The organism is Marinobacter persicus (assembly GCF_900114155.1).
Lineage (GTDB): Bacteria > Pseudomonadota > Gammaproteobacteria > Pseudomonadales > Oleiphilaceae > Marinobacter > Marinobacter persicus.
Window position 1 is genome coordinate 55,897 of sequence record NZ_FOSC01000003.1, and the last position, 115,343, is coordinate 171,239.

The 115,343-nt window shown below is 57.9% G+C and carries 90 protein-coding genes and 5 tRNA genes (2 of these 95 only partly in view); 66 read left to right on the plus strand and 29 right to left on the minus strand.

Annotated features, from left to right (window positions below; translation table 11 throughout):
• The 27 genes from BMZ63_RS03975 to BMZ63_RS04105 form a co-directional block, all read left to right on the plus strand.
• A protein-coding gene (locus BMZ63_RS03975; protein ID WP_177187025.1) for a VCBS domain-containing protein crosses the window boundary here: on the plus strand, nucleotides 1-11,196 show its 3' portion. 402 nt of this gene lie to the left of the window's left edge; only the last 11,196 of its 11,598 coding nucleotides appear in the window; its start codon lies beyond the left edge, outside the window; the stop codon is at nucleotides 11,194-11,196.
• A gap of 9 nt (nucleotides 11,197-11,205) precedes the next feature.
• Nucleotides 11,206-12,576 carry an HlyD family type I secretion periplasmic adaptor subunit gene (locus tag BMZ63_RS03980; RefSeq protein WP_091701990.1) on the plus strand — a complete coding sequence of 457 codons (1,371 nt, stop codon included), beginning with the start codon at nucleotides 11,206-11,208 and terminating at the stop codon, nucleotides 12,574-12,576.
• A gap of 88 nt (nucleotides 12,577-12,664) precedes the next feature.
• Complete coding sequence (gene pncC, locus BMZ63_RS03985) at nucleotides 12,665-13,165, plus strand: nicotinamide-nucleotide amidase (RefSeq protein ID WP_091701993.1); 501 nt, start codon at nucleotides 12,665-12,667, stop codon at nucleotides 13,163-13,165.
• Between the two features lie 153 nt (nucleotides 13,166-13,318).
• Complete coding sequence (gene recA, locus BMZ63_RS03990; RefSeq protein ID WP_091701996.1) at nucleotides 13,319-14,365, plus strand: recombinase RecA; 1,047 nt, start codon at nucleotides 13,319-13,321, stop codon at nucleotides 14,363-14,365.
• A gap of 200 nt (nucleotides 14,366-14,565) precedes the next feature.
• The gene (locus tag BMZ63_RS03995) at nucleotides 14,566-15,036 is read left to right on the plus strand and encodes a flavodoxin family protein (protein ID WP_091701999.1); all 471 of its coding nucleotides are present in this window, start codon (nucleotides 14,566-14,568) and stop codon (nucleotides 15,034-15,036) included.
• Between the two features lie 82 nt (nucleotides 15,037-15,118).
• Nucleotides 15,119-17,527 carry a Lon protease family protein gene (locus BMZ63_RS04000; protein ID WP_091702000.1) on the plus strand — a complete coding sequence of 803 codons (2,409 nt, stop codon included), beginning with the start codon at nucleotides 15,119-15,121 and terminating at the stop codon, nucleotides 17,525-17,527.
• Between the two features lie 37 nt (nucleotides 17,528-17,564).
• Nucleotides 17,565-18,185: a response regulator FixJ gene (gene fixJ / locus BMZ63_RS04005; RefSeq protein ID WP_091702003.1), complete on the plus strand. Its 621-nt coding sequence runs from the start codon at nucleotides 17,565-17,567 to the stop codon at nucleotides 18,183-18,185.
• Between the two features lie 51 nt (nucleotides 18,186-18,236).
• A complete protein-coding gene (locus tag BMZ63_RS04010) occupies nucleotides 18,237-19,808 on the plus strand; it encodes an ATP-binding response regulator (RefSeq protein WP_091702006.1) in 1,572 nt (523 codons plus the stop codon).
• A 127-nt stretch (nucleotides 19,809-19,935) separates the two neighbouring features.
• Nucleotides 19,936-20,012 (plus strand) — tRNA-Asp (locus tag BMZ63_RS04015).
• A gap of 207 nt (nucleotides 20,013-20,219) precedes the next feature.
• Nucleotides 20,220-22,280: an NADPH-dependent 2,4-dienoyl-CoA reductase gene (locus tag BMZ63_RS04020; RefSeq protein ID WP_091702008.1), complete on the plus strand. Its 2,061-nt coding sequence runs from the start codon at nucleotides 20,220-20,222 to the stop codon at nucleotides 22,278-22,280.
• A gap of 87 nt (nucleotides 22,281-22,367) precedes the next feature.
• A complete protein-coding gene (locus BMZ63_RS04025; protein WP_091702011.1) occupies nucleotides 22,368-23,636 on the plus strand; it encodes a DNA repair protein in 1,269 nt (422 codons plus the stop codon).
• Between the two features lie 102 nt (nucleotides 23,637-23,738).
• Nucleotides 23,739-24,623 carry an NAD(+) kinase gene (locus tag BMZ63_RS04030; RefSeq protein WP_091702012.1) on the plus strand — a complete coding sequence of 295 codons (885 nt, stop codon included), beginning with the start codon at nucleotides 23,739-23,741 and terminating at the stop codon, nucleotides 24,621-24,623.
• A gap of 2 nt (nucleotides 24,624-24,625) precedes the next feature.
• On the plus strand, nucleotides 24,626-25,639 hold the full coding sequence (locus BMZ63_RS04035; RefSeq protein ID WP_091702015.1) for a metallophosphoesterase: 1,014 nt from the start codon (nucleotides 24,626-24,628) through the stop codon (nucleotides 25,637-25,639).
• Between the two features lie 136 nt (nucleotides 25,640-25,775).
• Complete coding sequence (locus BMZ63_RS04040) at nucleotides 25,776-26,330, plus strand: rhomboid family intramembrane serine protease (RefSeq protein WP_227663506.1); 555 nt, start codon at nucleotides 25,776-25,778, stop codon at nucleotides 26,328-26,330.
• 170 nt (nucleotides 26,331-26,500) lie between these two features.
• A complete protein-coding gene (locus BMZ63_RS04045; protein ID WP_091702018.1) occupies nucleotides 26,501-26,791 on the plus strand; it encodes a YeaC family protein in 291 nt (96 codons plus the stop codon).
• Nucleotides 26,788-27,624, plus strand: coding sequence for a DUF2797 domain-containing protein (locus BMZ63_RS04050; RefSeq protein WP_091702021.1), 837 nt, complete (start codon nucleotides 26,788-26,790; stop codon nucleotides 27,622-27,624). Before BMZ63_RS04045 ends, BMZ63_RS04050 begins: the two co-directional genes overlap by 4 nt.
• A 44-nt stretch (nucleotides 27,625-27,668) precedes the next feature.
• Nucleotides 27,669-30,311: an aminopeptidase N gene (gene pepN, locus BMZ63_RS04055; protein WP_091702023.1), complete on the plus strand. Its 2,643-nt coding sequence runs from the start codon at nucleotides 27,669-27,671 to the stop codon at nucleotides 30,309-30,311.
• 192 nt (nucleotides 30,312-30,503) lie between these two features.
• Entirely contained in the window at nucleotides 30,504-31,487 is a 984-nt protein-coding gene (locus tag BMZ63_RS04060; RefSeq protein ID WP_091702025.1) for a TAXI family TRAP transporter solute-binding subunit, read from the plus strand.
• 79 nt (nucleotides 31,488-31,566) lie between these two features.
• The gene (locus tag BMZ63_RS04065) at nucleotides 31,567-34,167 is read left to right on the plus strand and encodes a TRAP transporter permease (protein WP_091702028.1); all 2,601 of its coding nucleotides are present in this window, start codon (nucleotides 31,567-31,569) and stop codon (nucleotides 34,165-34,167) included.
• A gap of 160 nt (nucleotides 34,168-34,327) precedes the next feature.
• Nucleotides 34,328-36,253, plus strand: a complete 1,926-nt coding sequence (gene thrS, locus BMZ63_RS04070) for a threonine--tRNA ligase (RefSeq protein ID WP_091702030.1) — start codon at nucleotides 34,328-34,330, stop codon at nucleotides 36,251-36,253.
• Nucleotides 36,250-36,795, plus strand: coding sequence for a translation initiation factor IF-3 (gene infC / locus BMZ63_RS04075; protein WP_091702033.1), 546 nt, complete (start codon nucleotides 36,250-36,252; stop codon nucleotides 36,793-36,795). The genes thrS and infC overlap by 4 nt, the downstream gene beginning before the upstream one ends.
• Before the next feature lie 94 nt (nucleotides 36,796-36,889).
• Complete coding sequence (gene rpmI, locus BMZ63_RS04080) at nucleotides 36,890-37,081, plus strand: 50S ribosomal protein L35 (protein WP_091702036.1); 192 nt, start codon at nucleotides 36,890-36,892, stop codon at nucleotides 37,079-37,081.
• Between the two features lie 28 nt (nucleotides 37,082-37,109).
• Entirely contained in the window at nucleotides 37,110-37,463 is a 354-nt protein-coding gene (gene rplT, locus BMZ63_RS04085; protein WP_091702039.1) for a 50S ribosomal protein L20, read from the plus strand.
• 134 nt (nucleotides 37,464-37,597) lie between these two features.
• Entirely contained in the window at nucleotides 37,598-38,596 is a 999-nt protein-coding gene (gene pheS, locus BMZ63_RS04090) for a phenylalanine--tRNA ligase subunit alpha (protein WP_091702042.1), read from the plus strand.
• A 66-nt stretch (nucleotides 38,597-38,662) separates the two neighbouring features.
• Nucleotides 38,663-41,035 carry a phenylalanine--tRNA ligase subunit beta gene (gene pheT / locus BMZ63_RS04095; protein WP_091702045.1) on the plus strand — a complete coding sequence of 791 codons (2,373 nt, stop codon included), beginning with the start codon at nucleotides 38,663-38,665 and terminating at the stop codon, nucleotides 41,033-41,035.
• 3 nt (nucleotides 41,036-41,038) lie between these two features.
• Nucleotides 41,039-41,341, plus strand: coding sequence for an integration host factor subunit alpha (gene ihfA / locus BMZ63_RS04100; RefSeq protein ID WP_091702048.1), 303 nt, complete (start codon nucleotides 41,039-41,041; stop codon nucleotides 41,339-41,341).
• Complete coding sequence (locus BMZ63_RS04105; RefSeq protein WP_091702050.1) at nucleotides 41,322-41,687, plus strand: MerR family transcriptional regulator; 366 nt, start codon at nucleotides 41,322-41,324, stop codon at nucleotides 41,685-41,687. Before ihfA ends, BMZ63_RS04105 begins: the two co-directional genes overlap by 20 nt.
• 90 nt (nucleotides 41,688-41,777) lie before the next feature.
• Here BMZ63_RS04105 and BMZ63_RS04110 read toward each other — a convergent pair whose 3' ends face one another.
• On the minus strand, nucleotides 41,778-41,966 hold the full coding sequence (locus BMZ63_RS04110; RefSeq protein ID WP_091702053.1) for a YgaP family membrane protein: 189 nt from the start codon (nucleotides 41,964-41,966) through the stop codon (nucleotides 41,778-41,780).
• Nucleotides 41,967-42,073: 107 nt separating this feature from the next.
• On the opposite strand from BMZ63_RS04110, the gene BMZ63_RS04115 reads away from it, so the two are divergent.
• On the plus strand, nucleotides 42,074-42,715 hold the full coding sequence (locus BMZ63_RS04115; RefSeq protein ID WP_091702055.1) for a Crp/Fnr family transcriptional regulator: 642 nt from the start codon (nucleotides 42,074-42,076) through the stop codon (nucleotides 42,713-42,715).
• A gap of 13 nt (nucleotides 42,716-42,728) precedes the next feature.
• Here the strand turns inward: BMZ63_RS04115 and BMZ63_RS04120 are convergent, their stop codons facing one another.
• Nucleotides 42,729-43,181 carry an Lrp/AsnC family transcriptional regulator gene (locus tag BMZ63_RS04120; RefSeq protein WP_091702058.1) on the minus strand — a complete coding sequence of 151 codons (453 nt, stop codon included), beginning with the start codon at nucleotides 43,179-43,181 and terminating at the stop codon, nucleotides 42,729-42,731.
• Between the two features lie 197 nt (nucleotides 43,182-43,378).
• Here BMZ63_RS04120 and putA point away from each other — a divergent pair, with 197 nt between their 5' ends.
• Complete coding sequence (putA, locus tag BMZ63_RS04125; RefSeq protein ID WP_091702061.1) at nucleotides 43,379-47,008, plus strand: bifunctional proline dehydrogenase/L-glutamate gamma-semialdehyde dehydrogenase PutA; 3,630 nt, start codon at nucleotides 43,379-43,381, stop codon at nucleotides 47,006-47,008.
• Between the two features lie 141 nt (nucleotides 47,009-47,149).
• Nucleotides 47,150-48,355 carry an MFS transporter gene (locus BMZ63_RS04130; RefSeq protein ID WP_227663507.1) on the plus strand — a complete coding sequence of 402 codons (1,206 nt, stop codon included), beginning with the start codon at nucleotides 47,150-47,152 and terminating at the stop codon, nucleotides 48,353-48,355.
• Between the two features lie 17 nt (nucleotides 48,356-48,372).
• Here BMZ63_RS04130 and BMZ63_RS04135 read toward each other — a convergent pair whose 3' ends face one another.
• Nucleotides 48,373-49,701 (minus strand): ATP-binding protein, encoded by a 1,329-nt coding sequence (locus BMZ63_RS04135; RefSeq protein ID WP_091702063.1) that lies wholly within the window; start codon nucleotides 49,699-49,701, stop codon nucleotides 48,373-48,375.
• Nucleotides 49,688-50,353 (minus strand): response regulator transcription factor, encoded by a 666-nt coding sequence (locus BMZ63_RS04140; protein ID WP_091702066.1) that lies wholly within the window; start codon nucleotides 50,351-50,353, stop codon nucleotides 49,688-49,690. The genes BMZ63_RS04135 and BMZ63_RS04140 overlap by 14 nt, the downstream gene beginning before the upstream one ends.
• 194 nt (nucleotides 50,354-50,547) lie before the next feature.
• Between BMZ63_RS04140 and BMZ63_RS04145 the strand changes: the two genes are divergently transcribed.
• The 8 genes from BMZ63_RS04145 (at nucleotide 50,548) to BMZ63_RS04180 (ending at nucleotide 58,471) form a co-directional block, all read left to right on the plus strand.
• Entirely contained in the window at nucleotides 50,548-51,075 is a 528-nt protein-coding gene (locus BMZ63_RS04145; RefSeq protein WP_091702068.1) for a cupredoxin domain-containing protein, read from the plus strand.
• An 89-nt stretch (nucleotides 51,076-51,164) separates the two neighbouring features.
• Nucleotides 51,165-52,865 carry a copper resistance system multicopper oxidase gene (locus BMZ63_RS04150; protein ID WP_091702071.1) on the plus strand — a complete coding sequence of 567 codons (1,701 nt, stop codon included), beginning with the start codon at nucleotides 51,165-51,167 and terminating at the stop codon, nucleotides 52,863-52,865.
• Nucleotides 52,862-53,611 carry a copper resistance protein B gene (locus BMZ63_RS04155; RefSeq protein WP_091702074.1) on the plus strand — a complete coding sequence of 250 codons (750 nt, stop codon included), beginning with the start codon at nucleotides 52,862-52,864 and terminating at the stop codon, nucleotides 53,609-53,611. The genes BMZ63_RS04150 and BMZ63_RS04155 overlap by 4 nt, the downstream gene beginning before the upstream one ends.
• 108 nt (nucleotides 53,612-53,719) lie before the next feature.
• Nucleotides 53,720-54,076, plus strand: coding sequence for a hypothetical protein (locus BMZ63_RS04160; protein WP_091702076.1), 357 nt, complete (start codon nucleotides 53,720-53,722; stop codon nucleotides 54,074-54,076).
• A gap of 23 nt (nucleotides 54,077-54,099) precedes the next feature.
• The gene (locus BMZ63_RS04165) at nucleotides 54,100-55,452 is read left to right on the plus strand and encodes an APC family permease (protein WP_091702079.1); all 1,353 of its coding nucleotides are present in this window, start codon (nucleotides 54,100-54,102) and stop codon (nucleotides 55,450-55,452) included.
• 29 nt (nucleotides 55,453-55,481) lie between these two features.
• Nucleotides 55,482-55,709 carry a DUF805 domain-containing protein gene (locus BMZ63_RS04170; protein WP_091702081.1) on the plus strand — a complete coding sequence of 76 codons (228 nt, stop codon included), beginning with the start codon at nucleotides 55,482-55,484 and terminating at the stop codon, nucleotides 55,707-55,709.
• Entirely contained in the window at nucleotides 55,702-58,068 is a 2,367-nt protein-coding gene (locus BMZ63_RS04175; RefSeq protein ID WP_091702083.1) for a heavy metal translocating P-type ATPase, read from the plus strand. Before BMZ63_RS04170 ends, BMZ63_RS04175 begins: the two co-directional genes overlap by 8 nt.
• 16 nt (nucleotides 58,069-58,084) lie before the next feature.
• Nucleotides 58,085-58,471, plus strand: a complete 387-nt coding sequence (locus BMZ63_RS04180) for a DUF302 domain-containing protein (RefSeq protein ID WP_091702086.1) — start codon at nucleotides 58,085-58,087, stop codon at nucleotides 58,469-58,471.
• 249 nt (nucleotides 58,472-58,720) lie between these two features.
• Here BMZ63_RS04180 and BMZ63_RS04185 read toward each other — a convergent pair whose 3' ends face one another.
• The 5 genes from BMZ63_RS04185 to BMZ63_RS04210 form a co-directional block, all read right to left on the minus strand.
• The gene (locus BMZ63_RS04185) at nucleotides 58,721-59,443 is read right to left on the minus strand and encodes a cytochrome c biogenesis CcdA family protein (protein ID WP_091702088.1); all 723 of its coding nucleotides are present in this window, start codon (nucleotides 59,441-59,443) and stop codon (nucleotides 58,721-58,723) included.
• A gap of 46 nt (nucleotides 59,444-59,489) precedes the next feature.
• Nucleotides 59,490-59,993, minus strand: a complete 504-nt coding sequence (locus tag BMZ63_RS04190; RefSeq protein WP_091702091.1) for a DUF411 domain-containing protein — start codon at nucleotides 59,991-59,993, stop codon at nucleotides 59,490-59,492.
• A gap of 119 nt (nucleotides 59,994-60,112) precedes the next feature.
• Nucleotides 60,113-61,402 (minus strand): ISL3-like element ISPpu12 family transposase, encoded by a 1,290-nt coding sequence (locus tag BMZ63_RS04200; RefSeq protein WP_091702093.1) that lies wholly within the window; start codon nucleotides 61,400-61,402, stop codon nucleotides 60,113-60,115.
• Nucleotides 61,403-61,423: 21 nt separating this feature from the next.
• A complete protein-coding gene (gene lspA / locus BMZ63_RS04205) occupies nucleotides 61,424-61,936 on the minus strand; it encodes a signal peptidase II (protein ID WP_003821921.1) in 513 nt (170 codons plus the stop codon).
• A 3-nt stretch (nucleotides 61,937-61,939) separates the two neighbouring features.
• Entirely contained in the window at nucleotides 61,940-62,836 is an 897-nt protein-coding gene (locus BMZ63_RS04210) for a cation efflux transmembrane domain-containing protein (RefSeq protein ID WP_004364974.1), read from the minus strand.
• Nucleotides 62,837-62,931: 95 nt separating this feature from the next.
• On the opposite strand from BMZ63_RS04210, the gene cadR reads away from it, so the two are divergent.
• From cadR to lgt, 3 genes are all read left to right on the plus strand, one after another.
• The gene (gene cadR / locus BMZ63_RS04215) at nucleotides 62,932-63,339 is read left to right on the plus strand and encodes a Cd(II)/Pb(II)-responsive transcriptional regulator (RefSeq protein WP_091702096.1); all 408 of its coding nucleotides are present in this window, start codon (nucleotides 62,932-62,934) and stop codon (nucleotides 63,337-63,339) included.
• 757 nt (nucleotides 63,340-64,096) lie between these two features.
• Nucleotides 64,097-64,555 (plus strand): ATPase, encoded by a 459-nt coding sequence (locus BMZ63_RS04220; protein ID WP_091702099.1) that lies wholly within the window; start codon nucleotides 64,097-64,099, stop codon nucleotides 64,553-64,555.
• Nucleotides 64,556-64,613: 58 nt separating this feature from the next.
• The gene (lgt, locus tag BMZ63_RS04225) at nucleotides 64,614-65,414 is read left to right on the plus strand and encodes a prolipoprotein diacylglyceryl transferase (protein ID WP_091702102.1); all 801 of its coding nucleotides are present in this window, start codon (nucleotides 64,614-64,616) and stop codon (nucleotides 65,412-65,414) included.
• Between the two features lie 6 nt (nucleotides 65,415-65,420).
• Here lgt and BMZ63_RS04230 read toward each other — a convergent pair whose 3' ends face one another.
• Nucleotides 65,421-66,716, minus strand: a complete 1,296-nt coding sequence (locus BMZ63_RS04230; RefSeq protein ID WP_091702104.1) for an ATP-grasp domain-containing protein — start codon at nucleotides 66,714-66,716, stop codon at nucleotides 65,421-65,423.
• A gap of 157 nt (nucleotides 66,717-66,873) precedes the next feature.
• Here BMZ63_RS04230 and BMZ63_RS04235 point away from each other — a divergent pair, with 157 nt between their 5' ends.
• The 3 genes from BMZ63_RS04235 to BMZ63_RS04245 are packed head-to-tail and all read left to right on the plus strand — an operon-like array spanning nucleotide 66,874 to nucleotide 68,825.
• Nucleotides 66,874-67,944, plus strand: coding sequence for a YncE family protein (locus BMZ63_RS04235; RefSeq protein ID WP_091702107.1), 1,071 nt, complete (start codon nucleotides 66,874-66,876; stop codon nucleotides 67,942-67,944).
• 37 nt (nucleotides 67,945-67,981) lie between these two features.
• Entirely contained in the window at nucleotides 67,982-68,185 is a 204-nt protein-coding gene (locus BMZ63_RS04240) for a DUF2933 domain-containing protein (protein ID WP_227663510.1), read from the plus strand.
• Nucleotides 68,175-68,825 (plus strand): isoprenylcysteine carboxylmethyltransferase family protein, encoded by a 651-nt coding sequence (locus BMZ63_RS04245; RefSeq protein WP_091702109.1) that lies wholly within the window; start codon nucleotides 68,175-68,177, stop codon nucleotides 68,823-68,825. The genes BMZ63_RS04240 and BMZ63_RS04245 overlap by 11 nt, the downstream gene beginning before the upstream one ends.
• Nucleotides 68,826-69,156: 331 nt before the next feature.
• Here BMZ63_RS04245 and BMZ63_RS04250 read toward each other — a convergent pair whose 3' ends face one another.
• Both BMZ63_RS04250 and BMZ63_RS04255 read right to left on the minus strand, forming a co-directional pair.
• Nucleotides 69,157-69,390: a hypothetical protein gene (locus BMZ63_RS04250; RefSeq protein WP_143072195.1), complete on the minus strand. Its 234-nt coding sequence runs from the start codon at nucleotides 69,388-69,390 to the stop codon at nucleotides 69,157-69,159.
• A 54-nt stretch (nucleotides 69,391-69,444) separates the two neighbouring features.
• Nucleotides 69,445-69,738, minus strand: coding sequence for a hypothetical protein (locus tag BMZ63_RS04255; RefSeq protein WP_091702115.1), 294 nt, complete (start codon nucleotides 69,736-69,738; stop codon nucleotides 69,445-69,447).
• 220 nt (nucleotides 69,739-69,958) lie between these two features.
• On the opposite strand from BMZ63_RS04255, the gene BMZ63_RS04260 reads away from it, so the two are divergent.
• The 3 genes from BMZ63_RS04260 to BMZ63_RS04270 are packed head-to-tail and all read left to right on the plus strand — an operon-like array spanning nucleotide 69,959 to nucleotide 75,701.
• On the plus strand, nucleotides 69,959-71,278 hold the full coding sequence (locus BMZ63_RS04260; RefSeq protein WP_091702117.1) for a TolC family protein: 1,320 nt from the start codon (nucleotides 69,959-69,961) through the stop codon (nucleotides 71,276-71,278).
• A gap of 5 nt (nucleotides 71,279-71,283) precedes the next feature.
• Nucleotides 71,284-72,582: an efflux RND transporter periplasmic adaptor subunit gene (locus BMZ63_RS04265; RefSeq protein WP_091702120.1), complete on the plus strand. Its 1,299-nt coding sequence runs from the start codon at nucleotides 71,284-71,286 to the stop codon at nucleotides 72,580-72,582.
• On the plus strand, nucleotides 72,579-75,701 hold the full coding sequence (locus tag BMZ63_RS04270; protein WP_091702123.1) for an efflux RND transporter permease subunit: 3,123 nt from the start codon (nucleotides 72,579-72,581) through the stop codon (nucleotides 75,699-75,701). The genes BMZ63_RS04265 and BMZ63_RS04270 overlap by 4 nt, the downstream gene beginning before the upstream one ends.
• Before the next feature lie 287 nt (nucleotides 75,702-75,988).
• Here BMZ63_RS04270 and BMZ63_RS04275 read toward each other — a convergent pair.
• Both BMZ63_RS04275 and BMZ63_RS04280 read right to left on the minus strand, forming a co-directional pair.
• Nucleotides 75,989-76,065, minus strand: a tRNA-Pro gene (locus BMZ63_RS04275).
• 108 nt (nucleotides 76,066-76,173) lie between these two features.
• Entirely contained in the window at nucleotides 76,174-77,817 is a 1,644-nt protein-coding gene (locus BMZ63_RS04280; RefSeq protein WP_091702126.1) for an FMN-binding glutamate synthase family protein, read from the minus strand.
• 183 nt (nucleotides 77,818-78,000) lie between these two features.
• On the opposite strand from BMZ63_RS04280, the gene BMZ63_RS04285 reads away from it, so the two are divergent.
• Nucleotides 78,001-79,593 carry a BCCT family transporter gene (locus tag BMZ63_RS04285; RefSeq protein WP_091702129.1) on the plus strand — a complete coding sequence of 531 codons (1,593 nt, stop codon included), beginning with the start codon at nucleotides 78,001-78,003 and terminating at the stop codon, nucleotides 79,591-79,593.
• 105 nt (nucleotides 79,594-79,698) lie between these two features.
• Here BMZ63_RS04285 and BMZ63_RS04290 read toward each other — a convergent pair whose 3' ends face one another.
• The 3 genes from BMZ63_RS04290 to BMZ63_RS04300 are packed head-to-tail and all read right to left on the minus strand — an operon-like array spanning nucleotide 79,699 to nucleotide 82,896.
• Nucleotides 79,699-80,646, minus strand: coding sequence for an alpha-L-glutamate ligase-like protein (locus BMZ63_RS04290; protein ID WP_091702132.1), 948 nt, complete (start codon nucleotides 80,644-80,646; stop codon nucleotides 79,699-79,701).
• 1 nt (nucleotide 80,647) lies between these two features.
• Nucleotides 80,648-82,165 (minus strand): inactive transglutaminase family protein, encoded by a 1,518-nt coding sequence (locus BMZ63_RS04295; RefSeq protein WP_091702134.1) that lies wholly within the window; start codon nucleotides 82,163-82,165, stop codon nucleotides 80,648-80,650.
• On the minus strand, nucleotides 82,162-82,896 hold the full coding sequence (locus BMZ63_RS04300) for an ATP-dependent zinc protease family protein (RefSeq protein WP_342351333.1): 735 nt from the start codon (nucleotides 82,894-82,896) through the stop codon (nucleotides 82,162-82,164). The genes BMZ63_RS04295 and BMZ63_RS04300 overlap by 4 nt, the downstream gene beginning before the upstream one ends.
• A 218-nt stretch (nucleotides 82,897-83,114) precedes the next feature.
• Here BMZ63_RS04300 and BMZ63_RS04305 point away from each other — a divergent pair, with 218 nt between their 5' ends.
• Nucleotides 83,115-84,779, plus strand: coding sequence for a DNA recombination protein RmuC (locus BMZ63_RS04305; protein ID WP_227663512.1), 1,665 nt, complete (start codon nucleotides 83,115-83,117; stop codon nucleotides 84,777-84,779).
• A 141-nt stretch (nucleotides 84,780-84,920) separates the two neighbouring features.
• The gene (locus tag BMZ63_RS04310) at nucleotides 84,921-86,435 is read left to right on the plus strand and encodes a fumarate hydratase (RefSeq protein WP_091702137.1); all 1,515 of its coding nucleotides are present in this window, start codon (nucleotides 84,921-84,923) and stop codon (nucleotides 86,433-86,435) included.
• A gap of 37 nt (nucleotides 86,436-86,472) precedes the next feature.
• Here BMZ63_RS04310 and BMZ63_RS04315 read toward each other — a convergent pair whose 3' ends face one another.
• Entirely contained in the window at nucleotides 86,473-86,796 is a 324-nt protein-coding gene (locus BMZ63_RS04315; protein ID WP_091702140.1) for an MGMT family protein, read from the minus strand.
• Between the two features lie 112 nt (nucleotides 86,797-86,908).
• On the opposite strand from BMZ63_RS04315, the gene BMZ63_RS04320 reads away from it, so the two are divergent.
• From BMZ63_RS04320 to gspD, 4 genes are all read left to right on the plus strand, one after another.
• Nucleotides 86,909-87,436 carry an FxsA family protein gene (locus BMZ63_RS04320; RefSeq protein WP_091702142.1) on the plus strand — a complete coding sequence of 176 codons (528 nt, stop codon included), beginning with the start codon at nucleotides 86,909-86,911 and terminating at the stop codon, nucleotides 87,434-87,436.
• A 191-nt stretch (nucleotides 87,437-87,627) separates the two neighbouring features.
• Nucleotides 87,628-87,915 carry a co-chaperone GroES gene (gene groES, locus BMZ63_RS04325; RefSeq protein ID WP_091702145.1) on the plus strand — a complete coding sequence of 96 codons (288 nt, stop codon included), beginning with the start codon at nucleotides 87,628-87,630 and terminating at the stop codon, nucleotides 87,913-87,915.
• 76 nt (nucleotides 87,916-87,991) lie between these two features.
• Nucleotides 87,992-89,644, plus strand: a complete 1,653-nt coding sequence (groL, locus tag BMZ63_RS04330) for a chaperonin GroEL (protein WP_091702148.1) — start codon at nucleotides 87,992-87,994, stop codon at nucleotides 89,642-89,644.
• Nucleotides 89,645-89,868: 224 nt separating this feature from the next.
• A complete protein-coding gene (gspD, locus tag BMZ63_RS04335) occupies nucleotides 89,869-91,809 on the plus strand; it encodes a type II secretion system secretin GspD (RefSeq protein ID WP_091702151.1) in 1,941 nt (646 codons plus the stop codon).
• 13 nt (nucleotides 91,810-91,822) lie between these two features.
• Here the strand turns inward: gspD and BMZ63_RS04340 are convergent, their stop codons facing one another.
• From BMZ63_RS04340 to purE, 6 genes are all read right to left on the minus strand, one after another.
• Complete coding sequence (locus tag BMZ63_RS04340) at nucleotides 91,823-93,802, minus strand: M48 family metallopeptidase (protein WP_091702153.1); 1,980 nt, start codon at nucleotides 93,800-93,802, stop codon at nucleotides 91,823-91,825.
• An 11-nt stretch (nucleotides 93,803-93,813) separates the two neighbouring features.
• Nucleotides 93,814-94,401 (minus strand): LemA family protein, encoded by a 588-nt coding sequence (locus BMZ63_RS04345; RefSeq protein ID WP_091702156.1) that lies wholly within the window; start codon nucleotides 94,399-94,401, stop codon nucleotides 93,814-93,816.
• Between the two features lie 24 nt (nucleotides 94,402-94,425).
• The gene (locus tag BMZ63_RS04350) at nucleotides 94,426-96,486 is read right to left on the minus strand and encodes a putative bifunctional diguanylate cyclase/phosphodiesterase (protein ID WP_091702157.1); all 2,061 of its coding nucleotides are present in this window, start codon (nucleotides 96,484-96,486) and stop codon (nucleotides 94,426-94,428) included.
• A gap of 255 nt (nucleotides 96,487-96,741) precedes the next feature.
• Nucleotides 96,742-97,320: a superoxide dismutase [Fe] gene (gene sodB / locus BMZ63_RS04355; RefSeq protein WP_091702160.1), complete on the minus strand. Its 579-nt coding sequence runs from the start codon at nucleotides 97,318-97,320 to the stop codon at nucleotides 96,742-96,744.
• A gap of 85 nt (nucleotides 97,321-97,405) precedes the next feature.
• The gene (locus BMZ63_RS04360) at nucleotides 97,406-98,521 is read right to left on the minus strand and encodes a 5-(carboxyamino)imidazole ribonucleotide synthase (RefSeq protein WP_091702163.1); all 1,116 of its coding nucleotides are present in this window, start codon (nucleotides 98,519-98,521) and stop codon (nucleotides 97,406-97,408) included.
• Nucleotides 98,522-98,684: 163 nt separating this feature from the next.
• Nucleotides 98,685-99,179, minus strand: a complete 495-nt coding sequence (gene purE, locus BMZ63_RS04365) for a 5-(carboxyamino)imidazole ribonucleotide mutase (protein ID WP_091702166.1) — start codon at nucleotides 99,177-99,179, stop codon at nucleotides 98,685-98,687.
• Nucleotides 99,180-99,332: 153 nt separating this feature from the next.
• Here purE and BMZ63_RS04370 point away from each other — a divergent pair, with 153 nt between their 5' ends.
• From BMZ63_RS04370 to BMZ63_RS04395, 6 genes are all read left to right on the plus strand, one after another.
• Nucleotides 99,333-100,286 (plus strand): hypothetical protein, encoded by a 954-nt coding sequence (locus BMZ63_RS04370; RefSeq protein ID WP_091702521.1) that lies wholly within the window; start codon nucleotides 99,333-99,335, stop codon nucleotides 100,284-100,286.
• 163 nt (nucleotides 100,287-100,449) lie between these two features.
• Nucleotides 100,450-100,525: transfer RNA gene (locus BMZ63_RS04375), tRNA-Val, on the plus strand.
• A gap of 13 nt (nucleotides 100,526-100,538) precedes the next feature.
• A tRNA-Asp gene (locus tag BMZ63_RS04380) sits at nucleotides 100,539-100,615 on the plus strand.
• Nucleotides 100,616-100,623: 8 nt separating this feature from the next.
• Nucleotides 100,624-100,699 (plus strand) — tRNA-Val (locus BMZ63_RS04385).
• A 116-nt stretch (nucleotides 100,700-100,815) separates the two neighbouring features.
• Nucleotides 100,816-102,564, plus strand: a complete 1,749-nt coding sequence (locus BMZ63_RS04390) for an autotransporter assembly complex protein TamA (protein WP_177187026.1) — start codon at nucleotides 100,816-100,818, stop codon at nucleotides 102,562-102,564.
• Nucleotides 102,561-106,055 carry a translocation/assembly module TamB domain-containing protein gene (locus tag BMZ63_RS04395; protein ID WP_227663514.1) on the plus strand — a complete coding sequence of 1,165 codons (3,495 nt, stop codon included), beginning with the start codon at nucleotides 102,561-102,563 and terminating at the stop codon, nucleotides 106,053-106,055. Before BMZ63_RS04390 ends, BMZ63_RS04395 begins: the two co-directional genes overlap by 4 nt.
• Before the next feature lies 1 nt (nucleotide 106,056).
• Here BMZ63_RS04395 and BMZ63_RS04400 read toward each other — a convergent pair whose 3' ends face one another.
• From BMZ63_RS04400 to BMZ63_RS04410, 3 genes are read right to left on the minus strand one after another with little or no spacing between them, the layout of a single operon-like run.
• Entirely contained in the window at nucleotides 106,057-106,749 is a 693-nt protein-coding gene (locus BMZ63_RS04400; RefSeq protein WP_091702171.1) for an SIMPL domain-containing protein, read from the minus strand.
• A 2-nt stretch (nucleotides 106,750-106,751) separates the two neighbouring features.
• Nucleotides 106,752-107,495: a gamma-glutamyl-gamma-aminobutyrate hydrolase family protein gene (locus tag BMZ63_RS04405; RefSeq protein WP_091702173.1), complete on the minus strand. Its 744-nt coding sequence runs from the start codon at nucleotides 107,493-107,495 to the stop codon at nucleotides 106,752-106,754.
• Nucleotides 107,488-108,489 carry an amidoligase family protein gene (locus BMZ63_RS04410; protein WP_091702176.1) on the minus strand — a complete coding sequence of 334 codons (1,002 nt, stop codon included), beginning with the start codon at nucleotides 108,487-108,489 and terminating at the stop codon, nucleotides 107,488-107,490. Before BMZ63_RS04410 ends, BMZ63_RS04405 begins: the two co-directional genes overlap by 8 nt.
• 180 nt (nucleotides 108,490-108,669) lie before the next feature.
• Here BMZ63_RS04410 and lexA point away from each other — a divergent pair, with 180 nt between their 5' ends.
• Complete coding sequence (lexA, locus tag BMZ63_RS04415; protein ID WP_091702179.1) at nucleotides 108,670-109,278, plus strand: transcriptional repressor LexA; 609 nt, start codon at nucleotides 108,670-108,672, stop codon at nucleotides 109,276-109,278.
• A gap of 38 nt (nucleotides 109,279-109,316) precedes the next feature.
• Complete coding sequence (locus BMZ63_RS04420) at nucleotides 109,317-109,766, plus strand: cell division inhibitor SulA (protein WP_091702182.1); 450 nt, start codon at nucleotides 109,317-109,319, stop codon at nucleotides 109,764-109,766.
• A gap of 8 nt (nucleotides 109,767-109,774) precedes the next feature.
• On the opposite strand, the gene BMZ63_RS04425 is transcribed toward BMZ63_RS04420, so the two are convergent.
• Both BMZ63_RS04425 and BMZ63_RS04430 read right to left on the minus strand, forming a co-directional pair.
• The gene (locus BMZ63_RS04425) at nucleotides 109,775-110,038 is read right to left on the minus strand and encodes a hypothetical protein (protein WP_091702184.1); all 264 of its coding nucleotides are present in this window, start codon (nucleotides 110,036-110,038) and stop codon (nucleotides 109,775-109,777) included.
• Nucleotides 110,039-110,100: 62 nt separating this feature from the next.
• Nucleotides 110,101-110,595 (minus strand): DUF6586 family protein, encoded by a 495-nt coding sequence (locus BMZ63_RS04430; RefSeq protein ID WP_091702187.1) that lies wholly within the window; start codon nucleotides 110,593-110,595, stop codon nucleotides 110,101-110,103.
• 194 nt (nucleotides 110,596-110,789) lie between these two features.
• Between BMZ63_RS04430 and BMZ63_RS04435 the strand changes: the two genes are divergently transcribed.
• The 4 genes from BMZ63_RS04435 to BMZ63_RS04450 form a co-directional block, all read left to right on the plus strand.
• Nucleotides 110,790-111,119: an SOS cell division inhibitor gene (locus tag BMZ63_RS04435; RefSeq protein ID WP_091702190.1), complete on the plus strand. Its 330-nt coding sequence runs from the start codon at nucleotides 110,790-110,792 to the stop codon at nucleotides 111,117-111,119.
• A gap of 89 nt (nucleotides 111,120-111,208) precedes the next feature.
• On the plus strand, nucleotides 111,209-112,648 hold the full coding sequence (locus BMZ63_RS04440) for a sigma-54 dependent transcriptional regulator (protein ID WP_091702193.1): 1,440 nt from the start codon (nucleotides 111,209-111,211) through the stop codon (nucleotides 112,646-112,648).
• Between the two features lie 208 nt (nucleotides 112,649-112,856).
• Nucleotides 112,857-114,092, plus strand: a complete 1,236-nt coding sequence (locus BMZ63_RS04445) for a sensor histidine kinase (RefSeq protein WP_091702195.1) — start codon at nucleotides 112,857-112,859, stop codon at nucleotides 114,090-114,092.
• A gap of 25 nt (nucleotides 114,093-114,117) precedes the next feature.
• Nucleotides 114,118-115,343 carry the 5' portion of a sigma-54-dependent transcriptional regulator gene (locus tag BMZ63_RS04450; protein WP_091702198.1) on the plus strand. It continues 268 nt past the right edge of the window, so 1,226 of the gene's 1,494 nt are visible here — the first part of the coding sequence; the start codon lies at nucleotides 114,118-114,120; its stop codon lies off the right edge, out of view.

A 115,343-nucleotide genomic window follows, 5' to 3' on the forward strand; every position in this document is an offset into this window, starting at 1 on the left:
GGCATCGTCGACGCCAATGACGCCAACTGGGACAAGCTGCGTGTCTGGCAGGATTTGAACTCGGATGGTAAGACCGACGAAGGTGAACTCAAAACATTGGAAGAGCTGGGCATCGCCGGTTTCCATGTGGCAAAGGAGGAGAATAACCAGGTTCTTGCCAACGGCAACGCCATTGCCGACCTCGGATCCTATATCAAGACGGATGGTTCCGAGGGGGCTCTGGGTGAAGTTACCGGCAACATGGCGGACATCGACCTGGCCGACAATCCCTTCTATCGCGAATTTGACGATTCCATCCCCTTGACGGAGCAAGCCGAAACGCTTCCGAATATGCAGGGTTCCGGTCACCTGCGGGACCTCCAGGAGGCCTCAAGTCTTTCTCCCGCACTGGCCGCCGCAGTCGAAAGGTATGCGCAAGGTGCGACCAAGAGTCAGCAATTGGCTCAACTGGATAGCCTGATCGAACAGTGGGCGGCTACCTCCTCTGGTGCAACCAGCATCGAGAAGGCGGATGACCAGGGGTACGACCTTAACTACTTGGTTCCCGGGTTGAGCCGTTCCATGCTCAAAAACCAGGTAAGTAGCCGCTGGTCTTCGCAAGATGATGGCGGTGGCAGCTCGCTTGAATCCTCGCGCTTTAGTGAAGAATACCAGGAACGCCTTGATGCATTGCTTGCAGAACAGGCGCGTGTAACGAAACTGGTCGGACTGCTTGAGCAGTTCAATGGGATGACCTTTGTGGACATCGAGCCGGACGGTGTTCGGACGGGGGCGGATCAGTTTATTGCCAGGTCAAGCAATTCGTCTGGACCTGATGGTGTGTCGGTGCGCCGGGTTTATGGTGCAACCCAGGCTGTGTATGTACCGTTATCCAGTGCCCAGATCGCCTTTCTCGAGCAGGCATACGAGAGCTTGCGCTCATCGGTTTATGACGGCCTGCTGCTGCAGACCCGCCTCAAACCCTACATGGATGCCATTAATCTTGGCATGAACGATGCCGGGCTGGCCTTCGATTTCAGTAACGTCACGGCCGCTCTGGAGTCGCGTTTTGAGGAAACGCCGAGTGAAGCAGTACGCGACCTGCTTGATTTGCAGCGCATGGCCGGCAGTAACCTTACCGGCATGGGCTGGGACGGCCTGGATACGCTCTACCGTTGGCTCGAGACTGATGGCGACAACCCCAGCATACAGACAGCACTGGCCGAGTTTGGTTACGGCAATATAGAGACCGATGGTACGGGTAGCCATGCCTCCGAAATCGTAACCGGCGATGTGGCCGGAGATACTCTTTCCGGTGGTAAGGGCAACGACCTGGTGTTGGGCAGCGAGGGGGATGACAGCCTGAATGGCGGCAGCGGCAACGACACCCTCTATGGCGGTGCCGGTAACGACACCTACCGCTTCAACCCGGGCGACGGCGCCGACACTATCATCGAAACCCACGGCGACACCGGCGAGGACGCGCTCGAATTTGGCGCCGGCATCCGCGCCGGGGACCTGGACATCTCGGCCGAAGACGACGCCCTGGTCTTTTCCCGCTACGGCAGCGGCGACCGCGTTGCCATCGCCAACTGGTTCGGCAGCCTGGCTGACGAGAAGCACCGACTGGATGCCGTTCGTTTTGCCGATGGGCGTGAACTCGACCTCGATACCTTGCAGGTGGGCTCCTCGGGCGACGACACCCTGGAGGGCACGGAGACCAACGACATCCTCGCCGGCGGCGCGGGCAACGACACCCTTTACGGCCACGACGGCAACGACTGGCTGGACGGCGGCAGCGGCGCCGACACGCTGGTGGGCGGCGCGGGCGACGACACCTATGTGGTCGATGATGCCGGCGATACCGTGGTCGAGGAGGCGGATGGCGGTATCGACACCGTCGAGGCGCGGGTCTCTGCCACGCTGACCGACAATGTCGAGAACCTCACCCTACTGGGCGATGCGAACACCAGCGGCACCGGCAACGAACTGGACAACGTCATCACCGGCAATAGCGGTGACAACGCCCTGGATGGCGCCGACGGCGCCGACACCCTTTTCGGATACGGCGACGACGACACGCTCCTCGGCGGCGAAGGGGCCGATACTCTGGATGGCGGCAGCGGGAACGACCTGCTCGACGGCGGCGCAGGGGCTGATCTAATGGCCGGTGGCCAAGGCGATGACACGTATGTGGTCGACAGCCTAGACGATGTGGTGACGGAAGCGGCCGGCGAAGGCCGCGACACCGTGCAGACCCACCTCGACTACACCCTCGGCGACAACCTGGAAGACCTCACCCTGACCGGCGAGGAGGGCGTGAGCGGAACGGGCAATGCCCGCGACAATACCCTGACCGGCAACAGTGCCGATAACACCCTGCAAGGGCTCGCCGGCTACGACCGCCTGGACGGCGGTGCTGGGGCCGATACGATGCTTGGCGGCAGCGGCAACGACACCTACGTGGTGGAAAGCGAGGGGGATGTGGTGCAGGAGAATGCTAGCGAGGGGACCGACACGGTCGAGTCGGCCATCGCCTACACCCTGACCGACCATGTCGAAAACCTCACGCTTACCGGTGAGGCCGACATCGACGGCACCGGTAATGAACTCGACAACTCGCTCATCGGCAACACCGGCGCCAACACCCTGTACGGCCTGGAGGGCGACGATTGGCTCGACGGCGGCACGGGCGCCGACACCCTCATCGGCGGCACCGGCAATGATACTTATGTGGTGGACGATGCCGGGGACCGCGTGGTGGAGCATGACGGCGAAGGCACTGACACGGTGCGCTCCAGCCGGACCTACACGCTGGGCGAAAACCTGGAAAACCTGACGCTCACCGGGCACGGCGCTATCGACGGCACCGGCAACGAACTGGACAACGTCATCACCGGCAACAGCGGCAGCAACACGCTCGATGGTGGCGCCGGTGCCGACGTCATGTCGGGCGGCGGCGGCAATGATACCTACATCCTGGATGACGCCGCCGACAGCGTGGTCGAGGCTGCGGGCCAGGGCATCGATACCGTGGTCAGCCCGTTTGACTATACGTTGGGCGATAACGTCGAGAACCTAACTCTCACCGGCAAGTCGATCACCGGCACAGGCAACACCCTGGACAATACTCTCACCGGTACCGATGCCGACAACACCCTGCACGGCCTGGAAGGCGATGACACCCTTGATGGCGGAGCCGGCGCCGACACACTGGTGGGTGGCCGCGGCAATGACAAGTATGTGGTGGACCTGGCGGAGGACACGGTTATCGAGGCCGCTGGCGAGGGTACCGATACCGTGCGGAGCAGCGTCACCTGGGCATTGGGCGAGAACCTGGAGAACCTCACACTCACCGGCGGCGATGCGATTGACGGGACCGGCAACGAACTCGACAACACCATCAAGGGCAACAGCGCGGATAACACCCTGCATGGCCTGGAGGGAGACGATACCCTCGACGGCGGGACAGGCGCTGACACGATGGTTGGCGGCAGCGGCAATGATACCTATGTGGTCGATGACAGCGGCGATACGGTGGTCGAGGCCGAGGGGGAAGGTGTCGATACAGTGAAGTCCAGCGTCGGTTACACCCTGACCGACAACGTGGAGAACCTGACCTTGACCGGGTCCGCGGCGATCGAGGGCGCGGGTAACGATCTGGATAACGTGATCAAGGGTAACAGCGGGGCCAATGTGCTCGAAGGTTTCGCCGGCGACGACGTGCTCGATGGTGGTGCAGGCGCCGATACCCTGGCTGGTGGCGAGGGCGACGACACCTATTTCGTGGACAGCACCGGTGACACGGTCGTCGAGAATACCGACGAGGGCTACGATCGGGTGTTCGCCAGCGCCAGCCACACCATGGGCGCGAACGTCGAGGAGCTGACCCTGACCGGTTCGGGGAACATCGACGGCAGTGGCAACGCCCTGGACAACACCATCACCGGTAATGCCGGTGACAATCGTTTGGACGGCGGCGCGGGTGCCGACACCATGACTGGCGGTGCTGGTAACGACACCTATGTGGTCGATGATGCCGGGGATGTGGTGACCGAGGCGGCCTATGAAGGGTTCGACACGGTCGAGGCTTCCATCGACTACACCCTCGGCGACTACGTGGAGAACCTGAGGCTGACGGGGGAGGTGGGACTCACCGGCAATGGCAACAGCCTGAACAACGTGCTGCGCGCCAACAACGGCGATAGCACCCTGCACGGCATGGCCGGCAATGACACTCTGCTCGGCAATGGCGGTGCTGACTATTTGGATGGTGGCGGTGGTGCCGACGGCATGGCTGGTGGTGCCGGTGATGATCGTTACCTGGTCGATGATGCCAACGATCAGGTGGTGGAAGTGGCGGGCGAGGGCCATGATACGGTTGCGGCTTCTCTCAGCTACTCGCTGGCTGATCATGTGGAAGATCTTGAGCTTTTGGGCAGCGAGGCGATCGACGGAACCGGCAATTCCCTCGACAACACCATAACCGGCAACAGCGCCGCAAACCGCATCGCCGGCGGCGCCGGGGCTGACACGATGAGCGGTGGTGCGGGGGATGATACCTACGTAGTGGACGATGCCGGCGACACGGTTGTCGAGGCTGCGGGCGAGGGCGTCGATACCGTAGAAGCAGGGATCAGCCACACCCTGGCGGACAATGTCGAGAATTTGGTGCTGACCGGTTCGGCCGATCTGGACGGAACCGGGAACACCTTGAATAATACCCTCACCGGTAATGCCGGCAACAACACGCTCGACGGCGACGCCGGGGTCGACACGCTGACTGGTGGGGCAGGCGACGATACCTACGTAGTGGACAACAGCGCCGATGCCATTGTCGAGAATGCCGAGGAAGGGGTCGATACGGTCATGGCCTCGGCAGACTACGCCCTCTCCGACAACATCGAAAACCTAGCCCTGACCGGTGATGCCGATCTTAGCGGTACCGGTAATGCGCTGGACAACGTCATCACCTCGAACGACGGGATCAACGTGCTGGCGGGTGGTGCCGGGAACGACACCTACATCGTCAACCACACCGAGGACAGCGTGGTGGAGCAGGCGGGGGAAGGCACAGACACGGTGCTCTCCTCGGCCACCTACACCCTCTCCGATAACGTCGAGAATCTCACCCTGACCGGTGAGGCCGATATCGACGGCACCGGTAACGGGCTCGATAATACAATCCTCGGCAATAGCGGCGCCAACACTATCGATGGCGGGGGCGGCGCCGACAGCATGGCCGGTGGTGCGGGCGACGACACCTATATCGTCGATCATGCCGGCGACGAGGTGAGCGAGGCCGCGGGCGAAGGAACCGATATCGTCTATGCCTCGGTCAGCCATACCCTTTCCGGCAACGTGGAGAACCTGACCCTGACCGGCGAGGCCGATATCAACGGCACCGGTAACAATCTCGACAACATCATCCTGGGTAATACCGGTAATAATCTGCTCAACGGTGGTTCCGGCAATGACCGGATCGAGGGCGGTGCGGGGAATGACACCCTCAATGGCGGTACCGGCACCGATGCGATGGCAGGCGGCACCGGCGATGATACCTACATCGTCGACAACGCCGGCGATCAGGTGAGTGAAATGGCCGGCGAAGGCGTTGACACTGTCAAGGCGAGTATCAGCTATACGCTGGGTGACAGTGTCGAGAATCTCACACTCACCGGCTACAACAGCATCAGTGGCACCGGTAACAGTCTCGACAACCTCATCATCGGCAACAACGGCAGTAATACCCTGCGGGGCATGGCTGGGGACGATACGCTCATCGGCAATAACGGCAACGATACGCTTGATGGTGGAAACGGCGCCGATGCCATGAGCGGCGGCTACGGCAACGACACCTACATCGTTGACGATATCGGCGATGTGGTAACCGAAAGCGCCGGTCGGGGTACTGACACCGTAAAAGCCAGTATCGACTACACGCTTACGGATAACGTTGAAAGGTTGACGCTCACCGGCACCGAGAACCTCGATGGTACCGGCAACAGCCTGGGCAACATCATCACCGGCAATACCGGTGACAACGTGCTCGATGGCAAAAGCGGCAACGACACCATCAATGCCGGCGACGGCAATGACATTCTGATCGGCGGTGACGGTAATGACAGCCTGAATGGCCAGGCCGGCGATGACCAACTTTCCGGGGATGCCGGTAACGATACCCTGAACGGCGGCATCGGTGCCGATACGATGGCCGGCGGCACGGGCAACGACACCTATGTGGTGGATAACGACGGTGATGTCGTGACCGAGCAGGCAGGCGAAGGCACCGACCATGTGCGGTCGAGCATCACCTATACCCTGACCGACAATGTCGAGAACCTGACGTTGGCCGGTAGTGCCAGCATCAACGGTACCGGGAATGAGCTTAACAACGTCATCAGGGGGAACAATGCCGACAACATCCTCGATGGCCTCGATGGCAATGACACCCTCTACGGAAACAACGGGAACGACACGCTGCTCGGCGGCGACGACGACGACAAACTCTACGGCGGTAGCGGCAACGACGTGCTCGATGGCGGTGCCGGCAACGACGTCCTGAACGGCGGTACCGGCGCCGATGCGATGGCAGGCGGCAGCGGCGATGATACCTACATCGTCGACAACGCCGGCGATCAGGTAACCGAGCTGGCCGGAGAGGGGGTTGACCTAGTCCAATCCAGCGTCAGCTACACCCTGAGCGACAACGTGGAGAACCTCACCCTCACCGGCTACAGCAGCATCAGCGGCACCGGCAACGACCTCGACAACGTCATTACCGGCAACAGAGGCAGCAACACCCTGCGTGGCCTGGCCGGCGGCGATACCCTGGTCGGGAACAACGGCAACGACACCCTGGACGGCGGCACCGGTGCCGATGTCATGAGCGGCGGTTACGGTAACGACACTTATGTCGTGGACGATGCCGGAGACGTGGTGACCGAAGGCGTCAATCGCGGGACGGATACGGTGCAGTCGAGTATCGACTACACCCTGACCGACAATGTCGAGAACCTGACCCTCACGGGCACTGAGGGCCTTCACGGCACCGGTAACACACTCAATAACGTGATCACCGGCAACAGCGGTGACAACGTACTGGATGGCAAGGCGGGCAACGACACCATTAACGCCGGTGACGGCAATGACACACTCATCGGTGGCGACGGCAGCGACAGCCTGACTGGCGGCGCGGGCAGCGATCAGCTCTTTGGCGGTGCCGGCAATGATACGCTCAATGGCGGTTCCGGGGCTGACGTCATGAGTGGTGGTACGGGGAATGATACCTATGTGGTGGATGATGCCGGGGACCTCGTGACCGAGCAGGCCGGCGAAGGTACCGATTATGTGCAGTCCAGCATCACCTACACCCTGACCGACAATGTCGAGAACTTGACCTTGACCGGCCTGGCCGATATCGACGGCACCGGTAACGAGTTGGACAACGTCATCAACGGCAACAGCGGTGCCAACATCCTCAACGGGCAGGCCGGTGACGATGCCTTGAACGGCAATGCCGGCAACGATGTACTGCTCTCCGGTGAGGGCAATGATACCCTCAATGGTGGCACTGGGGCTGACATCATGGTTGGTGGCAGCGGCGACGACACCTACATCGTCGACAACGCCGGTGATCAGGTGAACGAGCTGGCTGGCGAAGGGGTCGATACGGTCCAGGCCGGTGTCAGTCATACCCTGAGCGGCAACGTCGAGAACCTCACCCTCACCGGGTCCAGCAGCATCAACGGCACCGGTAACGAGCTCGACAACATAATCACCGGCAACAGCGGCAGCAACACCCTACGTGGTTTGGGCGGTGACGATACGCTTATCGGCAATAACGGTAACGACACCCTTGATGGTGGCAGCGGTGCCGACACCATGAGCGGGGGCTACGGCAACGACACCTATATCGTTGACGATGCCGGCGATTTCGTTTCGGAAGGTGGCGGGGCTGGTACCGACACGGTGCAGGCCAGCATCGACTATGCGCTCACCGACAATGTCGAAAACCTGACCCTGACGGGCACCAGGGATCTAAACGGCACCGGCAATGCGCTCAACAATGTCATCACCGGTAACAGCGGTAACAACGTGCTGGATGGCGCCGGTGGCGCCGATACCCTGATCGGCGGCCTGGGCGACGATACCTACACCGTCAACCACTCGTCGGATGTCATTGTGGAGCATGCCGGCGAGGGTTCTGACACAGTGGTCACCACCGCCAGCTATGTCCTGAGCGGTAATATCGAGAACCTCGCCCTGGCGGGTATCGCCAATCTTAACGGAACCGGTAACGATATCGACAACCGCATCACCGGCAATGTCGGCGACAATCGTCTCTCTGGTGCCGGCGGTGACGACATCCTGCATGGCGGCGAAGGGAATGACTCACTCTACGGTGGGTCCGGTGCTGACCAGCTACTCGGCGAGGCGGGCAACGATCTGCTGGACGGCGGCAGCGGTGCCGATCGGATGCAGGGCGGTGCCGGCGACGACACCTACGTTGTGGATGATGCCTCGGATGTCGTCGTGGAACTCGAGGGGGAAGGCTACGATACGGTTCGCGCCAGTATCGATTACACCCTCGGGGACAACCTCGAGAATCTCGAACTGATCGGTACGGCGGCTATCGACAGCGATGGCAATGCCGCCGATAACACCCTGACCGGTAACGACGGTGACAATGTCCTGCGCGGACTCAATGGCGACGACACGCTCATCGGCAACGGCGGCAACGACACCCTCGATGGCGGCAGCGGTGCCGATACCATGAGCGGCGGTACCGGCAACGATACCTACATCGTTGGCGATGCCGGTGATGTGGTCTTGGAGAGTGCCGGCGCCGGAACCGATACGGTGGAGGCGGGCCTCGACTACACCTTGACCGACAACGTCGAGAACCTGACCCTCACGGGCACCGAAAACCTCAGCGGGACCGGCAATACTCTCAACAATGCCATTAATGGCAATGGCGGCAACAATGTGCTGGATGGCGGTGCCGGGGCCGATACGTTGGCGGGTGGTACCGGCGATGACACTTATATCGTCGACAATGCCGGAGACTCGGTTGTCGAACAGGCCGGTGAGGATACCGATACTGTCTATGCCAGTGTCAGTCATATCCTGGATGCCAATGTCGAGAATCTGAACCTGACCGGCTCGGGTGCGATCAATGGTGCGGGTAACGCGCTTGACAACTGGATTGTCGGAAACAGCGGTGATAACTCTCTGTCGGGCGGTGATGGCGACGATATTCTGGATGGCGGTACCGGGGCTGACGCTTTGTACGGCGGTGCGGGTGACGACACCTATGTGGTGGACGACGTCGGCGATAGGGTTATTGAGAGCGCCGGCGAAGGCGTGGACACCGTGCAGGCCGGAGTCGATTTCACCTTGGGCGATCACGTCGAGAACCTGTCGTTGACAGGAACCGACAATCTCAACGGCACCGGCAACGCTCTGGACAACTGGCTGATCGGTAACGACGGTAACAATGTTCTCGCTGGTGGTGCCGGAAATGACCGATACGTCTTCCGCCCCGGCGATGGAATGGATACGTTCCAGGACATTCAAGGCCAGAACGCTCTCTATGTCGGAGGGGCTCTAACGGAGTATGACCTTGAGGCTGACCGGGTTGGCAACGATATGGTCGTGCGAGTGTTGGGGGCTTCAGATTCATTTGTGCTCGCAGACTGGTTTGGTCATCAGGAAGGCATCAACTCCATGGAATTTGATGATGGTACGGTTCTGGACCGGGATGGTATTGCGCTGCTGATGAATCGGCCGCCGGTTGCCAACACGGACAATATTACTATCGGTGAGGACCAGGCTTCGCTAGGCGTTGAGACGGACGCCCTACTGTCAAACGATACCGACCCCAATCCGGAAGATATTCTGAGTGTGGTCTCCGTGGGAGAGTCTCAGGTCGGTGCCGAAGTTTCCTTGGATAACGGGGAAGTTACATACAGCATAGGTGACAGCTTCCAGTATCTGGCTGAGGGCGAAACCGTTGAGGACGTATTCTCATACACTATCACTGACGATAAGGGAGCAACGGATATCGGGGTTGTTGAGGCAACGATCGTTGGTGCTAATGATCTTCCCGTGGTCGAATCAGATTTAGATACAGTGAAAGAAGACGAGATCATTGCTTCGGAGGGAAATGTCCTCGCTAATGATAGCGATGTTGATGCTACCGATGTGCTGACTATCGCAGATCCGGGTGATTACGAGGGGCAATACGGAACGTTGGCTCTGGCAGAAAACGGTGATTATGCATATACCCTGAACAACGAAAGCGACGCCATCCAGTCTCTTGGGCGGAGCATGGAAGTGACTGACCGTTTTGACTTTGCGGTAACAGATGGTCATGCGCAGGTTGCCTCCAGTCTCGCGGTTAATGTCCAGGGAACCAATGATGCTCCGTTGGTTGCGACTGCTTTAAATGATCAGGACTTTACCTTCAATAAGCCATTTTCGTGGCAGATCCCGGAAGGTAGCTTCGACGATCCGGATCAGGGCGACTCTCTGGATTACACAGCAACACTTGCCGATGGCTCTGAACTTCCCGAATGGCTCGGGTTTGACCCGGAAACTCAAACCTTCTCCGGGCATACCCCCAAGTCGGTTGGTTATGTTGATATCAAGGTGACGGTTACTGACCGTGTCGCGGCGACAGGAAGTACTGAAGGTAGTCTCTCCACTTTAGACGTTTTCCGGTTATCCGTTAGCCATGGTAATCAGGGAATTGGGAATGGTGCTGATGCGGCGCCCGCCGGTCACACCTCTAATTTCAATGACGGTCCTGGAACGGAGCCCGGAAAGCCGGGTGCTCCAGTTCGCAAAGGGAAGGGAGAAGCAGATACAGCAAGTTCCATGGAGTTTGGCAGTTCCTCGCAGTCAAGTATTAAGTTTGCAGATCTGGGCGCCATGCCCGCCAAGAAGCAATCATCTCAGTTGGGTTCAAGTGTTATTGATATCAATAAGTTGCTTGCTCAATGGGAAGCCGTTGACCGGTATGCAAGTAGCCAAAGGCAAGGTAAAAGCGTAGCGGATGAGGCGGATCTTGGTTCCTTGCCTGCAGATGCCATGGGTGGCGCGTTAAGTGCTCATCGGAGAATGAGGAAGAGTGACCCTCTTAGGATAGGGAACTCATCTCAACAGATGAACTCATTCAGAGGATTGCAGGATGGCATGGAAAATCTAGGTTAACTGCGGATTATGAAAATTTTAAACAGAAAGAAAACTGGCGGGATGGAAGAGCATCCCGCCAGTTTCTCCCCTGGGATCTTGAGCGTACAGTCGAAACCGCCTCACCCTATTCCCCGTGTTGTCCTAGGTATTCTTGTATTGCTCTTTGTTTGCGGCTTGCTGTGGGCAGCATTTGGGCGCTTGGATATTGTTGCGGTTGCACAAGGGAAGCTCATTCCGTCGACCTACGTAAAAATTGTTCAGCCTCCCGAGGCAGGGCTCATTCGCGAAATTTTGGTAAGAGAAGGAGAGAGAGTAAAAACTGGCCAAACCTTAATGCGAATGGATACCACTTCGGTAGATGCCGATTACAAGTCAATTTTAGAAGAACTAAAAAGATCAACGTTAAATCTACGAAGAATCGAAGCCGAACTTACAGGAGCTCAATTCGTAAAAGAACCAGGGGATCCCGGTGCTCTATTTACTGAGGTTCGATTGCAATACGAATCGAATAAGGAATCCCTGGCGAGTGCTGTTTCCGAACAGGAGGCGGCATTGGAACGCGCAGAGAAAGAGCTTGCACTTGCTTTTGAAACGAAAGACAAGCTGGAAAAAGTCTTACCTCTATACAAGCAAGAGGAAGAGGCGTACCTGAAATTATCGGAAAGTGCCCATGTGGGCATGCTTGATGCCATTGATAAAACACGGAAACGCATTGAAAAAGAGGAAGAATACCAAGCCCAGGATTTGATTATTGCCCGCGAGAAGGCGGCAATGGAGCAAACGCAGCGGAAGATTCGTCAGTTGCTCAGCGATAATGAACGTCAGCTAAGGGAGCAGCGAGCCCAACTGGCAGAGAAAATTAATCGTCTCGAGGCAGAGCTGATAAAGCAAGAGCATCGCCGTTCGTTGTTAGAGCTCAAAGCGCCGCAGGATGGGGTCGTGAAAGATATGGCGACGCACACTGTCGGTACCGTAACCCAGCCAGGTACGATTCTGATGACTCTGGTTCCTCTGACTGACACCTTGCGAGCAGAAGTATGGCTTCAAAATCAGGATGTTGGGTTCGTTCGTCCCGGCCAGGATGTGAAATTGAAGTTGACAGCCTTTCAATTTCAAAAATATGGCATGGTTAATGGTAATGTTGAGCATGTTGCAGCAGATGCACGGGACGCCGGTCAACAGCCGCCGGGTGAACAATCAGCCAGCAGTGCAAACCCTCTGACCTATCGAACATTGATTAGCTTGGATGACCAGAAACTCTTTACGGAAATGAAGTCGTATGATCTCTTTCCCGGAATGCAGGTTATGGCGGAAATAAAGCTTGGAGAGCGCTCCGTTCTCGAATACCTTTTGTCGCCTGTTCGGAGGGCCTTTCATCAGGCGGGTAGAGAACGTTGACGCACATATTGGACAGTTACTCCTTTTCGTCGTTCCAAATCCTAAAATGCTGAGTGTGGAACTCAGTAAGTGTATTACGAGGAATGAGATGCAAATAATAGAGGAGCAGTTGCAGCAAGCGGGGGCCAAACTGGGTGATCAACTGAGAGCTAGTGGGCGCACCATAGCCACGGCTGAGAGCTGCACCGGCGGTTGGGTTGCCAAGGTTCTTACTGATCGGCCAGGATCGTCTGCCTACATGATGGCGGGATTGGTGACCTACAGTAACGAGGCCAAGCAGGTGATCCTCGGTGTTGATCCGCAGGTACTGGAATCGGAAGGAGCGGTCAGCGAGCTGGTGGTCCGCCAGATGGTGGCTGGCGCTGTGCGGGCTACCGGGGCGGATGTGGCGGTCGCCATCAGCGGCATTGCCGGCCCGGGTGGCGGCAGTGAGCAAAAGCCGGTGGGCACGGTCTGGTTTGCCTGGGGCACCGGGCCCGGGCATACGGAAACTTCTCTCCAGCACTTTGAAGGCGACCGGGATGCCGTTCGCCGCCAGGCGGTTTTGTATGCACTGCAGGGAGTTACCGGCTTTCTGCAAAGCCGGTAGCGCATTTCCCTTCGGCAGGGGTTGGTCTGTGCCGTTTCCTGTGCTTTAATACTGTTCAAATATACAGGAAAAATGCTGTGCAGATTCAGCATGTCAACAATTTGCTGCTGGCGACCGGGATGTGCCAGCAGCCAGTCAACGAGGGTTTGGACGATGGAAGACAACCGCAAGAAAGCACTCAACGCAGCACTCGGCCAGATTGAGCGCCAGTTCGGCAAAGGCGCCGTGATGAAGATGGGCGACCAGCCCCGTGAAGCCATTCCGGCGGTTTCCACCGGTTCGCTGGGACTGGATGTGGCGCTGGGTATTGGCGGTCTCCCTTACGGTCGTATATGTGAAATCTACGGTCCTGAAAGCTCCGGTAAAACCACGCTGACCCTGCAAGTGATTGCCGAAGCCCAGAAACAGGGCAAGACCTGCGCCTTCGTGGATGCCGAGCACGCGCTGGATCCGGTTTATGCGGAAAAGCTGGGCGTAAATGTGGACGAGTTGCTGGTTTCCCAACCGGACACCGGTGAGCAGGCGTTGGAAATTGCCGACATGCTGGTTCGCTCTAATGCCGTAGACGTCATTGTCGTTGACTCTGTAGCGGCCTTGACCCCGAAAGCGGAAATCGAAGGCGAAATGGGCGACAGCCACGTGGGCCTGCAGGCCCGCCTGATGTCCCAGGCGCTGCGTAAACTGACCAGCAACGTGAAGCACGCCAATTGCCTGATGGTGTTCATCAACCAGATCCGTATGAAGATCGGCGTGATGTTCGGCAGCCCGGAAACCACCACTGGCGGTAACGCCCTGAAGTTCTATTCCTCCGTCCGGCTGGATATCCGCCGCATCGGCGCGGTAAAAGACGGCGACGAAGTAACCGGTAACGAAACCCGCGTGAAGGTGGTGAAGAACAAAGTTTCCCCGCCGTTCAAACAGGCCGAGTTCCAGATCATGTACGGCAAGGGCATCTACCACATGGCCGAAGTGCTGGACATGGGTGTGAAGGAAGGCTTCGTGGATAAAGCCGGTGCCTGGTACGCCTACAAGGGTGACAAGATCGGCCAGGGCAAGGCGAACGCCGCCAAGTTCCTGGAAGAGAATCCGGAAATTGCCAACGAAATCGAAACCAGCATCCGCGAAAAGCTGATGCCTAAGCCGGTGCCGAAAGAAAAGCAGGAAGCCGAATCGGCGGATGCCAACGGCGAACTGCTTTAACCTTTCTTGTCCCGGACGGCGTATTGATGAGCTAGAGGGCCGGGCAGCCGTGACTTTTCTGGGAATTTCGAAGGCCATGGATGGCCTGAGATAAGCGCACATGGATGTGCTTGTAGCGGTTCCCGGAAAAGTCACGGCTGTCCGGCCAGTTGCTGGTGTTGCGATTTGTTGGCGGCCGGGGATGATGAAAAGGGAATGTCATGACAAATCAGAAACAGCTCCTGATTGTTGTCCACGCGCCATCCCCGAATACCGAAAAACTAAGAGATGCCGTGGTGGCGGGCGCCCGCCGCCCGGACATCGACACCGTTGAGGTGATCGTCAAGGCGCCACTGGACACCACCCCCGACGACGTCCTTTCCTGTGACGCCCTTATCCTGGCCACCACCGAAAACCTCGGCTACATGGCCGGGCTCACCAAAGATTTCTTCGATCGTTGTTATTACCCCTGCCTGGAACACACTCAGGGACTGCCATTTGCCCTGTATATCCGTGCCGGTCATGATGGCACCGGCACTCTGCGGGCCATTGACAGTATTGCCACCGGCCTGCGCTGGAAACGGGCCCGGGAGCCGTTGATTTGCCGGGGTGAGTATCAACAGGTGTTTGAAGAGCAATGCCAGGAGCTGGGCCTGTATATGGCCGCCGGCCTTGACGCCGGCGTGATCTGAGAAAACCGCGACAGCCCGCCCCTCAGCCACTACAATGGCGAACCTATTGTTTTTCTGTAACCGACATTGACGGGATTCAACTTTGAAGTCATTGCCTCTGCACCAGTTGTACAAAGCCTGCGTTCTCAAAGACCTGCCTTTCAAGACCACCCGGCAACTCGAGCCTCTGGCTGAAATTGTCGGGCAGAACCGGGCCCAGGAAGCTGTTCGCTTTGCCCTGGCCATGCCCCATGGCGGTTATAATGTGTACGCGGTCGGGCGCAACGGGCTGGGCAAACGCACCATGATGCTCCGGTACCTCGAACATCACGTGGATACCGACCAGCAAAGCCACGACTGGTGCTACGTGGCCAACTTTGAGGAGCCCCGCAATCCGAAACTGCTGAAGTTGCCGTCCGGCATGGGCACCGAGCTTAAGCAGGACATGGAAAAGCTCATGTCGCGGCTTGTGAAAATGATTCCCCAGACTTTCGAGGGGGATAACTTCCTGGAGCGGGCAGAAAGCCTGAAAAACGAGTACGGTAAAAAGCAGGAAGACGAGCTGGAAAAAGTCGCCGAACAGGCCAAGCGCAAGAACGTTCGGCTGACCATCACCACGCCCGGCGGCTACCGGTTGGTGGCCATGAACGGCGAAGAACCGCATACCGCTGAAACCTTTCAGGAACTGAGCGAGGATGAGCGCAACAAGTTCGAGGAAGTGATCAACAAGCTGGAGAAAAAGCTGCGTCAGGCGGTACGCAAGCTGGCGGACTGGGAGCAGGAATACGCTGAAAAACAGCAGGCGCTGAACGAGGAAACCCTGGAAGACATCTCCGGCCACCAGATCGATGACCTGGTGAAAAAGTACAGTGACCTGCCGGATGTGGTTGAGCACCTCGAGGCCATTCGGGGTGACCTGGCGGAGAACCTGGATATTTTCCTGGATGACGACGACGAGCAGGCCGCCATTGCCTACGCCTCGCTGGACAAGAAAATGCCGCGCCGGTATCTGGTCAATGTCATCGTTCACCAGAAAAACAACGAAGTGCCCGTGGTGGTCGAAGACAACCCGACCTACCACAATCTGTTTGGTTACGTGGAAAACGTGACCTACAAGGGCACCGTGTTCACCGACTTCTCGCTGATTCGCCCCGGCAGCCTGCACAAGGCCAACGGCGGTTACCTGTTGATGGATGCCATCAAGGTATTGGAGCAGCCGTTTGTCTGGGATGGGCTGAAGCGCGCGCTGCGCTCTAAGTCCATCCAGATCAACTCCCTGGAGCGCGAACTGACCCTGTCCGGTACGATTTCGGTGGAGCCGGAATCCGTTCCCCTGGACGTCAAAATGGTGCTGTTTGGTGACCGGGAAACCTGGATGCTGCTGCAGGAACACGATCCCGAATTCGCCGAACTGTTCCGGGTAACGGCCGACTTTGAGAATGAAATGTACCGCAGTGACGACAGCCAGTTGCTGTACGCCAAATTCATTGCCAGCCTGGTGGTGGAGAAAGACCTGCTGCATTGCAGCAACAGAGCCGTGGCGCGTGTCATTGAGCACAGCGCCCGCATGGCCGAGCATCAGGATCGGCTGTCACTGCACGCCGCCGACATCGCCAACCTGTTGCGTGAATCCGATTTCTGGGCCCGGCAGGCTGGGGCCAAACTGATTTCCGATACCCATGTGGAGCGTGCGCTGGAAAGTGCCAAATACCGTAGCAGCCGGATTCGTGACCAGTTCTACGACTCCATCCGCGATGGCACCACGCTGGTCAGTACATCCGGCACCTGCGTGGGGCAGGTCAATGCCCTGTCGGTACTGTCAACCGGTGGCTTCGAGTTCGGACTGTCCAACCGGGTGACCGCCACCTGCTACTACGGCGATGGCGGTGTGATCGATATCGAGCGGGATGTGAAACTCGGTGGCAACCTGCATTCCAAGGGCGTGATGATTCTCAGCTCCTGGCTGGCGTCCCATTTTGCCGTGAATGACCCCATGCACCTGTCGGCCAGCCTGACGTTCGAGCAGAACTACGGTGAAGTGGATGGAGACAGTGCCTCGCTGGCCGAGCTGGTGGCCTTGGTGTCGTCGCTGTCCGGTGTGCCGGTGCGCCAGGACCTTGCTATCACCGGGTCGTTCAATCAGTTCGGCGAGGTCCAGCCCATTGGCGGTGTGAATGAAAAAATCGAAGGCTTTTATGCAACCTGTGAGCTGAAGGGTGGTCTTACCGGCTCGCAGGGCGTGCTCATTCCCCAGACCAACGTGCAGAACCTGATGCTGGATGGTGAAGTGGTCAAGGCCTGCCGTGGTGGCCAGTTCTCGGTGTACCCGGTTGCCAGAGTGGAAGAGGCCATTACACTGTTACTGGGTAAACCCGCTGGCAAGGCGGATGCCAAGGGCCGCTATCCCAAGCAGAGTGTTTTTGGCATTATTCAGCAACGCCTTGAAACAATGCGTGAACACGAACGGCAGGAACACGCCCGGGACGAGCACAAAGACCCGTCCATCCACTGACCGGCCAATAACAAAACGGACAGGAGAAAACAGATCCATGACTGATATCCAGCAGACTGTGTACGTGGTAGAGGACGACGAGGCCGTCCGTGATTCACTGGAGCTCTTGCTTAAATCCGATGGCAAGCCGGTGCAGACCTATGAAAGCGCCAACGCTTTCCTGAAAGATTACTCCGACCAGATGGCCGGCTGTATTGTGCTGGATATCCGTATGCCGGGTATGGACGGCATGGAACTGCAGAAAAAACTGAATGACAAGCACTCAATCCTGCCCATTATTTTTGTGACTGGCCATGGCGATGTGCCCATGGCGGTGGATGCCATGAAAGAAGGCGCGGTGGACTTTATACAGAAGCCCTATCGCGAAGAAGCGCTTCTGGAAAAAATCGAAGCCGCGCTCGAGCAGGATCGCGAACAGCGCAAGACGCTGGATGAGAAACAGGAAATCATCCGTCGGGTGAAGAGTCTGACCCCTCGCGAGCGTGAGATCATGGACCGGATGATTGCCGGCCAGGCCAACAAGGTGATTGCCATTGAGCTGGAGATCAGCCAGCGCACCGTTGAAATCCACCGTTCCCGGGTGATGCACAAGATGGGCACCCACTCGCTGGCGCACCTGGTGCGTATGGTGCTGTCAGTAAAGGACCTTATCGACTAGCCGGACGAGTGTCGTCATTATGCTGTCACGTTTCTAACCGGCTCTGTTTCTATGACTGATGTTGTCACCGAAAACCCGGAGGTGACGGTCCTGCTGGTGGACGATAACCCGCAGAACCTGAAAGTCCTCTACGAGACCCTGAAAGACAAAGGTTACCGGCTGCTGATCGCCAACGAAGGTGAAAAGGCGCTGGACCTTGCTCACCGGCACCATCCGGAAGTGATCCTGCTGGATATCATGATGCCGGAATTGGATGGCTACGAGGTGTGTGAGCGCCTGAAAGCCGATCCGGAAACGGCCGATTCCGCCGTGGTGTTTCTCTCGGCCCTGGATGATCTTCAGGCCAAGGTGAAAGGGTTCTCGCTCGGTGGCGCAGATTACATCTCCAAGCCCTTTGAATCCCAGGAAGTGATCGCCCGGGTAAAAACCCATGCCCGCGTGATCCGTCTGGAGCGGGAAATGCAGAGCCGAAATCGTGAGCTCCAGGGCGACCAGACCCGCATACTCAACTCCATCAGCGAAGGCATCTACGGTCTGGATGAACAGGGCACCATTGAGTTTGCCAACCCGGCGGCGGCACGGATTATCGGCTGCGCGGCGGAGGAGTTGATTGGTCGTAACTTCTTTGAGATGCACTTTGCCACGGCCGATACCTCGGACGAACACCTGCCGGTCATGGCAACCTGCCGCCAGGGCGTGGCGGAGAACCAGCGGGACGTGCGCATGCTGCGCGCCGACGGCACCGGCTTCCCGGCCGAATATCGGGCCACGCCCAAGCTTGAAGACGACGAGCTGCACGGTGCCGTGGTGGTCTTTCATGACATCAGCGCCGAGCTGGAAAACGAAAAGGCCCTCGAAGAGGCCCGGGCGTTGGTCGATGAACAGCGTGAGCAGCTGGCTCATACCTCCCGCCTGACCACCATGGGTGAAATGGCCGCCGGCTTTGCCCACGAGGTGAACCAACCGCTGACCGCCATCACCAACTACGCGCGGGTATCCAAGCGCATGATGGCCAAAGAGGAGCCGGATCTGGACCTGTTGCGCCAGACGCTCGACAAGATTGAAGCGCAATCCCATCGCGCCAGCGAGATCATCCGCCGTATCCGCAAGTTCATGAAAAAACCGGCCACTGGCAAGGAAGTGGTGTCGGTGCCAGCCTTGCTGGAGGATACCCGCCAGTTTGCAGAAGTGGACATGCGCAATAACAAGGGCGGCATTGAGGTGCAATTTGAAGAGGATGTGCCGGATGTTCTGGCGGACCCCATTCAGGTGCAGCAGGTTGCCTTGAACCTGATCCGTAATGCCCTGGAGGCAACCCGCAGTGCCGGCTCTGATGCGCCGGTTGAGGTCAGTGCCCGCCGTTGCGGTGAGCACTGCGTGCGGATACAGGTGCGTGATCACGGGGTGGGGGTGTCGGAACAGGCGGAGGAAATGCTGTTTCACCCGTTCCACACCACCAAGGAAGATGGCATGGGTATTGGGCTGGCTACCTGCCGCTCGCTGATCCAGGCTCAGGGTGGCGACATTGGCTTTGAGCGTCCTGAAGATGGTGGTGCCTGTTTCTATTTTACGCTGCCGGTGGCCGGCGTGCAGGGCGAGCCCTGCGCAACGGGTGAAGCCTGAGCGTCTGGAAGGCGCCCGCTAAAAAGTTTCAGAAAAAACGTTGTAAAGCGTTGACATACTCGGGGGCATCTTTATAATGCGCCCTCGTTGTCACCAAGCAGTCACACGAATCGCTTGGTTTGACTGCGGAGCGGTAGTTCAGTTGGTTAGAATACCGGCCTGTCACGCCGGGGGTCGCGGGTTCGAGTCCCGTCCGCTCCGCCACTTATTTCCTCCCCCCTGTTTCCCAGATTTCTTTCTGTATTTTTATTCGGTTTTCTTTCCCCTGTTTTCGCTAACGTCTTTGATTTGATGGTTTTCTCCGCCTGAACGGTACACTTGTGCGCCGAAAAAGGTGTTTTTGGTTATTGCGTAACAGGCACAGAGGCCGTTAACGTAAAGCATCCAAAAATACTAATAAGGAAGATACCGATGTCCGAGGCAACCACTTCTCCCTACCCGAATCTGTTTCGTCCTCTGGACCTGGGCTTTACGACCCTGCGCAACCGAACCCTGATGGGTTCCATGCACACCGGCCTTGAGGAAGTGGAAAACGGTTTTGACCGGCTGGCCGCCTTTTACGCTGAACGGGCCAGAGGCGGCGTGGCTTTGATTGTCACCGGTGGTATTGCCCCGAATACCGAAGGTGCCGTGTTCCAGCACGCCGCCAAGATGAGTACCGAAGAAGAGGCGGACAGGCACCGCGTGGTGACCGAGGCCGTGCACCAGGCGGATGGCAAGATCTGTATGCAGATTCTGCACGCCGGCCGCTACGCTTACTCGCCGGAACTGGTTGCCCCCTCGGCCATTCAGGCCCCCATTAATCCGTTCACGCCCAAAGAGCTGGATGAAGCCGGCATTCAGAAACAGATCGACGACTACGTCAACTGCGCCGAACTGGCCCAGCGGGCCGGTTATGATGGCGTTGAGATCATGGGGTCGGAAGGATACTTCATTAACCAGTTTATCGTGCCGCACACCAACCATCGTACCGACCAGTGGGGCGGCAGCTATGAAAACCGCATCCGCCTGCCGCTGGAAATTGTCCGCCGGGTGCGTGAGCGGGTCGGGGAGCACTTTATCCTGATCTACCGGTTGTCGATGCTGGATCTGATTGACGACGGCAGCACCTGGCAGGAAGTGGTGCAACTGGCGAAGGAGATCGAAAAAGCCGGCGCGACCATCATCAATACCGGTATCGGCTGGCATGAGGCCCGCGTCCCCACCATTGTGACTTCTGTGCCGAGGGCTGCCTTTGCCGAAGTAACCGCTCATCTCAAAGGTGAGGTCAGCATTCCGCTGATTACCACCAACCGCATCAACATGCCGGACGTGGCGGAAAAGATTCTGGCCGAGGGCCAGGCCGACATGGTTTCCATGGCCCGGCCGTTTCTGGCCGATCCCGAACTGGTGAGCAAATCCGCCGCCGGCCGTGCCGATGAAATCAATACCTGCATTGCCTGCAACCAGGCCTGTCTGGATCACACCTTCAGCGGCAAGCTCACCTCCTGCCTGGTCAACCCCCGGGCCTGCCATGAAACCGAGCTGGTTTATGTGAAAACCGCCAGGCCGAAAAGGCTTGCGGTTGTCGGTGCCGGGCCGGCCGGTATGGCGTTTGCCACCACTGCGGCCCAGCGCGGTCACCAGGTGACCCTGTTTGACGCAAGCAGTGAGATAGGTGGGCAGTTCAACGTTGCCAAGAGGATTCCCGGCAAGGAGGAGTTTCACGAAACCCTGCGTTATTACCGGGTCATGCTGGAAAAGGAGGGGGTGGATCTGCGCCTGAACACCCGTGTATCCGCCGACGATCTGAAAAACGGCGGTTTCGATGAAGTGGTGCTGGCTACCGGCGTAAAACCTCGCACTCCGGACATTGACGGCATCGATCACCCGAAAGTGATCGGTTACCTGGATGCGTTGCTGGGTCGCAAGCCCGTGGGTCAGACCGTGGCGGTCATTGGCGCCGGCGGCATTGGCTTTGATGTTTCCGAATTTATTGTTCACCAGGGTGAATCGCCGTCCCTGAATACCGCGCATTTCATGAAAGAGTGGGGCGTGGATCTGTCGGTTGAGCACCGTGGTGGTGTGAAGGGTGTGCAGCCGGAAATACCGGCACCGGCGCGGCAGGTGTATCTGCTGCAGCGCAAGACCTCGAAAGTGGGTAAGAATCTGGGCAAGACCACCGGCTGGGTACACCGTACCTCGCTGCGCCACCGCAATGTGCAGATGATTCCCGGGGTCAGCTACCGGAAGATTGATGATCAGGGGCTGCATATAACGATTACCGGCAAGGACAGCGAAACCGGTGAAGACAAGCTGCTGCCGGTGGATACCATTATTGTCTGTGCCGGCCAGGAGCCGTTGCGGGAATTGCAGGCGGATATCGAGGCGGCGGGGTTGCCGGTGCACCTGATCGGCGGCGCGGACGTTGCCGCCGAACTGGATGCCAAGCGCGCCATTGATCAGGGCTGTCGCCTGGCCGCGGATATCTGAACGTCAAAGTTTGCGGTTTGTCGCTGTCATCAGCTCTGTGTCAGGCTAAACTGCCGTTGATGACAGTGTTCAAACCGGAGAACGTGAATGGTTAATTCCGATCCGTCGGCGGAAGGTTACTCGGCCGTCTTTTTCATGGACGGCAGCAGCGTGGCCAGGCAAATGCGCTGGTCGGAATTTGGTGCCTTCCTCGATGGCTACGTGGGCCTGACCGATCTGGCAGAAACCGACGTGCGGGCGGTGCTGGTTAACCTGAACCCGGATCTCACCATTCGCTCGCTCGCCTTCTTCCGCATCTGGTTCGATGAGGAGGGGCGGGCCGACAGCAGCTGGAATCTGCCCATCGAGGCCATGGCCGAGCGCGGGGCCAAAGGCCCTGATCTTGGCGGCGGTCCTATTCGCCTGGTGTGCCGCAGTCAGTGCCCGGAGCCTTCCCTGGCCACCGAGCTGTGGGACCCGGACATGACACCGGGCAGCAATCATTTCCAGTCCATCCGTAAAGCCGTCGAAGACAACAGCCTGCACTTCAGAAAAGTGGAGCCGGAAGAAGAGAATATTCCGGTGCTCAAGGCTACGGAGGAGGGGCCGGGCAGTGGCAATGCCGGCGCTCAGGAGCAGGAGCGGAGCAGAGTGGCCCAGGTGCTGCGTGAACAGCGCCTGCGGATCAAAACCCTGCAAAGTGCCCACCGCGAGTCCATGGCGGAACTGCAACGGGAACACCGGCTGGAACTGCAGGCCATGCGCAACGAAATTGCCGATCTCAGGCAGAAATTCGAGCGCAGCCGCTTTACCAGCGAACAGCTCAAGCAGCGCCTGGACAAACGTAACGAGCAATACCTGGCCATGCAGGAGGCGCTGGCCCAGTCGCCCGCGCCGGAGGAGACGGCCGGAAAGGAAGACCAGGTGGCTGCGATGAACGCGGAAATGGTGCTTCTGCGCGAGCAGCTTGAGCGCAAGCAGCGGGAACTGGAGCTGCGGGATGAAAGCCTGGCAGCACTGGAATCGGAAATTCGTGAGCTGAAGAATCAGGAGCCCACGGAAAACACGCTCATGGAGCAGCTCAAAAAGCAGTCGGTTTTCCTGGTGGCCTATCACCCCGGTGCCGGTCACCTGACTCTGCCTTATGCCGATCTGGATGACTATTTCCGCAATCCGGTGGCTTACGCCGCCGAGCGGTGCAACCTGAATGAACCGGCCTATCGCCAATGGCTTGAACACTACGAGCGGCCTGTATGCGAACATGCCGGTGAGGGCGGTACGGTTTGCGGTGAGCCTGTGTTTCGGGTGTCCCAGCCCTCGGAGTTCCGGCCCGGCGTGGATAACCGTTGCGACAGGCACAAGCGCCAGTCGCCATAGCTTTTCAGAATCTGCCCGAGTTTCGTTAAACTGTTATCCTGTTGCAATCGTACAGGGGTGGCGCAGCCAACGCCCTTTCACACAGAGATCACGGGATAACGCATGGACCAGTTCAGGAATATCGGCATTGTCGGGCGCATGGGCAGCGTCAAGGTGGTGGAGTCGCTACGGCAACTCAAGCAATACCTGATCGCCCACGATTACCACGTCATCCTCGAAGAAGACACCGCCACCATGATCCCCGGCCACGGCTTGCAGGTGGCGAGTAAAAAACTGCTGGGCGAGATCTGTGATCTGGTGATTGTGGTGGGCGGCGATGGCAGCCTGCTGGGGGCCGCCCGGGAGCTGGCCAAATCCAAAATCCCCATCCTTGGCGTCAACCGTGGCCGCCTTGGCTTTCTCACGGATATTTCCCCGTCCGATCTTGAAGAACGCCTGGCCGAGGTGCTGGAAGGCAACTACATGGAGGAATCCCGGTTTTTGCTGGATGGCCATGTTGAGCGTAACGGCCAGCCGCTGGGATTTGGCTCGGCACTGAACGATGTGGTGCTGCACCCGGGCAAGTCCACCCGGATGATCGGCTTCGACCTCTATATTGATGGCCATTTTGTGTACAGCCAGCGTTCGGATGGGCTGATCGTGTCCACCCCCACTGGCTCCACCGCCTACTCCCTTTCGGCCGGTGGCCCGATCATGCACCCGAAACTGGATGCCATCGCCCTGGTGCCCATGTTTCCGCACACCCTGAGCAGCCGGCCGATCGTGGTGGACGGCAAAAGCGAAATCAAACTGGTGATTGCCGATACCAACGAAACCTACCCTCAAATCAGCTTTGACGGCCAGATGAACATTGCCTGCGCGCCGGGCGATATCATTCGTATATCCAAAAAGCCCTTCAAGATCCGTCTGATTCATCCGACCGATCACAACTTCTATGCCACTTGCCGTGACAAGCTGGGCTGGGCAAGCGAAATCGCAGCGAGCTGATTATGGTGGTAAAAACGTCAAAACAGAGCCGTGGCTTTGACATCATTGGTGATATTCACGGTTGTGCCCATACCCTGGAGCTTCTGCTGCAGCAAATGGGTTACCAAAAACTGAACGGGGTCTACCGGCACCCACGCCGCCAGGCCATCTTTATCGGCGATATCATTGATCGTGGCCCGCACATCCGCGAGGCCCTGCACCTGGTGCGTGACATGGTGGAACACGGCTCGGCACGTATTGTCATGGGCAACCATGAATACAATGCCATGGGTTACTGCACCCGTGCCCGGCCGGGCAGCGGCAAAACCTTCCTGCGCGAGCACAACGACCGCCACAACCGGCTGATCCGGGAAACCCTGGAGCAGTTCGATCCGTACCCGCATGAGTGGAACGAGTTCCTGGACTGGTTCTACACCATCCCGCTGTTTATTGAGGAAGAGGATTTCCGGGTGGTGCACGCCTGCTGGGATCAGGAACTGATTGATAAATTCCGCCGGATCCATCCGGACGGCCGTATTGACGAGGAGTTCCTGCATGCTTCGGCCGCGCTGGAGTCGTTCGCCGGGCAGGTGATGGACACCCTCTTGCGTGGCACCGACCTCCGGTTGCCCGAGGGGATGAGTATCACCGGGGCCGACGGTTACGTGCGCGAGTTCTTCCGTACCAAGTTCTGGTCAGAGAACCCGCAGACCTACGCCGATGTGGTTTTCCAGCCCGACCCCTTGCCGCCGGAGGTGGCGCGCCGGAAGTTGAGCGATGAAGAACGGCAACAGCTGCTGTTCTACCCACCGGAAGCGCCGCCGGTGTTTGTCGGTCATTACTGGATGGAAGGTCAGCCGGCACCGCTGAAACACAACGTGGCCTGCATTGATTACAGTGCGGTCAAGAACGACAAGATGGTGGCCTACCGGATGGACGGTGAGCGGGTACTGTCGAAGGACAAGTTTGTCTGGATTGATGTCGACACGCCAGAACGCCCGGATGCCCCTGCCACCGAAGACAGCGTAGCCCGCTGAATCACGAGAGGTGATCTTGGAAACACGACCGTCGTCCCCTATTACCCCCACGGGCCGGTGGCAGCCGTCGCCACAGCATGCGCCGGCGGTTGCTGTGTGCATCGCTGCCGCGTTGGTGGTCGTCTGGCTCACCGGCATGGGTCAAAATTCCGTGGCTGCCTCCATGATGCTGGTGGACCCGCGCGCCTTCCCTTGGGAAGCCTTTGAAACCTTCGGCGGCCGGCTGCAGGCCATGCTGGCGACCCTGTCCGGTGGCCAGTTGTGGCGCCTGATTACCCCGGATTTCCTGCATTTCAGCTGGACCCACCTGATTTTCAATTCGGTGATGCTCTGGTTTCTCGGCAGTCAGATTGAATGGATGGATGGCCGGGGGCGCCTGCTGGCGCTGTTTGTAGTCGCCAGCCTGGTTTCCAACGTGGCCCAGTACCTGGTGGCCGGCCCGCTGTTCGGCGGATTATCCGGCGTCGTTTATGCCGCTCTGGCCTATTGCTGGCTGAGTCAGCGTCGCTGGCCCCGGTTCCAGTTCCCGCCCGCACTGGTGACCTTTGCCCTGATCTGGTTGGTGTTGGGCTATACACCGTTGCCGGAAATGCTGGGAGTGGGGCGCATGGCCAATGAAGCGCACCTGGGTGGTTTCCTGGCCGGCCTTGCCTGTGCGGCGGTGTTGCCACCGCGCCGGCGGCGGGCATAAAAAAAAGCCCCACCAAAAGGTGAGGCTGTAAAGAGAGCTTGAAAGCTCCTGATGAGAGAGACCAAATGATACGACCGTTGTCATTTGGTAAGATAATGATAATTGTTATCATTTGTTTTTGTCAAACGGATTTGCCGTTTTTTAAGTGAATATTTTTTCAGGAGAAAAGTATGACCTATGAAGAGTTGATTGAGCGGCTGGATCCGACCGTATACCAGAACCTCAAACGATCCCTGGAGCTTGGCAAATGGCCGGACGGCCGCAGAATGTCGCCGGAGCAGCGGGAAATTACCCTGGAAGCGGTGATTTACTACGAGAACAAGCACAACATTCCCGAAGAGCAGCGCACGGGCTTCATCGATCGGGGTGAAAAAGCCGGCACCGCCTGTGACCCGACCGTTAACCTGGGCAAGCAAAAGCCGGACGCCGATTCCGGCCAGTTTACCGAGGTTAAGGTTTGAGCGAGCTCCTGGATATAACCGGCCGGTTACGCAAAATGCCGGTCGGGCCTGAAACACCGGTGAGTTATCAACTGGCGGTGGGTGATGAGCGTATCGCGGTGAACGATTTGCTCGGACGCCGGATCAAGCTGGAGTTTGAGGGTGTCATCCGTTGCATCCATTGCGACCGGAAAACCAAAAAGAGCTTCAACCAGGGGTACTGCTATCCCTGCTTCCGCAAGCTGGCGGCCTGCGACAGCTGCATCATGAGCCCGGAGAAATGCCATTTCCATCTCGGTACCTGTCGCGAGCCGGAGTGGGGCGAGCGCAACTGCATGGTGGAGCACGTGGTTTACCTGGCCAATTCCAGCGGCCTGAAAGTCGGCATCACCCGTGGCAGCCAGGTGCCCACCCGCTGGATTGACCAGGGCGCGGTGGAAGCCATTCCCATGCTCAGGGTATCCACCCGGTATCTGGCCGGCCTGGTGGAAGTGGCCTGCAAGCCCCATGTAAACGACCGCACCAACTGGCGGGCCATGCTCAAGGGCGATGTGCCGGAGCTGGATCTGCCCGCCGAGCGCGAGCGTATCCTTTCACTGATCGCCGACGATCTTGAGCAGCTGCGCGAGCAGCATGGCGCCGACAGCCTGCGTGCCGTGGATGAAACACCGCTGCCGCTGAGTTACCCGGTGCAGGTCTGGCCAGCCAAAGTCGCCAGCCACAATCTGGACAAGACACCGGAAGTGGAGGGCAGGCTGCACGGCATCAAGGGCCAGTACCTGATTCTGGATACCGGCGTCATAAACATTCGAAAATTTACCGGCTATGAAGTCCGGTTCCGGGTATTGGATTAACAAGCCTCTGATGAACCCCGGCCAATGCAATCTGGAGAAAGTGAATGCGAACCGATCAGCCCCAAACCATCTATCTGAGCGAATACCAGGTGCCAGCGTATCTGGTGGACCAGATCGACCTGCGCTTTGAGCTGTTTGAAGACGGCGCCCGGGTACACAGCACGCTCACCATGCGCCGCAATCCTGAGTCCGGGGCCCCGGGCCAGCGCCTGGAACTGGACGGGGACAGCCTGATACTGGAATCCGTGGCGCTGGATGGCCAGACACTCATCCCGGATGCGTATGAAGAGGCTGATGGCAAGCTGGTGATTGCCGATGTGCCCGGGCAGTTCGAGCTGTCGGTCGTGACCTGGATCGAGCCACAGAACAATACCCGTCTGGAAGGGCTGTACAAGTCTTCGGGCATGTTCTGCACCCAATGCGAGGCGGAAGGCTTCCGGTGCATCACCTATTACCCGGACCGCCCGGACGTCATGGCCCGGTTCCGCACCCGGATCGAGGCTGACAGGCAAAGCTACCCGGTGCTTTTGTCCAACGGCAACCCGGTAGAGCAGGGCGAGCTGGAAAACGGTCGTCACTTCGTGACCTGGGAAGACCCGTTTCCCAAGCCGGCGTACCTGTTTGCCCTGGTTGCCGGGGACCTGACGGAAAAACGTGACAGTTTTACCACCTGTTCAGGCCGTGAGATTGATCTGCGCATGTACGTGGAGCCCCGCAACGCCGAAAAGTGTGACTTCGCCATGGATGCCCTGAAGCGCTCCATGCGCTGGGACGAGGAGGTTTACGGCCGTGAATACGACCTGGATATCTTCATGATCGTGGCCGTGGACGACTTCAACATGGGCGCCATGGAAAACAAGGGCCTGAACATCTTCAATTCCTCCTGTGTGCTCGCCAGCCAGGACACCGCCACCGATGCCACCTTCCAGCGGATTGAAGCCATCGTCGCCCACGAGTACTTTCACAACTGGTCAGGCAACCGGGTGACCTGCCGCGACTGGTTCCAATTGAGCCTGAAAGAAGGCTTTACCGTCTTCCGTGATGCCCAGTTCTCCGCCGACGTGGGGTCGCCCACCGTCAAGCGTATTGAAGATGCTACCTTGCTGCGCACCGCCCAGTTTGCCGAGGACGCCGGCCCAATGGCGCATCCGGTGCGCCCGGCCTCCTACATGGAAATCGCCAACTTCTACACCCTGACCATCTACGAGAAAGGGGAAGAGGTGGTGCGCATGATCCACAACCTGTTGGGCCCGGAGCTGTTCCGCAAGGGCAGTGACCTGTATTTTGAACGGCACGACGGCCAGGCGGTGACCACCGACGACTTCGTCAAGGCCATGGAAGATGCTTCCGGCCGTGACCTGAGCCAGTTCCGTCTGTGGTACGAGCAGGCTGGTACGCCGGTGCTCACGGTTGAAGACGAGCATGATGCCGAGCAGGGTATCTACCGCCTGATCATTCGCCAGACCGTGCCGGACACTCCCGGACAGACCAACAAGAAGCCCCAGCACATTCCCTTTGCCGTGGGATTGCTCGATGAGCATGGCCAGGTGCTGCCGCTGGCGCTGACGGCGGATGAGCACAACGCACCGACCGAGCGGGTCCTGGAGATTACCGGGGCAGAGCAGGTCTTCGAATTCCATGGCATCGAGGAACCCCCGGTTCCGTCCCTGTTGCGGGACTTCTCCGCACCGGTGCGTGTTCGTTACCCCTATACCCGTGAACAGCTGCTGTTTCTGATGAGCCACGACACCGACGGTTTCAATCGCTGGGATGCCGGGCAGAAGCTGGCTATTGATGTGATCGAATCGCTGGTTGGCGAGGACGATGGCAAAGAGATCGATCCGCGCCTGGTGGGCGCGTATCGGACCCTTTTGAATGACACTTCCCTGGATCAGGCGCTGGTGGCCAAAATGCTCCAGCTGCCATCGGAGAACTATCTGGTGGAGCTGGCCGATGAAGCCGATGTGCCTTCCATTCACCATGCCCGGGAACGGGTTTTGCAGCACCTGGCTGTGTCGTTGCGTGAGGAGCTGCTGGCCTGTTACCAGCGCCACCAGCAGGCGGGCGATTACCAGCTGACGCCGGAAGCTATCGCAGGGCGCAGTTTGCGCAACACGGCCCTGGGCTGGTTGTTGCATATCGGAGATGTGGAAGCTCTGGCGCTGGCCAGGTCGCAATTCGAACAGGCCGACAACATGACAGACCGCCTGGGTGCGCTGCGGGCGCTGGTGAACTCCGGCTTTGACAAGGAGCGCACCGAAGCGCTTGATGCCTTCTACGAGCGCTTCCAAAATGACCCGCAAGTGGTCGAAATGTGGTTCTCGGTGCAGGCAGCCAGCTTCAAGATGGGGCAGTTGCCGCATATTCGCCACCTGCTGGAGCATGACGCCTTTGACTGGAAAAACCCGAACAAGGTGCGATCCGTAGTTGGAGCCTTTGCCGGCCAGAACCTGCCGGCATTTCATAACCCCGACGGCAGCGGCTATGGCTTTCTGGCAGACGTGGTGCGCCGACTGGACGACAGCAACCCGCAAATCGCGGCCCGGCTGGTTACGCCACTGACTCGCTGGAAGAAGTTCGCACCTGCCTACGGCCGGCAGATGCGCACAGCGCTTGAAAGCATCCGTGACAAGAAGGGGTTGTCCAAGGATGTATACGAGGTGGTGTACAAAAGCCTGGCGGACTGAAGCTGGCCGCCCCGCGGCTCCTTTCATGGCTGCGGGGCGCTTGGCTTTTTCCAGATAGCTCAGCCGGTTAGGGTGCTAACACCAGCTTTATTTATGGCCTGAAGTGTTCTATGTTCTAAATCGAACTGGATGTTTGTCCGACGAAGGGTCCGGACATCCACGATAACCAGCAATAATAAGGAAGAGCACAACATGACAATGAAACTCAAAACCTCCGTTCTGGCGGTCGCAGCTGCCGTCAGCCTTGGCGCCGCCTCTACCTCGGTTTCTGCCCAGGAACAGCGTTTCGTTACGATCGGTACCGGTGGTGTGACCGGGGTTTATTATCCGGCTGGTGGTGCTATCTGCCGTCTGGTGAATATGGATCGCAAGGAGCACGGAATCCGCTGCTCGGTTGAAAGTACCGGTGGTTCGGTTTACAACCTGAACGCCATTCGCCAGGGCGAGCTGGATCTGGCCGTCGCCCAGTCTGACTGGCAGTACCACGCCTATAATGGCACCAGCCAGTTTGAGGATGACGGCGCCAACGAAGACCTGCGTGCTGTTTTCTCCCTGCATCCGGAACCGTTTACCGTTGTGGCCAGCAAGGAATCCGGCATCAAGAACTTTGAGGATCTCGAAGGCAAGCGGGTTTCCGTGGGTAACCCGGGTTCCGGCCAGCGAGCCACCGCCGAAGTGCTGATGGAAGAAATGGGCTGGACCTTGGACAAGTTCTCCCTGGCTGCCGAAATCAAGGCTGCCGAGCAGTCTCAGGCGCTGTGTGACGGCAACATTGATGCTTTCTTCTACACCGTCGGCCATCCCTCCGGTGCCATCAAGGAAGCCACCACGTCCTGCGACAGCGTACTGGTGAACGTCGATAACGAAGCGACCAAAAAGCTGATCGACGACAACCCGTACTACCGTAAAGCGGTAATTCCGGGCGGCATGTATCGTGGCTCTGACGAAGACGTGACCACCTTTGGTGTGGCTGCCACCTTCGTATCTTCCACCGATGTGCCCGAAGATGTGGTCTATCAGGTTGTGAAGGCTGTCTTCGAGAACTTCGACGACTTCAAGCGCCTGCACCCTGCCTTTGCCAACCTGAACAAAGAAGAAATGGTCTCCGATGCCCTGAGTGCTCCCCTGCACCCGGGCGCTGAGAAGTACTATCGTGAAGCTGGCCTGATCGACTGATAGGCCTTTCCATCAGAGCGGGCCCTGGTGCCCGCTCTGATGGTTCTATTCCGGTAATTTCCTTCCGCAGGAACGTTTTATGCCAAAAAAAGACCCCGGTGCCCGGGAAAGCGTTGATGCCCTGAAAGTCGATCAGGTTTTACAGACAGAAACCGGCGGCAGGGCGCTGACCGGACCTTCGGCGGTTTTGCTGTTTATTGTTCCGGTGTGCTGGTCCTTGTTCCAGCTCTGGATTGCTTCACCTCTGCCGTTCATTCTCGATTTCGGTATTTTCAATTCCACGGAAGCGCGCTCCATCCATCTCGCGTTTGCCGTTTTTCTGGCCTATTCGGCCTTCCCCATGATCAAGGGGAAACACACCACCAAGGTGCCCGTTTATGACTGGGTCCTGGCACTGGCGGCCGCCTTTGCCGCGTCCTACCTGTACGTGTTCTATGACCAGCTTTCTACCCGTCCGGGTGCGCCCATCACCATGGACCTTTGGGTTGCTCTCACTGGCCTTGTGTTGTTGCTTGAAGCCACGCGCCGGGCTCTGGGCCTGCCGCTGACCATCGTTGCGGCGGTGTTTATCACCTATTCCCTGGCCGGTCCCTACATGCCGGATGTGATTTCCCATAAAGGGGTCAGCCTGAACAAACTGGCGTCACACCAGTGGCTGGGCACCGAGGGTGTGTTCGGTGTGGCGCTCGGTGTTTCCACCAGTTTTGTGTTCCTGTTCGTTTTATTTGGCGCTTTGCTCGAGCGTGCCGGCGCCGGTAACTATTTCATTAAAATGGCTTACGCCATGCTCGGCCACATGCGTGGTGGTCCCGCAAAGGCGGCGGTGGTTTCCAGTGGCCTGAGCGGCGTGATCTCCGGTTCGTCGATTGCCAACGTGGTGACCACCGGAACCTTCACCATCCCGTTGATGAAGCGGGTGGGTTTCCCGGCGACCAAAGCCGGTGCGGTGGAAGTGGCTGCGTCCACCAATGGCCAGCTGACGCCTCCGATCATGGGTGCGGCGGCATTTCTGATGGTCGAGTACGTGGGCATTTCCTATCTCGAAGTGATCAAACACGCCATTCTGCCGGCGATGATTTCCTATGTGGCGCTGATCTATATCGTGCACCTGGAAGCCTGCAAGCTGAACATGCAGGGCATCGAACGGCCCAACCGGCCGACACTGGCCCAGCGCATGCTGACCTGGGTGGTTTTGTTGCTGGGCCTGAGTGCGCTGACATTGGCCGTTTACTACGGCATCGGCTGGATGAAAACGCTGCTGGGCGATGCCGCTATCTGGGTACTGGGCCCCCTGTTGCTGGCGATCTATATAGCGTTGGTGGGTTATGCCACCCGCTTCCCGGATCTGGAAGAGGATGACCCGAGCAAGGAAATGGGTGCCTTGCCAGAGGTTGGCCCCACGGTTAAATCCGGGCTGTATTACCTGCTGCCGGTGGTGGTATTGGTCTGGTGCCTGACGGTTGAGCGTTTTTCACCGCAGCTGTCGGCCTTCTGGGCGACCCTGTTCATGATATTTATCGTGATCACGCAGCGGCCGCTGAGAGCCTTTTTCCGCAAGCATGGCAGCCTGCCAGCTGAATTTGTGGGCGGTATCGGCGATCTGTTTCATTCGCTGGCCACCGGCGCCCGCAACATGGTGGGTATTGGTGTGGCCACCGCGACCGCCGGCATTGTCGTGGGTACGGTCACACTCACGGGCATTGGCCTGGTAATGACTGAATTTGTCGAGCTGATCTCCGGCGGCAATATTCTGCTGATGCTGATATTCACCGCCCTGATCAGTCTGATCCTGGGCATGGGGCTGCCGACCACTGCGAATTACATCGTGGTCTCCACGCTGATGGCACCGGTGATTGTCACCCTGGGGGCGGAAAACGGACTTCTGGTGCCACTGATTGCCGTGCACCTGTTTGTGTTCTATTTCGGGATACTGGCGGATGACACGCCGCCGGTGGGGCTGGCGGCCTATGCCGCTGCGGCCATATCAGGAGCGGACCCGATACGAACCGGTATCCAGGGCTTCACCTACGATATCCGGACCGCGATTCTGCCATTCATGTTTATCTTCAATACCCAGCTGTTGCTGATCGGGCTGACCGGATGGGTGGATCTGTTGCTGACCATCTTCAGTGCGGTGACCGCCATGCTGGTGTTCTCGGCGGCAACCCAGGGGTTCTGGTTCACCAAAACCCGCTGGTGGGAAACCGTGTTGCTGTTGTTGATTACCTTCACGCTGTTCCGTCCCGGCTTCTGGTGGGACATGGTTTACCCGGAATTTGAGGACCGGCCCGCGACGGAAATCTACCAGCACGTGGAAAATGTGCCGGCAGACAAACCCATTATCCTGCAGGCGTCGGGTATGTCTATTGAGGGGGATGAAACCTCGAAATACGTGCGTCTGACTTTGCCCGAAGGTGACACTCCACAACAACGGCTGATGGAAGCCGGCCTGGAGCTCTCTGAAAGCGGTGACCGGATGAACGTCGATTTTGTCGGCTTTGGCAGTGCCGCTGAAGATGCGGGTATCGAATTTGGATGGACCATTGATACCGTCCAGGTGGAACTGGACCGACCGCCCAAAGAGTGGATGTTCCTGCCGGCGTTGTTGTTGCTGGGCGCCCTGGGTTATGGCCAGATCCGGCGCAAGAAACGGGAAGATGCGCTCGCGCCGTCAACCTGACGGTCGTGCTTCCCGGCCTTGTGTTCGTGTAAACCCGGCATTGCTGCCGGGTTTTTTTCTGTTAGACTCGCTGGCACTCCGGCGTGCGGTTTGTGTCGCACCGCCGTTAACCATGTGATCACTGGTATAGATCACCGCTGAGAATCCCGAGGAGATACCCATGCCCGTAGTGACCCTGCCGGATGGCAGCCATCGCAGTTTTTCCGAACCCGTTACCGTTCACGATGTGGCCGCCGATATCGGCGCCGGCCTGGCCAAGGCCTCCCTGGCCGGCAAGGTGAATGGCAAGCTGGTGGATACCAGTTACCTGATCGAAGACGATGCGGAGCTTGCCATTGTCACGGATCGCGATGAAGAAGGCGTGGATATCATCCGCCACTCCACCGCCCACCTGATGGCCATGGCGGTTCAGGAGCTGTTCCCCGGTGCCCAGGTCACCATTGGCCCGGTGATTGAAAACGGCTTCTATTACGATTTCAAATACGAGCGCCCGTTCACCAATGAGGATCTGGCCCGTATCGAAAAGCGGATGAACGAGCTGGCCAAGCAGGATCTGCCGGTTTCCCGCTCCATCATGTCCCGTGACGAAGCCATCAAGCTGTTCGAGGACATGGGCGAGGAATACAAGGTCCAGATCATTCAGGACATCCCGGGTGATGAGGATCTCTCGTTCTACCGCCAGGGCGACTTTATCGACCTGTGCCGTGGCCCGCACGTGCCCAGCACCGGCAAGCTCAAGGCGTTCAAGCTGACCAAGGTGGCCGGAGCCTTCTGGCGCGGCGACCACAACAACGAGCAGTTGCAGCGTATTTACGGCACTGCCTGGGGTAACAAGAAAGATTTGAAGGCCTATCTGCATCGTCTGGAAGAGGCCGAAAAACGTGACCACCGCAAGGTGGGCAAGAAACTTGGCCTGTTCCACATGCAGGAAGAGGCGCCGGGCATGGTGTTCTGGCACCCGGATGGCTGGTCGCTGTACCAGGAAATCGAGCAGTACATGCGTGCCCAGCAGCACAAGCATGGCTACCAGGAGATCAAGACGCCGCAGGTGGTGTCCCGTACCCTCTGGGAAAAATCCGGGCACTGGGACAAGTTCAAGGACGACATGTTCACCACCGAGTCCGAGAAACACGACTACGCCATCAAGCCCATGAACTGCCCGTGTCACGTGCAGGTGTTCAACCAGGGCCTGAAGAGCTACAAGGACTTGCCCCTGCGTCTGGCGGAGTTCGGTTCCTGCCACCGCAACGAGGCCTCCGGTGCCCTCCATGGCCTGATGCGTGTACGCGGATTCACCCAGGACGACGCTCACATCTTCTGCGAAGAGGACGCCATCCAGGAAGAAGTATCGGCTTTCATCGAGATGTTGCATGAAATCTACGCGGATTTCGGCTTCAGTGAGATTCTGTACAAGCTGTCCACCCGTCCGGAAAAACGGGTGGGTTCCGATGAGGTTTGGGACAAGGCGGAAGCGGCACTGGAGCAGGCGCTCAATCGCGAAGGCGTGGATTGGGAGCTGCTGCCGGGCGAAGGGGCCTTCTACGGTCCGAAAATCGAGTTCTCCCTGAAGGACTGTATCGGCCGTGTATGGCAGTGTGGTACCGTGCAGGTGGATTTCTCCATGCCGGGCCGCCTGGGTGCTCAATACGTGGACGACCACTCCGAGCGCAAAACACCGGTTATGCTGCACCGGGCCGTGCTGGGTTCGTTCGAGCGCTTTATCGGCATCCTCATCGAGGAATACGAAGGCGCGTTCCCGACCTGGCTGGCGCCAACGCAGGTGGCGGTACTCAACATTACCGACAATCAGGCCGATTATTGCCAGAAACTTGCAGAAAAACTGGATTCTGCCGGTTATCGTGTAAATGCTGACTTGAGAAACGAGAAGATCGGCTTTAAAATTCGCGAGCATACTCTTAACAAGGTTCCCTATCTGGTCGTTGTTGGCGATAAAGAAATCGAAAACAATGCCGTTGCCGTAAGGACTCGCAAGGGCGAAGACCTGGGAACCATGTCGGTCGACGAATTCGAGCAACTGTTGAAGCAAGACGTCGAACGCAAAGGTAGAAACCAAACGGAGATCTGATTATCAAACAGCGAGCCAATCGGGGTGGGCGTACTCCTAAAGCGCCCATCAACAACAATATTGACGCAACTGAAGTCCGCCTGATCGACGCCGAAGGCAATCAGGTGGGGATTGTTCCCATTGCGGAAGCACTTGAGAAAGCAGAAGAAGCGTCTCTTGACCTGGTTCAGGTTACGGATTCCGATCCGGTCGTCTGTAAGATAATGGACTACGGCAAGAAAATCTTCGAAGAGAAGAAGGCCAAAGCGGCTGCCAAGAAAAAGCAGAAGCAGACGCAGGTCAAAGAGGTCAAGTTCCGTCCAGGAACTGAAGAAGGGGATTATCAGGTCAAACTACGCAACCTGATACGTTTCCTTGAGAATGGGGATCGCGGCAAGGTCACTATCCGCTTCCGTGGTCGTGAGATGGCACACCAGGAAATTGGTATGCAGCTCATGAACCGGGTTGAGGAAGATGTGTCCGAGCTTGCCCAGGTAGAACAGCGGCCGAAAATGGAAGGCCGCCAGATGACCATGGTTGTGGCTCCCCGCAAGAAGAAGTGAACCTGATTCAGTGACGGCTCCCCCGCCTGTGCGGGGGATTTGTCGTTCAGGGTCACATGTTGTTTTTAAATAATAGAATGCGGAGTTTTAAAAAATGTCCAAGATGAAATCCAAAAGCGGAGCCACCAAGCGGTTCAAGAAAACCGCGAACGGCTTCAAGCACAAGCAGTCCTTCACCAGTCATATCTTGACCAAGAAGAGCCCCAAGCGTAAGCGTCAGCTGCGTGGCACCAAGCTGGTTGCCAAGTCTGATGTAGCTTCTATCAAGCGTATGATCGCCAACTAAGCACTCACTGGTTAAGAAGGATTAAAGTATGGCTCGTGTAAAGCGTGGCGTGGTAGCACGTCGTCGTCACAAGAAAATCATGAAGCAGGCCAAGGGTTACTACGGTGCCCGTAGCCGTGTTTTCCGTGTTGCCAAACAGGCGGTTATCAAGGCGCATCAGTATGCCTACCGTGACCGTCGTAACCGCAAGCGTGCGTTCCGTGCACTGTGGATCTCCCGTATCAACGCGGGTGCCCGTGCCAACGGCCTGTCCTACAGCCGTCTGATCGCAGGCCTGAAGAAGGCAAACGTTGAAATCGATCGTAAGGTTCTGGCCGACCTGGCCATGAACGAGCAGCAGGCATTTTCCGCTGTTGTTGAGAAAGCCAAAGCGTCCCTGTGATCGCTTAAGATCTCAATCGATTACTGATCGATCCGGCGCCGGCTTCATACCCCGGCGCTTTCTGAATAGGGGAAGGGCACGCTCTTCCCCTATTTTTGTTTACAACACCCCATTTCTGGTTTGGAGCAGGGTCAATGGAAAACCTGGAGCAACTGGTTCAGGACGGGCTGAGCGCCGTCGAAAGCGCGGACAGCCTGCAGGCACTTGATCAAATTCGTGTGGAATACCTCGGCAAAAAAGGCGTAATCACCCAGCAGGCAAAGACGCTGGGCAAATTATCTCCCGAGGAACGCCCCGCGGCCGGCCAGAAAATCAACGAAGCCAAGGGCCAGGTAGAACAGGCGATCAATGCCCGCAAAACCGATCTGGAAAAGGCGGCTATTGAAGCCAAACTGGCGGCTGAAACCATTGACGTGACCCTGCCGGGCCGCGGCCAGGATTTGGGTGGCCTGCACCCGGTTACCCGCACCCTGCAACGTATTGAAGACATTTTCGCCCGCGCCGGTTACAGCGTGGAGCAGGGGCCCGAGATCGAAGACGATTACCACAATTTCGAGGCCCTCAACATTCCGGACCACCATCCGGCCCGTGCCATGCACGACACCTTCTATTTCAACCCGGGCACAGTGCTGCGCACCCACACCTCCCCGGTGCAGATTCGCACCATGGAAGATGGCAAGCCGCCGTTCCGTATGATCTGCCCCGGGCGCGTGTATCGCTGCGATTCCGACATGACCCACACCCCCATGTTCCATCAGGTGGAGGGCTTGCTGGTGGAGGAAAACGTCAGCTTCGCCGATCTCAAGAGTACCGTGGAAGAATTTCTGCGAGTGTTTTTCGAACGCGATCTGAAAGTTCGTTTCCGCCCGTCTTACTTCCCGTTTACCGAGCCTTCGGCGGAAGTGGATATTGAGTGGGGGCGCGAGGAAGACGGCAGTATCAAATGGCTGGAAGTCATGGGCTGCGGCATGGTGCACCCGAAAGTATTTGAACATTGCGGTATTGATGCCGAGAAGTACCGTGGCTTTGCCTTCGGCCTGGGCGTGGAGCGCCTGGCCATGCTCCGCTACGGCGTGAACGACCTGCGCATGTTTTTCGAGAACGACCTGCGCTTTTTGCGCCAGTTCCGATAAACGCTTTCAGCGCGCGAAGACGGCAATCAATCAACAGGCAAATGGCATCAGGACAAGGCATAAACCATGAAATTCAGTGAACAGTGGCTGCGCGAGTGGGTTAACCCGAGTTTGGGTTCTCAGGAATTAATGGACCAGATCACCATGGCCGGGCTCGAGGTGGATGGCTTTGAACCCGTGGCTGGCGAGTTCTCCGGCGTGGTGGTTGGCGAAGTTCAATCGGTGGAACCGCACCCGGACGCTGACAAGCTGCGCGTGTGCCAGGTGAGTAATGGCGAACAGACTGTTCAGGTGGTGTGTGGTGCCCCCAACGTGCGTGCCGGCCTGAAAGTTCCCTTTGCCGAAGTGGGCGCGGTACTGCCCGGTAACTTCAAGATCAAAAAAGCCAAACTGCGCGGCCAGCCTTCCCAGGGCATGCTGTGCGCCGAGGCCGAACTTGGCCTGTCCGATGCCAGCGATGGTTTGATGGAGCTGCCCGAAAGCGCTACCACTGGCCAGGATTTCCGTGAATTCATGGGCCTGAACGACATCACCATTGATGTGGACCTGACCCCCAACCGCGCCGACTGCCTGTCCATCAAGGGCCTGGCGCGGGAAGTGGGCGTGTTGAACAGCCTGGCGACCAAGGCCCCCGCCATTGAGGCGGTGGAAGCCGTGCATTCGGAAGTGCCCGACATCCGTATTGAAGCACCGGCCGGTTGCCCCCGGTATTTGGGTAGGATTCTGCGTAACGTGAACCTGACCGCCGAAACGCCTTTGTGGATGCAGGAGAAGCTGCGTCGTTCGGGTATTCGCTCCATCGACCCGGCGGTGGATGTCACCAACTACGTCCTGCTCGAGCAGGGCCAGCCCATGCACGCCTTTGATCGGGATGAAATCAGCGGCGGCATTGTCGTGCGCATGGCGAAACCAGCCGAGAAGCTGGTATTGCTGGACGGCCAGGAGGTCCAGCTGACCGAAGACACCCTGGTGATTGCTGATCACGACAAGCCGATCGCCATTGCCGGCGTGATGGGCGGTGAGCATTCCGGCGTCAGCGAGAAAACCCGCGACCTGGTATTGGAGTCGGCCTATTTTGACCCGATCACCCTGGCCGGCAAGGCCCGGGAGTACGGCCTGCATACCGACGCCTCCCACCGTTTCGAGAGGGGTGTGGATTACCAGCTGGCCCGTGACGCCATGGAGCGCGCCACCCGTTTGCTGATGGACATTGTTGGCGGTGAGCCCGGTGAGATCGTGGAAGTGGCCTCGGACGAGCATCTTCCGAAAGCCCCAAGAATCACCCTGCGCCAGCAGCGCCTGAACGATGTACTGGGCCTGGCCATTGATTCAGCCACCGTTGAAAACATCCTGACCCGCCTGGGCCTGAGCATCGAAGAGGCTAACGGCGAAAGCTGGCAGGTGACCGCCCCGAGCTTCCGCCCGGATCTGGCCATCGAGGAAGACCTGATCGAGGAAGTAGGGCGCATTTACGGCTACAACAATCTGCCGGTGACCGAACCGGTGGGTTCGTTGGGCCTGAGTGTGCGCGAAGAGGCGATCCGCCCGACCTCCGCCATTCGCAATTTCTTCGTGGCCCAGGGCTACCAGGAAGCCATTACCTACAGCTTCGTGGACCCTAAAGTCCAGCAGCTGGTGGACCCGGACCACGAGGGCATTGCCCTGGCCAACCCGATTTCCTCGGACCTGTCGGTGATGCGTACCACCCTGTGGAGTGGCCTGCTGAAAACCGTGGCCCACAACCAGAATCGCCAACAGCCGCGCATTCGCCTGTTTGAAACCGGCCTGCGTTTCGAGCAGACCGAAGAGGGCATTGATCAGCAGCCGATGCTGGCTGGTGTTGTGGTGGGCAACCAGGCGCCGGAGAACTGGATCAATGGTCGCCGTGCCACGGATTTCTTCGATGTTAAGGGTGAACTGGAAAGCCTGTTTGACCTGCTGGGCATTGAAGTGGAATTTCTGCCGAGCCAGCATCCGGCCCTGCACCCGGGCCAGACCGCCGAGCTGATCCGCGACGGTGAGCATGTGGGGTGGCTGGGCACCCTGCATCCGCAAGTGCAGAAAAATCTTGAACTTAATGGCACGATCCTGATGTTTGAGCTATTCTTGAATTCGATCGTTACCGGATATGTGCCTAATTTCAAAGCCATTTCAAAATTCCCGGAAGTTCGGCGGGATCTGGCTATTATTATCGGGAGCGATGTCCCGTTCGCCAAGGTTGAACATGTGGCTCGAATGCATGCTGGCGAACACCTGACGGCGTTGCGTGTGTTTGATGTTTACGAAGGCGAAAGCCTGGGTGAGGGCAACCGTAGCCTGGCGCTCAGCCTGTTCTGGCAGCATCCGGAGCGCACGCTCAACGAAGACGAAGTTCATACGCTCTTCAACGGCGTGATCGACGCCTTGAAAGAAGAGCTGGGGGCAACACTGAGGAGCTAAACGATGGCGGCTTTGACGAAGGCGGACATGGCGGAACGCTTGTATGAAGAGTTGGGCCTGAACAAGCGCGAAGCCAAGGAAATGGTGGAAGCTTTCTTTGACGAAATCCGAAGCGCACTCAGCCATAACGAGCAGGTGAAATTGTCGGGTTTCGGCAACTTTGACCTGCGGGACAAAAAGCAGCGGCCGGGCCGCAACCCGAAAACCGGTGAAGAAATTCCCATCAGCGCACGGCGTGTGGTGACTTTCCGGCCCGGGCAGAAACTGAAACAGAAAGTGGAAGCATATGCTGGAACCCAGTCATAACAACGAATTACCGGCGATTCCCGGTAAACGTTATTTCACCATTGGAGAGGTGGCGGAGCTTTGCGCGGTCAAGGCGCACGTTCTTCGGTACTGGGAACAGGAGTTTCCACAGCTGTCGCCAGTCAAACGCCGTGGCAACCGCCGGTACTACCAGCGGGCGGATGTGATCACCATCCGTCAGATTCGCAGTTTGCTGTATGATCAGGGTTTCACCATTGGTGGCGCCAAACAGAAGCTGAGCGGCACCGAGCTGAAGGACGACACCTCCCAGTACAAACAACTGATCCGCCAGATGATCACGGAACTCGAAGAAGTTCTGGAAGTGCTGAACACGCCGACCCGCTAGCCGTTTGTCCCCGAGTAACAAAAAGGCCGGAGAGCACTTGCTCCCCGGCCTTTTTGTTTCCCCAAGCCTCAACCCCTGACAGGCTGGAGCTTACTGCTTTTTGCAGGTTTTGATGCCCAGCAGGCTGTAAGCCGGACAGTTACCGATTGCAGCCGTTGCCAGCGGTATGATGCCAATCCAGCCCCAGGGTGTTTGCGGGCCAACGAACACCAGTGCGATCAATACCACACCCACAATGGCACGGATAATCCGGTCTGCGGAACCCATATTGACTGTCATCTCTGAACCTCCTTCTCGTTTGACTATAAGCTTAGAATAGCCTGTAGTGCCCGGTTGTTCAGTGATAAAGTCACACTCAACCTTTCAGCAGTATAAGGACTTTCCCGATGGCGGCGCACAGCATTTTCGATACCCTGAACGATGCTCTCAAACGCGAAACCCTGAGTGATGTGCAGGTGATGCGTTTCGAGCCGGGACAGGTGTTGTTCCGTGCCGGCGAGCACTGCCAGGGCCTGCCGCTGGTGATCAAAGGCGGGGTGAAAGTGCAGATGACCGGAGCCTCCGGCCACAGTATTGTGCTTTACCGGATGACCTCCGACGATATCTGCACACTTTCCATTGGCTGCCTGATGACCGGCCGGGGCTATCGGGCCGAGGCGGTGGTGGAAGCTGAAACCGAAGCGGCCATGATTCCCCGGCCGCTGTTTGACAACCTGATGCAGCAATCGGCGGATTTCCGCCTGGGGATTATGGAATCCTACGGCCGACGCCTGGATGATCTGATGCTGCTGGTGGAAGAGGTGGCTTTCCGTCGAATGGATGAAAGGCTGGAAGAATGGCTGCTGGCCCGGGCTCGTAAAGGGCAGAGTCTTCTGAAAATCACCCATCAGGAACTGGCCGTTGAATTGGGCACCGCACGGGAAGTGATCAGCCGGCTGCTCAAGGAGCTGGAACGCAAGGAATTGGTCCACCTTGCCCGGGGCCGGGTGGAAGTAACCGGACTGATGAACCGTCCGCCTGCCCCCTGAAAGACAGGGAATGTTACATGCCCCGGTCTTTCACGCTCTCCATCACCACGAAGGTACTGGTCTGTAGCACGTGAGGCAGGCTGGACACCTGCTCCCCCAGCACCTGCCGGTATTCGGCCATGTTGCGGGTGCGTATTTTCAGCAGATAATCAAAATTCGCCGCCATCATATGGCATTGTTCCACTGCCGAGATTTGCCGGACTGCCTCGTTGAACGCCGACAGCGCCTTGCTGCTGGTATCGTTCAGTGTGACATGGGCAAATGCGACATGGTTCAGCCCCAGCTTGGTCTGGTTGACCGTGGCACTGTAGCCGGTGATATAACCCTGATCTTCCAGCCGGCGCATGCGTACCTGGCACGGGGTTTTGGACAGCCCGACTTTGGAGGCGAGTTCCGTTACCGTGATGCGGGCGTTCTTCTGCAATTCCCGAATGATCGACAGGTCAATTCTGTCCAGATCCGCCATGGCTGCTATCCTTTTGGTAGTCGATTTATGCGGGCGTTAGCCAAAGTTCCTGATTTTACCCTGAGCGCAAGTCGAAAGGTACGAATACTACGTAGAATAAAGTAATTAATAATAGTGCATGGGGTGCTAACAGGAAAAAGGGTTAGTCAGCCTTGGCTAGAATGGGGCCAGTATTCCAATAATCAGGAGGGTAGACCATGACTCTGAACCAAGCTTCGGCACCAGAGCTCCAGGAACTGCGCCAGGCAATCCGCAACAATTACCTGGCAGACGAGTATCAAGTCATTCACAAGCTGATCGATGACGCCCAATTGAGTGACGAGGAGCGGGCGGCCATTTCCGCCAGTGCTGCCGAACTGGTTCGCAGCGTGCGGGAAAATGCGCACCCGACCATCATGGAAAAATTCCTCGCCGAATACGGCCTGACCACCAAAGAGGGCGTGGCATTGATGTGTCTGGCCGAGGCCCTGCTGCGGGTGCCGGACAACCTGACCATCCATGACCTGATTGAAGACAAGATCACCTCCGGTAACTGGGGTGGCCACGTTGGCAAGGCCAAATCCGGCCTGATCAACACTGCCACGGTGGCACTGCTGATGACCAGCAACCTGCTGAAAGACTCCGAGCGCCAGAGTGTGGGCGACACCCTGCGCAAGATGGTCAAGCGCATGGGTGAACCGGTGGTGCGCACGGTTGCCGGCCAGGCCATGAAAGAAATGGGCCGGCAGTTTGTTCTGGGCCGGGATATCGAAGAGGCCCAGGAGCGCGGCCGTGCCCAGGAGCAGCGGGGTTACACCTATTCCTACGATATGCTGGGCGAGGCCGCCCGCACCGACGCCGATGCGCTGAGATACTTCAATGCTTACTCCGGGGCAATCGACAGCATTGCCAAACGCTGCGAAGGCGACGTGCGCACCAACCCGGGGATTTCCGTCAAACTGTCTGCGCTGTTGGCCCGTTACGAGTACGGCCAGAAAGAAAGGGTGATGGAGGAGCTGTTGCCCCGGGCTCTGGAGCTGGCGAAAAAAGCCGCCCGCGCCAACATGGGCTTCAACATCGACGCAGAGGAGCAGGATCGCCTGGACATCTCTCTGGATGTCATTGAAGCCATTCTGGCCGATCCGGAGCTGGAAGGCTGGGACGGCTTTGGCGTTGTGGTCCAGGCCTTCGGCAAGCGCTCGGCTCAAACCCTCGACTGGCTGTATGCACTGTCCGAGAAGCTGGATCGCCGCATCATGGTGCGCCTGGTAAAGGGCGCCTATTGGGACGCGGAGATCAAGCGCGCCCAGGTCATGGGCCTGAGCGATTTCCCGGTATTTACCCGCAAGGTATGCAGTGACGTGTCCTATCTGTCCTGCGCCCGCCAACTGCTGGGCATGACCGACCGGATTTATCCGCAGTTCGCCACCCATAACGCCCACTCGGTCTCGGCGGTGCTGCATCTGGCTGCTGACCTGGACCGCTCCAAGTTTGAATTCCAGCGCTTGCACGGCATGGGTGAATCCCTGCACGACCAGGTGATTGAAGACAGTGGCGTGCCTTGCCGCATTTATGCTCCGGTGGGCGCCCACAAGGACTTGCTGGCTTACCTGGTGCGCCGCCTGCTGGAAAATGGCGCCAACAGTTCGTTTGTGAACCAGATTGTCGACACCAGCATCACCCCGGAAGAAATCGCCCGGGACCCGATTGATGCCGTTAATGAACTTGGCCACGATTTGTCCAGCCAGGTTATTGTGCCGCCGGCGAAAATCTTCGGTGAGCAGCGCCGCAATTCCAAGGGCTGGGATCTGACCGACTCGGTCACCGTGGCGGAGCTGGATGAAGGCCGTGGTCGTTACAAGCACCACCAGTGGCAGTTCGGACCGGTGTTTGCCGGTACCGCTTCCGGTGGTGACACCATCGAAGTGCGGAATCCGGCCCGTCCTGAAGACGTGGTCGGTCATATCACTTACGCATCGGAAGCGGATGTCAGCGCCGCACTGGATGCCGCCCAGGATGGCTTCAAGGAGTGGTCGGCGGTTCCGGCGGAAAAACGTGCGGAAATTATTCGCAAAGTCGGGGATCTGTACGAGGAAAACGTACACGAACTGTTCGCCCTGACCACCCGCGAAGCCGGTAAATCCCTACTCGATGCCGTGGCGGAAGTACGCGAGGCCGTGGATTTCGCCATGTTCTATGCCAATGAAGGTATTCGCTACAAGGATGCCGGTGAAGCGCGCGGCGTGATGTGTTGTATCTCGCCCTGGAACTTCCCGCTGGCCATTTTCACCGGCCAGATTCTGGCCAACCTGGCCGCCGGTAATGCGGTGGTGGCCAAGCCGGCAGAGCAGACCTCGTTGCTGGCAGTTCGGGCTGCCGAACTGATGCACGAGGCTGGCGTACCAAAAGCCGCCATGCAGCTGCTGCCAGGTGATGGTGCCACTGTGGGCTCGGCGCTGACTTCCGATCCACGGGTGACCGGTGTGTGCTTCACCGGTGGCACCGACACCGCGCAGATCATTAACAAGGCGATGACCGAGAACATGGCGCCGGATGCCCCACTGGTGGCGGAAACCGGTGGCCTGAACGCCATGATTGTCGATTCTACCGCACTGCCAGAGCAGGTAGTGCGGGACGTGCTTGCCTCTTCTTTCCAGAGTGCCGGCCAGCGTTGTTCGGCGCTGCGCATGCTGTATGTGCAGAAAGACATTGCCGACAATCTGCTGGAAATGCTCTACGGTGCCATGGAAGAGCTGGGCATTGGTGACCCCTGGCAGTTGTCTACCGATGTGGGGCCGGTCATTGATGAAGAGTCCCGGAAGAAAATCGTGGACCACTGCGCCAAATTCGAGCAGCAGGGCAAGTTGCTGAAGAAACTGGATGTGCCGAGCGATGGCTTGTTTGTTTCACCGGCGGTGCTACAGGTGAGCGGTATTGAAGAGCTGGAAGAGGAAATCTTCGGGCCGGTGTTGCATGTGGCCACCTTTGAAGCCAAGGACATCGACAAGGTGATTGATGCCGTGAACGGCCGTGGCTACGGCCTGACTTTCGGTATTCACAGCCGGGTCGATAGCCGTATCGAGCACATTGCCAGCCGCATCCACGTGGGCAACACCTACGTGAACCGTAACCAGATCGGGGCCATTGTCGGCTCCCAGCCGTTTGGTGGCGAAGGCTTGTCCGGTACCGGCCCGAAAGCCGGTGGTCCCCAGTACGTGCGCCGCTTCATGAAAGGCGAGGTGGTTGAGAAGCCAATGGCTTCCACTGATCAGGTCGTTACCGACGACGATGCCCAGAAGCTGATCGATGCCGTGGCGAACATCGAGGTACCGGAACCGGAGGGCCGTCAGGAAGCCCTCAAACCCTACTTTGGTGAGGTGCCGGCACCGCTGGACGAAGGCTACGAGGAAATGCCGGGGCCGACCGGTGAGCAGAACCATCTGTACTGCCATGCCCGTGGCGTGGTGTTGTGCCTGGGGCCGGATGCCAAATCGGCCTCCGAACAGGCCGGTGTGGCGCTGTCTCAGGGCAACCGCGTAGTCGTCATTGCCCCGGATGCCGAACAGGCCATGGCCGAGGCTATTGCAGCGGGCCTGCCGGTGGTGGCCAAAGACGGCGTGCTGGACCCGGATGCGCTGACCACACTGGAAGGTTTCGCGGCCGCCGTGAGTGTTGCCGAAAAGCCAATGCTCAAGCAGTACCGCTTCGCCCTTTCCAAGCGTGACGGTGCCTTGCTGCCGCTGATCACCGAGCACAAGCTGGATCAGCGCTACGTGATCGAGCGCCATCTGTGCATCGACACCACGGCAGCGGGAGGTAACGCCAGTCTGATTGCCTCCGCTGAGTAACAGCAACAGGTAGGGGCGCGTCACTAGAGCGTTTCCTGAAACAAAAAGGCCAGCTCCGCAAGGGGCTGGCCTTTTTGTCTTTTTACCGGTGAAGCGTAAGATAGTGCGCTTACGAGTTTTCAGCCGAACCGGACAATCACCTTGAGCTCTTCCTCCCCGCCCGACATCTCCCCAGCCGAAGCCAGCCGCAATTTCCTGGTGGTCTGCGTGTCGCTGACGTTCTGTTTCGTGGTGTATTCGATGCTGATCGTGGCGGTGCCGGTGTATGGCCTGCAACTGGGGGCCTCACCGGTGGCGCTGGGGGCGATTCTCAGTAGCCAGTATCTTTTGCCGCTGTTGCTGGCCATTCCGCTGGGTGGCGTGGTCACACGTTATGGCGGCCGGGCCACCCTGATGGCCGGAGCGGCCCTGTTAGTGGCCGGGCTGTTGTCGGTGCATTTCTGGTATGGGTATGCCGGCCTGGTGCTGGGCCAGTTATTGATTGGCCTGGCGCACCTGCAGATGGTGCTGTCCGCCCAGACCATCATTTCCAACCTGGGGACCGGGCCGCAGCTGGAAAAATACTTTGGCTGGTACGCCACCTGGTTGTCGGGCGGGCAGGTGATCGGTCCGTTGCTGGCGGGCGCGATTATGGATAACAGTGACGGCGTGGGGCCGGTGTTTCTGGTGATGGCCGGTTTTGCGTTACTGGCCGGCATCACCGGCTTGATGCTGACAGGCCAGGCCCGCGAACGGCTGGCGGTTAAACGCAAACAGGTTGGCTTTCGTGCGCAATGGGGACTGATGCGGGCCAACCGGGGCGTGCAGGTATCGGTTCTGGTCACGGTACTGGGCATGTTTGCCCTGGGCGTGTATGGCAGCTACCTGCCGGTTTATCTGGAAAGCCTGGCGCTGACACCAGTAGTAATCGGCGTGCTGGTCAGCCTTCGGGCCGGCGTTTCCATGCTGGTGCGGCCGTTCATGGCCCGGATTATTGCCGCTGCCGGTGGCCGAGAGCCGACGGTGCTGCTGTCACTCGGGGCGCTGGCGGCCGGCATCGGCTTGCTGGGTATTTCCGAGCAGATCCTCTGGCTGGGCCTGCTGGCGGTGGTCGTTGGCGTAGGCTCAGGACTCACCCAGCCGTTATCCATGGTGATCCTGGCTGAGAGCGTGGACCGTGAAAAGCGCTCGGGCGCGCTCGGCATGCGCCTGATGGCCAACCGGGCGATTCATTTTCTGGCTCCGCTGATGTTTGGTCTGGTGCTGGAAATAGGCGGTTTTGCCTTGGCGTTTGGTGTGTCGGGGCTTGGCATTGCGGTGTTTGTGATCGTTATGAAGCGGATGATGGGGCAACCGAGAGCCAAGTGATGGCTCTGGCGCAGGATTTAAAGTTCAATCACCACTCGCAGGCCGGCACCGGAGCCATTCATAAAGCTGATCTCACCCCCATAGCGACTGACGATGTCCCGGACAATGGCAAGCCCCAGCCCGTGTCCGGGCATTTGCTGGTCCAGCCTCAACCCACGCTGCCCGAGATTCGCTACCTCGCTTTTTTCAACGCCAGGTCCATCATCGGCGACCACTATTCGCGCGACACCGTTGCCTTGCTCTAGTGAGAGCTCTACACACTGTGACGACCATTTGCCTGCGTTGTCGAGCAGGTTGCCCAGTATCTCGTTCAGGTCTTGCTCTTCAATTGGCCAACGACTTTCCTCCGCGAGCGGGCTGGACAGCTCAAAAGACTTTTCCGGATACAGACGGCCCAGCATCCAGAGCAAATCTCTCGACTGTTTTAACGGGTAAGCGCTTTTTCCAACCTGAGGCCCGGCAAAGCGGCTTCGGCGCATTTCCGCTTCCAGTTGTTTGTCGATGTCGTCAAGGCGGACCGCCATCTGATGCCTCAGATCATTGTCGAGCGGGCGGCCTTCGTCCTCCAGAATCTGCCGGACTGCCGCGATGGGTGTCTTTACGCTGTGGGACAGGTTGGCCAGGGCATCCCGTGAACGTTCCAGCCGCTGGTCCAGAGAGTCCAGCAATTGGTTGAGCTGTTGAACAAGTGGGCGAAATTCTTCCGGGGCCTCGACATCGATACGTGAAATCTCTCCATCCTGCAGCCGCCTTAACGCTGCCTTTAGGGTCACAACGGGCCTCAGTGACAGATTGATGCCAAGCCAAATCACCGAAACCAGCAGAAGAATCAGTAAAATAGACACAATCGCAGTCCAGGCATGCAGCTCTGACTGGCTGCGCTTCAGCGCACCGAGATCTTCGGAAACGATAACAACGATGGGGGTATCACCCACGCGAAATGACTGGCGGTAGGCAAGAATATCCGAAGGTGCATCAGCTATTTCGGAGCCATGAACCCGAAGCGTGCCATCCTGGCCCGACTCAACCAGAGGCATCAACAAAGGTTCCCAGGCCTCCGGCGAAATGATGGTCCGGGAGGGCGAGTGTATGGCAAAAGCGTGATGAAACACGTCCTGGAAATAATCACCGGTCTGCAGCGTGTCCAGCTTGCCGTCGGAATCGCGAATCTGATGTTCAAGAAACGCGACTTCGTCCTGGAGCCTGCTTTCAACAAACTCCCGCGCCATGCGGTCCAGCAACAGACCGTGGACCAGCCAGGCCAGCGCCATCAGGCCGATACCGGCCGGCAATAACAGAGCGAGCAGGGCTCCCTTGACGGACGCCGGTTTTCTAAACACCGTCATTGAACAGATACCCTTGGCCGCGCCGTGTCGAGATGGTGTCATTGCCCACCAGCTTTCTTAGCCTTCGAATGTAGGCCTCAATAACATTGTCACTCGGGCTTTCGTTCAGATTGTAGAGTTGCTCCATCAGCTGTTCCTTTGAAAAAACATGGCCGGGGCGGCTCATCAGGCAGCGTAATAGCCGGAATTCGGTGCCGGTCAGGCTATGTTCGGTGCCATCATTGAGCTTCAGGCTCTGGCGATTCTCGTCCAACTCAAAGCGGCCCGCTGTCACTGTGGAATGAACCCGGCCTTCGCTTCGTCGCACGATGGCGTTGAGGCGGGCAATCAATTCTTCCGTCTGGAAGGGCTTGGCCAGATAGTCGTCTGCGCCGGCTTTCAGGCCATTGACCTTGTCCTGCCAGTCGCCCCTTGCGGTCAGGATCAGTACCGGGCAGCTGACCCGGTTCATGCGCCATTTCCTCAGTACGTCCAGACCATTACCGTCCGGCAGTCCCAGATCCAGAACAGCCACCCGATAGTCTTCCTGCTCACCCAGAATCAAGGCTTCCCTGGCGGTGTAGGTTGTATCAACACTGAATCCCGCTTTCTCCAACTGACCACTCAGCCCATCAGCCAGCAAACGATCATCTTCGACGAGCAGTAAACGCATGAGTCTGTCCTTTTCGGGGGTGAGGTGAGGGTATATCCCCAGTGTCGTTGATCAACCTGAATTCAGCCTGAACGGCAAATACTTTGATTTTTTCAGAAAGAATTCAGGTTCGTGCGAGATGGTAGCAATGGTTTCTTGGCATTGCTCAATTTTCAGAGCAAGCCAGAGCACATTATTTCACAGGAGAAGACGGGATGAATGCATCAAAATTTCTGGTTATTGCGGCGGTAGTGTCGATGCCCGCAGCCACGTTTGCAGCCGGAGCCGACGGCCATGGCCATGGTATGGCAAGCGGCGAGCCCGGCAAGGCTTCCCAGGCGAGCCGAACCATCAACGTTGAAATGTATGACAACTACTACGAGCCGGAAATGATTGACGTAGAACCCGGCGAAACAGTGCGCTTTGTTGTGGAGAACAAAGGCAACCTAGTTCACGAATTCAATATTGGCACTCCCGGCATGCACGACGCCCATCAGAAGGAAATGAAAATGATGGTTGAGCATGGTGTTATTCAGGGAGGGCAGATTCACCACGACATGATGAACATGGATATGGGCAATGGCCACTCCATGAAGCACGACGATCCGAATAGCGTATTGCTGGAGCCGGGTGAGAGCCAGGAGGTGGTCTGGACGTTTTCCGACAAGGGCAATGTCGAGTTTGCCTGCAACGTGCCCGGCCACTATCAGGCCGGCATGTATGGCGAGATTAACTTAAAGTAATTCAGGTTGTTGATAAAAAAGTAGTTTTCCGGATTGGCGATGTTATAGCCAATCCGGACTTAATGCAGTGTTGTTTTGGAGTAAAGCCCATGAAAGTACGTCTGCTGACGGGGCTGTTGAGCCTGTTAATGCCGGCTTTGGTGCTGGCCGGAGAATACAATCTCACGGTCGACCGGGTGGAAATCGATACCGGTGATTTTGTGAAAGAGGGTATCGGCTACAACGGAAAATCCCCGGGGCCGGTCCTGCGTTTCAAGGAAGGCGAGGATGTCAGGATTAATGTAACCAACAACCTCGATGAGGCGACATCTATCCACTGGCACGGACTGATTCTTCCGTTCGAGCAGGATGGCGTGCCCGGCATCAGCTTTCCCGGCATTCAACCGGGAGAGACTTTCACCTATGAATTCCCGATAACCCAGGCCGGAACTTACTGGTTCCACAGCCATTCCGGCTTTCAGGAGCCCGACGGTGCCTTCGGGGCCATCGTTATCGAACCAGAGGGGCGGGAGCCGTTCCGGTATGACCGGGAATACGTGATCCAGCTGACCGACAAGCATCCCCATTCCGGTGATCGCATCATGCGGAACCTGAAGATGATGCCGGATTACTACAACCGACAGCAGCAGACTGTGGGGGAGTTCTTCTCGGATGCCTCCAGCAACGGTTTGATGGACACCATCCAGGACCGTATGGCCTGGGGCGACATGCGCATGATGAAAGCGGATGTTGAAGATGTTCAGGGCTTTACCGGCATGATCAACGGTAAGGGGCCGGCGCAGAACTGGACCGGCCTGTTTGAGCCCGGCGAGCGGGTTCGGCTGCGATTCATTAACTCATCGGCCATGACGTATTTCGATGTCCGGATTCCCGGGCTGGATATGACGGTTGTTCAGGCCGACGGTAATAACATTCAGCCGGTCAACGTGGATGAGTTCCGAATCGGCGTTGCCGAAACCTACGACGTGATTGTTCATCCCAAAGATGAGCGAGCGCACACCATCTTCGCCGAGTCCATGGGCCGTTCTGGCTATGCCAGGGCTACGCTGGCTCCGGAAGAAGGCATGGAAGCACCCGTACCCCCGATGCGTGATCCGGCACGGCTCACCATGGCAGACATGGCCGGCATGCCGGGAATGGATCATGGAGACATGGACCATTCTTCCATGGAAAATATGGACGACTCCAACATGCAGGACATGGACCATGGCTCCATGGACGGTATGGATCATTCCAAGATGGGCGGTGATGACGGCCAGCCGAGTGATCCGTTTTACGCGAAGGGCAGTGGCATCATGCCGGTTGCTGCCAATGACGGTAAGTTCCTGTCGTACGCAGACCTGAAAGCCCAGAAACCTCTCTATGAAGAGCGCGAGCCAACCCGGGAAATCGAGCTGCGGCTGACCGGCAATATGGAGCGTTACACCTGGAGCATCAATGGCGTGAAATACGAAGATGCAGACCCGATTCGTCTCCAGTATGGCGAGCGCGTTCGCTTTAAATTCGTGAATGAAACCATGATGACGCACCCCATGCATCTCCATGGCATGTGGTCGATCCTGGATGTCGGCGCGGGCAAATGGAACCCCATCAAGCACACCGTCAGCGTTCAGCCAGGCACCACCGTGTACATGGAAACCGAAGTTGATGCGCCGGGGCAGTGGGCGTTCCATTGTCATCTGTCTTATCACGCAGCAGCCGGTATGTTCCGCAAGGTGATAGTAGAGGGCGGCCCGGATTCGACTCAGGCAAAGACAGACGTTGCGATTGAAGAAGGAGGTGATGCATGAGCCGTATTCGATCTTTGATAACCGTCAGCCTGCTCGGTTCGATGGTTTTTCCAACCGCTGTGGCCGCTCAGGAAATGATTGCCGACACCACCTCCCGGAAGCAGGCTCTGACCTCTTGGGGAGTGCAGTTCGAGGAGCTTGAATATCGGTACAGTGATGACGATGAGGAGCTAGGCGTCTGGAGCGCGGACTTTTTCTACGGAACTGATGATCTGAAAGTCCGGTGGCTGACCAAAGGGGAATACGCCATTGAGGAGCAGGCCTACGAGGGGCTGGAAAACCAGTTGGTCGCGCAGGTTCCGATTTCCGACTTCTTTGACGCCAAGGCCGGTGTCCGGTTCGACACGCCCGAGGGTCCAGACCGCACCTATGCCGTTCTTGGCATAACCGGCCTGGCGCCGCAATGGTTCGAGATTGATGCCAACCTTTATGTAAACGAGGAAGGCGACACATCCGCCGGGCTGGATGCTGAATACGAGTTGTTGCTGACCAACTACTGGATTCTGTCCGCCGCGGTGGATGCCACCGTGGCGTTCAGCGAAGACCGGGAAATCGGCGTTGGCAAGGGGCTGGTTTCCACCGAAACCGGTCTGCGCCTGAGTTATGACCTGGTCGATCGCGCTTTCTCGCCCTACATTGGTGTGGTGCATGAGCGTAAGTATGGTGATACCGCCGATATTGCTGAGGCCGAGAGTGGCAGCACGGAAGACTGGTTTGCCGTAATCGGCGCACGCATCGCTTTCTGATTCCGCTTTTAGCGGGCCAGGGTTAATTTCCCTGGCCTTTTTCAGTAGTGATTCAGGTTGAGATGTTGTGATGGTGGGGAAGATAACCAGGCGAAGAGGTTCAACTTCATGACCAAAGCACACAAAGCAACAAGCCAGGAGGGCTTTCTGCTAAGCAGGAAGCTGACGGTCAAAGATCTTGATGAAAGTCAGTGGAAGGATTTCATCCAGGAGCTTACTCATCATCCCTGCGTTGATTTCGCAGAGCGAAAATCCGGCAACAAACTGCATGTCATTTACGACGGCACTCACTGGTCTACCGATGAGCTGGTGGAACTGATAACGGCCCGCGGGGGCCGGCTGAAAAGCGGGTGGTGGACCCGAAGGAAACTGGCCTGGTACCGATTTACCGATGAGAACGTTCGAGCCAATGCCAAACATGAGCCGTTTTGCTGTTCGAAAATTCCACCTATGAAACGTAAATAGACACCAGACCAACCGGAGGTTGAATGCGCGACGAGCAGGACAGAACCACTCGCTATCAGGAAGGCAGCCTCACTCTGCCAGGAACCGTTATGTTGGGAACCGGCGTCATGATTGGCGCCGGTATTTTTGCGTTGACCGGCCAGATGGCCCAGATGACAGGTGTTCTGTTCCCGCTGTCGTTCCTGGCGGCCGCCGTAATTGTCAGCTTCAGCGCTTATTCCTACATCAAGATTTCCAATGCCTATCCGTCAGCCGGTGGCATTGGCATGTACTTGCACAAGGCCTACGGAAACCGGCTACCGACCGCGTTCAACGCCTTGCTGATGTATTTTTCCATGGTAATTGCCCAGAGCTTTCTGGCGCGCACCTTCGGCTCCTACACCATGCAGCTTTTTGGTGGCGACGAAAGTGGGCGAATGGTGCCCATTCTCGGGGTGTCCCTGATCATTGCAGCCTTTCTGATTAACCTTCTGGGCAATCGAATGATTCAGGGTGTAGCCTCCTTCATCGGTATTCTGAAAATCGGGGGCATCCTGATCTTCGGGTTGGTGGGTGTCTGGGTCGCCGACAGCATTTCGGTCGATTTCTCTAGCCCTGGAGAGGCCGGAACCATGGGCAACTTCCTCGGTGCGACGGCACTGGGAATACTGGCCTTCAAGGGCTTCACCACCATTACCAACAGCGGCTCCGAAGTAATAGACCCTAAGCGGAACGTCGGGCGAGCCATTATTATTTCTATTGCGGCCTGCGTGGTGATCTACACCCTGGTCGGATTTGCCGTCGCCAGTAATCTGTCTCTGGCTGAAATTATCGAGACTCAGGATTATTCTCTTGCCGCTGCGGCGCGTCCGGCACTGGGAGAGTATGCCGTCTGGTTTACCGTCGCCATTGCCATGATGGCCACGGCCGGCGGCATTCTGGCCAGCATTTTTGCCGTCTCGCGTATGCTGGCCATGCTGACCGAAATGAAGCTGGTTCCCCACAGGCACTTCGGCATGCCAGGCAGCATCCAGAAGCACACTCTGGTCTACACTGTGGTGCTGGGGATCATTCTGACGGCGTTCTTTGACCTTTCACGAATTGCGGCGTTGGGCATCGTGTTCTACCTGATTATGGATATTGCCATCCATTGGGGGGTGCTGCGCTATTTACGCAAAGACATAAAGGCCAACGTATGGGTGCCAGCCACCGCCATTTTTCTGGATTTGCTCGCACTCGGGGGCTTTGTCTGGGTCAAACTGAATACTGACCCGTTTGTCATCGGCGTAGCCGTCGCGACAATGATTGTGATCGCAGTTGCGGAACAGATTTTCCTGAAGAAATCGGCCGGAATTGAGCCGCCAGAAGGTGGGCACTCTCATCATCACCACCACTGAAACCAGTCAACGGAACGGAGATTCGTCACATGATGGAAGGTCATATGTTCGGTAACACCATGTGGGCAGGGCACTGGCTCTGGATGCTGGTAATTGCCATTGTCGCCGTCATTCCGGCCTGGCGTATTTGCCAGCGCACGGGGTATTCGGGATGGCTGGGTTTTCTGATACTGATACCCGTTATTAACCTCGCTTTGCTCTATTTCCTCGCGTTTGCCGAATGGCCGGCAGACAAGACTGGAGACTGTAATGGCTGAACACGAACACGTGCATCACCACGACCATCACAACCATGACCACGACGAATCCGGCGAACACACGGTTAAGGATCCGGTCTGTGGCATGTCGGTGGATCCGCACACGGCGGACCATCGCAGCCAGCATGACGGTAAAACCTGGTACTTCTGCTCATCACGCTGCCAATCGAAGTTTGACGAAAACCCGGAACAGTATCTCGGCGAGGAGCAGAAGCGGGAAGAGCCGGTAGCACCGGGCACTATGTACACCTGCCCCATGCATCCGGAGGTTCGCCAGCAGGGTCCAGGGGACTGTCCTATCTGTGGCATGGCTCTGGAACCCGAGGAAGTGAGCCTGGATGACGGCCCCTCCGAAGAACTCACGGATATGACCCGCCGCTTCTGGATTGGCCTGGTGCTGTCTCTACCGGTATTGATCCTTGAAATGGGCGGCCACTTGACCGGGCTCGATCATATCGTGGCGCCACAAACCTCCAACTGGATTCAACTGGTCCTCGCCACCCCCGTGGTGGCCTGGTGTGGCTGGCCCTTCTTTGTCCGGGGCTGGAAATCGGTGGTCAGCCGTAACCTGAACATGTTCACGCTGATCTCCATCGGTACCGGCGTGGCGTTGATCTACAGCCTGGTGGCCACACTGGCCCCTCAAATCTTTCCGGATGCTTTTCGGCAGGAAGATGGCTCCGTTGCCGTGTATTTCGAGGCAGCGGCGGTCATTGTCGTATTGGTGTTGCTGGGGCAGGTGCTGGAATTGCGAGCCCGGGAGAAAACCTCCGGCGCCATTAAAGCTCTGCTCGACCTGGCGCCCGCCACGGCACGCAAGCTGGATGATGACGGCGGCGAATCGGATGTGTCACTGGATCAGGTCAAGGTTGGCGACCGCCTGCGCGTCCGCCCGGGGGACAAGGTGCCGCTGGATGGCGAGCTACTGGAAGGCAGCTCCAACGTGGATGAATCCATGGTGACGGGAGAGCCTCTGGCGGTCAGCAAGAAATCCGGTGATCAGGTGATCGGTGGCAGCATCAACCAGCAGGGTAGCTTCATCATGCGGGCCGACAAGGTTGGCCGGGATACCATGCTGTCTCAGATTGTGCAGATGGTGGCCAGCGCCCAGCGCAGTCGCGCGCCCATCCAGGGCCTGGCGGACAAGGTGGCGAGTTACTTTGTGCCAGCGGTAATCGTCATTGCCGTTGTTGCCTTTATTGCCTGGTCCTTCTTCGGGCCAACACCGCCGATGGCCTTCGGCCTGATTGCGGCGGTGAGTGTTCTGATTATTGCCTGCCCCTGTGCCCTGGGTCTGGCTACGCCCATGTCCATTATGGTCGGTGTCGGGCGGGGCGCCCAAAGCGGTGTTCTGATCCGCGATGCCGAAGCCCTGGAACGCATGGAAAAAGTCGACACTGTGGTGGTGGACAAAACCGGTACATTGACCGAAGGCAAGCCCCAGGTGACCAAGCTCGTTCCCTCGGAAGGGTTCAGCGAGGAAGAACTGATGCGGTTTGCCGGAGGCCTGGAGAAGGGTAGCGAGCACCCACTGGCCCACGCCATTCTCGATAAAGCCAAGGCCATGGAGCTGAAGCTACCGGACGCTGAAGACTTTGACTCCCCTAACGGCAAAGGGGTAACGGGCAAAATTGATGGCTGGCAGGTACTGATTGGTAACCGCCTGCTGATGGAATCCGAAAACGTCGATACGGCGGAATCGGAAGAGGAAGCCGACCAACTCCGCGAGGACGGAGCCACCGTGATTTTCGTGGCAGTGGAAGGAAAAATCTGCGGCTTGCTCGCCATCGCCGACCCGGTCAAGGAGACCACGGAAGCCGCCATTTCCGCCCTGCAGAAAGATGGCATCCGGGTCGTCATGCTGACCGGCGATAACCGCACCTCCGCCGAGGCGGTCGCCCGAAAGCTGCATATTGATGAAGTGGAAGCGGAAGTTTTGCCCGAAGACAAGGGCAAGATCGTTCAGCGCCTGAAAGACGAAGGCCGCATCGTAGTGATGGCCGGAGACGGCGTGAACGATGCGCCCGCCCTGGCGACCGCGGATGTTGGCGTGGCCATGGGCACCGGCACCGATGTGGCCATTGAAAGTGCCGGCATCACCCTGTTGAGGGGCGATCTTATGGGCATTGTGGAAGCACGCCGGTTGTCCCTGGCGACCATGCGCAATATCCGGCAGAACCTGTTCTTTGCCTTTGTCTACAACTCTGCCGGTGTACCCATTGCGGCGGGGGTTCTGTATCCGTTTTTCGGCATACTGCTGTCGCCAATTTTTGCAGCGGCTGCGATGTCCCTGTCTTCAGTCAGTGTGATTGTGAATGCGCTACGATTAAGGGTGGTCAAACTTGGGCCGAAACACTGAATTTCTGGAGACAGCTATGCCTTACACAATCAATCGAATCATCACGGATGCCGACTTCGAAGAGGTCGATAAAAGGACGCGCAAGGCACTTTCCGACCACAGTTTCGGGGTGCTGACGGAAATTGACGTCAAAGCCACCATGAAGAAAAAGCTGGACAAGGATATGTCAGCCTATCGAATTCTTGGGGCCTGTAACCCAAGCATGGCTTGGGAAGCCATCGGCGTGGAGCCTCGTGTGGGTGCCATGCTGCCTTGCAACGTCATTCTCCGTGAAGTGTCAGAGGGGGTAGAAGTCAGTGCGGTAGACCCCGTGGCTTCCATGTCCGCCATTGATAATGACGAGCTCAAGCAGGTTGCCGGGAAGGTCAGGGATGAGCTTTCTAAGGTTATTCAGGCGATCTGATTACTCAGACAGGATGTATTATTTAATATCGCTCTGAAGTGCGTGGGGAGAACGATGAGTACGTTCTACTTGTGGGCGTAGCATTGGCACCGTTTGTGTGGTTCTGAGCCTTTACGGCCTTGCCCGCAGTATCGGCCGGACGCACAGAGAACCGGGCAAGGGCGTGCCGGCAAGTCCCTGCTCTTTGCTGCCGCCATAGTTCCTCGTCTAGTGTCCCGTCTGGCCAATGCTATGCGATCACCCCAACACCTAACCAAGTTCTCTCAGCACTGGAAAGGCGGACAACATCCACGAAGCGAAGCGTGTCATCTGGCCGGTCAATACCATCACACCCATAATGATGAGCACCAAGCCCGCCAGAGCTCGCAATAACCGGCTCCAGCGACTGAACCACCGCATGCGCTCCCGGAAATGCTCGAAAAACATTGCCGTTCCGAGGAAGGGCAGTGCCAGCCCGAGCGAATACACCGTAAGATACAGCATTCCTGTTTCAGCGTTGGCGTGAGTGGAGCTGAGCGCCAATATGGCTCCGAGTATGGGGCCAATGCAAGGCGTCCAGCCGATGGCAAACGCCAGACCCAGTACGAAGGCCGCTGTCGGCCGTCCGCCTTCGAGCGTCTGCCCCATTCGCCAGTCGCGTTGAAGTGCCGGCATGCTCCACCAGCCCAGCATGAACAGGCCCATAAGGATAATCAGCACACCGGCTACCAGGTTAGCTTCCTGCCGGTAGGCCATCAGCCACTGACCCAGAAGACTGGCGCTCGCGCCCAGCGCGACGAAAACCACGCTGAACCCGAGTACAAAACAGACGCTCAGCCAAAATGCTTTCAGCCGATTCGAGGCCTCAGTCACCGCTCCACCGGTAACGACCGACAAGTAGCCCGGCACGAGCGGGAGAGTACAAGGTGAGAAAAAGGACACCAGACCGCCGAAGAAAGCGGCCAGAATGCCCCAGGTTGCAAGATCCGGCATTCAAAAACTCCGAAATCAGTGACTTTCCCGGTAGCTGGGGCCGACGTCAGTAGTCTTCATGTTCGCGGAACACGCTTTGCTGGCCGTTGGCACGGAAGGCAATCACCTGATAGTCCTGCTTCGTGCCCGTTTCCATGCCGGGGCTGCCCTGGACCATGCCAGGCACTGAAAGTCCTACCGTATTGAACTGGGGGTTTTCCAGGTAGGCGACAATATCGGCAGCCGGCACATGCCCCTCAATCACCAGACCATCAATCAGCCCCGTATGGCATGAGCCCAATTCGCTCGGCACCTGGTGCTTGGTTTTGATCTCGCTGATGTTGTTGGTGTCCTCTACGTTTACGTCAAAACCGTTGCGTTCAAGATGTTCTGCCCAGCCTGCACAACAGGAGCAGCTTGGGCTCTTATATACAGTAATGGTGTGAGCCGTTTGACCCGAAACAGCACTGTCGGTGGCTGGCTCTGAGGCCTGGAGTTTGAACCCAACAGCAACTGCACCAATGGCCAGAGCTGCCGAACCTGCGATGATTGTCTTGTTTCTGGTTTTCATAGTGATCTCCTGACAGGCATACCGGCATAACTCGGTGTTACCAACACTGCCTGTAAATATGGGGTATACGGATTTAATGGTTGATGGGGCACCTTCACCCCATCAATCTGATACCACCCTCAGATGGTTGATAGATCGACTCCGTAGTTGAGTTCCTCTGCGAAGTCCGGCAGTCCGTAACCGATGGTTTTCTTGTAGAAAGGAGAGACCTTCGCAGTCGGTGCCTTCTTCTTGTGCTTCGTGGTGTAGAGCATTCGTGCCCGCATCACCTCGAAGGAGTAACCGCGCCCTTCACGGTTCTTGTCCTTGGCCAGTCGGTTGATGGACTCCGTGTAAGCGTTGGTGACGGGCATGTCCGTCTCGAAGTAGGTCATGGTCTCTTCGCGCCAGTTTCCCACTGCCCTGACCAGATCGCTCCAGACTTCCTTTTGGCCCTTCGGGATGGTGGCTATCCACTCGTCCAGGGCGGCTTCTGCCTGGAGCCGTGTGGTGGCGTCCCAGATGCCGTAGAAGCGCTCCTTGTGCTCGTAGGCGGCCAGCAGTTGCGGGAACGCGCCTGTCCAGGTCTCCATGATGAGGCGCTCCCGGTCTGAGACTTCGTGAGCGCGTTTCAGCAGGATTTTCCGGTCTCCCTTGAGAGTCCGGCTCTGGGACGGTTTCAGCTCCTTTCTGAGGCCCTTGCGCACTCTCTCTAGGGCATCGTTGGCCATGCGCACCACATGGAACTTATCGACCACGATACGGGCCTGGGGCAGCACAGCCTTGACCGCTGCCCGGTAGGGGTTCCACATGTCCATGCTGACGATCTCGACCTTCTGCCGGTCTTTCGGCTTCATCAGGTAGTTGGTCACCACGTCCTGGCGGCGGGTGGCCAGCAGGTCGAGCAGGGTTCGCTCCTCAATGTTGGTCAGAATGCAGCGGTAGCGCTTGTTCAGGTATAGCTCGTCAATGCCCAGGATGCGGGGCGTCTCGAAGCGGTGCCAGCGCCCCAGGAACTCGGCGCGGGCGTTGAAGATGTCGCGCACCGTCTTCTCGTCCAGGCCGGTCTGTGCCGCCACAAAGGTGTAGGGGTGGTTGAAGGATTCCTTCTCCACGTACTCATGCAGCCGCAGTGTCATACGGAATCCGTCCACCATCTCCGGTAGCTGGGGCCTGAATGTTGTCTTGCAGGCCCGGCAGGTGTATCGGCGGCGGACCACCCAGAGAGTGACCCGCTTGCCGTGGATGGGCAGATCACGATAGGGAACGTCACGCTTGCCGAACCGTACGAACTCACCCTGCACGCCGCATTCCTCGCAGGCGATGGGATCGGGCACGTCCACCTGGAAGTGCATTTCGTCGTCGGTTGATTTGCAGCCCATTACTTGGTATTGCGGCAGGTGAAGGATGTTGTCGGGAAGTTCGGTCATGGTGTTGTATAGGCGTAGGTGTCAGTCAGATCCATCCGACTCGGCATTGGTGTTTGCTTTTTTACCCAACAAGCTGCTGGAAACGAAAAGTAAGGCACCGAGGACAATTGCAATATCAGCCAGGTTGAAGGCCGGCCAATGCCAGTCTCGCCAATAGAAATCAAAGGAATCCACAACATAGCCGCGAAAGACCCGGTCAATCAGGTTGCCCATGGCGCCACCGAGGATAAGACTGTAAGCGATGGCTTCTCCTTTATGACGATTTTCAAGGATCAGCTTGATCAGAAAAATCGAGACCACTACCGCGATTCCGATAAAAAAGTAGCGCTGCCAGCCTCCACCATTCGCAAAAAGACTGAATGCGGCACCGGTGTTCCATAGGTGCACCCAGTTAAAGAACGGGGTCACCGAAACATACTCGCCATAGGCCATTGATTGCTGCACCAGCCACTTTACAGCCTGATCAGACGCTGCCAGCAGGCCCGATATGGACAATAGGGCATACGGCGAGAGCTTTTTGCCAATAATGAGCATTATTTAACCCTTCAACGCCAAAATGCGTCTGGCACCGTTAAGTACAATGCCCCCCGCGATGGTGCCGATAATCAGATCCGGATAATTGGAACCGGTCCACGCGACCAGGGCGCCGGCGGTGATGACCCCCAGGTTGATCACCACGTCGTTGGCCGAGAATATCCAGCTTGCCTTCATGTGCGCCCCGCCTTCCCGATGTTTGGATATGAGCAGCAGACAACTGGTATTAGCAATCAATGCGACGAATGCGATAGCCATCATCACCAGCGATTCAGGCTCACTACCGAATACAAAGCGTCTCACCACCTCTACGAGCACGCCCACAGCCAAGATCAGTTGCAGTACACCAGCAAGATGCGCGGCACGTACCTGCATTTTCACGCTATGTCCAACCGCATAAAGGGCAAGCCCGTACACCGCCGCATCGGCAAAATTGTCCAGGGATTCTCCAATCAGGCCGGTGGACCGGGCGATCAGACCGGCAGTCATTTCCACCACGAACAGAAGTGCATTGATGCCGAGCAACCAGCGCAGGGTCCCGGATTCTTGCTTAGCAGAAGCTGCCGAAAACTCGGCGGCCTTGATGGTCTCCGGATTTGCAGCGACGGTTTCCTGAAGCGAGGCGCCTAGCCCCAAGGTCTTCAGTTTCGAGGTGACGGGCTCGACCTCGCCGTCATGCACGACCTTCAGCCGGCGGTTCGACAAGTCGAAGGACAGCGCCCGAATCTCCTCAAAGCCGTTCAGGGCTAGGCGAATCATTCGTTCTTCTGATGGACAGTCCATCTTCGGCACGGCATAAACACTGACCCATCTCCCTGGCGCCTCGGAGGAGGCCTGTATATCGGTATCCGCTGCGGACGTTGCATCACCGCCACAGGCGCCACCACAGGATTTGCTCATGATACGACTCCACTTGAACAATGTTGTGGTACCATTTAAAACTATAAAGCTACTATAAGGTCAATAGAGTAAAGAATCCGTTGGGGAGGAGGCTGATGCGCATTGGTCAGTTGGCGCAGTTGGTAGGGGTCGAAACACAGACGATCCGCTTCTATGAACAGCAGGGCTTGTTGCCGCCGCCTGATCGGCAGGACAACGGTTACCGTGTCTATACCGAGAAGCATGGTGAGGGGCTGGCCTTCATCCGTCGCTGCAGAATGCTGGGCCTGTCACTGGCTGAGATTCACGAACTACAGAGCTATCAGGACGACCCTCATCAGCCTTGTACCGCCGTCAACGCCTTGCTCGATGATCACATCTCTCATGTGCGGTCGCAGATAACCGCTCTGCAAGCGCTTGAGAAACAACTCGTTTCACTGAGAGCGAGTTGCAACGATGACCGGGAAGTTGAGGCGTGTGGGGTTCTTGCTGGAATTAGCGAAGGAAACATGCACCAGCAGTAGGTGAAGCATCAACCAGATAATCCGATGAGATGCCGGTCTGTCTCACTCTCATGCAAAGGTAAGATCAACCATTTAATCCGCTTACCCTAAATATGAACGGATATTCGGTTCACCAAGCCTTCTGACTCGGCGTAAAACTGCATCAGGATCAGGAGAGAGCGTCAGGTGGGGGGTCAGGACGTCGGGAGTATGACTGTGGTACGTGGCCCAAGCTGGAATCACGTTGGCTCCGGCTGTGGGTTCAATGGCGGGCGCTGGTGTTCTGGTAATTATGCCGAGAATAGACAGGGAGGCGCAGTGAGGTGCCGCCAGGCGACAATGTTCTTGCTCAGAGACATCACAACCTTCAGGCATTCCAGAATGGTTTATACGTGAGGCGTCAGCTTGGGAGTGGGCGGCTCCGTTGCAGTCACTCGCGTTGATGGGTGTGCTATCGGTTTTGCCACTTACCACGCCAGCGAGCCCCTGATTGGGGCCGCCAATCAACAGCAGAATGCTTAGTAGTGCTGTGATAAATGGGCTAGTGGGCATCGCTGCTTCCTGGCTCGGGTTGGCATCTTCATTGCTGAACTCTGTCTGACTATAAAACTCTTGAGTGGCTCACACGTCAAGCATGGCCAAACGTTTTCTTCCGATTGTTGGTCGGTTCATGGATTCAGATCAAAGTTCTCTCAGACCTGGCCGGTTCATTCAGTTTGAATTCAGGCCGCTGTGATTAACTCCATAGAATACTCAACCTAACGAGAGCAAATTCGGTATGGACATCAGAACCTTCGGTGAATTGATCGAGTGGACCAGAGACTTGCATAAGAACCTTGCTGAGTGTCTGGGGCATTGTGCAACACGTCATGAAGAGGAGAGGGCAACGGCGTTGCTGGAGTACCTTTCATCCCATGAGTCAGAGCTGGCCCGGATTGTCGATGAGTTTGAACACCAAAGTGCAAGCAATACGCTTGAAACTCGGGTTTACGATTATCTGAAACATAACCCGATAAAAACTCACCGTACCTGTGACGAACCCTACGCCAAACAGGATTTTCAGGGGATCTACCGCGAGGTTATGGATTTTCATGAGCAAGTGATGGATCTGTATAGAAATCTTTGGGAAAAAGCAGAAATTCCAGAGGCCCGTGAGTTGCTGGGAGGGCTATTGGATATGGAAAAGAATGAGTCTATGCGCCTGGCTCGACAGATAGGCCGAATGGATGATCTGTGATTCTCCGCCGACGCGTTGAGAGCCACGCGTGTTCCCCGACACAGGAAGCAGAAAATTCATGCTTGAGTATCCACAAATCGATCCAATAGCTATTTCACTGGGCCCTCTACAAATACATTGGTACGGACTGATGTACCTTGTTGGCTTTCTTGCCGCATGGTGGCTGGGTCGTCGACGGGCGCATCGGTTGGGTTTGAGTAACGAAGCTATTGAAACACTGATTTTTTACTGTGTCGTTGGCGTGATACTTGGTGGTCGGCTCGGTTACGCAGCGTTTTACGGCTTTGAAAAATTTGCCGACAACCCACTTTGGTTATTAAAAATCTGGGAAGGCGGCATGAGCTTTCACGGAGGCTTCGTCGGAGTACTGATTGCAGCCCTGGTTTTTGCTCGCAAGCAAAATCTGCACATTTTCCGGCTTACGGACCTTATAGCCCCTCTGGTTCCAATCGGTTTGGGCGCGGGGCGCCTGGGCAATTTCATCAACCACGAGCTCCCGGGAAGGGTAACAGATGTCCCTTGGGCATTGGCGCTCCCTCACATGGGCCCGGAGCTCCGGCATCCTTCAGCGTTGTATCAGTTCGTGCTGGAAGGTGTTGTGTTGTTTATCGTGCTGTGGTGGTTCACTCGCCAACCTCGACGAACTGGAGCCGCCTCCGGGTTGTTCCTTTTGCTCTATGGTGTTTTCCGTTTTGCCGTCGAGTTTGTTCGACTTCCCGATCCACAGTTGGGCTTCATCGCCTTTGGCTGGATGACGATGGGGCAGCTACTGACACTACCGATGATCATTGGGGGGCTTGTTTTGGTTGCCTGGTCCAGAAACCAATCTGCTGCCAACATGGCGATATCGAAGCCCTGATAGCTTTCACACCTGAAAGATAGGAGCAAATCCGCCGCCGGGCGTTCGGAAGTTGGTCGTCTGCCCTTTGTAGATCCGGGCGGCGGTAAGCAGAGTTTTTCCAGCGTAAGTGTACAGACGGATATCGACTTTTCCGGTCGTTACCGTGTCGTCAATTCTGATGCCTCGCTCTCCCGGGGGAACGAGATCCTGGGCAATATAATCGCCCTCAAGAATGTTTTCGAAAACACGCTTGGTCAGTTTGTCACCCCGGTAGACCCCTTTGCTGCCATGGCCGGAAACGGGTTTGAAGAAGAGGCTGCGGCGATCACGCCATAGCTGAGCCTCATCGTCCCGGGAAACCAGCCTTGCCTTTGGCACTGTTCTTTCCAGGAGTTTCACATTCTCGGTATCCAGCCCCCATTCACGCAAAGTCGATGAGTCCGACAAGAGGGTCAGGTTGCGCTTGTCCGCCAACACGGCATGTGTCCGTGGGTTGGGCGTTACCACGACTGCGCCGTCTCGATACGCACGCCTCAGCGCTGCATGGCGTGGAGACTCCAGTGCGAAATCCACCAGCCGGTTGTACACCATGTCAATGTGTTGCCCGCCCGCCGTAAGCACACCATCGGCGTATTCAAACTCGGCAGAATCAAAAATCAGGGTATCTATTCCCCGGGCTGAAAGGAGTCGTTGGGCCATCTGGAATTCCGGATACATGAACTGACTTTCCGGGGCCTCATCCACAATCGCCACACGGCTGAGCCTGGAATCCCCACGTTGCGTTTGCCATTCGGCGTTGAACATGTTGAATACGGCATCGTCGAAGTTGTCCAGCGCGGGACTGACTGCCGGCGCGTGGGGTGGCTGGCAACACCGGCGCTGAGCCCGGGCAAGTACGGCGTTAAGAAAAGCGCCACCGGCATTGGTGTTGATTTCAATCAGTTGCGGACCTTCGGGTCCCAGATGAAAGTCATAACTCATAAACGCACCGACAGGGCCGGGGTCAAACTGCGCGATTTCCGGAGCCCACGACAGGACTTGCTTCAGGTAAGACGGAAATCTGCTCACAGACTCAATCGCCTCAACGGCTCTCTCCATCGTCACGATGTCAGCTGTGGGGACGAAAACGGCTGTGTCTGCGAAGAACTGATCGAGTTCCGGAACTTCTGTTGTTGGAAACCCCATGCCGGTGCCCGAAAACTGGTCCCGAAGGCTTGCGTTGAGGGCATCCCGATCAAGGGTGATGCAGTAACAATGACGATTCAGCCGATCCGCGTCGGTATTGGCTGTTTGCGGAATATCTCTGGGATCGTCAGGCATTTACGCACCAATGATAAATAAATTTCTGAGAGCTTTTCAGCCAGGTTTCAGCTTGCCGTGTTCAACTGACATTGACGTGTCTTCATGGTCGCATGCGTGAAAGCACGATCGTCCGGCGATAAACACCATTCCGCCATTCTGATCACAAGGTGACATCATGAAACATCCCTTTCGTAACCAGTGGTTTGCTGGCCTGACCGCAACGCTTTTGATGAGTCTATCACTGACGGTGTCGGCAGACAGCAGTCGGGCCTTCATCCCCATGGGGGAGGCAGATTCCGTAGCTGTGATGGATCTGGAAAATCACCGTTTAACGTCGACAATCTCCGGCACGGTCAATACCCACGGTTCCGCACTGACTCCGGACGGTCGCTTTCTGATTGTTGGCAGCTTAACGGCGCATGATGGTCAAAAGACACCCGACCGGCCAGCCGGGGTCTCAGAAGACGAGCATGCCGCCCATCATGGAGGCGGTAACACCACAGCTCCGGAAGCATCCGGTACTGGTCGGATCTATGTTGTGGACACCCGTACCAACGCCACCGATCGCGTATTCGAAGTGCCGGGGCCGATGCACCATGCTCTGGTAACAAAGGATGGCCGTTATGCGGTCTCCACCCATCCAATGGGCGGCGGCATCAGTGTTGTTGATCTGGATTCGGGTGAAGTTGCTGAAGTGATAGCCACCGGCCCCAATCCCAACTACCTAACGACGACTGACAATGGGCAGACGTTATTTGTCAGCAATGCCGGTAATGGCACGATCAGTGAAGTGGATACCCGGAACTGGTTCGTGAAACGGAATATTCGCATAGGTGGTGCGCCGGAGCACATGGTACTTGCTCCCGACGACAATCATCTTTATGTCAACGACGTTGCTTCCGGTGAAGTGGTAGCTCTCAAGCTTTCTGAAGGCTCTGTGACGAAGCGGTACGACATCGGGGGCTCACCTCATGGTCTCGATCTCAGCGCTGATGGGAAGTTCCTTTTTGCGACCAGTCAGGGCGATGAAACAATCGTTCGCATAGAGCTCGACAATCATTCCCGCAAAAGTGCGCAGTTGGCGCCAGCTCCCTACCACCTCGCAACTTCCCCCGTCGATGGCAGCCTGCTGGTTACCAGCCGTGGCCAGCCAAAGCTCTGGATTCTGGACCCGGAGTCCCTGGCTATTGTCGAGGAGATCGCACTGGAAGGGATTGGCCATCAGATATCGATTGATAGCCAGTAACCATGCATGGGCGGTTTACTTCATGAAAGGAACAGTTATGGACCGACGCTTCAAAATCACACTGGCAATATTTTTCGTGATTGCGCTGATTTTGCTTTGGGGTGAACACAAAGTTCATCTTCTCGGGGCTTTGCCCTGGCTGATACTTCTCGCGTGTCCGCTACTCCATGTATTCATGCATGGTGGCCATGGTCACCACGGCCCGCAAGGGAAGAAGGGAGATCAGCGAGATGAACAGTGAGTTACCGAACTATGGCCTATGGGGGTTGGTGGTACTCAATTCAGCGATTTTCATCTTCTTCGCCTTCAGTTTTTTCAAACCACAGACAAAGCGTGACTGGCGTTCATTTGGCGCGTTCAGTGCCTTTCTCGTCGCGTTGTTCACGGAGATGTACGGATTCCCGTTGACGATCTACTTTCTCTCAGGTTGGCTGCAGTCACAATATCCTGATGTGAACTGGCTGGCTCATGACAGCGGGCATCTGCTCGAAATGCTGTTTGGCTGGCAAGGTTCCCCGCATTTTGGGCCCTTTCATCTGTTAAGTACGGTGTTTATTGGTGGAGGTTTCTACCTGATTGCCGCAGGCTGGCGCACCCTGTACGCGGCTCAGAAAGCGGGGAATCTGGCAACAACCGGACTCTACGCCTATATCCGTCACCCGCAGTACGTGGGTTTTGTTCTGATTATGTCTGGTTTCCTCCTCCAGTGGCCGACACTACTGACCCTGGCCATGTTCCCGGTGTTGCTCTGGATGTATTCACGATTATCCATCAGTGAGGAACGTGAAACTGAGAAGATGTTCGGGGATGCCTGGCGAAACTATGCGAACAAGACGCCAAGGTTTTTCCCGCGATTGCGGGGGATGGGGCGCCAAGCTTGAACCCAAAATCCGAGAAACTAAATGACAATTTCAGCCTCATTTCAGATTTATATGGTTTAATTTAATTCAGCAGAGGTTAGTAAGAGTTTTAGCTTTCCATTTGCGTTTTCTCAGAAATTTTCACCGCAGCCTTGGCTGCGGTTTTTTTCGTGTAAACAAAAAAAACCGCAATATAAAAAATATTGCGGGAATTGAGAATGGCTGAGACCATTCGCAATGCAAAAATAAAAACTTGCGACTACGTCCGATCAGGCAGTCATGCCATGTAAAAATGACTGACTGCCAATTCTACTGTAATGGAAAACTGCAATTTCATAAAGTTCAGGTTTTGTTATGACTCCTTGCTTTTCCCGGACTTATTATTACTCATTTTAGAATGCATCTTTTCGTGCATTTCTTCGTGGTTTTCCGTTAGGTGCAAACAGGTCTTGCGCACATCCTGTGTCTCAATGGTTTTGTTTGGATAGCTGCGTGCTTCGTTTATTCGGTCAGCTTGACCGGAATTGGCACTAGCGGCAGATGAGAAAGCTATGGCAACGGCGACTGCAATAATCGAAACTTTCATTATCATATCCCTTTTCTGTTTATCTATGCATTATTCGTGAATGAATATTCGCAATCAGGTCCCCGACATATCCTCCTTTTTTGAAGCTTCCAATCTATCCAGGGCGCTATGATAGGCTTTTCCTTCTTTGCTCATCATTTGTAAGCGAGCATCCATTCCGGATTCGGAAAAACCGTAATTCGTCATTTCTTTATGTAAATATTGAAGCCTGTCATTATTTACAATCTTCTCAAGAGCGCTTTTATCTTTAAGGTCCGTACCCGCATTATCCATATCATTTGAAACGTTTCCTGCAAGTGCAGATGTTGAAAGAGTAACTGCGGTTACAAATGCAAATATCTTTTTCATGATTTCACCTCCTGTTGGCTTGGTGATTTCATTAGATCACCGGTTCCTGAATCGTCCCTGAAATTTAAATAAAAAAATAAAAATTTTATGTATGTTTTTCGGCTTCAAGTAATAGTTGAGTCAGATCAAGATTTTGGAAGCTGCAAGTAAATTTCAGGCTGGATTCAGGTTGAGAACATAACATCTGCTCTTCGGAAACACGTTCAGTGGAGAATCCAAATTGTCCATCCCCTCTCACTTCATTAAATCGGCGGTTGTCGGTGTGCTGGTGCTGATTAGCCTCCCTGCACGGGCTGAACCAGAACTGCAACTGACCAGCGCAATCAATGCCGCCATCGAAAACGATCCCTGGCTTCGTCAGAGCGCGCACCTGCAAAGCGCGCTGCTGGATGAGTCCGTTGCTGCAGGGGCATTACCGGACCCTCGCGTAACCCTTGGCGCGGCGAATCTGCCCACGGATACCTTCGACACCGGCCAGGAGGCGATGACTCAGGCAACGGTTGGCTTCAGCCAGAAAATTCCCAGGGGTGATAGTCGGCAACTGGCCAGTGCGAAAATGCAGCAGATGGCCAGCATTCAGCCGTTTCGCCGTGAGCAGCGCCAGGTGCAGGTAATGGAAACGGTGACCCATCTTTGGCTTGATCACTGGCGGTCTCAACAGAGCATCCGGATTATCGAGCAGAACCGGGGGCTCTTTGAGCAGTTGGCCGACGTGGCCGAAGCCGGCTATACCTCCGCGACCATGGGCTCCAGGCAGCAGGATATTATTCGCGCCTCTCTGGAGCTGACTCGCCTGGAGGACCGGTTAACCACCCTGAATTCACAGCTCGCCTCAAGTCAGGAGTCTCTGGGTGAGTGGGTTGGTCCGGCACAGGCCCGGCTCGCGGTCAGCGAGGAGATGCCAACAGAGCTGCTGCAGGCGTTTCCTGCAGGCTGGCGTGAGACCACGGCGAATGCGCTGACTCGTCACCCATCAATCCGCGCTACCGATCAGTTGATAGAAGCAAAGTCTACCGATGTGGACCTGGCCCGGCAGGCCTACAAGCCGGAATGGTCGGTCTCCGCCCAGTACGGGTTCAGGGACAGCGCTCCCAACGGCCAGGACAGGGCAGATCTTTTCTCGGTGGGCGTTGGTTTCGACCTCCCGATTTTCACCGGTAATCGCCAGGACAGAACCCTGAATGCCTCAGCGGCCCGACTGGAAGCTGCGAAGACGGAACGCCTGCTGCAGATCCGGAGCCTTCAGGCCAAAGCCCGTGCCGCCATGGCCCGGATTGAACGGCTGGATGACCGCATAAACCTCTATCAGCAAACCCTGCTGCCCCAAATGGAAGAGCAGGCCAGTGCCGCGCTTTCGGCTTATGACAACGACGACGGCGATTTCGCCGAAGCCGTGCGGGCCCGGATCGCCGAGCTCAATGCTCAGGTTGAGCTGATACAGATGAAGGCCGAACGTGCAAGGAATCTGGCGAGTTTCCGATACCTTACCGCGGACTCCTCTGAAATAACCCCACTTTCACTGACTCGTTATCAGGACTGACCATCATGGCTAATTTCGTTCGCCCGTTGGGCTTTGTGTTGCTCGGTGGCATTGCCGGAGCAGGGGCTGCCTGGTGGCTGGCCACTGAAACCGGAACAGCACCGACTTCTGAAACTGCCAGCTCCGAAAGCCAGGAACCCCTCTACTGGGTGGCACCAATGGACCCCAATTTCAAAAGTGACAAACCCGGAAAATCGCCCATGGGGATGGATCTGGTTCCGGTTTTCGAGGAAGGCGGATCAGGCAATGATTCAGCCGGTACAGTTCGAATCTCGCCAACGGTTGTGAACAACCTGGGGGTCCGCACTGAACCGGTGATCAAGGGGCGCCTGCCAAACAACATCACCACCGTGGGCTATGTACAGTACAACGAAGACGAAATGGCCCACGTTCACCCCAGGGTGGAGGGGTGGATCGAAGCACTCTACGTGAAAGCGGAGGGCGAGCCCGTCGAGAAGGGCAAGCCACTCTACACCCTGTATTCACCCACGCTGGTGAACGCTCAGGAGGAATTGCTGCTGGCCTTGAACCGGGGAAATCAGCGTCTGGTTGACGCGGCGTCTGAGCGTTTGACTGCGCTGAACGTGCCGGCCAGTTTGATCAAGCAGTTGCGGGAAACCCGCAAGGTACAAAAAACCATGACGGTTTACGCCCCTGCCTCCGGGGTGATCGAGAACCTGAATGTTCGCCAGGGAATGTTCATCAAGCCCGGAGATCGGGTGCTGTCCATCGCTGCGCTCGATGAAGTGTGGTTGATTGGTGAAGTCTTTGAGAGCCAGCTTTCTGCAGTCGAGGAAGGTAACCGGGCAACCATGACACTGGACTACATGCCCGGCCTGAAATGGCGCGGAGAGGTGGATTACGTCTATCCCGAGGTCAATCCCGATACGCGCACAGCCCGGGTCCGGATGCGTTTTGATAACGCCGACGGTGAACTGATGCCGGGCATGTTTGCCCGCCTGGAGGTTCAGGGCAAGCGGGGAAACCGGGAATTCCTGGTGCCCCGGGAAGCCGTCATCCGCACCGGGCAGAGTGATCGCCTGGTGCTGGCGCTGGAGGAGGGCGCTTTCAAATCTGTTGAGGTGACTGTCGGCCGGGTGGGAGATCAGTACGCGCAAATACTCGACGGCATCATGCCGGGCGATATGGTGGTGACCTCCGCCCAGTTCCTGATCGACTCTGAATCCAGCAAGAGCTCCGATTTCCAGCGAATGTCTGCCCAACCCGGCGACGGCATGGACCCGGAGATGGACCATTCGGAAATGGACCACAGCAACATGGACCATGACGGAGGCCAGCAATGATCGCCTCCGTTATTCACTGGTCTATCCGCAATCGCTTTCTGGTACTGCTGGCCACCGTGCTCATCACCGGCCTGGGCCTGTATTCGCTGAAGAAGACGCCAGTGGATGCTCTGCCGGATCTCTCCGATGTGCAGGTGATCATCAAAACCAGCTTCCCGGGCCAGGCGCCGCAAGTGGTCGAAGACCAGGTGACCTATCCGTTGACCACCGCCATGCTCTCGGTGCCGGGAGCGGAAACGGTCCGGGGCTACTCGTTCTTCGGTGACTCCTACGTGTATGTCATCTTTGATGAAGACACGGATATGTACTGGGCCCGTTCGCGGGTGCTGGAATACCTTTCCCAGGTAGCGCCCAGCCTGCCGGACTCGGCCCGGCCCCAACTTGGGCCTGACGCCACCGGCGTGGGCTGGGTATATCTCTACGCCCTGGTTGATCGCACTGGCCAGCATGACCTGAGCGAACTGCGCAGCCTTCAGGACTGGTTCCTGAAATACGAGCTGCAAACGGTACCCGGTGTTTCCGAGGTAGCCGCGCTTGGCGGCATGGTGAAGCAGTACCAGGTCAAGGTCAGTCCGGAAAAATTGCGGGCACTGGGAATCCCCCTGGCCCATATCCAGAATGCCATCAAACGCGGTAACCAGGAGGTGGGTGCCTCCGTTATCGAGATGGCCGAAGCGGAATACATGGTGCGAACCTCGGGCTACATCCAGTCCCGCGACGACCTGCTATCGATTCCAATGGGCCTCGATGACAACGGCACTCCTATTTTGCTGAAAGACGTGGCCACAGTGGAAACCGGTCCACAGATGCGCCGGGGTGTCGCCGAGCTGAACGGCAACGGCGAAACTGTTGGCGGCGTTGTGGTGATGCGTTTTGGTGAAAACGCCCAGGCAACCATTAACGGCGTGAAGGACAAGCTGGAGGAACTGAAATCCAGCCTGCCCGAAGGGGTGGAAGTGGTCACCGTTTATGATCGCTCCGGCCTGATTGAAAGGGCGGTCAATAACCTCGGGTTCAAACTGCTGGAAGAGTTTCTGGTGGTGGGCCTGGTATGCATTGTTTTCCTGTTCCACGTGCGTTCGTCACTGGTGGCGATTCTCAGCCTGCCCGTGGGCATTCTGATGGCCTTCATCGTTATGCACTGGCAGGGCATCAACGCCAACATCATGTCGCTCGGGGGGATCGCCATTGCCATTGGCGCCATGATTGACGGCGCCATCGTGATGATCGAGAACATGCACAAACACATGGAGCGAACGCCACTCACGCCGGAAAACCGATGGGAGGTGGTCGCCCGTTCGGCCTCGGAAGTCGGGCCGGCGCTGTTCTTCTCGCTTCTGATTATCACCGTCAGCTTTGTGCCCGTCTTCGCCCTGGAGGCGCAGGAAGGGCGGATGTTTGCGCCGCTGGCGTTCACCAAAACCTACGCCATGGCGGCCAGTGCTGCGCTTGCGGTCACGCTGGTTCCGGTGCTCATGGGCTACTTCATCCGTGGCAAGGTGCTGCCCGAACACAAGAACCCGGTGAACCGGCTGCTGGTGGGCATCTACATGCCGGCGCTGAAACTGGTGCTCCGGTTCCCGAAAACAACCGTTCTGGCAGCGTTGCTGGCCCTGGTTGTGGGTGTGTGGCCAGCCACCAAAATTGGCAGTGAATTCATCCCGCCGCTGGATGAAGGCGATTTGATGTATATGCCAACCACCTATCCGGGGATCTCGATCGGCAAGGCCAGGGAATTGTTGCAGCAGACCGACAAGCTGATCGCCACCTTACCGGAGGTTGAAACCGTGTTCGGCAAAGTAGGGCGGGCGGACACCGCAACCGACCCGGCGCCGTTAACGATGATTGAGACTTTCATCCAGCTCAAGCCCCGGGACCAGTGGCGTGAAGGCATGACCACCGAGAAGCTCAAGCAGGAGCTCAACTCCCTGATTCAGTTCCCGGGGGTAACCAATGCCTGGGTGATGCCGATCATCACGCGTATCGATATGCTGGCCACGGGTATCAAAACACCGGTGGGCATCAAAGTGGCAGGCCCGGACCTTGCCGTGATTCAGGACATCGGCAAGCGTCTTGAGCAAGTCATGGTCGACATTCCCGGTACGGCCTCCGTGTATTCAGAGCGGGTCGCCGGTGGGCGTTATATCAAGGTGGATATCAACCGGGAGCGTGCCGCCCGCTATGGCCTCAACATTGCCGATGTTCAGCAGGTTGTTGCCTCGGCGATTGGCGGCATCAATGTGTCGAGAACCATTGAAGGGCTTGAGCGTTACCCGATCAACCTGCGTTACCCCGCAGACTACCGGGATTCGCCCGAGAAACTGGAGCAGCTTCCCATCGTAACCGCCTCGGGCCAGCGAATTGCCCTGGCCGATGTGGCGGATATCCGGATAGAAGACGGCCCGCCGGCAATCAAGAGCGAAAATGCCCGCCTGAACGGCTGGACCTTCGTGGATATCGAAGGCGTGGATGTGGGCACCTACGTGGAACAGGCCATGGATATTGTCAGCGACGAGCTGGACCTGCCCGCAGGCTACTCGGTGACCTGGTCAGGCCAGTATGAATACATGTTGCGGGCCAAGGAAAAGCTGACCTACGTGGTGCCGCTGACGCTCGCCATCATCGTGATCCTGCTGTTCCTGAACTTCCGGCGCTTTGCCGAGGTGGCCATCATTATGGGCACGTTGCCATTCGCAATGATCGGTGCCATCTGGCTGATGTATCTGCTGGGTTACAACTTCTCCGTGGCGGTAGGCGTGGGCTTCATTGCTCTGGCCGGCGTGGCGGTTGAGATTGGCGTGATCATGCTCGTATACCTCAACCAGTCCTACCGGGAAATGCAGGAGACCTGTGAGCACAAAGGGGTGTCACCACGCCGGGAAACCCTTCGCCATGCGGTGCTGCATGGGGCCGGCCTGCGGGTTCGGCCGGTCATGATGACCGCTGCGGCCATTATTGGTGGTCTTGTGCCGATCATGATCGGTAGTGGCACTGGCTCGGAAGTGATGGGCCGCATTGCCGCGCCGATGGTGGGCGGGATGATCACCGCGGTTATTCTGGCTTTGTTGGTGATTCCCGTGCTGTTCTACCTCTGGAAGAGCAGACGCGTTCCGCAGTGAACTCTGGTCTTTAAACGCAGATAAATGTTGTTCAAGTGACTTTGATTTCAGCCCCGATTCGGTTTTAGGCCTTTACTGAATACGGGGCAGAATCACTGCCACATCCCAGGGAGAGACTTATGAACCGATGTGGCGTTTTAATCGCATGTCCGCCGATGGTGGTAGCACCGGCTTTCGGGTTTGCCAAGGTAACTCCGGTCAAATGGCCGGTGGGGGAATGATGAATCAGGAGCACAGACAACAAAAAAGGCCAACCCCGAAGGATTGGCCTATTCTGTCTTTCTGATTGGTCGGGACGGCAGGATTTGAACCTGCGACCCTCTGCACCCCATGCAGATGCGCTACCAAGCTGCGCTACGCCCCGTCAACGGCTAGGCAACAGAAACAGGGTTGTTTCAGTAGCTTAGCGGGAGCGAAGTCTACACCAGCCCCCGCTAAAAATAAATAGGGGGCTGGTTAAAATTCTTTCCCGTTAACGCAGCTTGGTTTCCCGCAACCTTTGAATGGAAACCGGCGGTTCAAAACTGTGTGGATCAGCGTCGGTCCAGTATTTGTCGTAAATTGACAGGCCGGTCTGGCCCTCCAGCAGGGAACCGGGTTCCAGGAACGGGAACAGATCCAGATAGCTGTGTACCTCGGTTTTCGACACCCGGCGAATGATGTTTTCCGGACCCAGCTCGGAAGGGTGGTTCAGGCCCGAGGCTTCCAGCAGATTCTGCAGGGCGTCCAGGGTTTTGCGGTGGAAGTTGTATACCCGCTCGCTTTTCAGCGGCACGTCCAGTTTGTTGCTCCGGCGCGGGTCCTGGGTGGCCACGCCGCTGGGGCAGCGGCCGGTGTGGCAGTTCAGTGCCTGAATGCAACCCAGGGCGAACATGTAGCCACGGGCGGAATTGCACCAGTCGGCGCCCAGGGCCATGGTGTGGGCAATGTTAAAAGCAGAGGTGATTTTGCCGGCCGCACCGATGGCGATGTCTTCGCGCAGGTTGGTGCCCACCAGCGTGTTGTGCACCAGCAGCAGGGCCTCATTCATCGGTGTGCCCAGGCGGTTAATGAACTCCAGCGGTGCCGCACCGGTGCCGCCTTCGCCGCCATCCACCACGATAAAGTCCGGCTTTTTCCCGGTAACGAGCATGGCCTTCACCATGGCAAACCATTCCCAGGGATGGCCAATGGCCAGTTTGAAACCAACCGGTTTGCCGCCGGACAGCTCCCGCAGCTTGTGCAGAAATTCCATCAATTCCACCGGTGTCGAGAACGCTGAATGGCTGGCCGGGGACACGCAATCCTCTCCCACTTCCACGCCTCGCGCTTCTGCAATTTCCTCGGTGACCTTCTCTCCGGGCAGGATGCCGCCGTGGCCGGGCTTGGCGCCCTGTGAGAGTTTTACCTCGATCATTTTTACCTGATCAAGGGAGGCGTTTTTCTTGAACATGTCTTCGTTGAAAGTGCCGTCAGGATTGCGGCAGCCGAAGTAACCGGACCCGATTTCCCACACCAGGTCACCACCGGGACGGCGATGGTAGCGGGAGATGGAGCCTTCACCGGTGTCGTGGAAAAAGTTGCCTTTACGGGCACCTTCGTTGAGGGCAAGGATCGCATTGGCGGAGAGCGACCCGAAACTCATGGCGGAAATGTTGAACACACTGGCGCTGTAGGGCTTCTCGCAGTTTTTGCCGATCACAATGCGGAAGTCACTGTTGTCGATTTTCGTGGGGGTCATCGAGTGGCTCATCCACTCGAAGCCTTCCTCGTACATTTGCAGTTGTGAGCCAAACGGGCGTTTATCCAGTACATCTTTGGCGCGCTGGTAAACAATGGCACGCTGTTCCCGGGAGAACGGCCGCTCTTCGGTATCGGACTGGATGAAGTACTGGCGAATTTCCGGGCCAATGGATTCAAACAGATAACGGAAATTGGCCATAATCGGATAATTGCGGCTGATGGTATGGCGCCGCTGAAGCAGATCATAGGTACCCAGAGCCGACAGTGCCGCAAAGATCAGTGGAATAAAATAACCGGCGCCGGCCCACAGGGTGATTGGCAGTGAGATGATCAGACCGGCGACGCTGGCGGCATATACGCCATAACGCAGCGGGACAGTGGTGGTTTTCGCCATGGGTACTCCTTTGCTTTTGGCGGGTTTTGGCTATGCTCAGGTGTTAGATGCAAGTGCGTCTTTTTTGATGTTTGGGCGTCAAAGTAATAGCATTGCGCGCCTGTAATATCCGGGTTCCATTTTAATGATAAAAATCCGAACACGTATTCAGCAAAATCACACCATTATCAGGAGGCTCCTAACGTGGGCGAGGTAGTGAAAGACGAGTATCAGACGGATTACGTTGCAGGCCAGGATAATATTAATCCTTTAGGCCTGGACCTCCATAACTGGGTTTTCCCGGTTACCGCTGTCATCGTGGTGCTGTTTGTTATCGGCACCTTGATGTTTCCGGCGCAGTCCAAGGAAATTCTGGATGGCGCCAAGTGGGACATTATCGCCAGTTTTGACTGGTTCTTCCTGCTCAGTGCCAATATCTTTGTGGTGGTCAGCCTGGCACTGATTTTCATGCCCGTGGGCAAGATACGCCTTGGTGGTCAGGATGCAAAGCCGGAATTCTCGCGGATTTCCTGGTTTGCCATGCTGTTTGCCGCCGGCATGGGCATCGGCCTGATGTTCTGGGCGGTGGCCGAGCCGGTCGCTTATTATACCGGCTGGTATGAAACTCCGTTCAACGTGACTCCGGAAACGCCGGAAGCTCAGAACCTTGCCATGGGTGCGACTATCTATCACTGGGGCCTGCACCCCTGGGCGATTTATGCAGTCGTGGCCTTGTCACTGGCGTTCTTCGCTTTTAACAAGAATATGCCGCTGACCATCCGTTCGGCGTTTTTCCCGCTGCTGAAAGACAAGGTATGGGGTTGGCCGGGGCACATCATCGATGTACTGGCGGTGGTCGCGACCATTTTCGGTCTGGCAACCTCTCTTGGCTTCGGTGCCCAGCAGGCGGCGTCGGGTCTGGATTATCTGTTCGGTATCGGCTCCGGCACCAATATCCAGATGGGCATCATTGTCGGTGTAACCGCGGTTGCGCTGGTGTCGGTACTGCGTGGCCTGGATGGTGGTGTGAAGATTCTCAGTAACATCAACATGGCCACCGCCGGTGTGGTGCTGTTCTTCGTGATCTTCGCCGGTCCGACCATGTCCATCCTCGAAACCATCTGGGTGACATCCTCCAGCTACGTCACCAACGCGGTGCCACTGAGCAACCCGTTTGGCCGTGACGACGAAGCCTGGTTCCAGGGCTGGACTGTCTTCTACTGGGCCTGGTGGATTTCCTGGTCACCGTTCGTTGGCATGTTTATCGCCCGTGTGTCCAAGGGCCGTACGGTACGCGAATTCGTGACAGCCGTACTGATTATCCCGACCGTGATCACCATTGTCTGGATGAGCAGCTTTGGTGGCGCCGCTCTGGAGCAGATCCAGCAGGGCATTGGCGTACTGGCTCAGGATGGTCTGACCGAAGTACCGCTGGCGACCTTCCAGATGTTCGAGCAACTGCCGATGACCGGCATCCTGTCCTTCGTGGGCATCGTGCTGGTTCTGGTGTTCTTCGTGACCTCGTCGGACTCCGGCTCACTGGTGATCGACAGCATCACCGCCGGTGGTAAAACCGACGCACCGACTGCTCAGCGCGTGTTCTGGGTGGTGATGGAAAGTGCCATCGCTGCTGCGTTGATTTTCGGTGGCGGTGATGATGCGCTCGGGGCGATCCAGGCCGTGGCCATCAGTGCCGGGCTGCCGTTTACGGTGGTTCTGCTGATCATGACCTGGGGCTTGCTCAAGGGCCTGACCCATGAAAGAAAACTGCTGCTGCAGCGGGGCGAACTGCTCTGATTGCGGACGCAGGCGCCTTAAGGCGCGTTTGATAGAAACCGGGGCCCAGGCCCCGGTTTTTTTATGCATGCAGAAAAAGGAGTTGCAGGCGCTGGTGCGCGCGGATCAGAGCGCGGCGAAGCTGTCCATCACATAGCGAACCCGTTCGCCGGGGGAAAAGTGAGGGCGCTTGAGTGCTTCGAGGTGGCGCAGGCGTGGCAGGAGTCCGCGACCATTGGCCATCTGGATGGCGAGGCCGGGCCGGGCGTTGAGCTCCAGCAGCAGTGGCCCCTGATTGGCATCCAGCACCAGGTCAACGCCCATATATCCCAGGCCGGTGGCCTCGTAGCAACGGGCGGCCATATCGAGCATGGTTTGCCAGTCTTCAATGGCAATGTTTTCCAGAGGCAGCCCGGTATCCGGGTGCATGGACACGGGCCGGTTGAACTGAACGGCGTTCAGGCTCTTACCGGTCCCGATATCCAGCCCCACGCCCACGGCGCCCTGGTGCAGGTTGGCCTTGCCGTCGGAGGCGCGAGTGGCCAGCCGCAGCATCGCCATCACCGGGTAACCCTGGAATACCACAATGCGAATGTCCGGTACGCCCTCAACCGAGTAGCGGGCCAGAGCAGGGGAGCACTGCACCAGATCCTCAACGATGGCGACATCCGGTGAGCCCGCCAGTGAATACAGACCGGCCAGGATATTACTCAGGTGCCGTTCCAGCACATCGGTGCCAATGGCCGCGCCGGAGGCTTTGACAAACTGGTCGCCGTCTCTGCCGGTGACCACGGTAATGCCCTTGCCCCCGGAACCCTTGGCGGGTTTGATGGCAAAGCCGCTCAGGTCCTGTACCAGCTCCCTGAAGTGAGAGATTTCGTGCTGCTGGCGGACCACCTGGAACAGTTTGGGGGTATTCACCCCGTATTCTTCCATGATCAGCTTGGTTTTCAGCTTGTTGTCCACCAGCGGGTAGGCTGACCGGTCATTGTACCGGGCAATGTAATCCACATTGCGCCGGTTCATGTTGAGCATGCCCAGCCTTTTTAGCTTGCGGGGGGAAATCCACTGCATGTCAGTCGTAGGCCTTCATGGGGGTGAATCGCCGCAGCTCGGAAAGCTTGTAGCCGGTGTACTGGCCCATCAACAGGATCAGACCCAGCACCACCAGATGCAGTTCCGGGAAGTTGAAGGTCAGGTGCCTGGCCAGCGGTGCATCCATCGCCAGGTAGGCACAAATGGCCACGAACAGGCTGCCGGAGCCCTGCACCAGCACTTCGTGGGCACCTTCCTCTTCCCAGAGGATCGACATGCGCTCAATGGTCCAGGCGATAATCACCATGGGAAAGAAAGTCACCGTCATGCCGGTATTGAAGCCCATCTGGTAACCAATAATGGACAGGCCGGCGGTGATGAATATAACCAGGATGATCAGAGCCGATATGCGCGAGACCAGCAGCAGGTTCAGGCTTGAAAGATAGCCCCGCAACAGCAGGCCGATGGCGACCACCGAGAGAAAGGCGATCAGTCCCGGGGCCAGGGTGGTCTGGACGAAGGCGATGGCAATCAGCACGGGCATGAAGGTTCCGGAAGTGCGAATACCAACCACAATGCGCATGAAAGCGACAATCAGCGCACCCAGCGGCAACAGCAGCAACATGCGGAACATGCTCTGTTCCTCGATAGGCAGCTGGTAGAAACCCAGCACGCCCAGGCCGTTATCATTGGCCTCCATGGTGGCCAGTTGCAGGGCCGGTACGGTTTGACGGAGCATTGAAAAGCTGACGCGGGAGTCATCACCGCCCATCACATCCAGAAGCGATTCCGAGCCCTGGCGCCATAGCAGAAGGTTTTCCGGTACGCCCTGTTCACCGGTTCGCGGGTTGAAGGTCAGCCACTGCTCACCGTTATGGATTTGCAAAAAGGGCAACAGAGGCTGCCTGCGCCTGGCATCCTCAAGGCGCAGGCCGTCAGCCGTGCGCGCCGCAATGCCGGCATGGTTGAGCATCCTCACCATCAGTGGCAGGTAGTTGTCTTCAGACACCAGCAGCGTGGTGTTCTGGGTTTCGCTGCCGGGTTGCAGCAGGCGGATCAATTCCCGGGTCATGCTTTCCGGGGTGCTGGAACGCTCCCGCGCCTGGCTTAGCAACTCGCGCACGGCGGTGGCTTCCGGCTCTTCCCAGAACTCCGGTTGGGGCCGGGGTTTCTGTTCAGGCTTTTGTTCCCCGGAATCGGTGTCCGGGACAAACTGTGCCTTGAAATAGAGCGTTTGTTCACCGGAAACGTTCCGTTTGTTCCATTCCGCCCGGCGATTGCCGTTTTCCTCGATAATCGCGAAGCCATAGCCCGGCGACGCCGCCTGTTCGGTAATTATCCGGAAGCCCGGCGGCTGTTCCGGGATATGCAGGTTCACCCGGGCCGGCTCGCCCAGCCCTTCGAAGTCCACGCGCGCTTCGATCATCCAGACCGGCCGCTGCTCCCCGGTACTCCAGGGCACACCCATTTCCACATGGCGCCAGACCGCCGTTGCAATGCCAGCGGCGATCAGCAAGAAAACAAAAATATAAAAGGGCGCGCGCGAGCGGGTGGTCATTCATTGTCTCCGCTGTTGCCGTTGTCCAGATAGGAGGAGGGCAGCTCGGTGGCGTATTCCTGGCCGACATCAATCAGCATTACGTCACGCAGGATGTTGCGGCCAACCAGTACGTCATAGGTCAGATTCTCGCGGTCTGCGAGGGTGAATTCCGCCACCTGCTGGTGGTCGCCGATGGCAAACTGGAGTTTAACCACGGCTCGCCTCTCGCTGTCGTCCGAACTGGCCTGGATGATTTTGACGGTTCGGGATATTTCCTTTTCCATCGTCACCCAGTCGTCCTCGGTGCCGGGAACTGGTACTTCGAACCGGACCCAGTTGTTGCCGTCCCGCTCGAATTGTTCGATATTGCGGCCGTAAATGGAGGAAGTTTCCGCCCCACTGTCGATCCGGGCCTTGTACACCAGGCCGGGGCCCGCGAGATAGAAACGCTCCACCTGGCCGACAATGACCTTGCCGTCCCTGCGGTCGGCGCGGCCCCTTTCCTTTTCGGTCGTGCACTCCTGCTTGACTTCGGGCGGGGGACAGCTGGGTTTTTCGACCTGGGTGGCAATGGCCTGCAGAATGCTCTCGGTATTCCGTGCCTCTTCGGACAGCAGTTTTTCATGGCGGAGGGTGGCGTTTTCCTCCATGGTTACCAGGGTTGCTCTTTGTGCTTTCACCGAGGTGCGCACGTCATCCACGTTGTCCTTGGGTACCATCAGGTAGCGGTCAGCTGTGCAGCCGCCCAATGCGAGTACCAGAACAGGAATAGTCAATAAACCGGCAGGACGGATGTGAGAGAATCGCAAACCCATCAAAAACCTCAGGCAGGGCCGGGTGGTTGATCACACCCCTTGGCCATAAATGTGTGGTAAAGCAAAGGCGCAAGTATACTACACCGCTACCTTGCTATGTGTTTACAGTTGGTTAAGGCGATAACTCAAGGGTTGTAAAGGAGTTCTTTTTTGTGATTGAGGTATTGGGGCAGGCAATAGCCGGTTCGCCGGAACAGATGGCCGGCTGGTTTCTGGTCGTGGCGGTCGTGGGCGTGGGTGCGTTGGCCACGGCATTGTGGATGGCCATTTCGCTGAAGCGGGCCAACCGTGAGCGATTGCACCAGCAAGACGAGCTGACTGACGCAAAAGCGCAGATCAGCCGGGCTGAGCAGGACCAGGCGTTGCATCACCAGGAAGTATCGCACCTGGAAGCGGCGCTGGCAGACAGTAAAGCCCGTGTACAGGAGCATGAAAATGCCATCGAGCACTGGCGCCAACGGGCCGCCACCCTGGAAAACCGTCTGGCCGGAGTGGAAGCCGAGCTGTCCTCCCGCAGGGAGCAACTTGACCGGCAGGAGCAGGAGAAGGAAACGCACCGGCAACGGGCGGAGTCACTGGCCGCCGAGTTGTCCGAACTGCAGGTGGCGTTGAAAGAACAGCAGGTCACGCTGGACAAGGAGCGGCGTTCAGCCGCTGAAAAACTCGAATTACTTGAGAAAAACCGGGATGCCCTGAAGCAGGAATTCGAGAACCTGGCGAACCGAATCTTTGACCAGAAAAGCGAGAAATTTAGCCAGCAGAGCAAGACCAGCCTGGACTCATTGCTTGCGCCGTTCCGCGACCAGCTGCAGGACTTCCGCAAGCGGGTGGACCACGTTTACACCAGCGAGAGCAACGACCGCCAGGCGCTGCGCAGCGAGATCAAATCCCTGCAGGAGCTGAACCGCCAGATCACCGAGGAAGCGTCCAACCTCACCAAGGCCTTGAAAGGCGACAAGAAGATCCAGGGCAACTGGGGCGAACTCATTCTGGAGCGGGTGCTGGAACGCTCCGGGCTGCGCAAGGGCGTGGAATACGAAACCCAGGGCAGCTACCGCGACAGCGACAATCAGTTATTGCGCCCGGACGTGGTGGTGCACCTGCCGGACCACCGCAACCTGATTATGGACTCGAAAGTGTCTCTGCTGGCCTACCAGGAATGGGTCAGCACCGAGGATGAAACCCTGCGGGAAGATGCCCTCAAGCGCCATGTGGAAGCGGTTCGCAACCACATCCGCACCCTCAGCGAGAAGGACTACAGCCAGCTGAACGGCCTGCATTCGCCGGACTTTGTGTTGCTGTTCATGCCCATCGAGCCGGCCTTCGTGGCGGCCTTCCAGCAGGACGAGAACCTGTTCGCCGAGGCCTTCGAGCGCAAGATCATTGTGGTCACACCCACCACCTTGCTGGCCACCTTGCGCACCATCGAGAACATCTGGCGCTACGAGCGCCAGAGCCAGAACGCCAAGAAGATCGCCGAGCGGGCCGGGGCCGTGTACGACAAGCTGCGGGTATTCGTGGAGGCCATGGAAAAGCTGGGCACCCAGATGCACACGGCCCAGAACACCTACGATTCCGCCATGAACACCCTGACCCGGGGCCGGGGCAACCTGATTTCCCAGGCCAACCGCTTTGTGGAGCTGGGGGTTCGGGTCAAAAAGGAGCTGCCCAAGGGCATTGTGGACCAGGCCGAGGTGGATGCCGACGAGGTGGAAGAGACTGCCGAAGAGCCGTCAGCGGTTAATAAAGAGCCCTCAGCCGATAAAGAGCCTTCCGCAGATACGGAAACATCCTCCACGGAACGCCAGGAAAGCTGACCAACGGGGCGCTCTTTCGCTTCGCCTTCTGTCGCATCACGCGCCTGTTCGAATTTCTGGTAAACTCTCGCTTCTTTATGACAGATCGGGGTCTGATTCGGCCCCGGGACTTCCTACAATCAGAAAGCTGATGAGGCGACTATGACCACCGTTATCCGCCAGGACGACCTGATCGAGAGCGTAGCCGACGCGCTGCAGTTCATCTCTTATTATCATCCGAAAGATTTCATCGACGCCGTACACGAGGCTTACCAGCGGGAAGAATCCCAGGCCGCGAAAGACGCCATGGCCCAGATCCTGATCAACTCCCGCATGTGTGCCCAGGGCCACCGCCCGATCTGCCAGGACACCGGCATCGTGACCGTGTTCGTGAACATCGGCATGGATGTAAAATTCGAGTGCGATCAGCCGCTGGATGACGTGATCAACGAAGGCGTGCGCCGCGCCTACACCCACCCGGACAACGTGCTGCGTGCCTCGGTACTGGCTGATCCGGACGGCAAGCGCCAGAACACCAAGGACAACACGCCGGCCATCATCCATTACAAGATGGTGCCGGGTAACACCGTGGAAGTACACGTGGCGGCCAAGGGCGGCGGTTCGGAAGCCAAGTCCAAGTTCGCCATGCTGAACCCGTCCGACGACGTGGTGGAATGGGTACTGAAGATGGTGCCGCAGATGGGCGCTGGCTGGTGTCCGCCGGGCATGCTGGGTATCGGCATTGGCGGCACTGCCGAGAAGGCGATGGAACTGGCCAAGGAATCCCTGCTGGACCCGATCGACATCCACGACCTGCAGGCCCGTGGCGCCTCCAACCGCGCCGAGGAACTGCGCCTGGAGCTGTTCGAGAAGGTCAATGAGCTGGGCATTGGTGCCCAGGGCCTGGGTGGTTTGACCACCGTGCTGGACGTGAAGGTCAAAGACTACCCGACCCACGCCGCCAACAAGCCGGTGGCGATCATCCCGAACTGCGCCGCGACCCGTCACGCGCACTTCACCCTGGACGGCACGGGTCCGTCGCTGCAGACTCCGCCGAGCATCGAAGACTGGCCGGAAATCACCTGGGAAGTGGGCGAGAACGTGCGCCGCGTGAACCTGGACACCGTCACGCCGGAAGACGTGAAAGACTGGCAGCCGGGTGAAACCGTGCTGCTGTCCGGCAAGATGCTGACCGGCCGTGACGCGGCCCACAAGAAGATGGTCGATATGATCCAGAACGGTGAAGAACTGCCGGTGGACCTGACTGGCCGCTTCATCTACTACGTGGGTCCGGTGGACCCGGTACGCGAAGAAGTGGTTGGTCCGGCTGGCCCCACCACCGCCACCCGCATGGACAAGTTCACCCACACCATGCTCGAGAAGACCGGCCTGACCGGCATGATCGGCAAGGCCGAGCGCGGCCAGGTGGCCATCGATTCCATCAAGGAATTCGGTGCGGTGTACCTGATGGCCGTGGGCGGCGCAGCCTACCTGGTGTCCAAGGCCATCAAGGACGCCAAGGTGGTGGCCTTCGAAGAGCTGGGCATGGAAGCGATCTACGAGTTTGAAGTAGAGGACATGCCAGTCACCGTCGCCGTGGATTCCCGTGGCAGCTCCGTGCACCAGACCGGCCCGGTCGAGTGGCACGACAAGATCATCGCCGCCAAGGCCGTATGATCTGACTGATCGTCTCAGTGCAGCCCTGGGCGTCCGCTCAGGGCTGCCACTGAAACGCCTTCATTCTTACCCTTCCTTTAATCACCTCGACGCCTTCCATCCGTAGCTTCTCGGTTTGAAGCTGACGGGCCTCCGTGCCTTCGGGGAAGGCAATCTGGCCATTGCTGCGGATCACCCGGTGCCAGGGGATGCAGTGCCCGGCGGGCAAGCTGCCCAGGGCCCGACCCACAAAGCGCGCCTGTCGGCCAAGGCCTGCCATGGCAGCAATCTGGCCGTAGCTGGCCACCTTGCCTTCTGGAATGGCCGCCACGACCTGCCATATCTTTTGTTCCCGGGAAGGTTCCTGGTTGATCGTGTCCATTTATTACCTGTGCGTTATTCGTCGGTGCCTTCCTTGAACTTTCATGGTTTGCCCTAACCAAGTTATCAGGTAGTTTTACTTTTATGTGTCTGAGTAAGTGACAGGAGGCATCTTGCCCGTTTTCTTTTTCCTTTTCATTGTCATGCCCATTGCGGAGATGGCCGTGCTGATCAAAGTTGGCGGCATCATCGGCGTATTCAACACCATCGGCCTGGTATTGCTGACCGCGGTGGCCGGGGCATGGCTGCTGCGCCAGCAGGGACTGGCGACTCTGTTGCGGGCCAATCAGCGACTGAACAGCGGCGAGTTGCCCGCCAAGGAAGTGGCCGAAGGGCTGATTCTGGCCGTCGGTGGTGCGCTCCTTCTGACTCCCGGCTTCATCACCGATACGGTGGGCTTCCTGTGCCTGATCCCCGGCTCCCGTCACTGGCTGGCTGCCCAGGCACTGAAACGCATGACGGTGGCTGGCGGAAGCCAGAGCTTTCATTTCCAGGCGGGGTCATTCCGGCAGGGGCCTTTCGACGGACAGGGCCCCTTCGGTCCACAAGGCCCGTTCGACCGGGATGCCAACGGTGACATCATCGAAGGCGAGTATGAAGAAGAGCCGGAAAAGGACCGCGACCGGATCGAAAAAAAGTAAAAAATTTTTTGATCCGGGTATTGAAATGCCCACCCCCACCCCCATTTATCCACCACAAGTTCGCTATGGGCTGAAAAGCACTGGCAATCAGCTGCTTGAGGCCCTGGCACATTGTCGGGCCTGCCTTGGTCCGGCGCTTTAACATGCAATTGTCATTGCCACATTAATCTGACTACTGGAGAAACAGAGCAATGAAAATTCGTCCGCTACACGATCGTGTTGTCGTACGCCGTAAGGAAGAAGAAGAGAAAACTGCGGGTGGCATCGTGCTGCCGGGTAATGCCAAAGAGAAGCCTTCCCAGGGTGAAGTGATCGCCGTGGGCAATGGCCGCATTCTCGACAATGGCGAAACTCGTGCACTGGCGGTCAAGGTGGGTGACACCGTGGTCTTCGGCCAGTTTGCCGGTAACACCGTGAAAGTTGACGGTGAAGAGCTGCTCATCATGAGCGAGAACGAAATCTACGGCGTGCTTGAGTGATCGCGAACGCGACAGGTACCAACGCTCATTAATCCGATTGAATCAACTTCGGTTTAACGAACAGGAATAGAGAAACATGGCAGCAAAAGACGTTAAATTCGGTGATAACGCGCGCAAGCGCATGGTCGCAGGTGTCAACGTACTGGCGGACGCAGTCAAGGTTACCCTGGGCCCGAAAGGTCGTAACGTGGTTCTGGAGAAGTCGTTTGGCGCTCCGACGGTTACCAAAGACGGCGTTTCCGTGGCCAAGGAAATCGAACTGAAAGACAAGTTCGAGAACATGGGCGCCCAGATGGTGAAAGAAGTGGCTTCCCAGGCCAACGAAACCGCCGGTGACGGCACCACCACCGCGACCGTTCTGGCCCAGTCCATCGTTAACGAGGGTATCAAGGCGGTGACCGCCGGCATGAACCCGATGGACCTGAAGCGCGGCATCGACAAGGCGACTGCGGAAGCAGTGAAAGCCATCCGTGAGATGGCCACGCCGTGCAACGACAGCCGCAACATCGCCCAGGTTGGCACCATTTCCGCCAACGGCGACGAAACCATTGGTAAGCTGATCGCAGACGCCATGGAGCGTGTTGGTCAGGAAGGCGTGATCACCGTTGAGGAAGGCCGCAGCCTGGAAGACGAGCTGGACGTGGTTGAAGGCATGCAGTTCGACCGTGGCTTCCTGAGCCCGTACTTCATCAACAACCAGGACAACATGTCTGCCGAGCTGGATGACCCGTACATCCTGCTGGTCGACAAGAAGATCTCCAACATCCGCGAACTGCTGCCGGTGCTGGAATCTGTCGCCAAAGCTGGCAAGCCGCTGCAGATCATCGCCGAAGACATCGAAGGCGAAGCGCTGGCCACTCTGGTTGTGAACAATATGCGTGGCATCGTGAAGGTCAACGCCGTGAAGGCGCCTGGCTTTGGTGACCGTCGCAAGGAAATGCTGCAGGACATCGCCATCCTGACCGGCGGTACCGTGATTTCCGAGGAAGTGGGCCTGACTCTGGAGAATACCACTCTGGATGACCTGGGTACCGCCAAGCGCGTAAACGTCACCAAGGAAAACACCACCATCATCGGCGGTGCTGGTGCCGAGGCTGATATCGAAGCTCGCGTTGAGCAGATCCGCAAGCAGATCGAAGACAGCACCTCTGACTACGACAAAGAGAAGCTGCAGGAGCGCGTTGCCAAGCTGGCTGGCGGTGTTGCCGTCATCAAGGTGGGCGCAGGCTCTGAAGTGGAAATGAAAGAGAAGAAGGCCCGCGTTGAAGACGCGCTGCACTCCACCCGCGCTGCCGTTGAAGAAGGCATCGTTGCCGGTGGTGGTGTGACCCTGATCCGTGCCATCCAGGCACTGGAAAAGGCCGACGCCATCAACGAAGAGCAGAAGGCTGGTGTGAACATCCTGCGCCGCGCCATGGAAGCGCCGCTGCGTCAGATCGTGTTCAACGCAGGTGGTGAATCTTCCGTGGTTGTCGCCAAGGTTCGCGAAGGTGAAGGCTCCTTCGGCTACAACGCCGCGACCGAAGAGTACGGCGACATGCTGGAAATGGGTATCCTGGACCCGGCCAAGGTCACCCGCTCTGCCCTGCAGGCGGCTGCTTCCGTTGCGTCCCTGATCATCACCACCGAGGCGATGGTTGCTGACGAGCCGGAAGAAGAAGGCGCCGGCGGCGGCATGCCGGACATGGGTGGCATGGGCGGAATGGGAGGCATGGGCGGCATGATGTAATGCCGGCCTGATCCCCACCCGGCGCTAACGCCGGGGCCGATCACCCGAACAAAACCCCGCACTGGGCAACCGGTGCGGGGTTTTTTATTCTCGGTGCAGCGGCGGGACGGTAGGTCCGGTGCTATATTTCAAAGGCGAAAGTTGGTGGCATGGGCGTCCGGGTGTCACCGGCTGGCCTACCCAAACCGTTGAGTCCAGGAAGGGCGATGAGGTGGTTTTGGCATATGAAATCTGTCCGGCAACAGATACTTCCCTGCATTGTCTCGATCGTTATGCTGTTAACGGCCGCCGGGGCTATGGGGCAGCAGGAAACCTGGCGGATTAACCTCCGGGATGCCGATATTCGGGCCCTGGTTACCCAGGTTGCCGATATCACCGGCCGGAGCTTCGTGGTGGACCCGAGAGTCACAGGCCAGGTGACGGTGTTATCCAGTGCTTCGCTGAGCCGCGATGAAATCTACGATTTATTTCTGGCTGTTCTTAATGTTCATGGCTTTGTCGCCATTCCCGGTGACCAGGTTGTTCGGATAGTCCCGCAAGTGAATGCCAGACGTTTGGGGGCTCCGGATTCAGAGCCTCCGGGTACACCCTCCGAGCAGTTGATTACCCGTGTTGTTCGTGTCGAGTACAGCCAGGCCGCTGATCTCTTGCCGATTTTACAGCCTCTGGTGGCTGAGTACGGACATCTTTCCGCCGCACCGCAGGCCAATGCCCTGGTTATTGCAGACCATCAGTTGAACATTGAGCGAATTGAACAGATTGTCAGCGAACTGGACGCCCCGCCAGAATACGAGGTGGAGGTGATCCAGCTGAAAGAGGCCTGGGTGGGGGATATGGTCACCCTTCTGCAGGAACTGGCCCCCGAGCAGCTTGGCGGCTCAGGTGGTGATAATGCCGGGCGCAAATACAGTGTGACGGCGGATGAGCGCAGCAACCGGTTGATTCTGCGGGGTGACCAGGTCTTCCGGGAGAAAATGCGACAGTTGATTACCCAGCTTGACCAGCGTTCGGCCTCCGGTGGCACCACCAAGGTGATTCGCCTGAAGCACGCTGACGCGAAGAATCTGACCGAGATTCTCAAGGGCGTGATGGGCGAGCTGCTGAAGGAAAGCGCTGGCAGTGATAATTCTGGTGGGCGGCCGGGAAACAACTTTTCGGTATTTGCCGATGAAGGACTGAATGCGCTGGTGGTGCGGGGCGATCCGTCCTTGATGCAGGAAGCAGAACAGATTGTCGAACAGCTCGACGTGCGTCGGGCGCAGGTGATGATCGAGGCGGCGATTGTCGAGATCAGTGATGAAATGGGCGACCAGCTTGGTGTGCAGGTGGCCGGTGGGGATGAATCCCGGGGAGCCTTCCCCCTGCTGGGAACCAACCTGGCCAGTGGTGAGGGCATGCTGGGGTTGAACTCGGTGATCAGTGCGCTGGTGGGTGATACCTTGCCTCAATTGGGTGGCGGGCTGACCGCCGGCGCCGGTGAGCGTAACGACGATGGCGTAAGCTGGGGCATTCTGGTTCAGGCGTTGTCGTCGTCGGCCGCTGCCAACCTGTTGTCCACGCCCAGTATTATCACGCTGGACAATCAGGAGTCGGAAATCATTGTCGGCCAGAACGTACCGTTTCGGACCGGTGAATCGACCGTCACGGGTGATGGCACAACCAATCCTTTTACCACCATCGAGCGGCGCGATGTGGGGCTGTCATTGAAAGTCACCCCGACCATCAGTGCCGAGGGGCTGGTGCGCCTGGTGGTGGAGCAGACCACCGAGGATATCTCCACCACGAATGTTTCCGGTGCCTCGGATCTGATCACCAACAAACGTGAGATCAAAACAACCGTGCTCGCCGATGACGGTGAAACGGTTGTCCTGGGTGGTTTGATCAAAGACGATCTTCAGGTCAGCAAGAACAAGGTGCCCTTGTTGGGGGACATCCCGGTGCTTGGCCGTTTGTTTTCCTCGGAATCGGAGCAACGGGTCAAGCGTAACCTCCTGGTGTTTTTGCGTCCGACCATCATGCTCGGTAAGCAGGAAGCATCGGCCGCCACCAACGAGAAATTCAACCGTCTTTGGGATGTCAATCTCGAAGCCAGGGAAAAGCTTGGGTTGCCGGAGCCGGGTGAACAGCCAACCGTGGACATGTTGTTTGAGGGGCGTCGGGAATGATTTTCGCTACGTCCTACAACGGTGGCATCGGGCAATCCAGTTGGTCGGCAACCAGGCGCATCAGTTCGTATTCACGGATGCCAACCTGGCCGTCGTGCTCGATGCAGTGGCCGCAGGCGTCGAGTACGGCTGGTTTCAAAAGCGGGGAAAGATGGCTCAGGGTCTTCAGGGCGTAGCGCAAATCCTTGATTGACACCTTTGGCAAGGTGGCGTCCGGGCTTACCGCGCCGAAGCCGGCCATGGCCTCCCGATACAGCTTTCTGACGTCCTGCGGGTTGTCTGTGCCGGCTCGTGCAAAGACACCCAGGACCGTGGAGATGGCCGGCAATACCGCCTTGTAGGTGCGGTATTTCACCGACACGGCCCGCCCCGCATCGGCCGACAGGTGTCGGGACAAAAAGCTGGTCAGGGCCAGCTCGAACAGGCTCAGGCGCTGGTCGGCCACCACCAGTTTCCAGACATTGGCGGAAAGCTGCTTCCGTTCCTCCGCATCAAGTTTGCGCAGCGCCGGCATGGCCAGTTCCAGAACCGGAAAGCGTGCGCCCTCTCCCAGCGAGCGCAGGGTGGCAGTCAGTTTCCCCAGCATTTCGGGCTGCGGGCCCAGAAGCGGGTGCTCCGGCAGTTCTTCGTAGCGTTCACGCTGAACCGGGACAGGTAACGGCCAGAGTAACAGGGCATAGCACAGCTGGACCGCGCCGGTGCGGGTGTATAACAGGTTGCGAAAGGTGGAGGGTAGTTGCTTCAGCCACTGGATCGCATAGGCCTCGCTCTGCCGTGAGACGGTACCGACTTTTCCGGATACCTGGCCTCTGGTTCGGTTGATGCTCTGCCTGTCGGTGTGTTGTTCAGCCAGTTTAGTGGTGCCCGTGGGTCCGGCGACTGAACGCACCGTGTCCACCAGATTGACCGGTTCCGGCTCCCGGTGTTTCGGGGTCAGTTCCGAGGCTGGCATGGTGTCGCGCAACCGGCTTCGCAATCGCGCCATCAAGCCTGGCTGGATGGCGTCAATGCGTTTGTCGATGGGTGGGTGTGAGGCCAGCAGAGAGGTGAATTTCATACGGGCGGCTTCGCCGAAGCACATGTGGTTCATGTCGCTGGCGTGGCTGGTGCTGTCCAGGTAACCGCCCTTGATGCCGATTTTGTACAGGGCGCCGCCAATACCCTCGGGGTTGCGGGTGAACTGCACCGAAGAGGCATCGGCCAGCATTTCCCGCTGGCGTGACACGGCCGCCTGGATCAGTCGGCCGAAGAAGACGCCGACATAGCCAATCAGCAGCAGGGCGAGGCCTATCAGCCCCATGGCCGCCTGCGCCCGGCCATCGCGGTTTCCGCCAGTCAGGCGCCGGCTGGTGGACCGGTAGAATCCCGCCCGGACCAGAAACTGCCCGATCTGACCGATCATAAGAATACCGGCCAACAGGGCAATGAGCCGGACATTAATGCGCATGTCGCCGTTGAGAATATGGCTGAACTCGTGGGCGACCACGCCCTGCAGTTCGTCGCGGTCCAGTTCATCCAGGGTGCCACGGGTAACGACCATTACCGCTTCACCGGCATCATAGCCGGCGACAAAGGCATTTATTCCGGTCTCGTGATCCATCACGTAAAGATCGGGCACCGGAACGCCGCTGGCGATGGACATCTCCTCGACAATGTTGCGCAGGCGGCGCTCGTCCTGATGGGTGGTATCCGGTTCAATCAGGCGGGCTTTCACCATGTTGGCAACTCGGCTGCCACCGCCGGCCAGGTCCAGCCAGCGGACCAGGGAGCCAATGATAATGATGCCAATCACCGTGCTGGCGGTTATCAGCCCGTGGCTGGATAACAACCAGTGATGGAAGGGGGGACGTGTACCCTCGCCGAGGGTGACAAAGTAACCGACCAGGCAGACCGCCAGTGTGATCAGCGTGACCGCCGTCAGGAACAGGATGATCAGCAGGCCTGTGTTGCGCCGGGCGTGGGCCTGGCGTTCGAAAAAGCCGGGAGCGGCCATTTAACGGCTCCTCAGAAACTGACTTTCGGTGCCTGCCGCGCTTCCGGGCTTTCCAGTTGCAGTTGCGCCCGGTCCTTGAAGGCAAACAGGCCGGCGATGATGTTGTTGGGAAACTTCTCGCGGAAGGTGTTGTAGTGCATGACGCCGTCGTTATAGGCCTGGCGGGCGAACGACACCCGGTTTTCTGTCGAGGAGAGCTCTTCCATCAAGTCCTGAATGGTCTGGTCGGCTTTCAGGTCGGGGTAATTTTCCACCACGGCGTTGAAATTCGCCAGCGCCTTGCTCAGCATGTTTTCAGCGCCACCCAGGCGCTGCATCTTGCCGCTTTCACCGGGATCGCGGGCAGCGTCCCTCTGGGCGCTGACGGCGTTGTTGCGGGCGTCCATCACCTGGGTCAGGGTGGACTTCTCGTGTTCCATGTAGGCCTTGGCGGATTCCACCAGGTTCGGAATCAGGTCATGCCGGCGCTGCAGTTGCACATCTATCTGGGCGAAGCCGTTTTTGTACTGGTTCCGCAGGGACACCAGTTTGTTGTAGATAACCACAAGGTAAATAACAACAGCGGCAATGACGGCTAAACCGATAAGGGTGCTTTCCATGGTATTTCCCTGTTCAGATTGTGTTCAGTGTTTATTATCCACGGTATGGCCGTGGAATGTTTTGACGAACCTCTCGAACTCCCGGGCAATCGCTGGCTTGCTGTAGTAGTAACCCTGGCCAATCTGGCAGCCGCGCTCGTTCAGGTAGGTGGCCTGTTCGGCGGTTTCCACGCCTTCGGCGATGACGGTGAGGTTCAGGCTTTTGCCCAGATCGATGATGGTGTTGGCAATGCGGGTGTCTTCTTCATTGTTCAGCAAATCCCGGACAAACTGCTGGTCGATTTTCAGATACTGTACCGGCATCTGCTTGAGGTAGGTGAGAGATGAGTAGCCGGTGCCGAAATCGTCAACCGCGACGCTGATGCCGGCACGGCGCAGTTTGTGCAGTTTGTCGACCGCATCTTTCATGTTGGTCATGAAGCTGGTTTCGGTGACTTCCAGTTCCAGTTGGCCGGGGGTGAGCTTGTTGCGCTTCAGGGTGTCCAGGATGTCTTCCACGATCGACTCCTGGCGCAGCTGGATCGCCGACAGGTTGACAGCTATGCGTATGGGCATGCCTTCCCGGCTCCAGTGTGCGGCCTGCCAGCAGGCCTGGTCCAGCACCCACTGGCCGATTTCCACAATCGCGCCATTGGCTTCGGCGATCGGAATGAATTTATCCGGTGGTATCAGGCCCTTTTCCGGATGCTGCCAGCGCAGCAGTGCTTCGGCGCCGACCACCCGTTGACTCGATAAGTGGATCTGCGGCTGATAAACCACAAACAGTTCGTGATTGGGCAGGGCCAGGGACAGGTCTTTTTCCAGGTGTTTGCGTTCGCGAATGTCCTGGTCGATGCTGGCGACAAAGAACTGGAAATGGTTTCGTCCTACCTGCTTGGCCAGGGCCATGGTCTGTTCCGCGCTCTGCAGCAGGCGCTCGCCGTCGCCGGAATCCGACGGATAGAGCGCAATGCCGATGGTGGCACTCATGGACACGCGGTGCTTACCAGCGTTGATGGGCGTGGAGAAACTGGCCAGCACTTTCTCGGCGGTTTCAGCTGCTTCGAACCCGTCGCGCAGGCGCTTTTCGACAATCACGAACTGGTCGCTCCCCAGGCGGGCTATCATGAAACGCTCGGATGACAGGTTGGCGGTCAGTCGGCTGGCAACGGTTTGCAGAATCTGATCACCGGTGCGGAAACCGCATTGCTCGTTGATGGATTTGAAATCATCGATACCGCAGACCAGCAGCGCCATGGAGGCGGATTCGGCGGCTGCTTTCTCAATCTCTTCCTTGAGATTGTCCATGAAAGTGTCCCGGCTGGGCAGGTTGGTCAACTGGTCGTATCGGGTCAGCCGGGAGGCGCGATTTTCCGCTTCCTGGTGTTTCTCCTGGCTGTCGGCAATGGCGATCAGCAGGTTGTTGGTGGTGTTGACCCACAACCCCAGCTCATCGGCATGATGGCCGGACGGGATGGAGATCAGGCGGTCGTCGGGTCTTTCCGGGTCCACCTTGCGAACCGAGCTGACAATGCGCAACAGCGGCCGGGTAAGCAGCAGGTAGAAAACGAAATACAGCACAATGCCAAGAATCAGTGCCAGGGCAATGCCGGAGCTGAAGGTGGTCACGGTGCGGTTCAGCCAGAGCAGGGCGTAAGGGGCGGTGTCGTAATAGATGTCCAGGTAGCCGTAAATTTCGCCGGGGCGGGTGCTGAGTGTCAGGGTCTCATGGTAACGACGGGTGGTGTCGAAAATCGGGTCGGTTACCGGACGAAACGCACCGTGCTGCAGCGGCCGTTCCCGGCTGGCCAGCACTTCGCCGTCCGGGTGGGTAATGCGTACCTGTTGAATGGCCTCCAGGGCAAACAGGCCATCGACCACCTGCCGAGCCAGTACCTGGTCAATGCTGAAGGCGGCCTGGGTGGCGGCATCGCGAACCATGGTGACGGTCTGGTCCGCCTGTTTTTCCAGCTCCGCGGAGACACGCCGGGCGTCGATCGCCACCTGGACGGTACTGACCAGTACACCGCCAAGCAGGGCGATCAGCAAGATCCAGCGAAAAATCCGGTAGCCGAGCCGGTGTTCCACTTTAAAGGTTCTAGGCATTCCTGCGTTCTTGTTTCATGGTTCGGATTGTCGGCCGCGTTTTGCAAGGCAAAGAGGCAAAAATTGGCTGGGCCAAATTTGACCAATGTTAAGATTATCATGTGAGTAAGTCACAAAGTATGGCTGAAAACCGTTGCAAGTCTATGAAGACAAGTCAATTTTTTCGACCTGTACAAAAAAATACCCGCCTCGGCGGCGCCGGGCGGGTATTTCTGACCGGACAGCAGAAGCTGTCGTGGGGTCGGTTCTGGTGGTTTACGCCAGGTTTTCGTTAACGAAATCCCAGTTAACCAGGTTCCAGAATGCCTCCAGGTAGTTCGGACGGCTGTTCCGGTAGTCGATGTAGTAGGCGTGCTCCCACACATCCACGGTCAGAACCGGCTTGTCTTCGCCAGTCAGCGGCGTTTCGGCGTTGCTGGTGTTGACGATGGCAACGCTGCCGTCGGCCTTCTTGACCAGCCAGGTCCAGCCGGAACCGAAGTTGTTGGCGGCCTTATCGTTGAACTCTTTCTTGAATTCTTCGAAAGAGCCGAAGGCTTTCTCGATGGCTTCCTTGGCTGCGCCAGTCGGCTCACCGCCACCGTTCGGGCTCAGGCAGTGCCAGTAGAAGGTGTGGTTCCAAACCTGGGCGGCGTTGTTGAACAGCGGGCCACTGGCGCTCTTGATGATCTCTTCGAGAGATTTGTTGGCGTTGTCAGTGCCTTCGATCAGGCCGTTGAGCTTGGTTACGTAGGTGTTGTGGTGCTTGCCGTAATGGTATTCCAGGGTTTCCTGGGAAATGTGCGGTTCCAGTGCGTTTTTTTCGTACGGCAATGCGGGAAGTTCAAATGCCATGAGGTCGTTCTCCCTGTCTCTCTGTTTTCGTGAATGTACGTATCAGCAATATAGGGTCAGTTTGAGCCAAATCAACCCTTTGTTTCTAATTTGCTGTTAATGAGCTTTCGAACTCCGGGCAGCCGGGCAGAAACTGGGCGCAATTTTTCACACGCCAGACCAGTTCTTCGTAACTGTCAGCCAGAATATTCACATGGCCGAGTTTGCGGCCCGGCCGTTCGCCCTTGTTGTACAGGTGTACATGAGCGTAGGGCAGTTCCAGTATCCGTTCAATGTCGCCGTGCTCGCCGATGATGTTGATCATGCAACTGACACCCCGTGCGGCCACATTACCCAGCGGGTGGCCGCTGACGGCGCGGATGTGGTTTTCGAACTGGCTGGTCATGGCGCCTTCGATGGTCCAGTGCCCGGAATTGTGAACCCGGGGGGCCATTTCATTGGCCATCAGGCCTTCGGGTGTTTCGAACAGCTCGAGGGTTAATACGCCCACATAGTTCAGTTCGTTCAGCAGGGATTTGATGTAATCTTCGGCGTCGGCCTGAATGTGGGGCTGCAGTTGTGGTGCCGGGGCGATGGAATAGCGCAGGATGCCCTCGTGGTGGATGTTTTCCGCCATGGGGTAGAAGGCCAGTTCGCCGTCCTCGGCGCGCACGGCAATGATGGAGACTTCACGGGTGAAGTTGACAAACTTTTCCACGATTACCCGGGGGTGGCCGATGCTGTCCCAGGCCTGGACCGCGTCGTCCGGGCTTTTCAGTACCGCCTGGCCCTTGCCGTCATAGCCTTCGGTGACGGATTTGGCGACCACCGGGCAGCCGAGTTCTTCGGCGGCCGCTTTCAGGCCTTCAGCGCTGTCGGCGATTTGCCACTGGGGGGTGGGGATGCCCAGGCGGCCGAACAGGGTCTTTTCGGCTTCGCGGTTCTGGCAGACTGCCAGGGCGCGGGGGCAGGGGTGTACCGGTTTGTGTTGTGCCAGTTTTTCGGCCACGTCGACCGGCAGGTGTTCGAATTCGTAGGTGACCCGGTCAACTTTGGCGAGGAAGTCGTCCAGTTGTTTGCCTTCGGGGTCAACGATGGTCTCGCCGATGCCGGCGCTGGGGCTGCCAGACATGTCGTAGAAGACAAAATCCTTGGCCAGCGGGTAGCCTGCGAGGGCGAGCATGCGGCCGAGTTGGCCTGCGCCTAGTACGCCAATTTTCATGTGAGCTCTCCTGCCTTTTAGCTTCGGGCGTAAGAGCAGGTCTGGCAGGGCTTTCCAAAACACGCTCCTTGCGGCACGTCCCTGTGTCGCTTGAGCTCCGCCTTCCCTGGCTCCGCACAGTTTTGGAAAGCCCTGCCAGACCTGCTCTGCCAACTACGGAGTTTTACTGTTGATCTCTTGGATCAGGATTATCCAGAACGCTCTGTGTTTGTGCTGCGCGGAACTCATCGATCTTTTTCTGCAGGGCGCTGTCAGCCGTTCCCAGGATCTGTGCGGCCAGCAATCCGGCGTTTTTGGCGCCGGCGTTGCCAATGGCCAGTGTGCCGACGGCGACGCCACCGGGCATCTGGGCGATGGACAGCAGGGAATCCAGGCCGTTCAGTGCCTTGGACTGCACAGGAACACCCAGAACCGGCAGCGAGGTCTGGGACGCCACCATGCCCGGCAGATGAGCCGCGCCGCCAGCGCCTGCGATGATGACTTTCAGGCCACGTTCGGCTGCGGTTTTGGCGTAGTCAAACAGCAGGTCCGGGGTACGGTGGGCAGAGACGACCCGGGTTTCGTAGGGCACACTGAGTTTTTCCAGCATGTCGGCGGCGTGTTCCATGGTGGGCCAGTCTGATTTGGAGCCCATGATCAGTCCTACAAGCGGCTGCATATGCAACGTCCTGAGAAGATAATTGGAAAGCCGGCCATTGTATGTGCTGGGTATGGGGCGTGCAACTTTGGGCTGTTTGATCGCCATGTAATTTAAGCCCTGGCGGGTTGCAGGTATGATCGGGCCCATTAACCAGAAACTTCGGGAGTGCAGATGGAACCCATTCGTCCGGACGATGATGAATTAAGAGCTGAAGCACCGGTGGCCGCGGATAACCGCCATCGGACGACGGAACCCGGGAAAAAAAGAGCGGCGGGGGGCGCCGGCGGCGGTTCCGGTCGGTTAAAAAAGCCGTCGGGTTCTTCCGGTAACGGTTCGAAAGGCGGAGGAGTTCTGTGGCTGTGGTTACTGCTTGTGGTGGTGGCTGTGGGGGCTGGCGCCGGGTGGTATGTGCAGAATGAGCGGATGAGCGCGCTTCAGGTCCAGTTGCAGGAAACCGAGGAATGGGCGCGTCAGAGCAAGCTGGCGTTGGCGCGTTTCGAGGGAGACCTTTCGGAAACCGGCGAGTCGTTGCAGGAGCGCGGGTCGTCTCTGGAGGATCAGATTGCCGCGCAGGGTGAGCGTCTGGATACCGCGGACAGTGAAATCCGCAAGCTCTGGGCCATTGCCAATGAGCGCAATAAGGATCGGCTGGATGAACATGAACAGCGGCTTGCCGGGTTGGACAAGCAGCTGGCGGAGTCCGGTAAAAACGTCACGGACCTGGAGGCGACTCTGGCGCAGGCTCGTTCGTCCCTGCAGGGTGATGTGCAGCAGCTTGACCAACGTCTGACGGATGAGGTGTCGGCCCTGGGGCGGGCGAGTCAGGAAAACGCGAGTCAGCTTGAAACCGTGCAAGAGCAGTTGGCGGGCGTGGATGAGCAGGTGGATCGTCGTCTCCAGCGTTTTCAGAGGGAACAGAAGCTCACCCTGGATGGTCTGGACAGCCGGATTGCCGCGCTGGAGCAAGAAGTGGATGCCATGGCCGGTAACAAGCAGTTGGACGAGCTTCGCGGTGAGTTGGATGAGTTGCGGGAGACGGTCGAAGCGATTGACGCGTCGCGCTCGCAACTGACCTCGCGCCTGGTGCGTTTGTCCGAAGAGGTCAATCAGTTGCGTTCGCGGTGAGCGCTGGTTGCTGTCTGACCAACTGGCGGCCGTTTTGAATAAAAAGTGTCCGAATTTTAGTGTCTTGGCAAAAACTTTGGTTTTTTTGGGCAAAACGTTTGACACAGCCGGGGAAATGCTTAAAATGCGCTCCCACTTGAGTTGAGACAGCAACGCTGCAAGCGGGTGGTTAGCTCAGCTGGGAGAGCATCGCCCTTACAAGGCGAGGGTCGCAGGTTCGATCCCTGCACCACCCACCAAACTCAAGTCTGCGGAGCGGTAGTTCAGTTGGTTAGAATACCGGCCTGTCACGCCGGGGGTCGCGGGTTCGAGTCCCGTCCGCTCCGCCATTTTCCCAGGGTGGTTAGCTCAGCTGGGAGAGCATCGCCCTTACAAGGCGAGGGTCGCAGGTTCGATCCCTGCACCACCCACCAGATTCAAAAAGCAGATCCGACAGGGTCTGCTTTTTTTATGTCTGTTTTATACCTGCCTGTTTATTTGCTTCATTTGTTATTGTTAGAACTCCACTCTCTTGTTCGGGCGTTTCTGCATGGCGTTGATCCGCTTTTCCACTGTTACCGCGGTGTTGGCCACGGCTGCATTCTTGGCGGTGATGCCACTGATGGTGCAAGCCAGCCAGGTTCTGGTGGAGGTTGAAGGTGATTATGATGCGCTGGAAAACAATGCCCGGATTTTTGTTGGCGATGTTGACGGTCGCAGTGCCGATGGGTTGCGCCGTTACTGGCCGGTGGCTGAAAAGCAAGTGCGTGATGCGCTCAGGGCACTGGGTTATTACCGACCGGATATGAGCTGGCAAATCAGCGAGCCGGAAGGTGAACCCGCCAGGCTTGAGATTACCGTTGAGCCGGGCGAGCCGGTAAAAGTGCGTTCACGTACTGTGGTGATTGACGGCCCGCCCGGTGCAGAGGCGGATCTGAGCCCTTATGTCCCGGATGTGCTCCAGCCTGGCGATGTGCTCCACCATGGACAGTATGATTCGTTGCATACGGCGATTGCCAACCGGGCCAGCCGCCTGGGTTATTTTGATGGTACGTTTGTCACCCGCCGGCTATTTGTTGATCCTTCGGAAAATGCGGCCGATATTGCCCTGCATTATCGCAGCGGTGAGCGGTATCGGCTGGGACAGGTCAGGTTTGTGGAAGGCCATGGCTTTGATGAGGCGTTGCTGGATGGGTTTGTAACTCTGGAGCCGGGTGAGCCCTTCCGGGCTGATAAAATCGCCAGATTCAGCAGTGATCTTTCCAATAGCGGCTACTTTTCCGGTGTCGACGTGGATGCCGCGCCCGCCAGCGCCGAAAACGGCGTGATTCCTGTCACCGTGTCCCTTACTCCCCGCAAACCACGTTCGGTATCGGCCGGTGTGGGCTTTTCCACGGACGTGGGGCCGCGTGTACGCGGCAACTGGCGGGAGCATTACATCAATCCCGAAGGCCATCGCCGTGGCGCTGACACAGAGCTTTCGGAGCTGCGTCAGAACATCAGTGGCTGGTACGAGTGGCCGCTGGATCCACCGATGACGGACTCCATCCGCCTGGGTGGCGGTTATCAGAGAGAACATGTGGAGGATGTGGAAACCGAGAGGCTGACTCTGGGTCAGCAGTGGCGTCACCAGTTGAATAATGGCTGGACGCAGGTCCTGGGGATTCGCTGGGAGGGCGAGCGGTATCGAATTGGTGAAGAGCAGCCCAATACCTCCAGCCTGTTATTGCCGGGCGTCAGCTATTCCCGCCTGCAAGCAAACGAGCCGCTGGACCCGTCGCGCGGATACCGTCTTCAGGTAGATGTTGCCGGCGCCCATCGGGCGCTGTTGTCTGATGCGGATGTCCTGCATGTCAACGTTCTGGCCAAGGGGCTCTATACTCTGGCGGACAACCATCGCTTCCTGGCCCGCTTCAATTTCGGTGGTGTGGCCACCAACAGTTTCTCCGATGTGCCACCGTCACTCCGGTTCTTTGCCGGGGGTGACCAGAGCGTTCGTGGCTATGGTTATGAAACGCTGTCGCCCAAGGACGAAGATGGGGTGTCGGTCGGCGGGCGTTACCTGCTTGTGGGCAGTGCCGAGTATCAGTATGAATTCACCGAAAACTGGCGTGTGGCGGCCTTTGTCGACCGGGGCAATGCGGTCGACGATGTGTTTGACCGCCTGGCCACCGGCGCTGGTGTCGGATTGCGCTGGGTCAGCCCGGTCGGCCCCCTGAGGCTGGACGTGGCCAGGGGGCTGGATGATGAGTTTGGTGGTGGCTGGCGCATTCACTTCTCAATGGGGCCTGAATTGTGAGTGAGCAAACCGAAAAACAGGGGGCGGAAAACGCGCCAGCCGAGTCTCCGGCCCACCGGCCCCGCCACCCTTTGCGCTGGTTTGTATCCGCGTTGGTGGTCTTGTGCTTGTTGGTGGTGCTGGTTTTGGCCGCCGTATGGGCACTGCTTCGCTCTGACACGGGCACCGCCTGGCTGATCGACCGGATCCCTGGCCTGGAAACAGAGCAGGCTTCCGGTTCATTGTTGGGTGAGTGGCAGGCTCAACGTATTGAGTGGCGGGGCTATGGCGTGGCTGTGGTGGTGCGGGATCCCGCCGTCGCCTGGTCGCCTGGGTGCCTGTTCCGGAAAAGCCTGTGCCTGGATCGGCTTCACTCCGGTGCCATCCGTGTCGAGGTGCAGCCATCAACGGAGGAAGCGTCGGCCAGAGCGGACGAGCTGGAGTTGCCAGACATCCACCTGCCGCTGGAGGTTGTTCTGGCCGACGTACAGTTGGGTGCCCTGACCGTTAATGGCGCACAAGTCTGGGATCGGCTGACAGCCTCTGCCCGCGGCTCCGGTGCCGACATGACGCTTGAGCGGGCAAGCTACCGGCTTGATGATGTTCAGGTCACCGCCGAAGGCCGGGTAACCATGCGCCGGGATTGGCCGCTGAATGCGGATGTTGCGGTTTCGTTACCACCGCCGTCCGGCGAGCATTGGCAAATTAGCGCCAATCTTGCCGGAAGCGTGCGGGATCTGAATGTTTCCGGGCGCAGCAATGGTTATCTGAATGCCCGGTTCAGCGGAGCTGTCCGGCCACTTGAACCGTCATTGCCGGTGCGGCTTGAGCTGCAAACACCGGAGTTTCTGGCGGACCCGTCCCTGCCCGAAACCCTGACTGTCAAGGACGGGCGGGTGTCTGTGCGCGGGGCACTGGCGGATGGTTTCCGTGCCGAATTGAAGGCCCTGTTACCGGGTACAACCGGCAACATGGAAGTGTCCGCAAAAGGCCACGTGACAACCGACGGTGTCGATGATGCTGAGCTGAGGCTGACCGGGCCGGAGGATGCGGGTGAACAGGAACCCGGGCAGCTGGTGGTCGCGGGGGCGGTTTCCTGGGCGGATGGGGTCAGTGCCGATGCAGACCTTAACCTGCAGCGGTTTCCCTGGTATGCGCTCCTGCCGGACATGGGGGAGCCGCCGGTTGTCCTGGAGCAACTGCGGGGTAGCGCAACCTATGCCAACGGTGATTATAGCGCGAACCTGAACGGCGCATTGCAAGGGCCCCACGGCCCGGCAGATTTTTCAGCCACGGTGCGGGGCGATCATGAGTTCGTGCGGGTAGAGGATCTCCTGATTACCGCAGGTGACAACCGGATTGCCGGTAGCGGCGAATACGGTGAGGGCATTCGGGCCGATTTGCAGGTCAGCTTGCCGGACCCGCAGCGCCTGTTGCCCGGTCTTGACGGTGAGCTGTTTGCCGATTTGCAACTTGAAGGCAGTGTTGGTGATCCCACCGGCCGCCTGTCCCTGCAAGCGGCCGACCTGTCGTGGCGGGATCAGCTGTCTTTGGCCAGCGCCAACTTGCGGGCCGATCTTGCCAGTGGGTTACGGGTGTCCTCCAGGCTGTCAGCCCAAACGTTGATGGTTGGCGACCAGCAAGTACAGGCGATTGAAGCGGAGCTGGACGGCAACCGGGCGCAACATCGGCTGACACTGCAGCTGAGTCATCAGGAAGGCACGGCCTCGCTGGATGTGGCTGGCGGCTTTCCTGAACGTGGCGAGCAGCTTTGGCGGGGCATGCTTGATGACGGCGAACTGGATATCCCGGGCATTGAGCAGACCTGGCGAATGCGGCGCCCGGCCACCCTGGCGATCAGTGACCAGGGCCAGGTTGACCTGGGTGGCCACTGCTGGGACTGGCAGCAAAGCGCTATTTGCACCCGGGATCAACGCCTGTGGCCTGAGCCGGAACTGGCGCTGCAAATTGACCAGTTCCCCGCCGCTTCTCTGGCGCTGCTGCTCCCTGACACCGTTCGCTGGGACGCATCGATCGATGCGGAGGTAAACGTGACCATGACCCAGGCCGGGCCTGAGGGCAGGATTCGCGTGGATGCGGGTAATGGTGGGTTCGAAGTTCTGGCGGTGGATCAGTGGCACCGCCTGGCGCATCAGCGCCTGGATCTGATTCTGGATCTTGGTCCTGACCGGGCCGACCTTGCCATTGCCATTGAGGGGCCGAAATTGGGGGTGTTGAGCGCGGACCTGGCGATCGATCCCATGGCGGAAAGCCAGCCTGTCGAGGGTCGCTTCAGTCTGAGTGAGCTGGACTTGTCGCTGCTGCAGGGAGTCTTGGGGCTGGAGGACGTGCAGGGTCGGGTGAATGGCGCCGGGCGCCTGTCCGGGCCTTTGAAGAATCCGGAAGTGTTTGGAGAGCTGGTACTCACCAGGGGCCGTTTCTTCGATCCAACGCTGCCATTACCCATGGAGGATGTGGTTGTGGCGTTGCAGTTTGGTGGGCGCCATGCCGATATCAGTGGCCGCTGGCAAAGTAATGACCGCAGCTACGGCCAGCTCGACGGGCGCCTTGACTGGGCGGCGGAACCGCAACTGGCTTTGAAGGTCACTGGTGAGCGATTGCCAGTGAGTTACGAACCCTACGCCCATTTGGAAATTGAGCCGGATCTGGATATCGCCTTCCGAGCCGGTGAGCTTTCGGTGACCGGCGAGGTGGCGGTACCACGAGGTGACATCCGTGTACGTGAGTTGCCGGAATCGGCGGTTCGGGTTTCCGGGGACGAGATGATTGTCGGTGTTGAGAGGCCGGAGCCCGCGGTGCGCAGCATGCCCATGGACGTCACCCTGGTGGTCGGGCAGGACCGTGTTACGTTTGATGCGTTCGGTGTCACCGGCGACCTTGAGGGCACGCTTCGTATTGGCAACAACATGGACACCCGGGGCGTCCTGCAACTGGTGAATGGTCAATATCAGGAATTTGGCCAGGACCTGGCGTTGCGCCGGGCGCGCATCCAGTTTATCGGCCCTTTGACTGAGCCCTATCTGGATGTCGAGGCAATCCGCACCGTCGATACCGTGGTTGCCGGTATCCGTCTGACCGGGCCGGTCAGCGCGCCGGAAACCGAGGTGTTTTCCGAACCACCCATGCCACAAGCCGATGCGCTGTCGTATCTGGTATTGGGCCGCCCGCCGGGTGCCGGACAGGGCGGCGATGGCCAGCTTGCCACCGCGGCGATCTCGTTGGGCCTCACCCAGGCCAGCAAAGTGACGCAGGGGCTGGGCAATGAACTGGGGATTCAGGAATTGACGCTGGAAACCGAGGGTTCCGGTGATCAGGCCTCGGTCGTGGCCAGTGGGTACATTACCGACGAACTCAGCCTGCGCTATGGCGTCGGCATTTTTGAGCCCATCACCACCGTGGCCCTGCGCTATGAGCTGGGCCGGTATTTTTATCTGGAAGCAGCCAGTGGACTGGCTGCATCTCTGGATATCTTCTACACGCGGGATTTCTGAATCAGTCCAGCTCGAATGTGGCGCTGATGGTGGCGCTTATCTCCCGTGGTCCGACACTGGTAATCGGGTCGGACGCCTCGGCGGCCTGTGCCCGCATCATGGGCATGGGTCGATGGCTGTTATCCAGGCTGACGGACACCACATCACCGCAGGTTTGCCCGAACTGTTCGGCGGCAAACGCACAGCGTTTGCGGGCATCCTCGATGGCTTTGGCCAGGGCCTGGTTTTCCAGTTCGTCTTCGTTGGAGTGGAAAAACTGGTGGGCGCCCAGGTGGTACTGAAGACCAATGGACTGGGCCTTTTCGATCAACGGATTAAGCAGCTCCAGATCACGGATGCTGAAGCTGACTGTCTGGCTGGCCACAGCCCGTGTCTCCGGCGATTCGTTGTTGTTCCGGTCGGGCACCGGCCGGCTGTACAGGCTGATGGCTGCATCGCTGTACTCTTCAAGGTCGTTGCGCCAGGGCCTGATGGCTTCGCGCCACTGCTGCATGGCTTCAGCCACCTTCCTTGAGGCCTGCTCCGGCTCTGCATGTTCGGCACTGGCGGTGAATTGCAGGCGGGCGCTGTCAGGTGTGTACTGAACCGTTCCTTCAACGGTAAGGCTGAGCTCGCCGGCGGCCACCGTTTGCGGCAAGAGGGTGGCTGAGGCCAGGCCGGCTGCCATGGCAATGGTTTTCAGAGGCAGGTTCATGGTCACTTTCCTTGCAGGTTGATAGCAGATTGACGCCGCTTCAGGCGTTCGAGCTTGCGGGCGCGCGCGGCATGGACGAAATGGCTGAAAATCCGCCGATGGCCAGCGTGGTACAGCAGGTACTCCGGATGCCACTGGATCCCCATCAGCCACTGCTTGCCGGTGTTTTCGATAGCCTGGACAAACAGGTCGTTATCCAGCCCGGTTACCCGTAAATTTCTCCCGAGCCGCTTGATCGCCTGGCTGTGGATGCGGTTGGCGCCAATCACCGTATGATGCATCAGACGGCCGATCCGGCTGTCGTGTACCAGGTGCACGGTTTGCAGGGGCAGCAGCAATGGCCGGTGGCGGGTTTTATTGCGCAATGGCGTCACATTCTGGCACAGGGTGCCGCCGTGAAAGACGTTGATGAACTGGGCACCCCGGCAAATGCCCAGTACCGGAATATTGAGTGCTTCGGCCTGTTGTAACAGGGCGTAATCGGTGCGGTCCCGTTTGGGGTCGTAGCTGGCGGTGACCTGAGGCTCTTGGCCGTAGCGCCCGGGATGAACATGCGTTCCTCCGGATAACACCAGGCCGTCGAGCAAGGTCACATCAATCTGGCTGCCGGGGCGGATGTAATGGGTACGGGCGCCGTGCAGGCGCAGGCCCAGGTTGATCAGCCGCTGGGCGGTGCCGAAGCGCCGGGGGCCGCTGATGCCTATGGTCAGGCCGGGGTTTTCCGGGATGTCAGTCAGTTCAGACATAGCCTTTCCGTTCGAGCCATCGGGCAGTGGTTTCCCGCCAGGAGTGGGTCAGGTTGTGGAAGCTGAACGTGCGGGCCTGATGATACAGCTGGCGCAGTTCTTCCAGATGCTCCGGGCGGTTGGCAATGTCATCTACGATGGTCCAGTCGTTCCAGACCGATGAAAAGTGCCAGTTCCGGTTGCCGATATCGCAATCCGGTAGCCGGTAATGCAGGGTTGGCCGGCTTTTGATCCTTGGATCCTTAACGTGGCGTTCAAGCAGGGGCTTGTCCAGATGGGCGAATAGCGGCAGCAGATCCAGGGCCCGGTTGCGGGTGGGGTTGTGGTGCAGGTAATCGTTCATCAGTTGCTGAAGATCGGGTGTGTAATCTTCGGCCAGCAACAACTGGGCGTACGAACTGCTCCACGGCTCGATGTAGGGCGTGAATTTGCGGCTGATATCCAGCTGATGATGATGCTTAAGCCAATCATAAAGTGCGGCAAAGGTCTGCAGGTAACTCAGTATGGTGTTGGTCTTCAAGTCCGGCAGTTCCGGATTCAACTGAAGGCCGAAGGCAAAGTAAATGGCCTCCCGGCTGCCCTGGGCGCCTTCCTTGTGTAACTCATCGACCAGGGATTCGATGGCTGGCAATCGGGATAAGGGTAACGGCGGGGCGACGATTTCCAGCGGCACCACTTTTTCCGCCGCCGAGTCGATCATGGTCATGGCGTGAGTGCCCAGATCACGCAGCGACTGGGGCAACCGGTCATCGTCCAGGTCCAGCTGTTTGATCGGGTCGGCGTCCAGTTCAATGGTGTAGGTGCCATCTGTGGTTTCGACTTCACTGACATACCGGGAGGCGAGTCTCGCTTCGCCACCCAGCAGCCTGGCGACATGGCCAACCAGGGTGTTGTAGCTCAGCCCGGAGAGCTCGATCTCCACGCCGACTTTTCGTTCCTCACCATCCCCTGTGTGTGTAACGACGGGCATTCGGCAGCGTTCAGATGCGTTCATCAGTGGTATCCGGTGGAAGTGGTTTAATTACCTTACCATAGCTGTTTTCAGACGATGGCTTTTGGTCATTTTCCCCCTTTCGCGCAATACCGGGGAAGTCCGGGCTTTACACTGGATAAAACACTGTATATAGTCAGTTTACTGTATATAAAACCAGGAACTGATTTCCGGAGCCGTGTCATGAAGCTGACAGCCAGACAAACCCAGGTACTCGACATCATCCGCCGCTATGTCGACGAGACCGGTTACCCGCCCACCCGCGCGGAAATTGCGGCGGAGTTGGGCTTTCGCTCAGCCAACGCGGCGGAGGAGCACCTGCGCGCACTGGCCCGCAAGGGAGCCATTGAGATGGTGCCCGGTGCCAGTCGTGGCATCCGTCTGCCGGAAGCCGAGCCAGATCTTGGCCTGCCGGTGGTGGGGCAGGTGGCGGCCGGCAGCCCGATTCTGGCCCAGGAACACATTGAGGATCATTGCACCCTGCGTCCGGAATTTTTCTCTCCGTCGGCCGACTACCTGCTGACTGTGCGTGGTATGAGCATGAAAGACATCGGCATCCTGGATGGCGACTTGCTGGCAGTGCATTCGACCCAGGATGTCCAGAATGGCCAGATAGTGGTCGCCAGAATTGGTGAAGAGGTGACGGTCAAGCGCTTCCGTCGCGAGGGCTCTCGGGTGTGGCTGATTGCCGAGAATGAGGAATTCGACCCCATTGAGGTGGATCTGACCGAGCAGGAGCTGTTCATTGAAGGCCTGGGGGTGGGGGTTATCCGCCGCTCCGATCTTCACTGAACGCCGGCTTCCGGCATTGAAAAGCAGGTAGGTGAGTTATGGAACAGTTGAGCTTCAACCAGAACACCGCGTTTAAACCGGCAGTTGCAGCGGCCCCAAAAGCGGTCAATACCCGCTCTCCCAAGCCTGCCGGCGCCGGTAATGTAACGGAAATCATCCTGCCGGAAGGCCAGGTGGAAAATTTTCAGCTGCTGTTGCCCATGCTGACCCAACTGAATCAGGAAAAACGCTGGCTGGCCTGGATTGACCCTCCCCAGGAGCTGGTTGCCAAGTGGCAGACCATGCACGGTATCGTGGCCAGTGAAATTCTGGTGCTGCGTTCTTCGGCGGATTATTCGGCGCTGCAGCTGGCAGAGCGGGCGCTGGGCGCCGGTACGTGCCATGCGGTAGTGCTGTGGACGGGCAAGCTGGGCAGGAAGGCTTTCGAATCCCTCCAGAAAGCCTCGGTCAACGGCAGCAGTCATGGGGTCATACTGCGCCAGCGTTAATAAAGAAGTCAGTGCAGGGTGTGACTGGTATAAGGTTCGGCGGCCTCGGCTTCCTCTTCCTCCCAGTCGATATCGTGGCTGATGTCGCCCGCTGCTTCAATACCGGCGGCGATCATGGCCTTGGCGATGTTCATGTCGCGATTGTCCATCATCTCCCGAGCTTCCTCGGAAAATGAAATCCGCACCAGAGGTGCCGACTCGTCATCGTCGGCCCGGCGCAGTGCGTAGTCACCATTGGCCAGCTGTACAATTTCAAAAAACGATGGAGACATTAATAAAACCTTTATCCTGCTTGGATGATGGGTGAATACGTTGGCACAGCTTTCTGCGAGGTTTACCACTCGCTGTGCTGATCAGCCAGTTCCCTGGAGAAAGCCGCCATGGCACTCCGGGTTTTTTCCAGCGCAGCCGGCGAAAAATCGGCCTCGGGTTCACTGGCTATGGCAATGACATTCTCTGCAGCCGCCTGTTTCCGGGGGGTGGCCGGTTCCGACAAGGCCTTGTCCAGCTTCGCCAGGTGGTTCCACCAGCTGTTGGGGTCGGCTGCCAGTTGCTGCAAGGCTTCGACATCGGGCACCGGATACGCAAACAGGGACTCGAGCTCGGAAAGTGACCGGGGCTGTGCCTGTTTGTGCTGATGGTAGCGCGCCACCATGACAAGCAGGGCCTGTTGTGCCCGTAACAGCATTTCCGCTGTCGCCTGGGTCATGGCCTGGCTCAATACCGCGGGCGGCTGGTTGTCCACGGGCACACCGCGCTCCTCCTGGACCAGCAGCACACGGGCCAGATGCAGTTTTTGTGAAACGACCGAATACCACTGAGATGTCATGGTCTGTACCTGTCTGTGGACGGCGCCAGTGTATGGAAAGCCCGCTCAGGGCGAACCCGTGATTATATCAACTTAATCCTGCTATTTCTTCCGGCCCGGGGACTTTTCAGCACCCACTTCAGGTGCTTCTTGTGGGCCGGCCAATCACGTATGATCGATTCGAATACCAAGGCCCAAGCCGCAGGAGAATCATCATGGCCGATACACAAACATTGCTTGATCATCTGGACAGCCTCAAAGCCAGTCTTGACGCCGCACTCGCAGACAAAGACTGGGATAAACTGGTAGAGCTGAACAAGCAGATCAAGCCCTCCATCGAGCCGTTGATGCAGGCACTGGAAAACAACGAGGTGGACCCGGAGGCCGTTCGCCCACGCCTGCAGGCACTGAACGAATTTGTTCAGGCAGCTGACACGGCGGCGGTGGAAGCCCGGGAAGAGGCCCGCCAGTCGCTGCAGGAAATCAATCAGAACCGCAATGCCGCCAAGGCCTACCAGGGAGTCTCGTCCGGCCGGTCGAAATAACCCCGGGAAAAACAGTGTCATAAAATTGACTCTGGCAGCCCAACAGTCTTAAATACGGCTCAAACTCCCCCCGACAGAGAAGTCTGTGAATGTCAGAAAATAACACGGTACTGGTGCTGAGCGGCGACGAAGGCCGACGTCGTGACCTGGTCACGATCCTTGAATTTGTTGGAGACGAACAGGTGTTGGCCGGTGCCGAAGCCGAAGCGGCGCTGGCGGATGAGCAGGCAGCCGAGGAAGCCTTGTTGGCCGTGATAAACGGCGAAGATGACGGGGCTGTACCTGCGATCGAGGAAATCTGTCAATCAGCCCGGGGTCTTCCGGTGGTGGTGGTTGGTGATGCGGACCTGGACGGCCTGGCCGATGAGCACGCCGGGCGGGTGGTGGCGCGTATGGACTGGCCGCTCAACTACACCAAGTTCGTTGATGCCTTCTACCGGGCCCAGCTGTACCGTGAACAATTTCGCCGTAACAGGAAAAGCGGCCGGGGCGTGCAGCTGTTCCGTAGCCTGGTCGGCACCAGCCGGCGCGTGCAGCAGGTTCGTCAGTTGATGCAGCAAGTGGCCGATAAAGAAGTGAGTGTGCTGGTTACCGGTGAATCCGGTACTGGTAAAGAGGTGGTGGCCCGTAACCTGCATTACCATTCGTCGCGGCGCGACAAACCGTTTGTGCCGGTTAACTGTGGCGCCATTCCGGCCGAACTGCTGGAAAGCGAGCTGTTTGGCCATGAAAAGGGCGCGTTCACCGGCGCAATCACGGCCCGGGTGGGGCGTTTTGAACTGGCCGAGGGCGGTACACTGTTTCTCGACGAAATCGGGGACATGCCGCTGAATATGCAGGTTAAAATCCTGCGGGTGTTGCAGGAGCGCACGTTTGAAAAAGTCGGCAGCAATAAAACCCAGACGGCCGATGTGCGGGTAATTGCCGCCACCCACAAAAACCTGGAAGACATGATTGAATCGGGTGATTTCCGGGAAGACCTGTACTATCGCCTGAACGTGTTTCCCATCGAGATGCCGGCGCTGCGCGAGCGTGCCGAAGATATCCCGCTGCTGATCAATGAACTGATCGCCCGCATGGAAAAGGAAAAGCGTGGCACCCTGCGCCTCAACTCCGCCGCCGTGATGAGTCTGTGTCGCCATGACTGGCCGGGCAACGTGCGGGAACTGGCCAATCTGGTGGAGCGCCTGGCAATCATGCATCCGGACGGTGTGATCGGCGTGCAGGAGTTGCCGCCGAAGTTCCGCTATGTCGATGACTATGAGCAGAGCCCCGAGCCGGACGAGGAGCAGATGCTGGCCGAGAGTGCTGGAGGTCTGGTTGGCCTGGATGCGCCTGCCACCCTGCCGTCAGATGGTCTGGACCTGAAAGACTATCTGGCCACCCTGGAAAAGCAGTTGATCCAGCAAGCCCTGGATGAAGCGGATGGCGTGGTGGCCCGGGCGGCGGAGAAGCTCAGTATCCGCCGCACGACTCTGGTTGAGAAGGTGCGCAAATACGGTTTGCGTCAGGAGTCCGAAGAGGCCTGACGGGCTAGCGGGTGGCGTCAAAGGTTCGTAATGACCAGCGCTGCCCAGTCCGGTTTTCCCGCCATAAAATCGTCACTCCCGTCTCCGTTAATACCCTTTCCCTTTGAAATATATATAAAAACTGTAACTGGCACAGTTATCGCTTATCTCCCGTTAACGATACATCCGATTGCTCTGGCCCACGCCGGGCCGGTTCAGGGAGAAAGTTATGAGTCAGGCACAATTTGTCTTGCAATCCGAACGCACCAAGGCGTGTGATGCCAACGCGGCGGCCGATGTAAACAACAAGGTCACGGCGCTGTTTCCGGAACAGAAAGATGAAGCTGTGGATTCCGCGCTGGAGCTGTTCAACCGCATGTCGCAGCAGATTACCGACTCCTACCGTACCCTTGAGTCCAGAGTTAACCAGTTGTCCGGCGAGCTGACCCAGGAAACCCTGCAGCGCCAGCAGGAACTGGAAGAGAAGGAGCAGTTGGCGGATCAGTTGTCGACCCTGCTCAAGGCCCTGCCCGCCGGCGTTGTGGTGCTGGACAAACATGGCGTGGTCAGCCAATGCAATCCCGCTGCGGTGGCGCTGCTCGGTGAGCCGTTGGACGGTGAGAGCTGGGTCAACGTCATTCACCGTTGTTTCGCGCCGCGCCGGGATGATGGCCATGAAGTCTCCCTGAAAGACGGTCGGCGTGTGAGCATCGAAATTCGTACCATGGAAAACCAGCCCGGCCAGTTGATTCTGCTGACCGACCTGACAGAAACCCGCCAGTTGCAATCCCAACTGGCCCATGCCCAGCGTCTGTCGGCCATGGGTAAAATGGTGGCCTCACTGGCGCATCAGATTCGCACGCCGCTGTCGGCCGCCATTCTCTATGGCGGCCACCTGAGCCAGCCGGATCTGGAAGAAGAAATGCGCCAGCGCTGCGCGGACCGCCTGATGTCCCGCCTGACCCATCTTGAACAGCAGGTTCGAGACATGCTGATTTTCGCCCGGGGCGAAACCCGGCTGGCCGAGGAGTTACCGGCCAGCAAGCTGGTCTCCGCCCTTGAGAGTGCGCTTGACGGCGTGCGGGCGACACCTGGTGCCTCGGTCTCCCTCACTGACACTATTTCCGGTGATTGCCGCCTGATGTGTAACCGCGATGCGCTGGTGGGCGCCTGTACCAACCTGGTGAACAACAGCCTGGAAGCTGGCGCCACCGACGTCCATGTGACGCTGGAAACGTCTGCTGCGGGTCTTGTTATCAGGGTTGCAGACAACGGGCCGGGCTTCGAGTCCGAGCAGGCCGGGCGTATTACCGAGGCCTTTTACACCACCAAATCCCATGGCACCGGTCTGGGCCTGGCGGTGGTGCAGGCCGTCACCAAGGCCCATAAAGGCGAGTTTTCCATTTATTCACCGGAGCAGGGCGGCGCAGTGGCACAACTGCAGTTACCGACCCTGGCCGGTTAAAACAACAATTCTGGAGGCAGATGGCATGGCTAAGGCAAAAATTCTGATTGTAGAAGACGATCACGATCTGCGTGACGCCCTGGTAACCACCCTGGAATTGGCAAAATACCAGGTCCATGAAGCCGCCAACGGCGAGCAGGCGCTCGCCAGCCTGGCGAAAAGCCCCGTGGACATGGTGGTCAGCGACGTCAACATGCCGGGCATGTCCGGGCATGAGCTGCTGGCCGAGGTTCAGCGCCTGTATCCGGGGCTGCCAATGATGCTGATTACCGCCTATGGTCAGATCAGTGATGCGGTCTCTGCCATGCAGTCCGGTGCCATTGATTATCTGGTGAAACCGTTTGAGCCCAAGGTTCTGGTTGAGGCTGTCAGTAAGGTGGTTGGCGGCGGCAGCCAGAAATCCTCTGATCAGCCGGTGGCCGAAGATCCGGTCAGCCTGCGCATGTTCCAGTTGGCCAGCAAAGTCGCCAATAGCGAATCCACCGTCATGATTTCCGGTGAGAGCGGTACCGGTAAAGAAGTACTGGCCCGTTACATTCACCAGCAGTCACCCCGTGCGGATCAGCCCTTTGTGGCAATTAACTGTGCGGCCATTCCGGAAAACATGCTCGAAGCGATCCTGTTCGGCCACGAGAAGGGCGCGTTTACCGGCGCTGTGTCGTCCTCGCCGGGTAAATTCGAGCAGGCCAATGGTGGCACCATTCTGCTGGATGAGATTTCAGAAATGGACATGAACCTGCAATCCAAGCTGCTGCGGGTGCTGCAGGAGCGGGAAGTGGAACGAGTGGGTGGTCGCAAAACCATCGCACTGGATGTGCGGGTTATTGCCACTACCAACCGCGACCTGGCCGACTACGTGCGCGAAGGCAAGTTCCGTGAAGACCTGTATTACCGGCTGACCGTCTTCCCCATGCACTGGCAGCCGCTGCGTGAGCGGCCCATGGATATCCTGCCGCTGGCCAAGTCCCTGCTGCGCAAGCACAGCCGGAAAATGAAACTGACCGGCATTACCCTGGCGGAAGACGCGCGCCGCGCTCTCACCACCCATGCCTGGCCGGGTAACGTGCGCGAACTGGACAACGCCATACAGCGGGCACTGGTTCTGATGCAGGGCACGGTGATTCACGCAGGCGATCTGTGCCTGGAACTGGGCATTACCGGCAAGCCGGATTTGCAGGCGGCCCAACCGTCCGGGACGCCCGGGCCTGAGGTGCGGTCCGAACCGCCGGCCAGAGAGGTGCCCATCTACAC

Excerpts from the sequence above, each read along its gene's own strand:
- gspD (WP_091702151.1), top strand. The coding sequence starts at position 89,869 with ATGAAATCTGTCCGGCAACAGATACTTCCCTGCATTGTCTCGATCGTT.
- lgt (WP_091702102.1), top strand. The coding sequence starts at position 64,614 with ATGCTTGAGTATCCACAAATCGATCCAATAGCTATTTCACTGGGCCCT.
- BMZ63_RS04165 (WP_091702079.1), top strand. The coding sequence starts at position 54,100 with ATGCGCGACGAGCAGGACAGAACCACTCGCTATCAGGAAGGCAGCCTC.
- BMZ63_RS04270 (WP_091702123.1), top strand. The coding sequence starts at position 72,579 with ATGATCGCCTCCGTTATTCACTGGTCTATCCGCAATCGCTTTCTGGTA.
- pheS (WP_091702042.1), top strand. The coding sequence starts at position 37,598 with ATGGAAAACCTGGAGCAACTGGTTCAGGACGGGCTGAGCGCCGTCGAA.
- rplT (WP_091702039.1), top strand. The coding sequence starts at position 37,110 with ATGGCTCGTGTAAAGCGTGGCGTGGTAGCACGTCGTCGTCACAAGAAA.
- BMZ63_RS04230 (WP_091702104.1), bottom strand. The coding sequence starts at position 66,716 with ATGCCTGACGATCCCAGAGATATTCCGCAAACAGCCAATACCGACGCG.
- recA (WP_091701996.1), top strand. The coding sequence starts at position 13,319 with ATGGAAGACAACCGCAAGAAAGCACTCAACGCAGCACTCGGCCAGATT.
- thrS (WP_091702030.1), top strand. The coding sequence starts at position 34,328 with ATGCCCGTAGTGACCCTGCCGGATGGCAGCCATCGCAGTTTTTCCGAA.
- BMZ63_RS04170 (WP_091702081.1), top strand. The coding sequence starts at position 55,482 with ATGATGGAAGGTCATATGTTCGGTAACACCATGTGGGCAGGGCACTGG.
- BMZ63_RS04040 (WP_227663506.1), top strand. The coding sequence starts at position 25,776 with ATGGGTCAAAATTCCGTGGCTGCCTCCATGATGCTGGTGGACCCGCGC.
- BMZ63_RS04440 (WP_091702193.1), top strand. The coding sequence starts at position 111,209 with ATGTCAGAAAATAACACGGTACTGGTGCTGAGCGGCGACGAAGGCCGA.
- BMZ63_RS04265 (WP_091702120.1), top strand. The coding sequence starts at position 71,284 with ATGGCTAATTTCGTTCGCCCGTTGGGCTTTGTGTTGCTCGGTGGCATT.
- BMZ63_RS04390 (WP_177187026.1), top strand. The coding sequence starts at position 100,816 with ATGGCGTTGATCCGCTTTTCCACTGTTACCGCGGTGTTGGCCACGGCT.
- BMZ63_RS04060 (WP_091702025.1), top strand. The coding sequence starts at position 30,504 with ATGACAATGAAACTCAAAACCTCCGTTCTGGCGGTCGCAGCTGCCGTC.
- BMZ63_RS04065 (WP_091702028.1), top strand. The coding sequence starts at position 31,567 with ATGCCAAAAAAAGACCCCGGTGCCCGGGAAAGCGTTGATGCCCTGAAA.
- BMZ63_RS03980 (WP_091701990.1), top strand. The coding sequence starts at position 11,206 with ATGAAAATTTTAAACAGAAAGAAAACTGGCGGGATGGAAGAGCATCCC.
- BMZ63_RS04035 (WP_091702015.1), top strand. The coding sequence starts at position 24,626 with ATGGTGGTAAAAACGTCAAAACAGAGCCGTGGCTTTGACATCATTGGT.
- BMZ63_RS04435 (WP_091702190.1), top strand. The coding sequence starts at position 110,790 with ATGGCCGATACACAAACATTGCTTGATCATCTGGACAGCCTCAAAGCC.
- BMZ63_RS04115 (WP_091702055.1), top strand. The coding sequence starts at position 42,074 with ATGGCGGCGCACAGCATTTTCGATACCCTGAACGATGCTCTCAAACGC.
- BMZ63_RS04145 (WP_091702068.1), top strand. The coding sequence starts at position 50,548 with ATGAATGCATCAAAATTTCTGGTTATTGCGGCGGTAGTGTCGATGCCC.
- BMZ63_RS03995 (WP_091701999.1), top strand. The coding sequence starts at position 14,566 with ATGACAAATCAGAAACAGCTCCTGATTGTTGTCCACGCGCCATCCCCG.
- BMZ63_RS04425 (WP_091702184.1), bottom strand. The coding sequence starts at position 110,038 with ATGTCTCCATCGTTTTTTGAAATTGTACAGCTGGCCAATGGTGACTAC.
- cadR (WP_091702096.1), top strand. The coding sequence starts at position 62,932 with ATGCGCATTGGTCAGTTGGCGCAGTTGGTAGGGGTCGAAACACAGACG.
- BMZ63_RS04445 (WP_091702195.1), top strand. The coding sequence starts at position 112,857 with ATGAGTCAGGCACAATTTGTCTTGCAATCCGAACGCACCAAGGCGTGT.
- BMZ63_RS04245 (WP_091702109.1), top strand. The coding sequence starts at position 68,175 with ATGAACAGTGAGTTACCGAACTATGGCCTATGGGGGTTGGTGGTACTC.
- BMZ63_RS04280 (WP_091702126.1), bottom strand. The coding sequence starts at position 77,817 with ATGGCGAAAACCACCACTGTCCCGCTGCGTTATGGCGTATATGCCGCC.
- BMZ63_RS04340 (WP_091702153.1), bottom strand. The coding sequence starts at position 93,802 with ATGGCCGCTCCCGGCTTTTTCGAACGCCAGGCCCACGCCCGGCGCAAC.
- BMZ63_RS04020 (WP_091702008.1), top strand. The coding sequence starts at position 20,220 with ATGTCCGAGGCAACCACTTCTCCCTACCCGAATCTGTTTCGTCCTCTG.
- BMZ63_RS04110 (WP_091702053.1), bottom strand. The coding sequence starts at position 41,966 with ATGACAGTCAATATGGGTTCCGCAGACCGGATTATCCGTGCCATTGTG.
- BMZ63_RS04310 (WP_091702137.1), top strand. The coding sequence starts at position 84,921 with ATGACCACCGTTATCCGCCAGGACGACCTGATCGAGAGCGTAGCCGAC.
- lspA (WP_003821921.1), bottom strand. The coding sequence starts at position 61,936 with ATGCTCATTATTGGCAAAAAGCTCTCGCCGTATGCCCTATTGTCCATA.
- sodB (WP_091702160.1), bottom strand. The coding sequence starts at position 97,320 with ATGGCATTTGAACTTCCCGCATTGCCGTACGAAAAAAACGCACTGGAA.
- BMZ63_RS04160 (WP_091702076.1), top strand. The coding sequence starts at position 53,720 with ATGACCAAAGCACACAAAGCAACAAGCCAGGAGGGCTTTCTGCTAAGC.
- BMZ63_RS04185 (WP_091702088.1), bottom strand. The coding sequence starts at position 59,443 with ATGCCGGATCTTGCAACCTGGGGCATTCTGGCCGCTTTCTTCGGCGGT.
- BMZ63_RS04140 (WP_091702066.1), bottom strand. The coding sequence starts at position 50,353 with ATGCGTTTACTGCTCGTCGAAGATGATCGTTTGCTGGCTGATGGGCTG.
- BMZ63_RS04210 (WP_004364974.1), bottom strand. The coding sequence starts at position 62,836 with ATGAGCAAATCCTGTGGTGGCGCCTGTGGCGGTGATGCAACGTCCGCA.
- BMZ63_RS04255 (WP_091702115.1), bottom strand. The coding sequence starts at position 69,738 with ATGAAAAAGATATTTGCATTTGTAACCGCAGTTACTCTTTCAACATCT.
- BMZ63_RS04350 (WP_091702157.1), bottom strand. The coding sequence starts at position 96,486 with ATGCCTAGAACCTTTAAAGTGGAACACCGGCTCGGCTACCGGATTTTT.
- BMZ63_RS04420 (WP_091702182.1), top strand. The coding sequence starts at position 109,317 with ATGGAACAGTTGAGCTTCAACCAGAACACCGCGTTTAAACCGGCAGTT.
- groL (WP_091702148.1), top strand. The coding sequence starts at position 87,992 with ATGGCAGCAAAAGACGTTAAATTCGGTGATAACGCGCGCAAGCGCATG.
- ihfA (WP_091702048.1), top strand. The coding sequence starts at position 41,039 with ATGGCGGCTTTGACGAAGGCGGACATGGCGGAACGCTTGTATGAAGAG.
- rpmI (WP_091702036.1), top strand. The coding sequence starts at position 36,890 with ATGTCCAAGATGAAATCCAAAAGCGGAGCCACCAAGCGGTTCAAGAAA.
- BMZ63_RS04120 (WP_091702058.1), bottom strand. The coding sequence starts at position 43,181 with ATGGCGGATCTGGACAGAATTGACCTGTCGATCATTCGGGAATTGCAG.
- BMZ63_RS04135 (WP_091702063.1), bottom strand. The coding sequence starts at position 49,701 with ATGACGGTGTTTAGAAAACCGGCGTCCGTCAAGGGAGCCCTGCTCGCT.
- BMZ63_RS04045 (WP_091702018.1), top strand. The coding sequence starts at position 26,501 with ATGACCTATGAAGAGTTGATTGAGCGGCTGGATCCGACCGTATACCAG.
- BMZ63_RS04290 (WP_091702132.1), bottom strand. The coding sequence starts at position 80,646 with ATGCAGTGGATTTCCCCCCGCAAGCTAAAAAGGCTGGGCATGCTCAAC.
- BMZ63_RS04175 (WP_091702083.1), top strand. The coding sequence starts at position 55,702 with ATGGCTGAACACGAACACGTGCATCACCACGACCATCACAACCATGAC.
- BMZ63_RS04430 (WP_091702187.1), bottom strand. The coding sequence starts at position 110,595 with ATGACATCTCAGTGGTATTCGGTCGTTTCACAAAAACTGCATCTGGCC.
- BMZ63_RS04190 (WP_091702091.1), bottom strand. The coding sequence starts at position 59,993 with ATGAAAACCAGAAACAAGACAATCATCGCAGGTTCGGCAGCTCTGGCC.
- BMZ63_RS04240 (WP_227663510.1), top strand. The coding sequence starts at position 67,982 with ATGGACCGACGCTTCAAAATCACACTGGCAATATTTTTCGTGATTGCG.
- fixJ (WP_091702003.1), top strand. The coding sequence starts at position 17,565 with ATGACTGATATCCAGCAGACTGTGTACGTGGTAGAGGACGACGAGGCC.
- BMZ63_RS04345 (WP_091702156.1), bottom strand. The coding sequence starts at position 94,401 with ATGGAAAGCACCCTTATCGGTTTAGCCGTCATTGCCGCTGTTGTTATT.
- BMZ63_RS04150 (WP_091702071.1), top strand. The coding sequence starts at position 51,165 with ATGAAAGTACGTCTGCTGACGGGGCTGTTGAGCCTGTTAATGCCGGCT.
- BMZ63_RS04200 (WP_091702093.1), bottom strand. The coding sequence starts at position 61,402 with ATGACCGAACTTCCCGACAACATCCTTCACCTGCCGCAATACCAAGTA.
- BMZ63_RS04180 (WP_091702086.1), top strand. The coding sequence starts at position 58,085 with ATGCCTTACACAATCAATCGAATCATCACGGATGCCGACTTCGAAGAG.
- BMZ63_RS04400 (WP_091702171.1), bottom strand. The coding sequence starts at position 106,749 with ATGAACCTGCCTCTGAAAACCATTGCCATGGCAGCCGGCCTGGCCTCA.
- BMZ63_RS04410 (WP_091702176.1), bottom strand. The coding sequence starts at position 108,489 with ATGAACGCATCTGAACGCTGCCGAATGCCCGTCGTTACACACACAGGG.
- pepN (WP_091702023.1), top strand. The coding sequence starts at position 27,669 with ATGCGAACCGATCAGCCCCAAACCATCTATCTGAGCGAATACCAGGTG.
- purE (WP_091702166.1), bottom strand. The coding sequence starts at position 99,179 with ATGCAGCCGCTTGTAGGACTGATCATGGGCTCCAAATCAGACTGGCCC.
- BMZ63_RS04295 (WP_091702134.1), bottom strand. The coding sequence starts at position 82,165 with ATGACCACCCGCTCGCGCGCGCCCTTTTATATTTTTGTTTTCTTGCTG.
- BMZ63_RS04010 (WP_091702006.1), top strand. The coding sequence starts at position 18,237 with ATGACTGATGTTGTCACCGAAAACCCGGAGGTGACGGTCCTGCTGGTG.
- pncC (WP_091701993.1), top strand. The coding sequence starts at position 12,665 with ATGCAAATAATAGAGGAGCAGTTGCAGCAAGCGGGGGCCAAACTGGGT.
- lexA (WP_091702179.1), top strand. The coding sequence starts at position 108,670 with ATGAAGCTGACAGCCAGACAAACCCAGGTACTCGACATCATCCGCCGC.
- BMZ63_RS04220 (WP_091702099.1), top strand. The coding sequence starts at position 64,097 with ATGGACATCAGAACCTTCGGTGAATTGATCGAGTGGACCAGAGACTTG.
- putA (WP_091702061.1), top strand. The coding sequence starts at position 43,379 with ATGACTCTGAACCAAGCTTCGGCACCAGAGCTCCAGGAACTGCGCCAG.
- pheT (WP_091702045.1), top strand. The coding sequence starts at position 38,663 with ATGAAATTCAGTGAACAGTGGCTGCGCGAGTGGGTTAACCCGAGTTTG.
- groES (WP_091702145.1), top strand. The coding sequence starts at position 87,628 with ATGAAAATTCGTCCGCTACACGATCGTGTTGTCGTACGCCGTAAGGAA.
- BMZ63_RS04315 (WP_091702140.1), bottom strand. The coding sequence starts at position 86,796 with ATGGACACGATCAACCAGGAACCTTCCCGGGAACAAAAGATATGGCAG.
- BMZ63_RS04405 (WP_091702173.1), bottom strand. The coding sequence starts at position 107,495 with ATGTCTGAACTGACTGACATCCCGGAAAACCCCGGCCTGACCATAGGC.
- BMZ63_RS04250 (WP_143072195.1), bottom strand. The coding sequence starts at position 69,390 with ATGAAAGTTTCGATTATTGCAGTCGCCGTTGCCATAGCTTTCTCATCT.
- BMZ63_RS04155 (WP_091702074.1), top strand. The coding sequence starts at position 52,862 with ATGAGCCGTATTCGATCTTTGATAACCGTCAGCCTGCTCGGTTCGATG.
- BMZ63_RS04370 (WP_091702521.1), top strand. The coding sequence starts at position 99,333 with ATGGAACCCATTCGTCCGGACGATGATGAATTAAGAGCTGAAGCACCG.
- BMZ63_RS04025 (WP_091702011.1), top strand. The coding sequence starts at position 22,368 with ATGGTTAATTCCGATCCGTCGGCGGAAGGTTACTCGGCCGTCTTTTTC.
- BMZ63_RS04030 (WP_091702012.1), top strand. The coding sequence starts at position 23,739 with ATGGACCAGTTCAGGAATATCGGCATTGTCGGGCGCATGGGCAGCGTC.
- BMZ63_RS04235 (WP_091702107.1), top strand. The coding sequence starts at position 66,874 with ATGAAACATCCCTTTCGTAACCAGTGGTTTGCTGGCCTGACCGCAACG.
- BMZ63_RS04105 (WP_091702050.1), top strand. The coding sequence starts at position 41,322 with ATGCTGGAACCCAGTCATAACAACGAATTACCGGCGATTCCCGGTAAA.
- BMZ63_RS04360 (WP_091702163.1), bottom strand. The coding sequence starts at position 98,521 with ATGAAAATTGGCGTACTAGGCGCAGGCCAACTCGGCCGCATGCTCGCC.